Source organism: Rhizobium sp. CB3090 (genome assembly GCF_029714285.1).
Taxonomy (GTDB): domain Bacteria; phylum Pseudomonadota; class Alphaproteobacteria; order Rhizobiales; family Rhizobiaceae; genus Rhizobium.
The window spans coordinates 1,299,694-1,415,036 of the sequence record NZ_CP121662.1; the positions used below are offsets into that span (position 1 = coordinate 1,299,694).

General features: G+C 59.4%; 103 protein-coding genes and 1 tRNA gene (2 of these 104 only partly in view). 67 read left to right on the forward strand and 37 right to left on the reverse strand.

The window, feature by feature from the left end; translation table 11 throughout:
- The 7 genes from rseP to lpxB all read left to right on the forward strand — a co-directional run.
- A protein-coding gene (gene rseP / locus QA646_RS06380) for an RIP metalloprotease RseP (RefSeq protein ID WP_283058195.1) crosses the window boundary here: on the forward strand, positions 1–802 show its 3' end. 872 nt of this gene lie to the left of the window's left edge; only the last 802 of its 1,674 coding nucleotides appear in the window; its start codon lies off the left edge, out of view; its stop codon occupies positions 800–802.
- Positions 803–999: 197 nt separating this feature from the next.
- Positions 1,000–3,333, forward strand: coding sequence for an outer membrane protein assembly factor BamA (bamA, locus tag QA646_RS06385; RefSeq protein WP_283058196.1), 2,334 nt, complete (start codon positions 1,000–1,002; stop codon positions 3,331–3,333).
- A 50-nt stretch (positions 3,334–3,383) separates the two neighbouring features.
- Positions 3,384–4,451, forward strand: a complete 1,068-nt coding sequence (gene lpxD / locus QA646_RS06390; RefSeq protein WP_283058197.1) for a UDP-3-O-(3-hydroxymyristoyl)glucosamine N-acyltransferase — start codon at positions 3,384–3,386, stop codon at positions 4,449–4,451.
- Positions 4,444–4,917 (forward strand): 3-hydroxyacyl-ACP dehydratase FabZ, encoded by a 474-nt coding sequence (fabZ, locus tag QA646_RS06395; protein ID WP_028755031.1) that lies wholly within the window; start codon positions 4,444–4,446, stop codon positions 4,915–4,917. Before lpxD ends, fabZ begins: the two co-directional genes overlap by 8 nt.
- Complete coding sequence (gene lpxA, locus QA646_RS06400; protein ID WP_283058198.1) at positions 4,914–5,729, forward strand: acyl-ACP--UDP-N-acetylglucosamine O-acyltransferase; 816 nt, start codon at positions 4,914–4,916, stop codon at positions 5,727–5,729. The genes fabZ and lpxA overlap by 4 nt, the downstream gene beginning before the upstream one ends.
- A gap of 25 nt (positions 5,730–5,754) precedes the next feature.
- Complete coding sequence (locus tag QA646_RS06405) at positions 5,755–6,612, forward strand: LpxI family protein (protein WP_283058199.1); 858 nt, start codon at positions 5,755–5,757, stop codon at positions 6,610–6,612.
- Positions 6,609–7,793: a lipid-A-disaccharide synthase gene (gene lpxB, locus QA646_RS06410; protein ID WP_283058200.1), complete on the forward strand. Its 1,185-nt coding sequence runs from the start codon at positions 6,609–6,611 to the stop codon at positions 7,791–7,793. Before QA646_RS06405 ends, lpxB begins: the two co-directional genes overlap by 4 nt.
- A gap of 28 nt (positions 7,794–7,821) precedes the next feature.
- Here the strand turns inward: lpxB and gltA are convergent, their stop codons facing one another.
- A complete protein-coding gene (gltA, locus tag QA646_RS06415) occupies positions 7,822–9,111 on the reverse strand; it encodes a citrate synthase (RefSeq protein WP_283058201.1) in 1,290 nt (429 codons plus the stop codon).
- Positions 9,112–9,391: 280 nt separating this feature from the next.
- On the opposite strand from gltA, the gene QA646_RS06420 reads away from it, so the two are divergent.
- Positions 9,392–11,851, forward strand: coding sequence for a ComEC/Rec2 family competence protein (locus QA646_RS06420; protein WP_283058202.1), 2,460 nt, complete (start codon positions 9,392–9,394; stop codon positions 11,849–11,851).
- Here the strand turns inward: QA646_RS06420 and lexA are convergent.
- The 4 genes from lexA to QA646_RS06440 all read right to left on the reverse strand — a co-directional run bounded on the left by lexA (position 11,832) and on the right by QA646_RS06440 (position 16,825).
- Positions 11,832–12,554, reverse strand: coding sequence for a transcriptional repressor LexA (gene lexA, locus QA646_RS06425; RefSeq protein WP_283058203.1), 723 nt, complete (start codon positions 12,552–12,554; stop codon positions 11,832–11,834). The two genes, QA646_RS06420 and lexA, sit on opposite strands and share 20 nt — an antisense overlap.
- A 389-nt stretch (positions 12,555–12,943) precedes the next feature.
- Positions 12,944–13,435 carry a DUF2721 domain-containing protein gene (locus QA646_RS06430; RefSeq protein ID WP_283058204.1) on the reverse strand — a complete coding sequence of 164 codons (492 nt, stop codon included), beginning with the start codon at positions 13,433–13,435 and terminating at the stop codon, positions 12,944–12,946.
- 106 nt (positions 13,436–13,541) lie between these two features.
- Positions 13,542–15,575 (reverse strand): mechanosensitive ion channel domain-containing protein, encoded by a 2,034-nt coding sequence (locus tag QA646_RS06435; RefSeq protein ID WP_283058206.1) that lies wholly within the window; start codon positions 15,573–15,575, stop codon positions 13,542–13,544.
- A 68-nt stretch (positions 15,576–15,643) separates the two neighbouring features.
- The gene (locus tag QA646_RS06440) at positions 15,644–16,825 is read right to left on the reverse strand and encodes an alpha/beta hydrolase (protein WP_283058983.1); all 1,182 of its coding nucleotides are present in this window, start codon (positions 16,823–16,825) and stop codon (positions 15,644–15,646) included.
- A gap of 579 nt (positions 16,826–17,404) precedes the next feature.
- On the opposite strand from QA646_RS06440, the gene QA646_RS06445 reads away from it, so the two are divergent.
- From QA646_RS06445 to QA646_RS06510, 14 genes are all read left to right on the forward strand, one after another.
- A complete protein-coding gene (locus tag QA646_RS06445) occupies positions 17,405–18,292 on the forward strand; it encodes a VOC family protein (protein WP_283058207.1) in 888 nt (295 codons plus the stop codon).
- A complete protein-coding gene (gene kdsA / locus QA646_RS06450; protein ID WP_283058208.1) occupies positions 18,289–19,128 on the forward strand; it encodes a 3-deoxy-8-phosphooctulonate synthase in 840 nt (279 codons plus the stop codon). Before QA646_RS06445 ends, kdsA begins: the two co-directional genes overlap by 4 nt.
- Before the next feature lie 149 nt (positions 19,129–19,277).
- Positions 19,278–20,552 (forward strand): phosphopyruvate hydratase, encoded by a 1,275-nt coding sequence (gene eno, locus QA646_RS06455; protein WP_283058209.1) that lies wholly within the window; start codon positions 19,278–19,280, stop codon positions 20,550–20,552.
- A gap of 282 nt (positions 20,553–20,834) precedes the next feature.
- The gene (locus QA646_RS06460) at positions 20,835–21,146 is read left to right on the forward strand and encodes a septum formation initiator family protein (RefSeq protein WP_283058210.1); all 312 of its coding nucleotides are present in this window, start codon (positions 20,835–20,837) and stop codon (positions 21,144–21,146) included.
- A gap of 157 nt (positions 21,147–21,303) precedes the next feature.
- Entirely contained in the window at positions 21,304–22,347 is a 1,044-nt protein-coding gene (gene pdhA / locus QA646_RS06465) for a pyruvate dehydrogenase (acetyl-transferring) E1 component subunit alpha (protein WP_283058212.1), read from the forward strand.
- Between the two features lie 17 nt (positions 22,348–22,364).
- Complete coding sequence (locus QA646_RS06470; protein WP_283058213.1) at positions 22,365–23,762, forward strand: pyruvate dehydrogenase complex E1 component subunit beta; 1,398 nt, start codon at positions 22,365–22,367, stop codon at positions 23,760–23,762.
- A 15-nt stretch (positions 23,763–23,777) separates the two neighbouring features.
- Positions 23,778–25,130 (forward strand): pyruvate dehydrogenase complex dihydrolipoamide acetyltransferase, encoded by a 1,353-nt coding sequence (locus tag QA646_RS06475; RefSeq protein ID WP_283058214.1) that lies wholly within the window; start codon positions 23,778–23,780, stop codon positions 25,128–25,130.
- A 138-nt stretch (positions 25,131–25,268) separates the two neighbouring features.
- Complete coding sequence (locus QA646_RS06480) at positions 25,269–25,910, forward strand: SGNH/GDSL hydrolase family protein (protein WP_283058215.1); 642 nt, start codon at positions 25,269–25,271, stop codon at positions 25,908–25,910.
- 132 nt (positions 25,911–26,042) lie between these two features.
- Complete coding sequence (lpdA, locus tag QA646_RS06485; protein ID WP_283058216.1) at positions 26,043–27,506, forward strand: dihydrolipoyl dehydrogenase; 1,464 nt, start codon at positions 26,043–26,045, stop codon at positions 27,504–27,506.
- A 55-nt stretch (positions 27,507–27,561) separates the two neighbouring features.
- Positions 27,562–27,816: a GlsB/YeaQ/YmgE family stress response membrane protein gene (locus QA646_RS06490; protein WP_283058217.1), complete on the forward strand. Its 255-nt coding sequence runs from the start codon at positions 27,562–27,564 to the stop codon at positions 27,814–27,816.
- 13 nt (positions 27,817–27,829) lie between these two features.
- A complete protein-coding gene (locus QA646_RS06495) occupies positions 27,830–28,078 on the forward strand; it encodes a GlsB/YeaQ/YmgE family stress response membrane protein (RefSeq protein ID WP_120704105.1) in 249 nt (82 codons plus the stop codon).
- A 36-nt stretch (positions 28,079–28,114) separates the two neighbouring features.
- Positions 28,115–29,086 (forward strand): lipoyl synthase, encoded by a 972-nt coding sequence (gene lipA / locus QA646_RS06500; protein ID WP_283058218.1) that lies wholly within the window; start codon positions 28,115–28,117, stop codon positions 29,084–29,086.
- 128 nt (positions 29,087–29,214) lie between these two features.
- Complete coding sequence (locus QA646_RS06505) at positions 29,215–29,790, forward strand: AAA family ATPase (RefSeq protein ID WP_283058984.1); 576 nt, start codon at positions 29,215–29,217, stop codon at positions 29,788–29,790.
- Positions 29,791–29,799: 9 nt separating this feature from the next.
- The gene (locus tag QA646_RS06510; protein ID WP_283058219.1) at positions 29,800–30,246 is read left to right on the forward strand and encodes a type II toxin-antitoxin system RatA family toxin; all 447 of its coding nucleotides are present in this window, start codon (positions 29,800–29,802) and stop codon (positions 30,244–30,246) included.
- A 15-nt stretch (positions 30,247–30,261) separates the two neighbouring features.
- Here the strand turns inward: QA646_RS06510 and QA646_RS06515 are convergent, their stop codons facing one another.
- Together QA646_RS06515 and QA646_RS06520 are read right to left on the reverse strand one after the other, a co-directional pair.
- Complete coding sequence (locus QA646_RS06515) at positions 30,262–30,759, reverse strand: CinA family protein (RefSeq protein ID WP_283058220.1); 498 nt, start codon at positions 30,757–30,759, stop codon at positions 30,262–30,264.
- The gene (locus QA646_RS06520; RefSeq protein ID WP_283058221.1) at positions 30,756–31,976 is read right to left on the reverse strand and encodes a bifunctional 2-C-methyl-D-erythritol 4-phosphate cytidylyltransferase/2-C-methyl-D-erythritol 2,4-cyclodiphosphate synthase; all 1,221 of its coding nucleotides are present in this window, start codon (positions 31,974–31,976) and stop codon (positions 30,756–30,758) included. Before QA646_RS06520 ends, QA646_RS06515 begins: the two co-directional genes overlap by 4 nt.
- 218 nt (positions 31,977–32,194) lie before the next feature.
- Between QA646_RS06520 and dusB the strand changes: the two genes are divergently transcribed.
- From dusB to hflX, 8 genes are all read left to right on the forward strand, one after another.
- A complete protein-coding gene (gene dusB, locus QA646_RS06525) occupies positions 32,195–33,223 on the forward strand; it encodes a tRNA dihydrouridine synthase DusB (protein ID WP_283058222.1) in 1,029 nt (342 codons plus the stop codon).
- Entirely contained in the window at positions 33,220–34,377 is a 1,158-nt protein-coding gene (locus QA646_RS06530; RefSeq protein WP_283058223.1) for a nitrogen regulation protein NR(II), read from the forward strand. The genes dusB and QA646_RS06530 overlap by 4 nt, the downstream gene beginning before the upstream one ends.
- Complete coding sequence (gene ntrC, locus QA646_RS06535; protein WP_283058224.1) at positions 34,374–35,825, forward strand: nitrogen regulation protein NR(I); 1,452 nt, start codon at positions 34,374–34,376, stop codon at positions 35,823–35,825. Before QA646_RS06530 ends, ntrC begins: the two co-directional genes overlap by 4 nt.
- Positions 35,826–36,112: 287 nt before the next feature.
- Positions 36,113–38,386, forward strand: coding sequence for a PAS domain-containing sensor histidine kinase (locus QA646_RS06540; protein ID WP_283058225.1), 2,274 nt, complete (start codon positions 36,113–36,115; stop codon positions 38,384–38,386).
- Entirely contained in the window at positions 38,376–39,740 is a 1,365-nt protein-coding gene (locus QA646_RS06545) for a sigma-54 dependent transcriptional regulator (protein WP_283058226.1), read from the forward strand. Before QA646_RS06540 ends, QA646_RS06545 begins: the two co-directional genes overlap by 11 nt.
- 74 nt (positions 39,741–39,814) lie before the next feature.
- Positions 39,815–40,678 (forward strand): D-amino-acid transaminase, encoded by an 864-nt coding sequence (locus QA646_RS06550; RefSeq protein ID WP_283058227.1) that lies wholly within the window; start codon positions 39,815–39,817, stop codon positions 40,676–40,678.
- Between the two features lie 108 nt (positions 40,679–40,786).
- Entirely contained in the window at positions 40,787–41,029 is a 243-nt protein-coding gene (gene hfq, locus QA646_RS06555) for an RNA chaperone Hfq (protein ID WP_007693481.1), read from the forward strand.
- A 48-nt stretch (positions 41,030–41,077) separates the two neighbouring features.
- Positions 41,078–42,442: a GTPase HflX gene (gene hflX, locus QA646_RS06560; protein WP_283058986.1), complete on the forward strand. Its 1,365-nt coding sequence runs from the start codon at positions 41,078–41,080 to the stop codon at positions 42,440–42,442.
- Positions 42,443–42,457: 15 nt separating this feature from the next.
- On the opposite strand, the gene mazG is transcribed toward hflX, so the two are convergent.
- Both mazG and QA646_RS06570 read right to left on the reverse strand, forming a co-directional pair.
- Positions 42,458–43,294, reverse strand: coding sequence for a nucleoside triphosphate pyrophosphohydrolase (gene mazG, locus QA646_RS06565; RefSeq protein WP_283058228.1), 837 nt, complete (start codon positions 43,292–43,294; stop codon positions 42,458–42,460).
- Positions 43,295–43,422: 128 nt separating this feature from the next.
- The gene (locus tag QA646_RS06570) at positions 43,423–44,010 is read right to left on the reverse strand and encodes a nucleoside deaminase (RefSeq protein WP_283058229.1); all 588 of its coding nucleotides are present in this window, start codon (positions 44,008–44,010) and stop codon (positions 43,423–43,425) included.
- 288 nt (positions 44,011–44,298) lie between these two features.
- On the opposite strand from QA646_RS06570, the gene cysG reads away from it, so the two are divergent.
- From cysG to QA646_RS06595, 5 genes are all read left to right on the forward strand, one after another.
- Positions 44,299–45,741, forward strand: a complete 1,443-nt coding sequence (cysG, locus tag QA646_RS06575) for a siroheme synthase CysG (protein ID WP_283058231.1) — start codon at positions 44,299–44,301, stop codon at positions 45,739–45,741.
- Between the two features lie 3 nt (positions 45,742–45,744).
- Positions 45,745–46,059, forward strand: coding sequence for a DUF2849 domain-containing protein (locus QA646_RS06580; protein ID WP_283058232.1), 315 nt, complete (start codon positions 45,745–45,747; stop codon positions 46,057–46,059).
- Positions 46,060–46,066: 7 nt separating this feature from the next.
- A complete protein-coding gene (locus QA646_RS06585) occupies positions 46,067–47,740 on the forward strand; it encodes a nitrite/sulfite reductase (RefSeq protein WP_283058234.1) in 1,674 nt (557 codons plus the stop codon).
- Between the two features lie 10 nt (positions 47,741–47,750).
- Positions 47,751–48,263, forward strand: a complete 513-nt coding sequence (locus QA646_RS06590; RefSeq protein ID WP_283058235.1) for a DUF934 domain-containing protein — start codon at positions 47,751–47,753, stop codon at positions 48,261–48,263.
- A gap of 238 nt (positions 48,264–48,501) precedes the next feature.
- Positions 48,502–49,314 carry a ferredoxin--NADP reductase gene (locus QA646_RS06595; RefSeq protein ID WP_283058236.1) on the forward strand — a complete coding sequence of 271 codons (813 nt, stop codon included), beginning with the start codon at positions 48,502–48,504 and terminating at the stop codon, positions 49,312–49,314.
- Between the two features lie 52 nt (positions 49,315–49,366).
- Here QA646_RS06595 and QA646_RS06600 read toward each other — a convergent pair whose 3' ends face one another.
- From QA646_RS06600 to QA646_RS06615, 4 genes are all read right to left on the reverse strand, one after another.
- On the reverse strand, positions 49,367–49,981 hold the full coding sequence (locus QA646_RS06600) for a GntR family transcriptional regulator (protein WP_283058238.1): 615 nt from the start codon (positions 49,979–49,981) through the stop codon (positions 49,367–49,369).
- A 253-nt stretch (positions 49,982–50,234) separates the two neighbouring features.
- Positions 50,235–50,441 carry a hypothetical protein gene (locus QA646_RS06605; protein ID WP_028753159.1) on the reverse strand — a complete coding sequence of 69 codons (207 nt, stop codon included), beginning with the start codon at positions 50,439–50,441 and terminating at the stop codon, positions 50,235–50,237.
- A 173-nt stretch (positions 50,442–50,614) separates the two neighbouring features.
- Entirely contained in the window at positions 50,615–50,872 is a 258-nt protein-coding gene (locus QA646_RS06610) for a GlsB/YeaQ/YmgE family stress response membrane protein (protein ID WP_283058239.1), read from the reverse strand.
- 135 nt (positions 50,873–51,007) lie between these two features.
- On the reverse strand, positions 51,008–51,214 hold the full coding sequence (locus QA646_RS06615; RefSeq protein WP_283058240.1) for a hypothetical protein: 207 nt from the start codon (positions 51,212–51,214) through the stop codon (positions 51,008–51,010).
- 475 nt (positions 51,215–51,689) lie between these two features.
- Between QA646_RS06615 and QA646_RS06620 the strand changes: the two genes are divergently transcribed.
- Positions 51,690–51,765 (forward strand) — tRNA-Lys (locus QA646_RS06620).
- Positions 51,766–51,915: 150 nt separating this feature from the next.
- Here the strand turns inward: QA646_RS06620 and QA646_RS06625 are convergent.
- Entirely contained in the window at positions 51,916–52,149 is a 234-nt protein-coding gene (locus tag QA646_RS06625) for a helix-turn-helix domain-containing protein (protein ID WP_283058241.1), read from the reverse strand.
- Positions 52,150–52,352: 203 nt separating this feature from the next.
- Between QA646_RS06625 and QA646_RS06630 the strand changes: the two genes are divergently transcribed.
- Positions 52,353–53,105 carry a cytochrome c biogenesis CcdA family protein gene (locus tag QA646_RS06630; RefSeq protein ID WP_283058242.1) on the forward strand — a complete coding sequence of 251 codons (753 nt, stop codon included), beginning with the start codon at positions 52,353–52,355 and terminating at the stop codon, positions 53,103–53,105.
- A 66-nt stretch (positions 53,106–53,171) separates the two neighbouring features.
- Here QA646_RS06630 and QA646_RS06635 read toward each other — a convergent pair whose 3' ends face one another.
- On the reverse strand, positions 53,172–54,374 hold the full coding sequence (locus tag QA646_RS06635; protein ID WP_283058243.1) for a UbiH/UbiF family hydroxylase: 1,203 nt from the start codon (positions 54,372–54,374) through the stop codon (positions 53,172–53,174).
- A 213-nt stretch (positions 54,375–54,587) separates the two neighbouring features.
- Between QA646_RS06635 and pcsA the strand changes: the two genes are divergently transcribed.
- The 15 genes from pcsA to QA646_RS06710 all read left to right on the forward strand — a co-directional run bounded on the left by pcsA (position 54,588) and on the right by QA646_RS06710 (position 72,745).
- Entirely contained in the window at positions 54,588–55,313 is a 726-nt protein-coding gene (gene pcsA / locus QA646_RS06640) for a phosphatidylcholine synthase (RefSeq protein WP_283058244.1), read from the forward strand.
- Positions 55,314–55,331: 18 nt separating this feature from the next.
- Entirely contained in the window at positions 55,332–56,312 is a 981-nt protein-coding gene (locus QA646_RS06645; RefSeq protein ID WP_283058987.1) for a quinone oxidoreductase, read from the forward strand.
- 40 nt (positions 56,313–56,352) lie between these two features.
- Positions 56,353–57,927: an ABC transporter ATP-binding protein gene (locus QA646_RS06650; RefSeq protein ID WP_283058245.1), complete on the forward strand. Its 1,575-nt coding sequence runs from the start codon at positions 56,353–56,355 to the stop codon at positions 57,925–57,927.
- A complete protein-coding gene (locus tag QA646_RS06655; protein WP_283058246.1) occupies positions 57,917–59,002 on the forward strand; it encodes an ABC transporter permease in 1,086 nt (361 codons plus the stop codon). Before QA646_RS06650 ends, QA646_RS06655 begins: the two co-directional genes overlap by 11 nt.
- 2 nt (positions 59,003–59,004) lie before the next feature.
- Positions 59,005–59,925, forward strand: coding sequence for an ABC transporter permease (locus tag QA646_RS06660; RefSeq protein ID WP_283058988.1), 921 nt, complete (start codon positions 59,005–59,007; stop codon positions 59,923–59,925).
- 49 nt (positions 59,926–59,974) lie between these two features.
- Complete coding sequence (locus tag QA646_RS06665; protein ID WP_283058247.1) at positions 59,975–61,051, forward strand: BMP family ABC transporter substrate-binding protein; 1,077 nt, start codon at positions 59,975–59,977, stop codon at positions 61,049–61,051.
- Between the two features lie 142 nt (positions 61,052–61,193).
- Complete coding sequence (gene ytfQ, locus QA646_RS06670) at positions 61,194–62,156, forward strand: galactofuranose ABC transporter, galactofuranose-binding protein YtfQ (RefSeq protein ID WP_283058248.1); 963 nt, start codon at positions 61,194–61,196, stop codon at positions 62,154–62,156.
- Between the two features lie 191 nt (positions 62,157–62,347).
- Positions 62,348–63,871 (forward strand): galactofuranose ABC transporter, ATP-binding protein YtfR, encoded by a 1,524-nt coding sequence (gene ytfR / locus QA646_RS06675; RefSeq protein ID WP_283058250.1) that lies wholly within the window; start codon positions 62,348–62,350, stop codon positions 63,869–63,871.
- Positions 63,868–64,896 carry an ABC transporter permease gene (locus tag QA646_RS06680; protein WP_283058251.1) on the forward strand — a complete coding sequence of 343 codons (1,029 nt, stop codon included), beginning with the start codon at positions 63,868–63,870 and terminating at the stop codon, positions 64,894–64,896. The genes ytfR and QA646_RS06680 overlap by 4 nt, the downstream gene beginning before the upstream one ends.
- Entirely contained in the window at positions 64,893–65,861 is a 969-nt protein-coding gene (gene yjfF, locus QA646_RS06685; protein WP_283058252.1) for a galactofuranose ABC transporter, permease protein YjfF, read from the forward strand. The genes QA646_RS06680 and yjfF overlap by 4 nt, the downstream gene beginning before the upstream one ends.
- Before the next feature lie 16 nt (positions 65,862–65,877).
- Entirely contained in the window at positions 65,878–66,624 is a 747-nt protein-coding gene (locus tag QA646_RS06690) for a FadR/GntR family transcriptional regulator (protein WP_283058253.1), read from the forward strand.
- 102 nt (positions 66,625–66,726) lie between these two features.
- Positions 66,727–68,088, forward strand: a complete 1,362-nt coding sequence (glmU, locus tag QA646_RS06695; protein ID WP_283058255.1) for a bifunctional UDP-N-acetylglucosamine diphosphorylase/glucosamine-1-phosphate N-acetyltransferase GlmU — start codon at positions 66,727–66,729, stop codon at positions 68,086–68,088.
- A gap of 219 nt (positions 68,089–68,307) precedes the next feature.
- On the forward strand, positions 68,308–70,134 hold the full coding sequence (gene glmS / locus QA646_RS06700) for a glutamine--fructose-6-phosphate transaminase (isomerizing) (RefSeq protein ID WP_283058256.1): 1,827 nt from the start codon (positions 68,308–68,310) through the stop codon (positions 70,132–70,134).
- 176 nt (positions 70,135–70,310) lie between these two features.
- Complete coding sequence (locus QA646_RS06705) at positions 70,311–71,015, forward strand: DUF502 domain-containing protein (protein ID WP_283058257.1); 705 nt, start codon at positions 70,311–70,313, stop codon at positions 71,013–71,015.
- Between the two features lie 251 nt (positions 71,016–71,266).
- Positions 71,267–72,745 carry an esterase-like activity of phytase family protein gene (locus tag QA646_RS06710; RefSeq protein ID WP_283058989.1) on the forward strand — a complete coding sequence of 493 codons (1,479 nt, stop codon included), beginning with the start codon at positions 71,267–71,269 and terminating at the stop codon, positions 72,743–72,745.
- A 42-nt stretch (positions 72,746–72,787) separates the two neighbouring features.
- On the opposite strand, the gene recG is transcribed toward QA646_RS06710, so the two are convergent.
- Positions 72,788–74,893: an ATP-dependent DNA helicase RecG gene (recG, locus tag QA646_RS06715; protein ID WP_283058258.1), complete on the reverse strand. Its 2,106-nt coding sequence runs from the start codon at positions 74,891–74,893 to the stop codon at positions 72,788–72,790.
- Positions 74,894–75,065: 172 nt separating this feature from the next.
- On the opposite strand from recG, the gene QA646_RS06720 reads away from it, so the two are divergent.
- Both QA646_RS06720 and mfd read left to right on the forward strand, forming a co-directional pair.
- Positions 75,066–75,380: a succinate dehydrogenase assembly factor 2 gene (locus tag QA646_RS06720; protein ID WP_283058259.1), complete on the forward strand. Its 315-nt coding sequence runs from the start codon at positions 75,066–75,068 to the stop codon at positions 75,378–75,380.
- A complete protein-coding gene (gene mfd, locus QA646_RS06725; protein WP_283058260.1) occupies positions 75,377–78,877 on the forward strand; it encodes a transcription-repair coupling factor in 3,501 nt (1,166 codons plus the stop codon). The genes QA646_RS06720 and mfd overlap by 4 nt, the downstream gene beginning before the upstream one ends.
- Before the next feature lie 76 nt (positions 78,878–78,953).
- On the opposite strand, the gene QA646_RS06730 is transcribed toward mfd, so the two are convergent.
- The 3 genes from QA646_RS06730 to QA646_RS06740 all read right to left on the reverse strand — a co-directional run bounded on the left by QA646_RS06730 (position 78,954) and on the right by QA646_RS06740 (position 82,421).
- Positions 78,954–79,688 carry a phosphotransferase gene (locus QA646_RS06730; protein WP_283058261.1) on the reverse strand — a complete coding sequence of 245 codons (735 nt, stop codon included), beginning with the start codon at positions 79,686–79,688 and terminating at the stop codon, positions 78,954–78,956.
- Positions 79,689–79,827: 139 nt separating this feature from the next.
- Positions 79,828–80,499, reverse strand: coding sequence for a DsbA family oxidoreductase (locus tag QA646_RS06735; RefSeq protein WP_283058263.1), 672 nt, complete (start codon positions 80,497–80,499; stop codon positions 79,828–79,830).
- A 110-nt stretch (positions 80,500–80,609) separates the two neighbouring features.
- Positions 80,610–82,421: an extracellular solute-binding protein gene (locus tag QA646_RS06740; RefSeq protein ID WP_283058264.1), complete on the reverse strand. Its 1,812-nt coding sequence runs from the start codon at positions 82,419–82,421 to the stop codon at positions 80,610–80,612.
- 266 nt (positions 82,422–82,687) lie between these two features.
- Here QA646_RS06740 and QA646_RS06745 point away from each other — a divergent pair, with 266 nt between their 5' ends.
- Positions 82,688–83,347 (forward strand): invasion associated locus B family protein, encoded by a 660-nt coding sequence (locus tag QA646_RS06745; protein ID WP_283058265.1) that lies wholly within the window; start codon positions 82,688–82,690, stop codon positions 83,345–83,347.
- 213 nt (positions 83,348–83,560) lie between these two features.
- On the opposite strand, the gene hspQ is transcribed toward QA646_RS06745, so the two are convergent.
- The 3 genes from hspQ to QA646_RS06760 form a co-directional block, all read right to left on the reverse strand.
- Positions 83,561–83,890 (reverse strand): heat shock protein HspQ, encoded by a 330-nt coding sequence (gene hspQ, locus QA646_RS06750; RefSeq protein ID WP_283058266.1) that lies wholly within the window; start codon positions 83,888–83,890, stop codon positions 83,561–83,563.
- Between the two features lie 234 nt (positions 83,891–84,124).
- The gene (glnA, locus tag QA646_RS06755; RefSeq protein ID WP_283058267.1) at positions 84,125–85,534 is read right to left on the reverse strand and encodes a type I glutamate--ammonia ligase; all 1,410 of its coding nucleotides are present in this window, start codon (positions 85,532–85,534) and stop codon (positions 84,125–84,127) included.
- A 61-nt stretch (positions 85,535–85,595) separates the two neighbouring features.
- On the reverse strand, positions 85,596–85,934 hold the full coding sequence (locus QA646_RS06760; protein ID WP_003539626.1) for a P-II family nitrogen regulator: 339 nt from the start codon (positions 85,932–85,934) through the stop codon (positions 85,596–85,598).
- A gap of 350 nt (positions 85,935–86,284) precedes the next feature.
- Between QA646_RS06760 and QA646_RS06765 the strand changes: the two genes are divergently transcribed.
- Positions 86,285–87,760 carry an NAD(P)H-hydrate dehydratase gene (locus QA646_RS06765; protein WP_283058268.1) on the forward strand — a complete coding sequence of 492 codons (1,476 nt, stop codon included), beginning with the start codon at positions 86,285–86,287 and terminating at the stop codon, positions 87,758–87,760.
- A gap of 5 nt (positions 87,761–87,765) precedes the next feature.
- On the opposite strand, the gene QA646_RS06770 is transcribed toward QA646_RS06765, so the two are convergent.
- Both QA646_RS06770 and uvrA read right to left on the reverse strand, forming a co-directional pair.
- On the reverse strand, positions 87,766–88,572 hold the full coding sequence (locus tag QA646_RS06770; RefSeq protein ID WP_283058269.1) for a DUF72 domain-containing protein: 807 nt from the start codon (positions 88,570–88,572) through the stop codon (positions 87,766–87,768).
- 33 nt (positions 88,573–88,605) lie between these two features.
- Positions 88,606–91,527 carry an excinuclease ABC subunit UvrA gene (gene uvrA / locus QA646_RS06775; protein ID WP_283058270.1) on the reverse strand — a complete coding sequence of 974 codons (2,922 nt, stop codon included), beginning with the start codon at positions 91,525–91,527 and terminating at the stop codon, positions 88,606–88,608.
- Positions 91,528–91,832: 305 nt separating this feature from the next.
- On the opposite strand from uvrA, the gene QA646_RS06780 reads away from it, so the two are divergent.
- Positions 91,833–92,390, forward strand: a complete 558-nt coding sequence (locus QA646_RS06780; RefSeq protein ID WP_283058271.1) for a single-stranded DNA-binding protein — start codon at positions 91,833–91,835, stop codon at positions 92,388–92,390.
- A gap of 80 nt (positions 92,391–92,470) precedes the next feature.
- Here QA646_RS06780 and QA646_RS06785 read toward each other — a convergent pair whose 3' ends face one another.
- Entirely contained in the window at positions 92,471–93,103 is a 633-nt protein-coding gene (locus QA646_RS06785; RefSeq protein WP_283058272.1) for a MarC family protein, read from the reverse strand.
- A 225-nt stretch (positions 93,104–93,328) separates the two neighbouring features.
- Between QA646_RS06785 and gyrA the strand changes: the two genes are divergently transcribed.
- Entirely contained in the window at positions 93,329–96,133 is a 2,805-nt protein-coding gene (gene gyrA, locus QA646_RS06790) for a DNA gyrase subunit A (RefSeq protein ID WP_283058273.1), read from the forward strand.
- Between the two features lie 364 nt (positions 96,134–96,497).
- On the opposite strand, the gene QA646_RS06795 is transcribed toward gyrA, so the two are convergent.
- Complete coding sequence (locus tag QA646_RS06795; protein ID WP_172831022.1) at positions 96,498–96,656, reverse strand: hypothetical protein; 159 nt, start codon at positions 96,654–96,656, stop codon at positions 96,498–96,500.
- A 94-nt stretch (positions 96,657–96,750) separates the two neighbouring features.
- Positions 96,751–97,071: a hypothetical protein gene (locus tag QA646_RS06800; protein WP_283058275.1), complete on the reverse strand. Its 321-nt coding sequence runs from the start codon at positions 97,069–97,071 to the stop codon at positions 96,751–96,753.
- Between the two features lie 91 nt (positions 97,072–97,162).
- On the opposite strand from QA646_RS06800, the gene coaD reads away from it, so the two are divergent.
- From coaD to QA646_RS06830, 6 genes are all read left to right on the forward strand, one after another.
- The gene (coaD, locus tag QA646_RS06805; RefSeq protein ID WP_283058276.1) at positions 97,163–97,666 is read left to right on the forward strand and encodes a pantetheine-phosphate adenylyltransferase; all 504 of its coding nucleotides are present in this window, start codon (positions 97,163–97,165) and stop codon (positions 97,664–97,666) included.
- A 37-nt stretch (positions 97,667–97,703) separates the two neighbouring features.
- On the forward strand, positions 97,704–98,276 hold the full coding sequence (locus QA646_RS06810) for a peptidylprolyl isomerase (RefSeq protein ID WP_283058277.1): 573 nt from the start codon (positions 97,704–97,706) through the stop codon (positions 98,274–98,276).
- A gap of 27 nt (positions 98,277–98,303) precedes the next feature.
- Positions 98,304–98,813: a peptidylprolyl isomerase gene (locus QA646_RS06815; RefSeq protein WP_283058278.1), complete on the forward strand. Its 510-nt coding sequence runs from the start codon at positions 98,304–98,306 to the stop codon at positions 98,811–98,813.
- 73 nt (positions 98,814–98,886) lie between these two features.
- The gene (gene queA / locus QA646_RS06820) at positions 98,887–99,972 is read left to right on the forward strand and encodes a tRNA preQ1(34) S-adenosylmethionine ribosyltransferase-isomerase QueA (RefSeq protein ID WP_283058279.1); all 1,086 of its coding nucleotides are present in this window, start codon (positions 98,887–98,889) and stop codon (positions 99,970–99,972) included.
- 6 nt (positions 99,973–99,978) lie between these two features.
- Positions 99,979–101,109 carry a tRNA guanosine(34) transglycosylase Tgt gene (gene tgt / locus QA646_RS06825; RefSeq protein WP_283058280.1) on the forward strand — a complete coding sequence of 377 codons (1,131 nt, stop codon included), beginning with the start codon at positions 99,979–99,981 and terminating at the stop codon, positions 101,107–101,109.
- Between the two features lie 384 nt (positions 101,110–101,493).
- A complete protein-coding gene (locus QA646_RS06830) occupies positions 101,494–102,264 on the forward strand; it encodes a cell wall hydrolase (RefSeq protein ID WP_283058281.1) in 771 nt (256 codons plus the stop codon).
- A 34-nt stretch (positions 102,265–102,298) separates the two neighbouring features.
- Here QA646_RS06830 and QA646_RS06835 read toward each other — a convergent pair whose 3' ends face one another.
- The 6 genes from QA646_RS06835 to QA646_RS06860 all read right to left on the reverse strand — a co-directional run bounded on the left by QA646_RS06835 (position 102,299) and on the right by QA646_RS06860 (position 108,850).
- Positions 102,299–102,724: a DUF4864 domain-containing protein gene (locus QA646_RS06835; protein ID WP_283058282.1), complete on the reverse strand. Its 426-nt coding sequence runs from the start codon at positions 102,722–102,724 to the stop codon at positions 102,299–102,301.
- 120 nt (positions 102,725–102,844) lie between these two features.
- Complete coding sequence (gene fabF / locus QA646_RS06840) at positions 102,845–104,110, reverse strand: beta-ketoacyl-ACP synthase II (RefSeq protein ID WP_283058283.1); 1,266 nt, start codon at positions 104,108–104,110, stop codon at positions 102,845–102,847.
- A gap of 21 nt (positions 104,111–104,131) precedes the next feature.
- Positions 104,132–104,638 (reverse strand): helix-turn-helix domain-containing protein, encoded by a 507-nt coding sequence (locus QA646_RS06845; protein WP_283058990.1) that lies wholly within the window; start codon positions 104,636–104,638, stop codon positions 104,132–104,134.
- Positions 104,639–104,737: 99 nt separating this feature from the next.
- Positions 104,738–106,639 carry an ABC transporter ATP-binding protein gene (locus QA646_RS06850; protein WP_283058284.1) on the reverse strand — a complete coding sequence of 634 codons (1,902 nt, stop codon included), beginning with the start codon at positions 106,637–106,639 and terminating at the stop codon, positions 104,738–104,740.
- Positions 106,640–106,642: 3 nt separating this feature from the next.
- Positions 106,643–108,532 (reverse strand): ABC transporter ATP-binding protein, encoded by a 1,890-nt coding sequence (locus QA646_RS06855; protein ID WP_283058285.1) that lies wholly within the window; start codon positions 108,530–108,532, stop codon positions 106,643–106,645.
- 108 nt (positions 108,533–108,640) lie between these two features.
- On the reverse strand, positions 108,641–108,850 hold the full coding sequence (locus tag QA646_RS06860; protein ID WP_283058286.1) for a hypothetical protein: 210 nt from the start codon (positions 108,848–108,850) through the stop codon (positions 108,641–108,643).
- 10 nt (positions 108,851–108,860) lie between these two features.
- Here QA646_RS06860 and QA646_RS06865 point away from each other — a divergent pair, with 10 nt between their 5' ends.
- From QA646_RS06865 to QA646_RS06875, 3 genes are all read left to right on the forward strand, one after another.
- The gene (locus QA646_RS06865; RefSeq protein WP_283058287.1) at positions 108,861–109,517 is read left to right on the forward strand and encodes a dihydrofolate reductase family protein; all 657 of its coding nucleotides are present in this window, start codon (positions 108,861–108,863) and stop codon (positions 109,515–109,517) included.
- 239 nt (positions 109,518–109,756) lie between these two features.
- A complete protein-coding gene (locus tag QA646_RS06870; RefSeq protein ID WP_283058288.1) occupies positions 109,757–110,833 on the forward strand; it encodes a D-alanine--D-alanine ligase family protein in 1,077 nt (358 codons plus the stop codon).
- 346 nt (positions 110,834–111,179) lie between these two features.
- Entirely contained in the window at positions 111,180–111,920 is a 741-nt protein-coding gene (locus tag QA646_RS06875) for a class I SAM-dependent methyltransferase (RefSeq protein ID WP_283058289.1), read from the forward strand.
- Between the two features lie 207 nt (positions 111,921–112,127).
- Here QA646_RS06875 and QA646_RS06880 read toward each other — a convergent pair whose 3' ends face one another.
- The 4 genes in view from QA646_RS06880 to metG are tightly spaced (at most 8 nt apart) and all read right to left on the reverse strand, a layout consistent with a single transcriptional unit that may run on beyond the window.
- Positions 112,128–112,619, reverse strand: a complete 492-nt coding sequence (locus tag QA646_RS06880) for a YbaK/EbsC family protein (protein ID WP_283058290.1) — start codon at positions 112,617–112,619, stop codon at positions 112,128–112,130.
- Positions 112,616–113,443: an MBL fold metallo-hydrolase gene (locus QA646_RS06885; protein ID WP_283058291.1), complete on the reverse strand. Its 828-nt coding sequence runs from the start codon at positions 113,441–113,443 to the stop codon at positions 112,616–112,618. Before QA646_RS06885 ends, QA646_RS06880 begins: the two co-directional genes overlap by 4 nt.
- Before the next feature lie 4 nt (positions 113,444–113,447).
- Positions 113,448–114,230 carry a TatD family hydrolase gene (locus QA646_RS06890; protein WP_283058292.1) on the reverse strand — a complete coding sequence of 261 codons (783 nt, stop codon included), beginning with the start codon at positions 114,228–114,230 and terminating at the stop codon, positions 113,448–113,450.
- An 8-nt stretch (positions 114,231–114,238) separates the two neighbouring features.
- A protein-coding gene (metG, locus tag QA646_RS06895) for a methionine--tRNA ligase (RefSeq protein WP_283058293.1) crosses the window boundary here: on the reverse strand, positions 114,239–115,343 show its 3' portion. The gene runs 449 nt beyond the window's last position; only the last 1,105 of its 1,554 coding nucleotides appear in the window; its start codon lies beyond the right edge, outside the window; the stop codon is at positions 114,239–114,241.

The window sequence follows — 115,343 nt, forward strand, 5'->3', positions numbered from 1 at the left end:
TGACGGCCAGACGCGCGATTTTCCAATGGTGCCGGAAACGTTGACCGCGACCGATGCTTCCGGAAACAAGAAAGACGTCGGCAGTATCGGCATTTCGCCTGTCGATCCGCTCGTCGCTTCGATCGCACCTGACAGCCCGGCGCAAGAGGCAGGCATCGCGCTTGGCGACCGCATCCTCTCCGTGGACGGGCATGTGATCGACTCAATCGGCGACGTGCAGCGTTACATAGCTTCTCGTCCGGACAAGCCCGTGATGTTGTCCATTGAGCGCAGCGGCGGGACGCATGACATTCAGGTGGTTCCGAAGAAGACCGAAGAACCCGATGCCTTCGGCAAAGAGACGGAGATCAGCAGCATCGGAATTACTGACGGCCAAAAGCCCATCAAGCTCCGTTATGAGGCATATGGTCCGTTCCAGGCTCTGGGCGAAGGCATCAGGCAGACCGGCAATATCGTGTCTGGCACCTTCGAATATCTCGGCAATGTCATCGGCGGTTACATGAAGGCGGATCAGCTAGGCGGCCCCATTCGGGTAGCACAGCTTTCCGGGCAGATGGCAACCCTGGGCTTTTCGGCGGTGCTGCAATTCGCCGCCATACTTTCTGTTTCCATTGGGTTATTAAATTTGATGCCGGTGCCGGTACTTGATGGCGGGCACTTGATGTTCTATGCGATTGAAGCCGTAAGGGGAAAACCGTTGGGTGCTCGGGCACAAGACATCGCTTTCCGGATTGGTTTTGCGATGGTGCTGTCGCTCATGGTGTTTGCGACATGGAACGACATCAGCTCCAGGATAGGCTGATGGGGCAGTGAGAGGAAATTACGATTTATTTACGATGTTTCAAAGCTGTAGTGGCGAATGAGCCACGGTTTGAAATGAAGTAAACAGAAATTAACTTGCTCCCTTGCTTGTATGTCAAAAGCGGGTAAAACGACACACGTGGCCGGAATCGGGTTCGCTCGGGGCTGGGGACGACTGAAAAAAGGTAAGAAGTGAAAATGAAGGCTGGTTCAAGATTTTTGAACGCAGTGTCGGCGGTAGCGCTGTCTGCTGGTGTTGTTGCGTCGGGCGCTGGTGTTATCACCCTTGCTTCTGCCTCAGTCGCAGAAGCCGCTGTCATCCAGCGGGTTGATGTCAGAGGAGCTGAACGCGTTGGTGCAGATGCTGTTCGCGACAATATCACGATCAAGCCCGGCAAGAGCTTCTCGCCAGCGGACATCGATAATTCGGTAAAGCAGCTTTATGCCACCGGATATTTCTCCGATGTACACGTGACCGTCTCCGGCAGCACGCTGGTCATTTCCGTCAAGGAAAACCAGTTGATCAACGCCGTGGTTTTCAACGGCAACCACAAGATCAAGGACGACAAGCTTCAGGGCATCGTCCAGACCCATGCGGCTGGCCCTTACAGCGAAACCCAGATCCAGGCCGACATCAAGACCATCAAGGATGCTTACGCCGCAATCGGCCGTAATGAAGTCCAGGTGACGACGCAGACCGTGCCGGTCGCGCAGGGCCGCATCAATGTGGCCTTCGTCATCAACGAAGGTGATCGCACCAAGATCGACAAGATCAATTTCTCGGGCAATCAGGCCTATAGCAGCGGCCGTCTCGCTTCGGTTATCAGCACCAAGAAGACGAACTTCATGTCGTTCCTGACCCGCAAGGACGTTTATAGCCCGGAACGCCAGCAGGCGGACCAGGATGCGCTGCGTCAGTTCTATTACAATCACGGATATGCCGACTTCCGCATCGTCAGTGCCGATGCGACGCTGAACGAGCAGTCCAACGAATACACGCTGAACTTCAATGTCGATGAAGGTCCGCGCTATACCTATGGCGACATCAATGTCGTTTCGACAGTCGAGGGTATCAATGCGGATGACCTGAAGAGCCTGGTCATCACGCACAAGGGCGATGTCTACAGCGCCAAGGACATCCAGACCTCGATCGAAAACATTTCCAAGCGCGTTGCTGCGGCCGGCTATCCGTTTGCCCGCATCACGCCACGCGGCAATCGTGACCTGACCGGCCACACGATCGGTATCGAATATCTGGTCGACCAGGGCGAGCGCGCCTATGTCGAGCGCATCGAGATCCGCGGCAACACCCGCACGCGCGATTACGTCATTCGCCGCGAGTTCGACATCAATGAAGGCGATGCCTTCAATCAGGAAATGATCACCCGCGCCAAGCGTCGCCTCGACGCCCTCGGCTACTTCACCAAGGTTGACATCAGCACCGCCCAGGGCAGCGCCCCGGACCGCGTCGTCGTGATCGTCAACGTCGAAGACCAGCCGACCGGCTCGTTCGGTATCGGCGCCGGTTACGCTGTCGGCAACAATGGCGGCCTTCTGCTGGAAGCTTCGGTCGAAGAAAAGAACTTCCTTGGTCGCGGTCAGTACATCCGTATCGCTGCGGGTGCCGGTACGGAAGGCAATCGTACCTACAACATCTCGTTCACCGAGCCTTATTTCCTCGGCTATCGTCTGGCTGCCGGCTTTGACATCTTCCGGAACCAGACGTCGAGCGACGATTTCTACGATTATTCGGAAGAGGGCTTCTCGCTGCGCGTCACTGCGCCGATCACCGAGAACTTCGCGACGACCCTGCGCTACAATTATAAGCGTCTCCAATACGACGGTACCAACGACTGGGAGAACAATCTGTCTGCTCCCTATCTGAATCTCGTGAACAATAGTCCATGGGTTCAGTCGACGGTTTCGCAGACCTTCACCTACAACACGCTGGATGATCAGAATCTGCCGCGTGAAGGTATCATTGCCAAGTTCACGCATGAATATGCAGGTCTGGGTGGTGACTCCGACTTCTATAAGCTGAGCGGCAAGGCGCGTTACTACAAGATGATCAGTGACGAAGCTGACATCATCGGTTCGCTGACGGTTGGTGCTGGCTATGTCATGCCGACAGGCGATCACCTGAACGTCTTCGATCAGTTCACGCTTGGCGGTCGTGAAATTCGCGGCTTCGAAAATGCCGGTATCGGTCCGCGTTCGTCGCATGGCGATGCGCTGGGCGGCACGACCTACTTCACGGCTTCGGCTGAAGCAAGCATGCCGATGCCGGGCGTTCCGCAGGATATCGGTCTGCGCGTCGCAGCCTTTGCCGACGCAGGTACGCTCTATGGCAACAAGGCGGATCTCTTTGGTGACGTGTTGCACAACGACAGCTCGATCCGTGCTTCGCTGGGTGCAGGCCTGATCTGGTCGTCGCCCTTCGGTGTCATCCGTGTTGACTATGCTGTGCCGGTTCTCAAGGAAGACTACGACAAGACCGAGAATTTCCGGTTTGGCATTGCCAACCAGTTCTGATATCGGCAGCCCAGAACTGCGGGCTTAACACCGTTCTGGAGCTGGTGCTTATGGAACATATCGGTTTTTTCCCGCCCCATGATGGCGTCAGCCTCCGCGCGCTGGCCGAATATCTTGGGGCGGAGCTTGTTGACGAGGCCGCGGCCGGCGTCGTCATCAAGTCCATCGCTCCCGTCTATCGGGCTGGCGAAGGCGACGTTTGCTATATTCTCTCTCGGAAGAATCGTGCGGAACTGGAGACCTGTCGGGCTTCGGCAATCATTTGCTTGCCGGCGCTGAAGTCTTTCGTTCCCGCGCATATCCCGGTTCTCCTTTCCAGAAAGCCGCATACGGATTTCGCGCTGGCGGGTGCTTTGCTGCATCCGCAGGCCATGCGTCCGGTTGCGCTGACATCGACGCCGACGCAGATTTCGCCGGCGGCTTTCATCGATCCGACCGCCAAGCTTGAAGCGAATGTCGGTGTCGAGCCGTGCGCAGTCATCGGAGCTGGCGCTGAGATCGGCGAGGGCACGCGCATCGGAGCCGGCGCAATGATCGGGCCGGGCGTCAAGATCGGGCGCAATTGCACGATCAGCGGCGGCGCGAGCGTGCTTTGCTCCTATCTCGGTAATGGCGTTATCATCCACAATGGCGCGCGCATCGGCCAGGATGGATTTGGTTATGCGCCGGGACCGCGCGGCATGGTGAAGATCGTGCAGATTGGCCGCGTCATCATTCAGGATAATGTCGAGATCGGCGCTAATACCACGATCGATCGCGGCACCATGGATGATACGGTCATTGGCGAAGGCACGAAGATCGACAATCAAGTGCAGATCGGACATAACGTCCGCATCGGCCGCCACTGCGCCATCGTCAGCCAGGTCGGCATCGCCGGCAGTACGGTAATCGGCGACGGCGTGCAGATCGGTGGTCAGGCAGGCTTGAACGGCCATATTCATATCGGCGACGGCGTTCAGATCGGCGCCAAGAGCGGCGTGATGAACAGCATTCCGGCGGGTGAGCGGTATGCAGGTCTTCCGGCGCGGCCGTTGTGGGATTTTCTGAGAGAGTCGGCGGAGATCGCAAAGCGGTCAGGAGCCAGAGAAAAGAAGGACGGGAGTGCGGAGCATGACTGAAGAAGCCAAGACGTCGCTGTCGTCGGCGGACGTCATCGAAATCATGAAGCTTTTGCCGCATCGCTATCCCTTCCTCATGGTCGACAAGATCATTGAGATCGATAGCGATAATTCCGCCATCGGCATCAAGAACGTCACGGCCAACGAACCGCAATTCACCGGCCACTTCCCGGGATCCCCGATCATGCCGGGCGTACTGCTGATCGAAGGCATGGCGCAGACGGCCGGTGCGATCTGTGCTCGCAAGGATGGAATCGGCGGCAATCTCGTCTACTTCATGACGATCGACAACGCCCGTTTCCGCAAGCCCGTCGTGCCCGGCGACCGTGTTGAATTTCATGTCGTCAAGCTGAAGCAGCGCGGCACGATCTGGAAGTTTCATTGCGACGCCAAGGTCGATGGTTCGCTGGTTGCGGAGGCCGATATCGGCGCGATGATCGTACGGAAGGACCAAGAGCAGGCATGAGCAGCATCGCAAAAAGCGCTCGCATTCATAAGCTCGCGGTCGTCGAGGACGGAGCGGTCATCGGCGAGAACGTGGTCGTCGGTCCGTTCTGCCATGTCGGCCCCAAGGTCGTGCTGCATGATGCCGTCCAGCTCCTGACGCATGTTGTAGTGACCGGCCGGACGACGATCGGCAAGGGCACAAAGATATTTCCCATGGCGGTGGTCGGCGGCGATCCGCAAAGCGTGCATCACGGCGGCGAAGAGACCACGCTGGACGTCGGCGAGAATTGCACGATCCGCGAAGGCGTGACGATCAATACCGGCACGGCTGACTACGGCGGCAAGACCATCGTCGGTAACAACAACCTGTTTCTTGCCAATTCGCACGTCGCCCATGATTGTCGCGTCGGCAACAATGTCATCATGTCGAACAACGTCATGCTGGCCGGGCACGTCACCGTTGAAGACCGCGCCATCCTCGGCGGCGGCTGCGCGGTGCATCAGTTTACCCGTATCGGCCGCCAAGCCTTCATCGGTGGTCTCTCGGCCGCGAGCTATGATGTCATTCCCTATGGCATGCTGAACGGAAATCCGGGCGTGCTTTCGGGTTTGAACATTGTCGGCATGACCCGCGCCGGCATTGAGCGTTCGGTCATCCATACGGTTCGCCGCGCCTATAAGAGCATTTTCGAAGGCGAAGGCTCGATCCGCGACAATGCGGCAGCGATCCGCGATGAATATGCTGAATGCAAGGAAGTGATCGAGATCCTCGATTTCATCGCCGCCGACAGCGATCGCGCCTTGTCGTCGCCCAATCGCGGTAAGGGCTGAGGTGGCCGCGAGCGGTAAAAACCACATGGGCAGGCTGGCGATCATCGCAGGCAGCGGCTTTTTGCCGGCCTATGTCGCCGATGCCGCCCGCCAGGCAGGGGAAAATCCCGTTATCATAGCACTGACGGACGAGGCGGACCGCGACTGGTCCGCTTTCGATCATGCCAATCTCGGCGTCGGCAATTTTGCTGGCCTGGAAGCCATGTTCCGCCGCTACGGGGTCGACCGGGTCGTCATGTCCGGCGGTGTCGCGCGCCGCCCGCCGTGGCGCGATGTGCGCCCGACCTGGCGCGTGATCAAGGAATTGCCGTCGACCATCCGCACTCTTCTTTCCGGCGGTGACAATGCCGTGCTGCAGATGGTGATCCGCCTGATCGAGGCTGGCGGTGTCCGCGTCGTCGGTGCGCATGAGATCGCACCGGATCTGCTGGCAACCACCGGGCCGCTTGGCCGTTTCTCGCCGTCGGAGGAGGACCTGCGCGATATCGCGCAAGGTGCAAAGGCCGCCATTGCGCTGGGATTGCTGGATGTCGGGCAGGGTGCCGTCAGCGTCGGCGGCCGGGTCGTTGCACTGGAAGGCGCTGAGGGCACGGACAAGATGATCGAACGCGTCGCAGGTTTGCGAGCGGAGGGGCGCATATCGAAGCGCCGTCGTGGCGTGTTGGTGAAGCTTTGCAAACCGCAGCAGGACGTGCGTGCCGATTTGCCGTCGATCGGTGTCTCGACCGTGCTCAATGCCAAGAAGGCCGGCCTTGCCGGCGTCGCCGTCGAGGCGGGCAGGGCGCTGGTTCTGGAGCGCGAAGCCGTCATTGCGGCTGCCGACGAAGCCGGGCTTTTCGTTTGCGGCATCGACCGAGGCCTGAGCGCGGAGGGCTTCATGTGAGCGGCGCGCCATTGAAAGTCGCTGTCGTCGCCGGTGAAGTCTCGGGCGATCTGCTTGGCGGCGACCTCGTCGCTGCATTGAAGCGACGTTACGATGGGCCTGTGGAGTTGATAGGCGTTGGTGGCGACGCTCTGGAAGCGCAGGGCTTGCATTCGCTTTTCGATTATTCCGAACTGTCGATCATGGGTTTTGCGCAGGTCATTAAGCGCTTGCCGAAACTGCTGGCTCGCATGCGCCAAACCGCGGACGCCATCATCGCGGCGAAACCTGACGTGCTCCTCATCATAGACAGTCCGGATTTCACCCATCGCGTCGCCAAGAAGGTCCGCGCTGCGCTACCGAACCTGCCGGTAGTCGACTATGTCTGCCCCAGCGTATGGGCATGGAAAGAATATCGCGCGCAGAAAATGCTCGCCTATGTCGATCACGTCCTCGCCATCTTACCCTTCGAGCCGGCGGCAATGCAGCGGCTGGCAGGGCCGGCTACGACCTATGTCGGCCATCGCCTGACTGTGGATCCGAACCTGCTGGAAGTTCGTCGCCGGCGTGCGCTTCGCGCGCTCAGTGCGGCCGATGGCGAAAAGACGATCCTCTTGCTTCCCGGTTCGCGCTCCTCGGAAATCCGTCAGCTTCTGCCGGTTTTCGAGCAGGCGGTGCTGGAATTTAGCCGGCGAAACGATCACGTTCGTTATGTACTGCCGACCGTTCCACGGCAGGAGGCCTTGGTGCGCTCGCTTCTTGAAAACTGGAGCATCAAGCCTGATGTCTTCGTGGGCCAGGATGCCAAGTGGAACGCTTTTGCGGACGCGGATGCGGCGATGGCGGCTTCGGGCACGGTGATCCTGGAATTAGGACTTGCCGGTGTTCCCGTTGTCTCGACCTATAAGACCGAATGGCTCGCCCGGTTTGTGATGTCGCGCATCAAGACCTGGACAGCCGCTTTGCCGAACCTCATTGCGGATTATGCGATCCTGCCCGAGCTGATCAACGATGTTCTGCGGCCCGGCCTGCTGGCGCGCTACATGGAGCGCCTGTCGAACAATACGCCGGAGCGGGCAGCCATGCTCCAGGGTTATGATCTGGTCTGGCATCGAATGCAGACCGAAGAGCCGCCCGGCGAAAAGGCGGCGGCGATCGTTCTCGATGTCTTGTCCAAGAAAAAACCCGGCCATTTGAACTGACCGGGTTTTTTGTTGGCTGCTTTTCGGCTTAACGCTTGGAAACCGGAACGTATTCGCGGTTCGGTGCGCCGGTGTAGAGCTGGCGCGGGCGGCCGATACGCTGGTCCGGATCTTCGATCATCTCGTTCCACTGGGCGATCCAGCCGACGGTGCGGGCGAGAGCAAACAGCACCGTGAACATGGTCGTGGGGAAGCCCAGAGCCTTCAGCGTGATGCCGGAATAGAAGTCGACGTTCGGGTAAAGCTTCTTCTCGATGAAATAGTCATCGGTCAGCGCAATACGCTCCAGTTCGATCGCGATGTCGAGCAGCGGATCGTCCTTGATGCCGAGTTCGCCGAGAACCTCGTGCGCCGTCTTCTGCATGATCTTGGCGCGCGGATCGTAGTTCTTGTAGACGCGATGGCCGAAGCCCATCAGGCGGAACGGATCGTTCTTGTCCTTGGCGCGGGCGATATATTCCGGAATGCGGTCGACCGTGCCGATTTCCGTCAGCATGTTGAGCGCAGCTTCGTTGGCGCCGCCATGGGCCGGGCCCCAGAGGCATGCAATGCCGGCGGCGATGCAAGCGAAGGGATTGGCGCCGGAAGAACCGGCGAGGCGAACCGTCGATGTGGACGCGTTCTGCTCATGATCCGCATGCAGGATGAAGATGCGATCCATGGCGCGGGCAAGCACCGGATTGACCACATATTCCTCGCAGGGCACGGCAAAGCACATGCGCAGGAAGTTCGACGCATAGTCGAGATCGTTCTTCGGGTAAACGAAGGGCTGGCCGATATGGTACTTGAAGGCCATGGCGGCGAGCGTCGGCATCTTGGCGATCATGCGCAGGCTCGCGACCATGCGCTGATGCGGATCGGTGATATCGGTGGAGTCGTGATAGAAGGCCGACAGAGCGCCGACGCAGCCGCACATGACGGCCATCGGATGCGCATCGCGGCGGAAGCCGGTGAAGAAACGGGACATTTGCTCATGCACCATGGTGTGGTGCACGACCCGGTAGTCGAAGTCTTTCTTCTGGGCTGCGGTCGGCAATTCGCCGTAAAGCAGCAGGTAACAGACTTCGAGGAAATCGCCGTGTTCAGCAAGCTGTTCGATCGGATAACCGCGATGCAGCAGAACGCCTTCGTCGCCATCAATAAAGGTGATTCTGGACTCGCACGACGCGGTGGAAGTGAAGCCAGGATCATAGGTGAAAGTGGAGGTGTTCTTATAAAGGGCACCAATATCAATGACACTTGGGCCGATGGTTCCGGTCTTGACCGGCAAATCCACCGTCTTTTCACCCCAAGTTAGTTTCGCGCTTTGTTCCGTCATGCTGATCCTCCAAGATTTGGCGGGATTGACGCCTTAAAAAGCGCCAAAGGGTTAAGCGACTAACGATTAGCTATATGATCCAGAGCCTAATGCCAAGTTATCGTTACGCCTATTTGTGCATTGCGGCATCAACTTTTGGGCACTGCGGTAGACAGGCTCGTTTTGCGCTAACGTGAAATGGCGTCATTTGTTGGAGATTAAGCCGATTTCAGTTGAATTCACCTGATGGTGACGGCAAAACTCTCGCAAGAGCTGTAGTTTTGCGTGGGCGTTGGAGTGTATGCCTAATTTAGAGGCACCGGATCCGCAGGTGGAGAGTAGGGAGTTTACTGCGGTTGCCGAGCGCGAGCGTGGCATCGAAGCTGCTGTCTCCCGTCTCAAAGCGACGCAGCCGGAGCGGACACAGGACCAGGCTGCGCTACTTGCTCGTTTTCGCCTTGCGGCAGGCAGCATCAGACTCGGCATTTACCATTTGGTCGAAGAAGAGGCGGCGTATGGTCGCGCGATGCTGTTCGCGCCGGTCTATATCGGCGTCGGTGCGATCTTCTGGTTCTCCGTCGGAGCCGATCCCCCGCCGCAGGCTGTTTTTACCGCTCTCCTTATCTTCGCAGCCGCTTTTTTTCTCCAGCAGGAGGCGGGGCGAGTGCTGCGGCATTTGCTGTTTGCCGGCATGCTGGTGTTCTCGGGCATGGCTCTGGCGCAATGCGAAAGCTGGCGGGCATCGACGGTGATGCTCGACTCTGCGGTGACGACCACCATCACGGGGCGGATCGAACGTCGCGAGGCCGATGACAAAGGGCGTTGGCGCTATGTCGTTGCCCTGGAGGCAACGGAAAAACCGGCCATTCGCCGGCCGCCGGCGCAGGTCACCATTTTCGTGCGCAAGCAGCTCCAACCTTTTGAACTCGGCGATCGCATCCAGGGCAAGGCGCGGCTGACGCCGCCGGCCGGACCCGCCTTGCCCGGTCTCAACGATTTCGCCTTCAGCGCCTATTTCGATGGCACCGGCGCGAATGGCTTTGCCTATGGGACGCCGACGCTATTGTCACCAGCCGGTGATGCCGTTCAAGGGTCGATTCTCGACAAGGCGGATATCTGGCTTGCGCGTTTGCGCAGCAGCATCGGCGACAGGATCAGGACACTTCTGCCCGGCGATACCGGCGCGTTTGCGGCGTCGCTTGTCACCGACGAGAGACGGGCGATATCGGATGAGACGACGGAAGCGCTGCGGACGTCTGGTCTTGCGCATATCATCGCTATCTCCGGTCTGAACATGGCGCTCTCCGCAGGCATCTTCTATGTCGGCCTGCGCTATGCTCTCAGCCTGTTTTTCGGCGTGGCACAGGCTTGGCCAACGAAGAAGATCGCAGCCTTCGGCGCGTTGATCACGGTGACGGCCTATTATCTCATTTCCGGCTTCGGGGTATCGGCAGAGCGCGCTTTCATCATGATGGCGATCATGCTGGTCGCCGTGCTCTTCGATCGGCCATCCCTCAGCCTTCGCAATGTGGCGCTGTCAGCGATCGTCATCCTCATTCTGTCGCCGTCGCAGGCACTCGGTCCAAGTTTTCAGATGTCTTACGCGGCGACGTTGGCACTGGTGTCCGGTTATTCGCTCTGGACGAAAAGACCGCATCGGGAGAGCATTCTCTCCCGGTTCCGGCTCATGCGTCCGCTGCTCTTGGTCTCGCGCTTCTTCGGAGGCATATTGTCGACTTCCTTTATCGGCGGCGCATCGACCGCTATCTTCTCGATAGAACATTTTCACCGATTGGCGACATATGGTCTTCTCGCCAATCTGGCGGCGATGCCGGTCGTCTCCTTTATCATCATGCCATTTGGCATGGCGGCTACGATGCTGATGCCATTTGGCGTCGATGCTCCATTCTGGCAGGTCACCGGCGCGGGACTTGATGTCGTCATCGCCATTGCCAAAACGGTCGCCGCTTGGGGTGGCAATATTCCTTTTGGCCGGCTACCGGTCTGGCTGTTTCCGACGGTCATAACCGGCTTCTTGCTGATGACCTTGCTGAAAACACGATTGCGGCATGCGGGTGCGCTTGTGATCCTCGGTTCGGTCGCCGTCGTGACCCTCAGCCCCGGTGTCCCAAAACCCGATCTGATGATCTCCGAGGATGGCACGCTGGTCGCCTTGCTGCGCAATGGTGCGTTGACGACCAATCGTGAAAAACCGCCCGATTTCATCTTCGGGCAGTGGCAAAGAGCCCTGGCGATCACTGAGCAGCAACCGCCGATGATGCTTCCGCCCGACAGCCAGCTCCCTAAAATCAGCAAATCGGACAAGCATCGCCGCCTGAGTTCCGAAGAACAGAGCGCAGTTCGAAAGGCGATGGATGCTGCACTGGACGATGCCGGGCAGGGCGGCTTCGCCTGCCAGAAAGGTGCGTGGTGCGTGGCAATGCTGGAGAATGGTGAGATGCTTGTCACCATTGAAGACGCTGCCTATCTCGCTGCGGCCTGCGACACTGCCAATATTGTCGTCACTCCCGTACGGCTGCGTCTGGATCGCTGCCGCTCCGGCGCGATGCTTTTTACCGGCGCAACGCTACGCCGGACGGGAGCTATCGAAATGAACCTCAGCGCCGACAAACCAGCAATAACGACTGCGTTCGACAATCTGACGCGGCCATGGAGCCTTCATCGCGCCTATGACTGGCGAACGGGCACTTTCGGAGCGCCGATCGCACGGGTGTCACCGGTCAGTGATAGCGGCGAATGAGGCCGACAAGCTTGCCTTGCACCTTCACACGATCCGGCCCGAAGATGCGGGTCTCGTAAGCAGGGTTCGCCGCTTCAAGCGCGATCGAGGCGCCCTTGCGACGAAACCGCTTCAACGTCGCCTCCTCATCATCGACGAGAGCAACGACGATGTCGCCAGGATTGGCAGTCGTGGCATTGCGGATAATGACGGTATCGCCGTCGAAGATGCCGGCATCGATCATCGAGTCACCCTTGACCTCCAGCGCATAGTGCTCGCCGGAGCCAAGCATGTCGGCGGGAACGGTGATGTCGTGGGTATTGTTCTGGATGGCCGAGATCGGAACGCCGGCGGCGATGCGGCCCATGACAGGGACCGAGACCGAACTGTTGTTTTCCTCATTCACTGGCCTGCTGGGAGCGGGTGGCGGCACAAGCTGCGGCTTGCCAAGGCTGCCCTCGATGACGCTTGGCGAAAAGCCGCGGCGCGGCTGTAGGCTCGGGCTATAGGCCTCCGGCAGCTTGATGACCTCCAGTGCCCGGGCCCGGTTCGGGAGGCGGCGTATGAAGCCGCGCTCTTCCAAAGCTGTGATGAGACGGTGAATGCCGGACTTGGACGCAAGGTCCAGCGCATCTTTCATCTCATCGAAAGATGGCGGAACACCGGACTCCTTCATGCGCTCGTGAATGAAGAGAAGCAGTTCCTGCTGCTTGCGCGTCAACATCGTTTTGAACCTCGGGACTGAGAAGGCGTCGTGAAACAAATCCAGAACGAACACTATATGTTCCATATGTGTTCCGCAAGCCCTTAAATTTTGGTGAAGATTTTGTAAGCGCATCAAATAAACGGGAACATAACAAGTCCTGGCCGGATGGATTTTCCCGATGTCTACGCGCTAAGCGGCGGAAATATATGCGAAAACTCGCAGCGTAAAATTTCGCCGGTCGGAAGCGACCCATCCCAAAAGCAATGAAAAGCCGCGTTGTTTGCTCAATAAGCTCTTTGGAGGACGATGCTCTACGAACGATGGAGAGCAAGCTGCAGATTAGGCAAGGAAGATCGGATTTCAGAGCGGCTGAGACTGGCGCAGTCACTAGTAAATTGGACCTGATTTCAATAGGTTGATTCCTTTCTCGAACTCCTGTGCCTATGTTCGAGCAAGGTGCGATCGTTTGCGATCTGCCTCAGCATGCTGTGCCCAGCCAGAATCATTTCGAAGAGGAAGGCCACAAAAGCGCCCATGAGCGCGATGACGGCAAGGCCGAAGAACCAGAGCAGCATCTGCTCGCGGAATTGCTGGCGAATCGCTCCGCTCATGAGGCCGAGCGTCGCAAGGCATGTGCACACACCGGATGCCGTGCCGAGCAGGACAGCAATCTCGAGCGCCAATGTTCGCCGCCGCAGATAGTAGAGTTGCAGCAATCGCGTTTCATCCGGGTCCTCCGAGGTCACCCGTTCGAAAAGGCTGTTGACCCGGTCGGAGACGCGAGCGAGCCTGGCCGAGAAGACATTCAGACACCCGGCAGTGCCGGCCAGCAAAAAGACCGGCGTCAGCGCTATTTGAATAACGTGTGCGGCAGCAGACGTTAGCTGGTCGTTCAGCACGCTTGATCTCCTTCCTATCCAACGTTGTCCGCTATCAGGTTCGGGGAGTTGCTTCGCCGAGGAAGCGCCTCAGTGTGAGCGAGGGGGCCGATCTCACGCGAATGTTTCACGTCGGTGGCGCCGGCGATTGTGGCATCTGTTCAGCGGTTCTCTTTTTGTGCATCGTCAAAGCGGCGGCAGCGACGTCGGATTTCTCCTCCCCGCCCACTTGGACAGTCGGCTGAGCGAATTCGATACCGTTTTCCATGAAGGCGTCGCGGATCATGGTATAGGCTTGCCGCCGGATGTAGGTTTGCCGACCGGGAAGGACGGTGAAGGCAAAGCTCAGTTCGATACCGAAGTCGCCGATCTGTTCGACGCCCTTCATTTTCAGGGTCTCGAGGATTTGCGGCCCGATTTCCGGATCTTCCTTCAGCTGCTCTCCGATTTGCTTCGCGATCTTTTTCGCCTTGGCCACGTCGGTGTTGAAGGGAACCCGCAGCAGGAATTTGTCGATCGCCCAGTCGCGGCTCATGTTCTGAACGGCGCCCAGTTCGCCGAATGGAACCGTGAACACCGGACCGCGATGATGCCGAAGCCTGACGGAACGCAGGCTGAAGGATTCCACCGTTCCCTTGTAACTGCCGCTCTGAATGTATTCGCCAACACGGAAGGCATCGTCCATGAGGTAGAAAATGCCGCTGACGATATCCTTGACGAGCGTTTGCGAGCCGAAGCCTATCGCAACGCCGAATATTCCGGCGCCTGCAATCAGTGGTCCGATCTGCACGCCCATTTCGGACAGCACGGTAAGGACGGCGGCCGCGATGACGATGGCTGCAAGCGCGTTGCGAAAGATCGGCAGCAGGGTGCGAAGACGGCCCGCGCGCGCGGCTTCCGCCGACAGCGAGGATGCGTCGTGATCGGCAACACTCAATCTCTCGTCAATGAATGCCTTCGACAATTGCCAGCAGAGATCGGCTAAGATCAGGATGACGACGCTCTTCAGCGCACCGCGAACGGCGGCGTCGATTGCCGGATTTTCTCGAGCGAGAATGTTGGGATCATAGTGCCAGATGACTGTGATCCAGGCGACCGCGGCTGCGATGACGATCGCCCGCGCGCCGCGAACGGCCAGCACCATGCGGGCGCTGTTCTTGTTGTCGCCGGGCCATCGTCCCTTAGCGAATGCCTCTGCTGTTCGTCCAACCGCGGACAGCAGTCCCGGAAGAATAACGGCATAGACGCCAAGCCAGAAAAGGCCGAGGAAGTTGGCCACCCAGAGAAGCCAGAGGCAGATTGCGTAGACTGAATAGAGGGTGTTCATAAGCGCAAGCTGTCTGGCGGCTGTTGCATGACCTGGTCGCCGCCATACGGCTTCGAGCGCGATCAGCAACAGGAGAATGGAGAAACCGTGGGAAATGACGGTGCCGACATCTCGGTCGATGGAGAGCGGCTCGGTCAGCGATGTCGTTGCGCCGGCTATGGCCAGAACGGCGATGAAGAGACAGGCCCTACGATAGCTGAAAGGCGACAGAGCGCCTGCGTCCCTCGATAGCTTGCAGAAGGCAAACACGAGGCGAGCGGCGATGAAGGCCAGCAGATAAAACAGGACCACCACATGCAGAAGCGGCGGCCAGTCGATGGCCAGGAAAATGGCGGAGCTGACGAGGGTGAAAGTGATCCATGGCCCGAATCCCCCGATCGTATGGGCGACAAGAGGATTCTGAAATCGCGCTTTGAGGACGGCTTTTTTGAAAAACCATTCCCCAACAAGACCGACGCAGATCAATGCGGTGAGCATGACGAACGCGGGCGCAAAACCGTTCTCCCTTGCTTGCTCGCGCACCCTGCGCGTTGCGTCGGTGAGCTGCACAGTGACATTTGGGATCGCTGCCCGCAGCGCCTGATATCGCGCCCGCGTGCGAGCCTCTCCGGTTTCGATCAATGTCGCCGTCGCTGTAGCTGCGGCTGGCTGCTCAGCCGCCTGCCGCTTTTCCAGCCACTGGCGCAGCTCCGGATCATTCATCAAGCGAAGCAATTCGGACACTTTTGCGGGCGGTGCTGCAGGGGTCGTTTCGGCAACCTGCGCCTGGCACAGTTGCGGCGCGATGGCCACGAATAGGAGAACGAAAGCAGCAGGGATCAATCCACGAAACATTGGGACAACCTCGAAACCGGTTCATTCGTAAGGGAAGTCATCAATTGCCTCCTGCCGATCTCAGCCGTTCAATTCGTTAGCTCACGCTGCTGGGGGTCGCTTTTCAACGTGTCTTCGATATCGGGACCTTTGGGCTCGGTTGTCTTGCCGTTTTCGATCGCGGTGACGGGTGCAGCCACCGTCTTGGCAGCGACCGTGCCAACGCTCTTGACCGTTCCGGCAATCACAGCGGTGATGTCGTCGCTCAGCTTTATGTCGGAATCGGTGAGCGGCTGCCCGGCGACCAGGCGGGTGCCGATCAGCTTGACGATCTCCGGGCTTTCCGCGAATTTTCCGTGATTGAGGCTGTCTCCCGTTTTCACCTTGGTAAGATCGATCGCGGTAATCCCGGCGCGTTCGAGCTTGGTGCGATAGGGTTCGTCGGCCGGATTGATGGCGCCCAGGCGATAGACATCGCCCGATATCAGCCGGGAGACCGCCAGCGCCCGGTCGTCCTGGGAAACGAAGATCGTGAACTTTGGCCGCGGCGCACCCATCTCAACGAACTGTTTCGCGAAAACGTCGATGTCGATATCCGGCGATGCCAGGATGACGTTGCGGATCTTCGGGTTCACGCGGCCGTCCCGGATGCCCATCTGGCGCAACGCCTCCATGGCGAGCCAGGTGCCCATGGAGTGCGCCATGATGGTGATGTCTTTGACATCGGGATCGCTTGACAGGGTTCGAAGGGCTGTCTCAAGCGCCGTTCGCGAATAATTCGTGCTCTCTTTATCATAGTTATAATCGAGAAGCCTGGCGCGTGACGGCCAGGTAAAGAGCATCGGCGTCACATGGGCGTCTGAATCGTGCACGATCTGCGCGAGCCTGAAGACGGAATCCTCGTATCTGTTGTTGAAGCCATGAACGAAGACCAGCACCTTTCCGTCGACGGTATGCTGGCTGAACCAAGCGCGACCTTCCGCGATGGAATGCAGTTCGTGAACCCGGGTTACCGCAAAGTCCGTCTTTGGATCCGGCGGCAATTTCTTCGGCCATTGCAGGGTTCCGGGTTTGCGATTCGGTGGTATCGAGATAGCGATGTCGGTCAGATATGGCCGCGGGCTCCGCTCGCCGGAAAAAAGCGTATTCGGATCACCCGACGGCGCGCGGCTGGTCGCAACCAGCATGTCAACGGTGGAGCTGTGTGGAATGGCGGTCGACAATGCGACCGGCTTCATAACTCCCTTGGCATGCCCGGCGCATCCCGCCATGGCAAGGCCAAGACATGCCACTAGCCACAACACCGCGCGTATGGGCGCCCCCTCGACGGACATCGAACGTATGCCTTCCCCCAGGCATTCGACAAATCGGACGAAGTACTGCCGTAAAAATCGAAGTAACGGCAGGCCGTCCTTCTGTTTCCGAGATCGGATTGTGAGTTGCGTTAGCTTTGGACAATCCAAAATGGAAGAATGCGCATTTTTGTTTGCCGCCAATCGGGAATGTCGTCGAGACCACCCTTACCGCGATCATTCCCCTAAGACTGCATCTCAGTTCCATTATCATATTATGATGATCGAATTATTGCGTTTCCGCAAGCAAGAGTTCTACCCTGCAATATACCTCATTACGCTAAGTTGGCGAAAGATATGGCTCATCTGGAGTGTGGTCTGCGGCAGGAGGCCTGATCGTCCCTTTCGCCGTTTGATCCCTCATGTTTTCGTTTCTATCTCTCTCATGCGTTTTGATGCGCTGGGTTCATGCGCTCGCATCGCGTCGTGCAGTGGCGCTTTGATCTTGAATTGAGCGGCGGATGGGCGCAAACCTGCGGACGCATGAAGGGAGAGACCATGACCTCATTGCCACATCCACTCGATCATCTCGTGCTGCCGACAGTCAATATCGACGTGGCGCGGGATTGGCTGGGCAAGCTCGGCTTTACCGTCGCTCCCGATGCCCGCCACCCCTTCGGGACGGAGAATGCCTGCGTTTTCTTTTCCGACAACATCTATCTGGAACCCTTGGCTGTTGCGTCCCGGGAGCAATGTCAGGCGAGCGCGGCGGAAGGCAATGTTTTCGTCGCCCGTGATCAAGCTTACCGTTTTCGCATCGGCAATGAAGGTTTTTCGGCCATCGTTTTCGGCACGGAGGATGCGGCCGCCGATGACGAGCGGTTCCGGGCCAACGCAATGTCGGCTGGTGACATGCTGGATTTCGCAAGGCCGATGCGCATGCCGGATGGCTCGGAAGTGACGGCAGGTTTCCGACTGGCCTTCGCAGCCGATCTGCGCTCGCCGGATTTCTTCACCTTCTGCTGCCAGCGCATCAATCCGTTGCCGACCGATCGCGGCTCGTTGGAGCGGCATGCCAATGGCGTGACCGGCATCGCTAAAATTGCCGTATCGACGCTGAATCCGGCTGCTTTTCGTGGCTTTTTCGAGCAGGCGGTGGGTGGACCAAAGATCACGGATCATTCCTTCGGCCTGACTGTCCATGCGGCCAATGCAAGGATCGAGGTCCTGACCCCGGAAGGCATGGAAGCCTTTTACGATTTGCCGGTTTCGGCGGAGGATCCCGGCCTTCGCGCGCAAGCAATCCTTTTCAAGACGCGCGATCTTTCCGTGACATCGGCGCATTTGACTGCTAACGGCGTCACATACACGCGTAAGAACAATCGTATTCTGGCAAAGCCCGCCCCCGGACAGGGCGCGCTGTTCGCCTTCGAGGAGATAGCATGAGCACCAATTCCGAAATCACCGTCGGCGAGGGCGCATCCAAGGTTCTGTTTTCCAATAACGCTAAGCTGTCGCTGATTGCCGGCCCCTGTCAGATGGAAAGCCGAGATCACGCCTTCATGATCGCCGGCGTATTGAAGGAACTTTGCGACAAGCTCGGTATCGGCCTTGTCTACAAGTCGTCCTTCGACAAGGCTAACCGCACGTCGCTCTCGGGCAAGCGCGGCATTGGGCTGGAAATGGCGCTGGAAGTCTTTGCCGATCTGAAAAAGGAATACGGCTTTCCAGTTTTGACTGACATTCATACGGAAGAGCAGTGCGCCATCGTTGCCAAGACGGTCGATATTCTGCAGATCCCGGCTTTCCTGTCGCGCCAGACAGACCTTCTTGTCGCAGCCGCCAAGACCGGCCGCGTTATCAACGTCAAGAAAGGCCAGTTCCTTGCGCCTTGGGACATGAAGAACGTGCTCGCTAAGCTGAATGACAGCGGCAACCCGAATATCCTGCTCTGCGAGCGCGGCGCGTCCTTCGGTTACAATACGCTCGTTTCCGACATGCGCTCGCTGCCGATCATGGCAGCAATGGGCGCACCGGTGATTTTCGATGCGACGCATTCGGTACAGCAGCCGGGTGGGCAAGGAGGTTCGACCGGCGGAGACCGCCGATTTGTCGAAACCCTGGCACGCGCAGCGGTCGCTGTCGGCGTCGCCGGCGTCTTCGTCGAAACACATGAGGATCCCGACAATGCGCCGTCCGATGGTCCGAACATGGTGTACCTGAAGGACATGCCGCGGCTTATCGAGAAGCTCCTGGCTTTTGACGCGATCGCCAAGGCCTGAGAAATGGGAGGCGGTCAACAGGCTGACATGAACTTGCGCTACGCGGCCTGTAGGAGCCTCGATCGAGGATGTGGAGCGGCATTGTAATTTTCGCATCTTCGACTAAGACAGATTTCAATCGATTTATAACCAGCGAGCAGGAAGCTATCATGACCGCAATCACCGACATTATCGCCCGCGAGATTCTCGACAGTCGTGGCAATCCCACCGTCGAAGTCGATGTGTACCTCGAAGATGGCAGCATGGGCCGCGCTGCGGTTCCGTCGGGTGCGTCAACGGGTGCACATGAAGCCGTCGAAGTTCGCGACGGTGGCAAGCGTTATCATGGCAAGGGTGTCGAGAAGGCCGTCGAAGCCGTCAACACCGAGATCTTCGATGCCATCGGCGGCATTGACGCGGAAAACCAGATCCAGATCGACAACATCATGATCGAGCTCGACGGTACGCCGAACAAGTCGCGCCTCGGCGCCAATGCCATCCTCGGCGTGTCGCTCGCAACCGCCAAGGCCGCTGCCCAGAGCGCCAACCTGCCGCTCTACCGCTATGTCGGCGGCGCCCACGCCCGCCTGCTGCCGGTTCCGATGATGAACATCATCAACGGCGGCGCCCATGCCGACAATCCGATCGACTTCCAGGAATTCATGATCCTGCCGGTTGGCGCAGATACCCTCCGTGACGCGGTGCGCATGGGTTCGGAAGTCTTCCACGTTCTGAAGAAGGAACTGGCTTCGCAGGGCCACAACACCAATGTCGGCGACGAAGGCGGCTTCGCGCCCGGCCTCTCCAGCGCCCCGGCAGCCCTCGACTTCATCATGAAGTCCATCGAAAAGGCCGGCTACAAGCCGGGCGAGGAAATCGCTCTCGGCCTCGACTGCGCTTCGACGGAATTCTTCAAGGATGGCAAGTACGTTCTCGAAGGTGAGGGCCGCACGCTGGAATCCGGCGCCATGGCCGAATACCTTGCCGAACTCGCCGCCAAATATCCGATCATCTCGATCGAAGACGGCATGGCCGAAGACGATTGGGAAGGCTGGAAAATCCTGACCGACCTGGCCGGCAAGAAGACGCAGCTCGTCGGCGACGATCTGTTCGTTACGAACTCGGCTCGTCTGCGCGACGGCATCCACATGGGCGTTGCCAACTCGATCCTCGTCAAGGTCAACCAGATCGGCTCGCTGACGGAAACGCTCGACGCCGTCGAAACCGCGCACAAGGCTAATTACACCGCCGTCATGTCGCACCGTTCGGGTGAAACCGAAGATTCGACCATTGCCGACCTCGCCGTTGCGACCAACTGCGGTCAGATCAAGACCGGCTCGTTGTCGCGTTCCGATCGTCTTGCCAAGTACAACCAGCTCATCCGCATCGAAGAAGCGCTCGGCCCTCAGGCACAATATGCCGGCCGTTCCATCCTTCGCGGCTGATAGTGCATACCTCTGAAAATCCGCGGAATTTTCGGAAAGGCCTAATCGGCGTCGGATAGCGATCCGAGTCTCCTTATAGGCCAACAATTTCCAGATCTTGAACCGCGCCTCCGGGCGCGGTTTTTTGTTGGGAAAATGGCAGAGTCAACGGATGATTAATCTCTGGCGGCTAGTGTTCTCATGGATGTTTGATTTAGCGTGATCTTATCGGAAACCATTTCGCAGTCCGTCGTGCGGCTGGGTTCAAGATCATTCTCGGCAGAGCGTTTTGAGCGAGCGAGTATGTGGACAAAATATCATAAGAAGAGAAAGTTCGGTCGTTTCGTTCTTCCCGCCATCACTGTCGCCTTCGTGAGCTATTTCGGCTATCACTGCGTTCACGGCGATTACGGTCTGAAGGCGACCGAAGTCTTTGAGAAGCTGCGCGTCGATCGCAGCAAGGAACTCGCCGATCTCGTCGCCAAGCGCGAACACCTTGAAAAGGAAGTAGCTTTGCTCAGCGATGGTTCGCTGGACAAGGATATGCTCGACCAATATGCGCGCTATCAACTGACCTACTCCAAGGCCGACGAGATCGTGATCTTCAACAAATAGTCGTAATTAACCGATTTTCGGTTAATTGCCTTTTTTATAATCATATCAATCGCTTGCGAAGAATATGAGCCATGCAATTATAGCATTGCTGTGGCGAGCAATCTTCCCTATGTTACGCGGCACTACATGACGAGGCCACTCACATAGGGAGAGTTGAATGGCGCCGCGAAAATCCGCGTCCGTTTCCAGCCGCAAGACAACATCCAAGCCTGCCAAAGATACCAATGGCGGTGCGATCGCGGAGTTCGACCGCGATGCGGAGCTCAAAGCCTATCGTGAGATGCTCCTGATCCGCCGCTTCGAAGAGAAAGCCGGCCAGCTCTACGGCATGGGCTTCATCGGCGGCTTCTGTCACCTCTACATTGGCCAGGAAGCTGTCGTCGTCGGCATGCAACTGGCGCTGAAGGAAGGCGATCAGGTCATCACCGGCTACCGCGACCACGGCCATATGCTGGCGACCGGCATGAGCGCCCGTGGCGTCATGGCCGAGCTCACCGGACGCCGGGGCGGCTATTCCCGAGGGAAGGGCGGCTCCATGCATATGTTCTCCAAGGAGAAGAACTTCTACGGCGGGCACGGTATCGTCGGCGCGCAGGTCTCGCTCGGCACCGGTCTCGGCTTCGCCAACTGGTATCGCGGCAATGACAATGTCAGCGTCGCCTATTTCGGCGATGGCGCCGCCAACCAGGGCCAGGTCTCCGAAAGCTTCAACATGGCGCAGCTCTGGAAGCTGCCGGTGATCTACGTGATCGAGAACAACCGTTATGCCATGGGCACGTCGACGGCCCGCGCAACCGCGCAGGCCGACTTCTCCAAGCGCGGCTCCTCCTTCGGCATTCCCGGCATTCAGGTCGATGGCATGGATGTCCGCGCCGTCAAGGCTGCCGCCGACGAAGCTGTCGAATATTGCCGCTCCGGCAAGGGTCCGATCATCCTGGAAATGCTGACCTATCGCTACCGCGGCCATTCCATGTCGGACCCGGCCAAGTATCGTTCCAAGGACGAAGTGCAGAAGATGCGCTCCGAGCATGACCCGATCGAGCAGGTTCGTGCCCGCCTTCTGGAAAAGGGCTGGGCGTCGGAAGACGAGCTGAAGGCGATAGACAAGGATGTCCGCGACATCGTCGCCGACAGCGCCGATTTCGCCCAGAACGATCCGGAGCCGGATGCATCCGAGCTCTACACTGACATTCTGCTCTAATCGGGGAGGGACGATCCATGCCCATCGATATTCTTATGCCCGCCCTGTCTCCGACGATGGAAGAGGGCACTCTTTCCAAATGGCTCAAGCAGGAAGGCGACAAGGTTACTTCCGGTGACGTGATTGCCGAGATCGAGACCGACAAGGCCACCATGGAAGTGGAAGCCGTCGACGAAGGCGTCATCGGCAAGCTGCTGGTTCCGGCCGGTACGGAGAACGTCAAGGTCAACGCCAAGATCGCCGTGCTGCTGCAGGATGGCGAATCGGCCGATGCGATTTCGGCTGCTCCGGCTGCCGCCCAGCCGGCTCCCGTCGCTGCTCCCCAGGTCGCCCAGGAAGAGAAGCCGACAAATACCGGCTCTGCTGCCGCACCGGTTCCGGCCGAGCCGAAGGCATCCGTTCCGAACGATCCGGAAATCCCCGCAGGCACCGAAATGGTCTCCATGACGGTGCGTGAGGCGCTGCGCGATGCGATGGCCGAAGAAATGCGCGCCAATGCGGACGTGTTCGTCATGGGCGAAGAAGTCGCCGAATATCAGGGTGCCTACAAGGTTACCCAGGGCCTGCTGCAGGAATTCGGTCCCCGCCGCGTTGTCGACACCCCGATTACCGAGCATGGTTTTGCCGGCGTCGGCGTCGGTGCCGCCATGGCCGGTCTTCGTCCGATCGTCGAATTCATGACCTTCAACTTCGCAATGCAGGCGATCGACCAGATCATCAATTCCGCCGCCAAGACGCTTTATATGTCCGGCGGCCAGATGGGCGCTCCGATCGTCTTCCGCGGACCGAACGGCGCGGCTGCTCGCGTCGCCGCCCAGCACAGCCAGGACTATGCTGCCTGGTACAGCCATATTCCGGGCCTTAAGGTCGTCATGCCCTATACGGCAGCCGACGCCAAGGGCCTGCTGAAGGCCGCAATCCGCGATCCGAACCCGGTCATCTTCCTTGAAAACGAAATTCTCTACGGCCAGCACTTCGACGTGCCGAAGCTCGACGACTTCGTTCTGCCGATCGGCAAGGCCCGCATCCATCGTTCCGGCAAGGACGCAACGGTCGTCTCCTTCGGCATCGGCATGACCTATGCCACCAAGGCGGTTGCCGAGCTGGAAGCCCAGGGCATCGATGTCGAGTTGATCGACCTTCGCACTATCCGCCCGATGGACCTGCCGACAATCATCGAATCCGTCAAGAAGACGGGTCGCCTGGTGACCGTCGAGGAAGGCTATCCGCAGTCTTCCGTCGGCACGGAAATCGCCACCCGCGTCATGCAGCAGGCCTTCGATTATCTCGATGCGCCGATCCTGACGATCGCTGGCAAGGATGTGCCCATGCCCTACGCTGCCAATCTCGAGAAGCTGGCGCTTCCGAATGTCGGCGAAGTGGTCGATGCGGTGAAAGCCGTTTGCTACAAATAAGGGGAGGGCTCTTCGATGCCTATCAACATCACTATGCCTGCCCTCTCGCCGACCATGGAAGAGGGTAACCTCGCCAAGTGGCTGGTCAAGGAAGGCGATAAGATCAAGTCCGGTGACATCATCGCCGAGATCGAGACCGACAAGGCGACGATGGAAGTCGAAGCCGTCGATGAAGGTACGGTTGCCAAGATCGTCGTTCCTGCTGGCACCGAAGGCGTCAAGGTCAATGCGCTAATCGCGGTTCTGGCCGGCGAAGGCGAAGATGTCTCCGCCGCTGCCTCGGGCGCTGCCGCTTCGGCTCCAGCACCTGCCGCGCCAGCACCAGCATCGAAAGCGGAAACGGCTCCGGCTCAATCCGCGCCGGCCGCACAGCCCGCGCCGGTCGTGCCTGCCGCCCTTGCGACGGATGGCCATCGCACCTTCGCCTCGCCGCTCGCTCGCCGTCTTGCCAAGGAATCCGGCATCGATCTGACTGCGCTCGTCGGCTCCGGCCCGCATGGCCGCGTGGTCAAGAAGGACATCGAGGCTGCCGTTTCCGGCGGTGTCGCCAAGGCCGCTCCGGCGGCTGCTCCCGCTGCCCAGCCTGCCGCTGCTGCGCAGGCGCCGGCCGCAGCCACTGCGAAGGGCATGTCTGATGATGCCGTTCTCAAGCTGTTCGAGCCCGGTTCCTACGAGCTCGTGCCGCATGACGGCATGCGCAAGACGATTGCCAAGCGCCTGCAGGAATCCAAGCAGACGATCCCGCACTTCTACGTTTCGGTCGATTGCGAACTCGATGCACTGCTGGCGCTCCGCACGCAGCTCAACGATTCGGCTCCGAAGTCGAAGGATGGCGCACCGGCCTATAAGCTTTCGGTCAACGACATGGTCATCAAGGCCTTGGCGCTGGCGCTGCGCGACGTTCCGGATGCCAACGTATCCTGGACCGACAGCAACATGGTCAAGCACAAGCATTCCGATGTCGGCGTTGCCGTTTCCATTCCTGGCGGCCTGATCACGCCGATCATCCGCAGCGCCGAGCTGAAGACGTTGTCTGCCATCTCCAACGAGATGAAGGACTATGGAAAGCGCGCCAAGGAACGCAAGCTGAAGCCTGAGGAGTACCAGGGCGGTACGACGGCCGTGTCCAACATGGGCATGATGGGCGTCAAGAACTTCTCGGCCGTCGTCAACCCGCCGCATGCGACCATTCTGGCCGTCGGCGCGGGCGAGCAGCGTGTGATCGTCAAGAAGGGTGAAATGGCCATCGCCACCATGATGAGTGTCACGCTGTCGACCGACCATCGGGCCGTCGACGGTGCGCTCGGTGCCGAGCTGCTGTCAGCCTTCAAGGGCTACATCGAAAATCCGATGGGGATGCTCGTCTGAGCTTAGAGCCGGATGATTTTAGGTCGAGTCGACCTGAAATCTGAATCCGCTCTAGAATGAAATAGGTAGAGCGTGATGTCGCCCGAAAACCGCTTACACTTTTCGGCATCACGCTCTGGTCGCGACACGGAGGCATGAATGACCAAGACCGTTCTGTGTTATGGCGACTCGCTGACATGGGGCTATAACGCCGAAACGATCGGTCGTCATGCCTACGAAGATCGGTGGCCGAGCGTGCTGCAGAAGGCACTCGGCGACCAGGTGCAGATCATTCCGGAAGGACTGAACGGCCGCACTACCGCTTTCGACGACCATCTCGCCGATTGCGACCGTAACGGCGCGAAGGTATTGCCGACGATCCTGCATTCGCACGCGCCGCTCGATCTCGTCATTGTCATGCTGGGCACCAACGACATGAAGCCGGCAATCGCCGGTTCGGCCTTTGCTGCCTTGCAGGGCATCAGCCGGTTGATTGAGCTTATACGCAATCATGCATGGGCGTTCGACTATGAGGTCCCCGACATTCTGATCGTGGCGCCTCCTGTCATCACTGAAACCGCGAACGCGGCCTTCGCCGCCTATTTCCTCGGCGCGATCAGCGAGTCGGCGAAGCTTGCGACGCTCTACCGCGATCTGGCCGATGAGCTTGGCTGCGGCTTTTTCGATGCCGGCACGGTTGCCGTCACCACACCATTAGATGGCGTGCATCTCGACGCAGAAAATACCCGAGCGCTCGGTCGAGGCCTCGAGCCGATCGTGCGAATGATGCTCGGACTTTAATTATTTGATTACGCATGATCTTACCTGAATACCGCTTCATAACATTCGCTTTGCGGTTCTTCGGTTCGCCATCGTGCTTCGGAAAAATCAAGGCGGGCTGAGCTTCGGCCGCCAACCAAAGGCAGGAAACATATGGCTGAGAATTACGACGTCATCATCATCGGCTCTGGCCCGGGCGGCTATGTCGCCGCCGTGCGTGCGGGCCAGCTTGGCCTGAAGACGGCGATCGTCGAACGCGAGCACCTGGGCGGCATCTGCCTGAACTGGGGCTGCATCCCGACCAAGGCGCTGCTGCGTTCGGCCGAAATCCTTGATCATTCCAATCATCTCAAGGAATACGGCCTTGTTCTCGAAGGCAAGGTGACGCCCGATGTAAAGGCGGTGGTCGCCCGCTCGCGCGGCGTTTCCGCCCGCCTCAACATGGGCGTCGGCTTCCTGATGAAGAAGAACAAGGTCGACGTGATCTGGGGCGAGGCCAAGATCACGAAGGCTTCGACCGGTGCTCAGCCTGGCGAAATCGTCGTCGGCAAGTCGACCAAGCCCGTTGTCGAGCCGCAGCACCCGCTGCCGAAGAACGTCAAAGGCGAAGGCACCTACACTGCCAAACATATCATCGTCGCAACGGGCGCCCGTCCGCGTGCACTTCCCGGCATCGAGCCGGACGGCAAGCTGATCTGGACCTATTTCGAGGCCCTGAAGCCGGATTTCCTGCCGAAGTCGTTGGTGGTCATGGGGTCGGGCGCAATAGGCATCGAATTTGCGAGCTTCTATCGCTCGCTGGGCGTCGATGTCACCGTTGTCGAAATCATGCCGACCATCATGCCGGTCGAAGACGCCGAAATTTCCGGCATCGCCCGCAAGCAGTTGGAAAAGCGCGGCCTGAAGATCTTCACCAAGACGAAGGTTACCAAGGTCGACAAGGGAGCGAACAGCATCACCGCGCATATCGAGACCGAGGACGGCAAGGTGCAGCAGATCACGGCCGACCGCATGATCTCCGCCGTCGGCGTGCAGGGCAATATTGAGAATCTGGGTCTGGAAGCGCTCGGCGTGAAGACCGATCGCGGCTGCGTCGTCATCGATGGCTACGGCAAGACCAATGTACCGGGCATCTATGCGATCGGCGATGTCGCCGGCCCGCCGATGCTGGCGCATAAGGCCGAGCATGAGGGCGTGGTCTGTATCGAGAAGATCGCCGGCCTGCCGAACGTGCATCCGACCGACAAGAGCAAGGTGCCGGGCTGCACCTATTGCCAGCCGCAGGTCGCCTCCGTCGGCCTGACGGAAGCCAGGGCGAAGGAACTCGGCCGCGACATCCGCGTCGGTCGCTTTCCGTTCACGGCCAACGGCAAGGCGATTGCGCTTGGCGAGGACCAGGGTCTCTGCAAAGTCATCTTCGACAAGAAGACCGGCGAACTGCTCGGCGCGCATATGGTCGGCGCTGAGGTCACAGAACTGATCCAGGGCTTCGTCGTCGCCATGAATCTGGAAACGACGGAAGAAGAACTGATGCACACGATCTTCCCGCATCCGACCGTTTCGGAAACGATGAAGGAAGCCGTGCTGGACGCCTACGGCCGCGTGCTCAACGCTTGATAATATCCTGGCTCGCCCTTTATCCAGTGGGTGGAAATTTGCAAAGGAAATCATCATGTCTGTTAGTACTGAGGCTTGGGTCGTTTTTCTGTTGATCGGTCTGGTGGCGGGATTTCTCGCCAGCCTTGTCGTCGGCGGTGGCGGCCTGATCAGTTGTTTGTTGAGCGGCGTGATTGGTGCTTTCGTGGGCGGGTTCCTGTTCAATTGGCTGGGAATTTCGCTGGGCATACAAAATGCGCTCGTGGTTGAAATCATTCACGCAACGGTGGGCGCAATCATCGTCGTCTTGTTCGCAAGGGCGATAGCGTAGGGGTGAAGGTGGGATGGAAGGCGTGGGCTGGTTGGGTCTGATCATCATCGGCGGTCTTGCGGGGTGGCTCGCGGGCAAGCTGATGGAGGTGCGCTATGGTATCATCCTCAACATCGTTCTTGGCATTGCCGGCTCGGTTGTTGCCGCGGGCATTCTGGTGCAACTGCATGTCGGCGTGCCCGGCGGTCGGCTCGGTTATTTCGTCACCGGTTTCATTGGTGCATGCATTCTGATATTTCTCGCCAAACTCGTGCGGCGATGAATAGGCCGCGAGCAAGCGGCGGAAAGTAGACGTTTCATGGTCACGATTCTCGACACGATCAATCCGGAAGCAAAGCGCATTAGGCATCCGGAAAAGGCGCATCGGCCGGATACGGAAGTTCTGCGCAAGCCGGACTGGATCCGCGTCAAGGCGCCGACATCGAAGGGCTATGCCGAGACCCGCTCGATCGTGAAGGAGCATAAGCTCGTCACTGTCTGCGAGGAGGCCGGTTGCCCGAACATCGGTGAGTGCTGGGACAAGAAGCACGCCACTTTCATGATCATGGGCGAGATCTGCACGCGCGCTTGCGCCTTCTGCAATGTCTCGACCGGCAAGCCGAATGCGCTCGATATGGCCGAGCCTGAAAACGTCGCCAAGGCTGTCAAGGAAATGGGCCTTAGCCACGTCGTCATCACCTCCGTCGATCGCGACGATCTGGAGGATGGCGGTGCCGAGCACTTCGAAAAGGTGATCTGGGCGATCCGCGCCGCTTCCCCGACAACCACGATCGAAATCCTGACGCCGGACTTCCTGCGCAAGCCGGGCGCTCTCGAACGCGTCGTTGCCGCCAAGCCCGATGTCTTCAATCACAATCTGGAAACAGTACCGTCGAAGTACCTGACGGTGCGTCCCGGCGCCCGCTATTTCCACTCGATCCGTCTGCTGCAGCGGGTCAAGGAACTCGATCCGACCATGTTCACCAAATCGGGCATCATGGTCGGCCTCGGCGAAGAGCGCAACGAAGTGCTGCAGCTCATGGACGACCTGCGCACGGCCGACGTCGACTTCCTCACCATCGGCCAGTATCTGCAGCCGACCCGCAAGCATCATCAGGTCATGAGCTTCGTCACCCCGGACGAATTCAAATCCTACGAGACGGTTGCCTACACCAAGGGCTTCCTGATGGTCGCCTCCAGCCCGCTTACCCGCTCGTCCCATCACGCCGGCGACGATTTCGCCCGGCTGCGGGCCGCCCGCGAGAAGAAGGTTCTGCTGGCCGCAGAGTAAAATTCCAATCTCTTGCCTTTTGAATGAACCGCGGCGATTGTGCCGCGGTTTTTGTTTCTACCGTCATCAGATCATCGTCTGCGCTATGGCCTCTGAGAGTGGAGGAAAACGTGATGGATCAGATCACAATGAACTTGCATAACGAGGCGATCGACCTGAGACAGGCGGCGGATCATATCCGCAGCGCTGACCGCATTCTCGTGATGGGCTGCTCCGGCGGCGGTAAATCGACCTTGTCTCAGGAGATTTGCGCGCGGTTGGATCTGCCTTATGTCTCGATGGATCGCGAGTTTTTCTGGCTGCCGGGCTGGGTTAAGAGAGACAAGGCCGAGGAGCGCGCCCTGATCGCGGCAAAAGTTGCCGAGGAGCGTTGGCTGATCGATGGAACGGCGCCATCCAGTTTTGATCTGCGACTGCCGCGCACGGAGTTTGTTCTTTGGGTGCGTATGCCGCGCTGGCTGTGCATGTGGGGCGCTTTGTCGAGAGCACTGCGCTGGCTGGGCCGGTCGCGCCCGGACATGGCGCCAGGTTGTCCCGAGCGCATCGATTGGGAATTCCTGCGTTACATCTGGGATTGGGAGCGCAAATTTGCTCCCAAAGTCCTGGCCGGCCTCGCTCAACACGGCCCGGATGTGCCTGTTCTACAGCTAAAATCCCGCGGCGAAATGCGCCAGCTTCTTGATCTTCTGAGCCTTCCTGCTTAATTGCCGCTCATGCCTCAGTTTGAAACGCACCGCCCCGTTCCGCACTCGCCTGACCAGATGTTCGATCTCGTGGCCGATGTCGAGCGATATCCGGAATTCCTGCCGCTTTGCGAGGCGCTGGTTGTCCGCAACCGTAAGGAACGCGACGGCAAGACCTTGCTGATTGCCGATATGACTGTTGGCTACAAAGCAATCCGCGAGACTTTTACGACGCAGGTGCTTTTGAACAAGAAGGAGCGGGCGATCGATGTGAAATATATCGACGGTCCGTTCAAATATCTCGACAACCGCTGGCGCTTCACGCCATCGGAAAGCGGCGGATGCAGCATTGATTTCTTCATCGAGTATGAGTTCAAGAGTCGCATCCTTGGCGCCCTGATGGGATCGATGTTCGATCGCGCTTTCCGTATGTTCACCGATGCCTTCGAGACGCGCGCGAAAAAGATCTACGCTTGAAGCGGGAGTTCGGCGTTACTTGCCGAGAGTGATCAGCATTTCCAATGCGGTCTTCAAGGTGGCGAGGCGAACCTTGTCGCGGCCGATATCGCCATAGCGCATTTCATCATGGATGAGTGCGCCGCTACGCGCCTTGGCGGCGAGATGAACGAGGCCGACCGGCTTGTCCGCGGAACCGCCACTCGGTCCGGCAACACCGGTGACTGCGACGGCAAAGTCAGCCCGGGAGCGGAAAAGGGCGCCGTGGACCATCTGCAGTGCCGTCTCTTTGGACACGGCACCGAACTGCGCAAGGGTCTGCTCTTGAACACCAAGCATGTCGATCTTTGCTGTATTCGTATAGGTCACGAAACCGCGGTCGACGACCGCCGATGAGCCGGGAATCTCTGTCAAAGCGCCGGCGATCAGCCCGCCGGTGCAGGATTCGGCCGTGGCGACCGTCCAGCCCTTCGCGGCAAAATCGGAGATGATACTCCGGGCGAGCGCCAGAATATCGTCGGGAAAATGGGTCATGCCTTGCCTCCGCGATAAACGACCGTCGCCGTGGCAATGGCCGCAATGCCTTCGCGGCGGCCGACGAAGCCGATCTTTTCGTTCGTGGTCGCCTTCACCGAGCAGCGCTCAAGGTCTATCCCCAAAAATTCGGAGAGCTTGGCACGCATCGCCTCCCGGTGCGGCCCGACCTTCGGCGCCTCGGCGATCAGCGAGACATCAGCATTCATGATCGTGCCGCCGTGATCGCGAACGATCTTGGCCGCATGTTCGATGAAGATGCGGGAAGGCGCCCCCTTCCATTGCGGATCGGAGGGCGGAAAGTGATCGCCGATATCGCCGGCGCCGCAGGTGGCGAGCAAGGCGTCGGTCAGCGCATGCAGGGCCACATCGGCGTCGGAGTGGCCCTTCAGCCTCTGGTCATGAGGAATGAAGACGCCGCAGAGCGTCACGCCATCGCCCGGCTCGAGCTGGTGGACATCATAGCCGTTGCCGGTGCGCACATCCGGCAGCAGGCCGGCGGAAAGCTTTTCATCGGCCATGGCGATATCCCTTTTGATCGTCAGTTTGACATTGTCGGCGCTGCCGGCAACGAGCGTCACCGGCAGACCGCTCCATTCGGCGATCGCGGCATCGTCAGTGAAATCCGTCTTGTTTTCTGCTGCGGCTTTTTCATGCGCAGCCAGAATATCGGCGAACCGGAAGGACTGCGGCGTCTGCGCGGCGTAGAGCCCTGTGCGCGGCACGGTTTCAGCCACCAATCCAGTCGCATCGGCTCGTTTCAGCGTATCCGTCACTGGCATGGCAGGCAGTACCGCAGGTGCGCCGACGGCCAGCGCCACGGCAACGCGATCAAGCAGATCGTGGTCGAAGAAGGGGCGCACAGCATCGTGGATCATGACATGCGTGACGCCCGCATTTTGCAACTGCCGTAGTCCGGCAAGTACCGATTGCTGACGGGAGGCTGCCCCGAAAGCAATCTCGACCTCAGGCGATTCGGCAAGCTGTTGCAGCGCGGTTTGCAGCAATGTCTCGTCATCGCGATGAATGACGATCACGATCTTTGCTGCCTGCGGCCATGTCACGAATTTTTCAAGCGTATGCGCAATAACCGACCGGCCGCCGATCGGGCGATACTGCTTCGGGCCTTCCTCGGGCGATCCCGCCCGCTCGCCACGTCCGGCTGCAACGATCACGATTCCGATCGACATCGGTTGCATTGAGTGCATTTGCGTCATAAACCCCCAGGGATGAAAGGCCTTCGCTCCAGCATGATCTCCAAAAATGTGAAGCTGTTTTGGCAGGATCAGACTGAACAGATCGCCCAAGCGGGACCTCGCTCCAGCAGGGTCTATCGCCTCGATTGGGCATTTTCCAGCATTTGTCCAAAAAATATCGGCATTCTCCGAAACCCCTTGGCAAGCTTCATAAGACTGTCTAAAAATAGTGCAGATATATGGTGTGCCTGAAAGATAATCATTTGTTTCCGTCCGAACTTGCAGCCCCATTTTTCATCGGCTCGGTGCCCATCCGCAATCGCGTGATCCTCGCGCCGATGTCGGGCGTGACAGATTTGCCTTTCCGGCAGCTCGCTCTGCGTTATGGGGCTGGCCTAGTCGTCACTGAAATGGTCGCCAGCCGCGAATTGGTGCAGGATACGGCCGAATCCTGGGCGCGGCTGAGAAGCGCCGGGCTGAAGCCGCATATGGTGCAACTGGCCGGTCGCGAGGCGCATTGGATGGCCGAGGCGGCGAAGATCGCCGCCGACAATGGCGCCGATATCATCGACATCAATATGGGGTGCCCTGCCAAGAAGGTCATCGGCGGCTATTCCGGTTCGGCGCTGATGCGCGATCCGGATCATGCGCTGAGCCTGATCGATGCGACGGTCAAGGCGGTCGATATACCGGTAACGCTGAAGATGCGGCTCGGCTGGGACGAAAATTCCCTCAACGCGCCGCACATCGCCCGCCGTGCCGAGGAAGCGGGAATCCAGCTTGTCACTATTCATGGCCGCACGCGCATGCAGTTTTATGAGGGCAGGGCGGATTGGGATGCCATTCGTGCCGTGCGCGATGTCGTCTCCATTCCGTTGGTGGCCAATGGCGATGTCGATACACCGGAGGACGCTCGGGAGATACTGCGACGCTCCGGCGCCGATGCCGTGATGGTCGGCCGCGGCTGTCAGGGCCGGCCCTGGCATGCGGGTGTGCTTGCCGGCCATCCTCATCCGGATCGTAGCGAGATCGCCGATATTGCCCTGGAGCATTACCAGATGATGCTGGCGTTCTATGGCGAAGCCGTAGGTATTCGCCATGCCCGCAAACATCTCGGCTGGTATCTGGACCGTTACGCCCCCGCCATAACAGGTGCTGAAAAGGCAGGAATCATGACTTCGAAAGATAGCCGGGAGGTGGCGGCATTGTTCCATGCGGCACTGCAGAGCGGTTCCGATCTCGCCCAAGGCATCCAGGAGGCCGCATGAGTCCCAAATCCGATTCCGAAGTCCCGGATCATACGGGCAGCGCCGTGGCCATGGCCGTTCTCAACGCGATCCAGAACCCCGTCGTCATGGTCAACGAGGCCGGCCTGATCGCATTTGCCAATTGGGAGGCCGAAGCCTTCTTCGGCGCCAGTGCCTCGCACCTGTCGCGCTATGAAATTTCCGCCTTCATTCCCTTCGGAAGTCCGCTGCTGGCCCTGATCGAACAGGTGCGCGAACGCCGTGGCCCGGTCAACGAATATCGCGTCGATCTCAGCTCACCGCGCCTCGGCCAGGACAAGCTGGTAGACATCTACGTTGCGCCTGTTTCGAGCGAACCTGGCTCGGTGGTGATCGTCTTCCAGGAACGATCCATGGCCGACAAGATCGACCGGCAATTGACCCATCGTGCCGCCGCCCGTTCGGTGACAGGCCTTGCCTCGATGCTGGCGCATGAGATCAAGAACCCGCTCTCCGGTATCCGCGGAGCGGCCCAATTGCTGGAACAATCGGTAGAGGATGACGACCGCGGGCTGACGCGCCTCATCTGCGACGAGACCGATCGCATCGTCTCGCTGGTCGATCGGATGGAGGTCTTTTCCGACGAGCGTCCGATCGACCGCGTGCCGGTCAACATCCATTCCGTCCTCGATCATGTGAAGGCGGTGGCGAAGGCCGGTTTTGCGCGCAACATCAAGATCACCGAGAACTATGACCCGTCATTGCCGGCGGTCTATGCCAATAGAGACCAGCTCGTGCAGGTCTTTCTCAATCTGGTGAAGAATGCTGCCGAAGCCATTGGCGACCGGCCGGATGGCGAGATCGTGCTGACGACGGCCTATCGCCCGGGCATCAGGCTCTCGGTTGCCGGCACGCGCGAGAAGATCTCGCTGCCTCTGGAGTTCTGCGTGATCGACAATGGCCCTGGCGTGCCCGCCGATCTCCTGCCGCATCTCTTCGATCCATTCATCACGACGAAGACCAATGGCACCGGCCTTGGCCTCGCGCTGGTCGCCAAGATCATCGGCGATCATGGCGGCATCGTCGAATGCGATAGCCAGAATCACCGCACCACTTTCCGCGTCCTGATGCCGGCCTCCAAAGGCATCACGCTTGAAGACGCTCCTCTTCCGAACTTCACAGGGACTACTCGATGACAGCTACGATCCTTGTCGCCGACGATGATGCGGCCATCCGCACCGTGCTCAATCAGGCTTTGAGCCGCGCGGGTTACGATGTGCGCATCACATCCAACGCCGCCACGCTCTGGCGTTGGGTTTCTGCCGGCGAAGGCGACCTCGTTGTAACCGACGTCGTCATGCCTGACGAAAACGCCTTCGACCTGCTGCCGCGCATCAAGAAGGCGAGGCCGGAGCTGCCCGTTCTGGTCATGAGCGCGCAGAATACCTTCATGACGGCGATCAAAGCTTCGGAAAAGGGCGCCTATGACTATCTGCCGAAGCCCTTCGACCTGACGGAGCTGATCGCCATCATCGGCCGTGCGCTATCCGAACCGAAGCGCAAGCCCGCCAAACTCGATGACGACATGCAGGACGGCATGCCGCTGGTTGGCCGATCTGCGGCTATGCAGGAAATCTACCGCGTATTGGCGCGCCTGATGCAGACGGACCTGACGCTGATGATCACCGGCGAATCCGGCACCGGCAAGGAGCTCGTAGCCCGCGCGCTGCATGATTACGGCAAGCGCCGCAATGGTCCCTTTGTCGCTATCAACATGGCGGCAATCCCGCGCGACCTCATCGAATCCGAATTGTTCGGCCATGAAAAGGGCGCCTTCACCGGCGCACAGACGCGCTCGACCGGCCGCTTCGAGCAGGCCGAAGGCGGCACGCTGTTTCTCGATGAAATCGGCGATATGCCGATGGATGCCCAGACACGCCTGCTGCGCGTCCTGCAGCAGGGCGAATATACGACCGTCGGCGGCCGCACGCCGATCCGCACCGACGTCCGTATCGTTGCCGCGACGAACAAGGATTTGAAGCAGGCGATCAATCAGGGCCTCTTCCGCGAAGATCTCTACTATCGCCTCAATGTCGTGCCGCTACGCCTGCCGCCGCTGCGTGACCGCGCCGAAGATATTCCCGATCTCGTCCGTCATTTCGTGCAGCAGGCGGAAAAGGAAGGACTGGGCTCGAAGCGGTTCGACCAGGAAGCCCTGGAGCTGATGAAGGCCTATCCCTGGCCGGGCAACGTGCGCGAGCTGGAAAACCTCATCCGCCGGCTGATGGCGCTCTATCCGCAGGATGTTATCACCAAAGAGATCATCGATGCCGAGTTGCGGGCCGATGTGCCCGACAGCCCGATCGAAAAGGGTCCGGTTCGCACCGGCTCCATGACCATCGCCCAGGCGGTCGAGGAGAACATGCGTACCTATTTCGCCGGCTTCGGCGACAATCTGCCGCCGCCAGGGCTCTATGATCGGGTTCTTACGGAAATGGAATATCCGCTGATCCTTGCCGCGCTGACCGCAACCCGCGGCAATCAGATCAAAGCCGCCGATTTGCTTGGCCTCAACCGCAATACATTGCGCAAAAAGATCAGAGAACTGGGTGTTTCCGTCTATCGGAGCTCCCGCACCGCTTGACAATGTGATCGGATGCGTTGCATTTTCGCCACAATGCGTTGCTTAAAGGTCACGCAGCCGGTTAACCATTTTTGTGGTAGCGATTCGTCGGGTGTGCTTCTGCGCAAGAGGAAATTGTTCAGTAGTTTCAGTTCATTATTCAAATGATTTGAAACGGAAGTTTCGCGTTAAATGCGAAACTGGATGACGGTTCCTTATCTTTGCCTGTCGCTCTTGCTGCCGCCAAAACAGTGCTGATGAAATTTTGGCCCGGGCGCCGACCGCCGCCTGCGCCCGGAGAGATGGGAATGAAGCAGGACGCGGTGTCGCCGACAACGAGCGACGAGGCGGTCGTCAAGGTGACGGACCGTCGTGCATCCTTCGCACTTCCTGGCCTGATCTTGGCCGGCGGCGCGCTTTTGTGCGCGATTGCCACGCTTCTGATGCTTCTGGGGCTGACGCCGATTGCCCCCACGTCATCCGTCGTCTTCACTTCCGTCGTCATCAACGGCCTGTTCGTTCTGGGGCTGATGGCCTTGATCGCGCGTGAAGTTGCGCGCCTCGTGAAAGCCCGTAGTCGCGGCCGCGCGGCGGCACGCCTGCATATCCGTATCGTCGTTCTCTTTTCCATCGTCGCGATCACGCCGGCGATCCTTGTCGCCATTGTCGCCAGTTTGACGCTGAATGTCGGCCTCGATCGCTGGTTTGCGCTGCGCACGCAGCAGATCATCAGCTCCTCGCAGAATGTCGCCCAAGCCTATCTGATGGAAAACGCCAGCTACCTGCAGGGCCAGACCGTTTCCATGGCGAACGATCTGGAGCGCAATCGCACGCTCTACAGTCTCGACCGCACCGGTTTCGCCGATCTGATGACCCGCCAGGCCAAGGGCCGCGGTTTGCTGGGCGCTTTCCTGGTGCGCCGTGACGGCACCGCGATTGTTCAGGCCGACATTAAGACCGAGCGGCCGCTGCCGGCAATTCCGAAGGATGCACTCGACGCCTCTGCCGACGGCCAGCCGACGCTCATACCGCCCGGTGTCACCAACCTCGTCGGTGCGGTCATCAAATTGGATGAAATTCCAGGCGCCTTTCTGTATACGGTCCGGGCCGTCGATCCGCGCGTCATGAACGCCATGCGCATGGTCGAAGACAACACGGCCGAATACAAGGCGATGGAAGCAGGCCGTATGTCCCTGCAGATCGCCTTTGCCGTGCTATACATCGGCTTTGCCTTGATCGTGCTTTTGGCGGCGATCTGGACCGCGATCGCGGTTGCCGACCGTATCGTACGGCCGATCCGGCTTTTGATCAGCGCTGCCGACAATGTCGCGTCCGGCAACATGAATGTGCTGGTGCCGGTGCGCGCAGCCGATGGCGACGTCGGCAGCCTGTCGCGCACCTTCAACAAGATGATCTCGGAGATCCGCACGCAGCGCGACGAGATCCTCGAAGCCAAGGACGAAGTGGACGATCGCCGCCGTTTCATCGAAGCGGTGCTTTCCGGTGTCACTGCAGCCGTGATCGGCGTCGAACACGACCGGCGCATCACCATTGCCAACACATCCGCCGAAGAGCTGCTGACACTGAAGAGCGACGAACTCGTCGGCAAGAACCTGGCTGAGATAGCCCCTGAAGTCGAGCAGGTCGTGACGGAAGCGACCACCCGGCATCGCAATGATTTCCGCAAGCAGATCAGCCTGGTGCGCGGCGGCACGGTGCGAACACTGAGCGTTCAGGTGACACGCGAGGAATCGCGCGATTCGAACGAATCCTACGTCATCACGCTCGACGACATTACCGATCTGGTCATCGCCCAGCGTTCGACCGCCTGGGCCGATGTTGCCCGCCGTATCGCGCATGAAATCAAGAACCCGCTGACGCCGATCCAGCTTTCCGCCGAGCGCATCCGCCGCCGCTTCGGCAAGAATATCGCCGAGGCCGATCGCCCCGTCTTCGATCAATGCACCGACACGATCATCCGCCAAGTCGGCGACATCGGTCGCATGGTCGATGAATTCTCGTCCTTCGCCCGTATGCCGAAGCCGACCATGGAGCCAAGCGACCTGCGCGACATCCTGCGCGATGCGGTGTTCCTGCGCGAAATGGGCAATAACCACGTCAAGTTCGAGCGCGAACTTGGCGAGGAGCGGCTGGAAGGCATGTTTGACATACGCATGCTGGGCCAGGCCTTCGGCAATCTCATCAAGAATGCCGTCGAGGCGATCGAGGGCGTGCCGAGCGGCGAGACGCGCGAGGAGCCTAAAGTTCTCGTCCGTTCATTCCTGGATTCAGAGCGCGACCGCTTTACGGTTGACGTCATCGACAATGGCCGCGGCCTTCCCGTCGAGAACCGGCACAGCATTCTCGAGCCTTACATGACGATGCGTGAGAAGGGGACTGGCCTTGGGCTCGCGATCGTCAAGAAGATCATTGAAGACCATGGCGGGCAGCTCGAACTGCACGATGCTCCCGCCGATTTCGACCAGGGCAGGGGTGCCATGATCCGCGTGCATTTGCCGCGTCGTGAGCAGGCCGCCGTAGCCCAAGCAGCAAGTGACAAGGAAAGCGTTTATGGCATCTGATATTCTCGTGGTGGATGATGAGGAAGATATTCGCGAAATCGTTTCGGGAATTCTTTCGGATGAGGGGCATGAGACTCGCACCGCGTTCGACAGCGACAGTGCTCTGGCAGCTATCTCCGATCGAGCGCCGCGGCTGATTTTCCTCGATATCTGGATGCAAGGCAGCAAGCTCGACGGGTTGTCGCTGTTGGATGAGATCAAGACGCGTCATCCGGAACTGCCGGTGGTGATGATCTCCGGCCACGGCAACATCGAAACCGCCGTTTCCGCTATCAAGCGCGGCGCCTTCGATTTCATTGAGAAGCCGTTTAAGGCCGACCGGCTGATCCTGATCGCCGAACGCGCGTTGGAGAATTCCAAGCTGAAGCGCGAGGTTTCGGAGCTGAAGCGCCGCACCGGCGATGCCGTCGAGCTGATCGGCACATCGGTTGCCGTTTCGCAGCTCCGGCAGACCATCGACAAGGTCTCGCCGACCAATAGCCGAGTGATGATCTTCGGCCCCTCCGGTTCCGGCAAGGAACTCGTGGCCCGCATGATCCACAAGAAGTCGACACGGGCCAACGGTCCGTTCGTCGCGCTGAATGCCGCAACGATCACGCCTGAACGAATGGAAATCGCGCTGTTCGGCACCGAGGGATCGCCGGGCCAGCCGCGCAAGATCGGTGCGCTGGAGGAGGCCCATCGCGGCATCCTCTATCTCGATGAGGTCGGCGAGATGCCGCGCGAGACGCAGAACAAGATCCTGCGGGTGCTGGTCGATCAGCAGTTCGAGCGCGTCGGCGGCTCAAAGCGCGTGAAAGTCGATGTGCGCATCATATCGTCGACTGCCTACAATCTGGAAAGCCGGATCGCCGAAAGCCTGTTCCGCGAAGACCTCTATCACCGTCTTGCCGTGGTTCCGGTGCGAGTGCCGGCGCTCGCCGAACGGCGGGAGGACATTCCATTCCTCGTCGATCAACTGATGCGGCAGATTTCGGAGCAGGCCGGCATCCGCTCGCGCCGCATCGGCGACGATGCCATGGCGGTGCTGCAGGCGCATGATTGGCCGGGCAATATCCGCCAGCTTCGCAACAATATCGAGCGCTTGATGATCCTCGCGCGCACCGACGGCGCTGAGGCCCCCATCTCGGCGGAGATGCTGCCGACTGATCTCGGCGACATGCTGCCGAAGGTTTCCGCCAAAAACGACTATCACATTATGACATTGCCGCTGCGCGAAGCCCGCGAAATGTTTGAGCGCGACTACCTGATCGCGCAAATCAACCGCTTCGGCGGCAATATTTCGCGCACCGCCGAGTTCGTCGGCATGGAGCGCTCGGCGCTGCACCGCAAGCTGAAGTCGCTCGGCGTCTGAAGTCATTGCGCGGCAGTTCCGGTCTGCCCCGCAACTTCCTCATATCCTTCAAGAAATTCTGATCGGGGTCCGCCATGCCGAGAATAGCTTATGTCAATGGCCGTTACGTCAAGCACAGCGACGCGATGGTCCATGTCGAGGATCGCGGTTATCAATTTGCCGATGGTGTCTATGAGGTTTGCGAGGTCCGTCACGGTTTGATCGTTGATTTGACTCGCCATCTTGATCGTCTCAACCGCTCGCTCGGCGAACTGCGCATCGCCTGGCCGATGAGCCGCGCGGCGCTGATCCATGTGATTCGCGAGACCCTGCGCCGCAATCATGTCCGCAACGGCCTGTTCTATCTGCAGGTGACGCGCGGCGTCGCCCGCCGTGATCATGTCTTCCCGGCCGAAGGCACGCCTTCGTCGATTGTCGTCACCGCCAAGAGCACCGATCCGTCCATCATCGCCAAGAAAAATGCCAATGGCATCAAGGCGATTACCGTGCGCGACAATCGTTGGGATCGGGTCGACATCAAGTCTGTCGGGCTTCTGTCGAACGCGTTGGCTCGCCAGCAGGCCAAGGAAGCCGGCGCACAGGAGGCCATCTATATCGACCATAACGGCATGGTGAAGGAGGGCGCGGCGACTAACGTCTGGATCGTCGATACCGACGGCAACCTTGTCACGCGCCCGGCCGAGCACGGCATTTTGCGCGGCATCACGCGTACGACGCTGATGGATGTCGCCGCGAAATTGGAGCTTGCGATCGTCGAGCGTTTCTTCTCCGTCGAGGAGATGATGGCGGCGCGCGAAGTGTTCATCACGGCCGCTACCAGCATTTGTTTTCCGGTGGTTGCCATCGATGGCGAGGCGATTGCCAACGGTCATCTCGGAAGCGTTTCGCAGAAAATTCGCGAAGCCTTTTTCGACGTTGCGGAAAAGACTGCGATTTGATACCAACATTCGCTGGAGGGGAGAGAATGAGGGTATCTCCTGTCCGGGGTCTCAGTATATCTTGATATTTCACCGGCTTAGGCCGGCAAAAAAGAAAGAAGCGGCGCGATGGCGGAACGTTCTCAAAACTTGCAGGACCTATTTCTCAATACTGTTCGCAAGCAAAAGATTTCACTCACCATCTTTTTGATCAACGGCGTAAAGCTCACGGGCGTTGTTACGTCCTTCGACAATTTCTGCGTCCTGCTGCGTCGAGACGGCCATTCACAGCTCGTCTACAAGCATGCGATCTCCACGATCATGCCTGGCCAACCGATGCAGATGTTCGAGAGCGAAGAAGTCGCATCCTAACTAGGATTTGCCGTTATCACGACACGCGATACGAAAAACGATTCCATTATCCCGGAAACTGCGAAGCATCGGGACGATGCGCATGCTGTCGTCATAGTGCCTGTCCTGAAGCAGGCGCGCGCATCGCGCTCCGCGCAGGCGGATGGTGCGACGATCACCTCCCGTTCCCCAGAAAGCCGGCTTGAAGAAGCCAAGGGTCTGGCGCTCGCCATCGACCTGGATGTCGTCAACGGCTCGATTGTGCCGATCAGCGATCCGCGCCCGGCGACGCTTCTCGGCACCGGCAAGATCGAGGAAATCCGCGCGCTGCTCGATGAATTCGATGCCGGCCTGGTGATCGTCGATCATCCGCTGACGCCGGTACAGCAGCGCAATCTTGAGAAGGAATGGAACGCCAAGGTCATCGACCGCACGGGCCTGATCCTTGAAATCTTCGGCCGCCGCGCCTCCACCAAGGAAGGTACGCTGCAGGTCGATCTTGCGCATTTGAACTACCAGAAGGGCCGGCTCGTTCGAAGCTGGACCCACCTTGAGCGCCAGCGCGGCGGCGCGGGCTTCATGGGCGGCCCCGGTGAAACCCAGATCGAAGCCGACCGGCGCATGCTGCAGGAGCGGATCATCCGGCTCGAACGCGAGCTGGAGCAGGTGGTGCGCACCCGCCAGCTTCACCGTGCCAAGCGCAAAAAGGTGCCGCATCCGATCGTGGCATTGGTGGGCTACACCAACGCCGGCAAGTCGACGCTGTTCAACCGGATCACCGGCGCCGGCGTCCTGGCCGAGGACATGCTATTTGCGACGCTCGATCCGACGCTGCGGCGCATGAAGCTGCCGCATGGCCGCACCGTGATTCTCTCCGATACCGTCGGCTTCATTTCCGACCTGCCGACCCATTTGGTGGCCGCTTTCCGCGCCACATTGGAAGAAGTCCTGGAAGCCGACCTGATTCTGCATGTGCGCGATCTTTCGGATGACGACAATCAGGCGCAGAGCGCCGATGTCATGCGCATTCTCGGCGATCTCGGCATCGGCGAGGCGGAAGGGGCGGGACGCATCCTCGAAGTCTGGAACAAGATCGATCGGCTGGAGCCGGAGGCGCATGATGCCATCGTCCAGAAGGCATCGACCGCCGAAAACGTCATCGCGGTCTCGGCAAGGAGCGGCGAGGGCGTCGATCGCCTGATGAACGAAATCAGCCGCCGGCTTTCCGGTGTCCTGACCGAGACGACGATCACGCTGCCCGTCGATAGGCTGGCGTTGTTGCCATGGCTCTACAATCACGCCATCGTCGATGGCCGCGAAGACAATGAGGACGGCACCGTCACCTTGGATTTGCGCTTGACCGAGACGGAAGCGGCAGAGTTGGAGCGGCGCATGGGCAACGGCCCGAAACCGCAGCGCGAGGACTGGGAATAGGCGTCCTCCGGCGTCCTATTCAGCGAGCTGACGCTCAATCGCCTTCGCCGCCTGCCAGATATCTTCCATCCGCTCCAGAGAGGCCCCGTCCAGGGTTTCCCCTTCGGCAGCGAGTGTCGTTTCGATGTGATTGAAACGACGGCGGAATTTCGTGTTCGTGCCGCGCAATGCCTGCTCGGGATCCGCCTTCACATGCCGGCCGATGTTGACGACGGCGAAGATCAGATCGCCCAGCTCGTCGCTGACCTTGGCCCTATCGCCGCTCGCAAGTGCCACCCGCAATTCGTCGATTTCCTCCTCGATCTTATCGAGGATCGGCTCTGGCGCCGACCAGTCGAAACCGACCTGGGCGGCGCGTTCCTGCAACTTCAGCGCCTCAGTCAAGGCGGGGAAGCTGCGCTGCACCGAACCGAGGAAACCGGTGTTGAAATCCTCGGATATCCCCCGGCGTGCCCGGCGCTCGGCGCGCTCGCGCTTCTCTTCCGCCTTGATCTCTTCCCATTGCAACTTCACTGCATCGGGCGTATCGGCGCCGGAGACGGCGAAGACATGCGGGTGCCTGCGGATCATCTTGCGAGTAATGGCCTCCACCACATCGCCAAAAGAGAATTCCCCCGCTTCCTCGGCCATGCGGGCATGGAAAACGACCTGCAGCAGGAGATCGCCGAGCTCCTCGCAAAGATCGTCCATATCCCTGCGTTCAATCGCATCGGAAACCTCGTAGGCTTCCTCGATCGTATAGGGCTTGATGGTCTCGAAGGTTTGGACGATGTCCCACGGGCAACCGGTCTCGGGATTGCGCAGCGCCGCCATGATTTCGATCAGGCGGGATATGTCTCGCGATGCTTCCATCGGGGCCTCTATGGTCTTGTCTAGAGCAATTCCAGGAAAAGTGCGTGAGCCGCTTTCCACCCGGAATTGCGTGAAAACAAAGAGATAGAGCAGTCCAGCGATTCCGTGAAGCGCTGAACTGCTCTTGCTCAGTTCAGTGGAATGTCGTTGTCGCTCTTGCTCGTCTGGTAGCGGTCGGAGAGCGTCGCATAGCCGGCCTTGATGCGGGCCGTCTGTTCCTTGAGCGCCGTCTTCAGCGGGTCCGCTTCGGTTTCGACGAGATCGGCAACGGCAAAGCTGTTCCAGAAGGCATTCTGCCGGCGATAGCCGCCCGGTTCCAGTCCAAACACCTCTTTCAGAATCTTCAGGTCATGCGGGATCGCGAAGGCGTCGCGGGAATCCTCGTGGCTGAAGAAATAGTAGAAATTATCGAAGCCGGCCCAGGTGATTGCCGACATGCACATGGTACAGGGCTCGTGCGTGGAGAGGAAGATCAGGTCCTTGGTCGCAGGCTTCTCGCCAAGTTCGTAGAAGCGCTTCAACGCATGGACTTCGCCATGCCAAAGCGGATTTTCGAGCTCGTTGTTCGTTTCGGCAATGACCAGCGAAAGGTCGGATTTGCGCAGGATCGCTGCGCCGAACACCTTGTTTCCGGCGGCAACGCCTCTTTGCGTCAACGGCAGAATATCGTGTTCCATGACATCGAGGAGGCGGGCGGCGATGGTGTTGGCGGGCAAGCGGGGCACTCCGAGACATTTTCCTTGATCTTAACGGCATCGCCGGCGCGGCGGAATGCGCAAATGACGTATGGACTCCGTTTGCCACAGGCAATAGGACTATTCTTGATACAAGAAGTACTAAAAGTCTATGGATTTCCTGTATTTATGCTATTCTGACTGACTGGTGAGTTTTGCTCAAATCGGAGAGATGTCGAGCAAAAGAATACGGACTCGGCGGAGCATTAGAATTTCTGTTTCTTCAATCTGCTGGCCGCTAAGGTGATATTCGGGCAATCTCGAAGTGGAATGATAATGCCTCCCAGGACTCAACAGCTTTCGGTGTTTCCCGCCTTCTTTCGCGTGGAAGGAAGGATCGCGGCTGTCTTCGGCAATGGTGATGAAGCCTTTGCCAAGACGCGGTTGCTGATGAATACGCAGGCAAAGATCGTCGCCTATACGCAAATGCCGGAAGCCGACTATCACTCCTTCCTGATCGCCAATCGCATCGAGACCGTACGAACGGCTTTTTCTCCGGATCAGGTCGAGGGGGCCGCCCTGGTTTTCGCGGCCACCGGCGATGCCGAAGCCGACCGCGCCATCGTGGATGCTGCCCGCGCCGCAAGAATTCCAGCGAATGCCGTCGATCAGCCGGACTATTGCGATTTCTACACCCCGGCGCTGGTCAACCGCGCCCCCGTCGCCGTCGCCATCGGCACGGAAGGGGCTGGCCCGGTGCTGGCACAGATGATCCGCGCGCAGATCGACCAGTTGCTGTCGCCCTCGCTCGGCAAGCTCGCGGAACTCGCGACGAGCTATCGGAAATCCGTCGATCGCCTCGTGCCGCGTGGCGTCGCACGCCGCGTCTTCTGGCGCCGTTTCTTTTCCGGTCCTGTCGCTGACGCCGTCAGTGCCGGCCATTTGTCGCAGGCCGAACGCGCCGCCGATAGTTTGCTGCGCTCGATGCACAAGGTCGAGGGCCATGTGTGGCTGGTCGGTGCCGGTCCTGGCGCGGAAGATTTGCTGACGCTGCGCGCCCAACGCGTAATGATGGAAGCCGATGTCATCGTCTATGACGCGCTCGTCCCGCAGGCGATCGTCGATATGGGCCGCCGTGATGCCGAACGTCTTTCTGTCGGCAAACGCAAGGGCTGCCACACGAAATCCCAGGAAGAGATCAACGATCTGCTGGTGCAGCTTGGCCGGGACGGCAAGCGCGTCGTGCGGCTGAAGTCCGGCGATCCGCTGGTCTACGGTAGGGCGGGCGAGGAAATGGCTGCCCTGCGCGCTGCCGGCATCACCTATGAGGTTGTTCCGGGCATCACCTCGGCCTTTGCTGCTGCTGCCGATTTCGAGCTGCCGTTGACACTGCGCGGGGTCGCCTCATCGCTGGTCTTCACCACCGGTCACGACCTGACCGGCGATGTCCTGCCGGACTGGGCGAGCCTTGCTATATCCGGCGCGACCATCGCCGTCTACATGGGGCGTACGGTCGCCGCTTCCGTGGCTGGCCGCCTGATGGAGGCCGGGCTTCCGCCCGAGACCACCGTTGCCGTCATCGAGAATGCCAGCCGTCGTGACCGCCGCCTCATGCATGGCACATTGAAAGACCTGCCTGACCTGGAGCATCGCGATGAGCTGAGCGGTCCGGTCATGGTCATTATCGGCGACGCTGTCGCCGGCGCGAATTTTGAACAGTCCGAGCCGCTGGTCCGTCAGGAGACCGTCGCTCAAGAATTTGCAAGGAGCTGATCCATGGTCGACAAGGTTCTGACCGCAAACCGGCTGACCGATGGCATTGCCGTCTGGTTGAATGCCGATGGTGAGTGGGCGACCTCGCTGCAGGGGGCGCTCGTCGCCCGCCATGCTGAGGCGGAAGCCGAACTCGAAGTGATCGGCAAGAAGGCCTATGCTGACAACAAGGTTGTCGACGTTGCCTTGATCGAAGTTCGGGAAACCGGCGGCAAGCTCTGGCCGCTGCGTTTGCGTGAGCGCATCCGCGCGGAAGGTCCCACCATGGAATACGCGCCGGGTTATGCCGCGGCCGATCCGGAATTCATTGCAGTCTGAGGAAATCATGTATCGTTACGACGAATTTGACCACGCCTTTGTTGCGGAACGGGTTTCCCAGTTCCGCGATCAGGTGCAGAGGCGCCTTGCGGGTGAACTCGAGGAGGATGCCTTTAAGCCGCTGCGCCTAATGAACGGCGTCTATCTGCAGCTTCATGCCTATATGCTGCGCATCGCTGTTCCTTATGGCACGCTGAGTTCGCGCCAGGTGCGCATGCTGGCACATATTGCGCGCACCTATGATCGCGGTTACGGCCATTTCACCACCCGCCAGAACCTGCAGTTCAACTGGCCGAAGCTGTCCGACATACCCGACGTGCTTGCCGAGCTTGCCTCCGTCGAGATGCATTCCATCCAGACGTCGGGCAATTGCATTCGCAACGTCACTGCCGACCATTTTGCCGGTGCTGCTGCCGACGAGGTCGCCGATCCGCGTCCCTATGCGGAAATCCTGCGCCAGTGGTCGTCGGTTCATCCGGAATTCTCCTTCTTGCCGCGTAAGTTCAAGATCGCGGTCACCGGCGCCGAACGCGACCGCGCTGCAATCCAGGTGCACGACATCGGCCTGCATTTGAAGAAAAACGACAAGGGCGAGATTGGCTTTGCCGTTTATGTCGGTGGTGGGCAGGGCCGCACGCCGATGGTCGCCAAGCTGATCCGCGACTTCCTGCCGGAAGAAGACCTGCTGTCTTACACGACCGCCATCGTGCGCGTGTACAATCTGCATGGCCGCCGCGACAACAAATTCAAGGCCCGTATCAAGATCCTCGTGCACGAAACCGGCGCCGAGGAATTGACTCGTCAGGTCGAGGCCGAATTTGCGAAACTGAAGGACACGGAGCTGAAGCTGCCCGAGGCGGACGTTCAGGCGATTGCGACCTATTTCGCCCCGCCGGCTCTGCCGGAGCGGGCCGAAGGCTGGGAAAACCTCGCCCGTTGGAAGAAGGCCGATCCGGAATTTGCTCGCTGGGTGCAGCAGAACGTGCAGCCGCACAAGAACCCCGATTACGGCATGGTGACGATCTCTCTGAAGCCGATCGGCGGTATTCCGGGCGATGCTTCGGATGCGCAGATGGATGCGGTCGCCGATATCGCAGAAGAATATGCCTTCGACGAAATCCGCGTCAGCCACGAGCAGAACCTGATCCTGCCGCATGTGGCGCTGGCCGATCTTGAAGCGGTCTATCGCGCTCTGGTCGCTGTCGGCCTGGGGACCGCCAATGCCGGTTTGATTACCGACATGATCGCCTGCCCAGGGCTCGATTATTGCGCTCTCGCTAATGCCCGTTCGATCCCGGTTGCGCAGGAAATCTCCAAGCGCTTCGGTTCCCCCGAGCGTCAGGCCGAGATCGGTGAGCTGAAGATCAAGATTTCGGGCTGCATCAATGCCTGCGGCCACCACCACGTCGGCCATATCGGCTTGCTTGGCGTCGAGAAGAAGGGTGCGGAACTGTATCAGATCACGCTCGGCGGCTCCGGCGATGAGCATACCTCGATCGGTGAGATCATCGGCCGCGGCTTCGAGCCGGAGAAGGTGACCGATGCGATCGAGACGATCGTCGACACCTATCTCGGCCTGCGTCTGGAGCCCTCCGAAACCTTCCTCGCCGCGTATCGCCGCGTCGGACCGCAGCCTTTCAAGGATGCGCTCTATGGCTCGGCAGCGGCCGAAGCGGCGTAAGGGGATGGCTATGACGAAGATTTGGCGGGAAACCGGTTTTGTTGCAAACGATCCCTGGATCATCGAGACTGATGAGCTGAAGGCGACTGAAGAGCAAAAGCCGCTGCTCGGCCTCGATGCCCTGATTGCCAAGGCTGAAGAAAGCAATGACGTCGGCCTGGGCGTGCTGATCAAGCCGGCTGACGACGTGACCAAGCTGGAACCCTATCTCGATCGTCTGGAGATCATCGCCGTGGCGTTTCCGGCTTTCAACGATGGCCGCGCCTTCAGCCACGCCTCGCTGCTGCGACAGCGCCTCGGCTACACCAACGAGCTGCGTGCGGTTGGCGATGTGCTGATCGACCAGATTCCATTGATGCTGCGCGTCGGTATCGACAGTTTCGCTGTCACCAACGCGACGGCGCTGAAGCGGCTTTCGGAACAGCGCCTGCCGGGCATTCCGCATTACTATCAGCCGACCGCCCGGCATGCCGAAGGTGGCCAAGCCTATAGTTGGCGCCGCCGGCCCGCCAAAACGGCCTAGTTCAGCCTTCGAGGCCAGGAATCACGGCAATGCGAAATACATTGGATTGCCGCATTCTGGGTGATGACTATATACGGCTCACATGATGCGTGAATCTTGATTGGAACACGCATATTTTATGCCGGTGCCGTGGGATGGAATAGAATGCCTTTAAATCGAGGCTATATTATAATATCAGCCTCGCAAAATGCAGCTTGCCAAGATTGACGTGTACGACGAATACGGGATCCGAGACCGAATGAACGCCCCCGCTAAAAACGAAGAATTTGTTTCCGCAGTGCCCGCCGGCGTCTTTGCCGAGAAGGTACTGAGCGTGACGCATTATACAGACCGGCTCTTTCGCTTTACGATGACCCGGCCGCAGGGCTTCCGCTTCCGCTCGGGCGAATTCGCGATGATCGGTCTCATGGTCGACGGCAAGCCGCTTTACCGCGCCTATTCGATCGCGAGCCCCGCCTGGGCCGACGAGCTGGAATTCTTCTCGATCAAGGTGCCGGACGGTCCGCTGACCTCGCATCTGCAGAACATCAAGCCGGGCGACGAGGTGCTGATGCGCAAGAAGCCGACGGGTACGCTGGTGCTCGACGCGCTGACGCCGAGCAAGCGGCTCTATATGTTCTCGACCGGCACCGGCATCGCGCCTTTCGCCAGCCTGATCCGCGATCCCGAGACCTATGAGAAGTTCGAGGAAGTGATCCTCACCCATACGACCCGCGATGTGGCAGAGCTGAAATACGGCTTCGACCTCGTCGAGGAAATTCGCAGCGATGAAATCCTGAGTGAAGTCGTCGGCGACAAGCTGCGCCACTATGCGACCGTCACCCGCGAAGAGTTTCCCTTCAAGGGCCGTATTACCGATCTCATCGAAAATGGCAAACTCTTCACCGATCTCGGTGTTCCGGCATTGGATCCCGCCATCGACCGCGGCATGATCTGCGGCTCCTCGGCTATGCTGAAGGATACCAAGGATCTGCTTGAGAAGGCAGGTCTCAGCGAGGGTGCCAACAGCAAGCCGGCCGAATTCGTCATCGAACGCGCCTTCGTCGGCTGAGGATCTTTGATATCGGAATAGGAAGGCGGTCTCGATAGCGAGGCCGCCTTTTTCATCCGTTGCTGAGATAATCGATCAGGATCGCCATCACCTTGCGGGCATCTTCGCCATCGCCTCGATGGATCGCCTTGATGACGCTGACATGCAGCGCGATCGACCGGTCCATGCCATCAGGCGTGGCCGTCGAATACCAGAGCCGGCGCGAATGTGTCTGCACAGGTCCGAGTGCGGCCATGATAAAGCTGTTGGGACAGGCCTCTTCGAGGATTTCATCGAAGGCCTTGTCGGCGGCGAAGAAGCCGGGCAGATCGCGCGTTGCGGCGCAGTCGGTCATCAGCCGGGCGCACTTGAGCAACTGTTCCCGCTGTTCTTCAGTGGCATGACTGGCGACCAGCGATGCGGCGATCGGTTCGAGTTCGCGCCTGACCTGCATGACATGCATATGGTCTCCCGGACGAATCTCCGCGATCTGCAATCCGACGCGCGGCCTTACATGAATCAGCCCTTGCCATGCCAGCTTCTGGATAGCCTCGCGCACCGGCGTACGCCCATGACCCGCCAATTCGATCAGTTGCTTTTCCGTCACCAGTGCCCCCGGCTTCAGCGCCAGCGTAACGATCCGATGCTCAAGGGCGAGATAGGCGAGATGGCTTTGCGAATTCTGCATTCTCGAGCGATTCCATTGATATATCAAAAGTTGCCATGTCGTCGTTGCTATGGCAAGCGATGGTGATATATCAGGCATGGGCGGCTTTATTTGCACTCAGGCATCCGCGCCGGCGTGGATGCCTGCAGCAAATCATTGCCGTATCTGCAAGGCGCTGGCGAGCCTGCCGGGCCTGTAGAGCTTCTGATTTGGTGGAGCCGGGCCGTTGGGCCGGGCGGAAGGGAACCCGGTGTTCTATGACCGTGCGATAAGGTCAATAGCCGATTGCGGAGGAAAGGCTCGGCGGTTTCCGCTTGGCAGCCATCAGCAAATCCAGTTCCGTCGAAGAAGGTCCGAACTTGTCAAACAGCCGCTTGGCTTCTTTGTCGTCGAGGCGATATTTTCGCGCGAATTCGGCGATGCTGTAGGGGCGACCGCGTATTACCTTCCGGCCCGGCGTCTGATTGGCGCTTTGGGTCATGCTTCCAACCTCCTCTTCCGTCTACCAACAAAAGCTAGGGCTGCGGATGAGGTTGAAAAGGGTTGTGAAAGTCAGAATGTCACATAAATACAATAAAAAAGGGAAGACGAGACATTCCCATCTTCCCCTTGACCATCTCTGTCCAGACGGCTTTCTGCTCGCGCAACTGGCGCCTATCGTCTGATCAACCGACCGACGAAGATCAGGATGCAAGCACCGATGAAGCCAGTGATCAGATAATTGAGCCAAGCGTTGAACGGCAATACGATGTGCAGGGCTCCCAGGAGCCAGCTAGCGACAATTGCGCCGACGATGCCGAGGATGATGTTCATGATGACGCCCATGTTGCTTTCCATGAGCTTTTCAGCGAGCCAGCCGGCTAGGCCGCCAATAATGATTGCTGCGATCCAACCGACGTGTGCGTCTTCCATAAAGATCCTCCTGAGGGAATCGGCAGGTTTTTGATAAACGCCGGTATACACCAAAAGCGATTCGGCCCGCAAACAATTGCGTCTGGGTTGCGATGAGAGCCGCCGGCGGACAAATCGCGAATATTGGGAAAAATCTTACGGTCGTTCCGGTGGGCCGAGGCAAGCCTTGAGGTCGGCGAGCTGTTTTCTCAGGTCCTCGGCGATTTCGTCGGTCGTGTCGATGAACCGGTTGTTTTCGACGGCGTGTACGCGGATGCGGCCCTGCTTCAGACAATGCAGGTGGAAACGCAGAAACCGCTCCTGTGCCTTGCACCATTTATCGAACTCGGATTTCTGCTTCATTGGCGCCCTGACCCCAGTGCCGGCTCAAACCTGATGCCGACCAGATGCCTTAAGAATTCACGCAACTAGCATTCGATAATGCCATGTTCGCTCAAAATCATCCTATCAAAACCGTGGTAACATTCTGACATGGTGATCGCCGAGTCATTCGTTCGAATAAGAAAGGCGTAGTCGGCCTTCAAAAAGTCTGCGGCAATCTCCCGAAAAGGCAAGAATAATCCATAAGGCAATCCTTAAATTGAGGAATTATGCCATGCCTTATCATCAAAACGACCAATCCTTGTTTTTTCAAAGAGAGACCTCGCTTCATGCACTGATCTTGGCGATTTGCGCATCGAGACAGGCAGGTTTCGCCACTTCGACTGCGGAAAAGCATTGTCCGCCGCCGTAACCGCGATTTTATGGGTTGACCGCAATAGGGCGTCTGCATATGTTCCGCGCACTTCCAGCCGGGGTGCAATCATCCGCGGAGAGGGAGAGCGTAGCTCAGCCGGTAGAGCAACTGACTTTTAATCAGTAGGTCATGGGTTCGAATCCCATCGCTCTCACCAAAAATTCAAGAAAATCAATAACTTATGGCGATTGGCTTAATGTTGGCCTGTATGGTCGTTTTCGCATTTGTCCTATGTCCGAATGAAAACGACCCGTTTCCGTGTCGGCCGGCCAAGCGATTCACCACGCCGTAGTACCCGTCGGCTTCCTTAGCCAGCGGATGCTCGTTCGACGTAGCGCAGGATTCTGGTCACGGTCGATCGGCTGACGCCTGCCTCTTGAGCGATGCAATCCATCGATTTTCCTTCGGCCTTCAAGCGAAATACGCTTTCCTCTTTATGCCGCATGGCATTGACCGACGAATCGTGCACCGGCATCGCGCCCACGGAGATGGTGTTTTCGGCCGCTGAGGTTTTGGAATGCTCTGTATCGACAGGCGCCATGACACGCTCCCTTGTAATCATTGGAGAGCTAGAAGCAATGACGTCAATATTGCCGTGAGTAAATTCGGATATTAGCGGTATGTGGAGCACGCTTTATTCGGTATGGGTGCGGCCTCGCGCCTGTGCCACCCGCGAAAAGGTGATTGGCCTTCCGGCTCCCGCAACGCTAGTAGGATGGCTGGATGACATAGCCGGAGTCTATCGTGTCGCTTGCCGATATCTCGCTTCTTAGCGCCTTGCTTGCCGGAGCGCTTTCGTTTCTCTCGCCTTGCGTACTGCCGCTGGTGCCGCCTTATCTCTGCTATATGGCAGGCATTTCCGTCGAGCAGTTCCGCGGTGGTGGTGCGGCCGTTGCGGCGGGGCCGAGCGTTCGCGGCAATGTCCTGTTCTCGGCGCTGTTCTTCACGCTCGGCTTTGCGACCGTGTTCATAGCGCTTGGCGCCGGGGCGTCCTCTATCGGCATTCTGCTGCGCCAGCATCTCGATATCCTGGCGAAAATAGGCGGCCTGATCATTGTCGTCATGGGCCTGAATTTCCTCGGCGTTTTCCGACTTCGCATCCTCGCCCGCGAGGCGCGTTTCCAGGGTGGCGGCAAGCCGGCGACGCTGACGGGCGCTTATATCATGGGCCTTGCCTTCGCCTTCGGCTGGACGCCCTGTATCGGCCCGGTGCTCGGGGCGATTCTCGGCGTTGCGGCTTCGCGTGAGACGATCGGCGCCGGCGCTGGGTTGCTCGCCATCTATTCGCTCGGCCTTGCCATCCCCTTCTGGATCGCAGCCGGCTTTTCCGGCGCCTTCATGAGCTTTCTTGTCCGCTTCCGCCGCCATCTCGGCACGGTTGAGAAGATCATGGGCGGGCTACTCGTGCTCACCGGCCTGGCGTTCATATTCGGTTATGTCAGCTACATGGCGATCTGGTTTCAGCAGACCTTTCCAATCCTGACGCAAATCGGTTGAGCGTGATCACCACCGCTTGTTCGGTGGTAACCGTCTCTGGTGCTTTGTTGGATCAGGTCCGGTGCCTTACAGGCGCAGTTTTTCCCGTAGCATCGACGGAAAGCCGCGCAAGCCGCCGCCTGGTTCGATGCCCTCGCGCATAACGAGGTTGCGCAGTGGCGGAATGGCCGAAAGGACATGCAGCCCCGCGGCCCGCAACATCTGGATGGGCAGGAAATCCGAAAGCAGAGAGCGGTTCAGCAGATCGACGCTCGCCGTCCGGCTGATGATATCGAGGCGGCGGCGGCGGTCGAAACTGTCGCCGGCGGATGCTGAAATCGGCTGTCCGGTTGGGCTTGCCAGAATTTCGACGAGCGTCAGGATATCGCGCAGGCTGAGGTTCAGCCCTTGCGCGCCGATCGGCGGGAAAACATGTGCGGCTTCGCCGATCAGCGCGACGCGTCCCTTACCGAAGCGACTGGCCGTCATGCCGGAGAGCGGCCAGACCTGTACGTTGTCTTCGACAGTAACTTTGCCGAGCATGGATTGCATACGGTCCTCGATCAGCCGGCCGAGGTCTTCCAGCGACCTTTCGGCATTGGCGGCAGCTTCCTCCGGCTTCTGCACCCAGACGAGGCTGGAGCGATTGCCAGGCAGGGGAACCTGGGTGAACGGCCCGCTTTCTGTATGGAACTCCGTCGAGATGTTTTGATGCGGCAGCGAATGCGCAAAGTTCAGCACCATGGCCGATTGCGGATAGGACCAGGTCTTGACCTTGATACCGACCGTTTCCCGCACCATCGAATTGCGACCGTCCGCACCGACGACAAAAGCCGTTTTAACCGTATCGCCGTCTTCGAGGATGATGGTGACGCCGTCCTCGCGGACAGTCACCTCGGAGGCCGCCGTCTCGATAAGCGTGATATTGCCCTCCACTTTTACGGCTTCGTTGAGGGCGCTGAGCAGTGCGGCGTTCGGGATATTGTAGCCGAAGGCGTCGAGGCCGATCTCGGAGGCGCGAAAGGCGACGGTCGGCGCACGCAGTAGCCGTGTCGTGCCGTCTATGATCTGCATTGTGATCAGGGGCGCGGTGGAGGGCGCAATCCTGTCCCACAGCGCCAGCCGTTCCAGAAAGCGAATCGATTGGTCCATCAGCGCCGTGGTTCGCCGGTCGGCCTTGTTATGCGGCTGAGCTATAAGCGCAACGGCTCGCCCGCCGCGCGCCAAGGCGATCGCTGCGATCATGCCCGCCAGACCGCCGCCGATAACGGCCACTTCAACCTGCTTCATATCGATGCCTCAATTATCTTTCTTTCTGAAAATAGACGCTTAGCCTGTTGAAATCCATGGGATGAAACATCGCAGCGGGTGAAAATGACAAGAACTCGCGCTAGCCTGTGGCACATGGACGCTTTTGCGCTGGCAGCGCCGGGCAAAGGGTGCATATTAGCTAGAAAAATTGCCTGCCGGGGCAGGTAGATAAGCAGGCGAGTAACGGGGCACATGAAAATCTTCAACTACAAGCGGGTGCCTTACGCGGAGATCCGCGCCTTTTCCGTCCATATATTGACGGCATCCGGCTCGTTCCTCGCCTTTCTCGGCGTTGTCGCGGCGGCGGAACATCGTTTTGTCGATATGTTCTGGTGGCTCGGTCTGGCGTTGCTTGTCGATGGTATCGATGGGCCGATCGCCCGCAAGGTCAGAGTCAAGGAAGTGTTGCCGAATTGGTCCGGCGACACGCTCGACAACATCATCGACTATGTGACCTATGTGCTTCTGCCGGCCTTCGCGCTTTATGAAAGCGGCATGATCGGTGAGCCCTGGTCCTTCGTCGCCGCAGGGATGATCGTCGTATCCAGCGCCATTTATTATGCCGATATGGGCATGAAGACGGAGGAATATTTCTTCTCCGGTTTCCCGGTCGTCTGGAACATGGTGATCTTCACGCTCTTCGTCATCGGCGCCAGCGCAACGACTGCCATGGTTCTCGTCGGCGTTTCGGTCATCTTGACTTTCCTGCCCATCAATTTTCTGCATCCGGTGCGGGTGAGGCGGCTGCGGTCGCTCAATCTCGGCATATTCCTGCTTTGGTCCGCCCTCGGAATATATTCATTGCTCATGTATTTCGTCATGCCGCAATGGGCCGTTATCTTGTTTATCCTCAGCGGCATCTATCTTTATTGCATCGGCGCCGTGCTGCAGTTTTTCCCGTCCCTCGGATGCCAGTAGGATTCGCAGGCCATGAACATGAAGAAGACCCAGGCCATTCGCATTCACGAAAACGGCGGTCCGGAAGTCATGAAGCTGGAAGAGGTCGACCTGCCGTCGCCGGGCGCCGGCGAGGTGCAGATCCGCCATGCGGCGATCGGCCTCAATTTCATAGACGTTTATCTCCGCTCCGGTCTCTACAAGGCGCCTCAGTTTCCATTGTCGCTCGGAAAGGAAGCTGCGGGCACAATTACCGAAGTCGGACCTGGCGTGACCGATTTTGCCGTGGGCGATCGCGTCGCCTATGTCGGCAGTGACGGCGCCTACAGCGTCGAGCGCAATATCGACACACGCTATGTCGTCAAGGTTCCCGATGATATCGAGCTCGAGACCGCGGCTTCGATGATGCTGAAGGGGATGACGGCCGAATATCTCCTTAACCGCACCTTCAAGGTCGGGCCTGAAACGGTGCTGCTGTTTCATGCCGCTGCCGGCGGTGTCGGATTGATTGCCGGACAATGGGCAAAGGCCCTCGGCGCCACGGTGATCGGAACTGCCGGCTCGCCCGACAAGGTGAAGCTGGCGCTGGAGTATGGCTATGATCATGTGATCGATTACAGCCGCGAGAGCTTCGTCGATCGCGTGCATGAGATTACCGGCGGCAAGGGTGTCGATGTCGTCTATGACTCGGTCGGCCGTGATACTTTTCCGCAGTCCCTCGATTGTCTGAAGCGGCGCGGCATGTGGGTGATTTTCGGTCAATCCTCTGGTCCGATTGAAAATTTCGACCTTGCAATCCTCAATCAGAAGGGCTCGCTTTTTGCCACGCGGCCAAGCCTTTTCGCTTATATCGCCACACCTGAGGAACTGAGAGCCAGCGCAAAAGCATTATTTGCTGTTGTGCAAGGCAGCAAAGTGCGTATCAATATCAACCAGACCTATCCGTTGAGTGATGCGGGGCGCGCGCACACGGATCTGGAAACAAGAAAAACGAGTGGAACTACGCTGCTGATCCCATAGGTCCGAAAGGGCAGGACGGTGGGAAGGAAATGAGGGGAACGTGTCGTCATTCGATGTGCCGGCAACTGACGCGTTATTGTCGGTTCGCAAGCTGACGAAGCTGTTCGGCAGCTTTGCTGCCTGCAATGGAATTGATCTGGAAATTCAACCGGGCGAGATTCACGCTTTGCTCGGTGAAAACGGCGCAGGCAAATCCACTCTGGTGAAGATGCTGTTCGGCGTTTTGGAGCCGACCGAGGGCGAGATCGCCTGGCAAGACCAGCCCGTCTCGATCGGGTCGCCCGGCGAAGCGCGCAAGCTCGGCATCGGCATGGTGTTTCAGCATTTCTCTTTGTTTGAGGCGCTGACGGTCGCTGAAAATATCGCCCTTTCCCTTGATGACAGCATTCCGATCGGCAAGATTGCCGAGGAGGCCGCCAGTCTGTCGCAAGCCTATGGCCTGCCGCTCGATCCCTATGCCCATGTCGCCGACCTTTCCGTCGGCGAGCGTCAGCGCATCGAAATCGTTCGTACTCTGTTGCAGAACCCGAAGCTGATCATCCTCGACGAGCCGACCTCCGTGCTGACGCCGCAGGAAGCTGACCGTATGTTCGAAACGCTCTTCCGGCTTCGGGACGAAGGCCGTTCGGTGCTCTATATCAGCCACCGCCTTGAGGAGGTGCAACGCATCTGCTCCCGCGCCACAGTGCTGCGCCATGGCAGGGTAACCGGTGCGTGCGACCCACGACGGGAAACGCCCGGCTCGCTCGCCCGCATGATGGTCGGCAGCGATGTTGCTAGCGTGCAGCATGAAGGGCTCGGCAAAAAGGGCGATATCCAGCTCGAGGTTGCCGGCCTTTCCGCGCCCGCGCGCACTCCCTTCGCCATGTCGTTGAAAGACGTATCGCTGCGTGTACGCGCGGGAGAAATTCTGGCGATCGCCGGCGTTGCCGGCAACGGGCAGGGCGAGCTGTTCGACGTCGTTTCCGGCGAACACACCGTTCCCTCGGACAATCTGATTTTCGTGCGCGGCCAGGCAGTCGGCACCAAGGGCATCAACGCGCGCCGCCTCCTGGGTGCCGGCTTCGTGCCGGAGGAACGTCACGGGCATGCGGCGGTTTCGGGGCTGAAGCTATCGGACAATCTCGTGCTCGCCCGCAGCAAATCGGACCGCCGGGCTTTTCTCGCCGGCGGTTTCCTGAAGGTGATCCGGCGCAGCGCGGTCAGACAGGCGACCAAGCGCATTTCCGAGGCCATGGACGTCCGCAAGAGTGGCGAAGATCCGACGGCAGGCTCGCTCTCCGGCGGCAATCTCCAGAAGTTCATCGTCGGCCGTGAGCTGGACCGGCAGCCGACGGTGCTGGTTGTCAACCAGCCGACCTGGGGCGTCGACGCCGGTGCCGCAAGCCATATCCGTCAGGCGCTGGTCGATCTTGCCCGCAACGGCTCGGCAGTGCTGGTCATCAGCCAGGATCTCGACGAAATATTCGAAGTGGCCACCGATATTGCCGTCATTTCCGAGGGGCGGCTGTCGCAGGCCTATCCAGCGGGCGAGCTGACGCGGGAAAAGATCGGCCTCCTGATGGGTGGGCTGCATGAATCAAAGACACATTCGGAGCCTATGCATGCGCATTGAATTGGAAAGGCGCCCGCAGGCTTCGAAACTGTTCGGCTTCCTGTCGCCGCTGCTTGCCCTCGCACTGGCGTTGATCGCCGGCACCATTATGTTCGCCGTACTCGGCAAGGACCCGGTGGAAGCGCTGGACGCTTTCTTCGTCGAGCCTCTGCTGGAAATCTGGTCGCTGCACGAACTGGCGATCAAGGCCGGGCCGCTGATCCTGATCGCCGTCGGCCTTTGCGTCTGCTATCGCTCCAACAACTGGAACATCGGTGCGGAAGGCCAGTTCACCATTGGCGCGGTTGCCGGCTCCTACATTCCGATCGTCTTCACCGATTGGCATTCGCCGATGGTCCTGCCCCTAATGCTGATCGCCGGCGCTGTCGGCGGCGCGCTCTACGCCGCCATTCCAGCGCTGTTGAAGGCGCATTTCAATACCAACGAGATCCTGACCAGCCTGATGCTCGTCTATATCGCTCAGCTCTATCTGGATTGGCTGTCGCGCGGGCCATGGCGCGATCCGCAGGGCCATAATTTCCCGCAGAGCATCGATTTTCCCTCGGAGGCGGTGCTGCCGGCGATCTGGGCGGACTCCGGCCGGGCCCATTGGGGGATCGTCTTTGCCGTCGTTGCGGCGATCCTTGCCTGGTTTATGATGAAATATACGCTGAAGGGCTTCGAGATAACCGTTCTCGGCCAATCGGAACGGGCGGGGCGCTTCGCCGGATTCTCCTCGCGGAAAATGGTCTGGTTCGGCTTCCTCTTCTCCGGCGCGCTGGCGGGCCTCGCCGGCATTTCCGAGGTTTCGGGTTCGATCGGCCATCTACAGCCGGCGATTTCGCCGGGTTACGGCTTTACCGCCATCATCGTTGCTTTCCTGGCGCGTCTCAATCCGCTCGGCGCAATTCTTTCCGGCTTCGTGCTGGCGCTCACCTATCTTGGCGGCGAGGCGGCGCAATTGTCACCGGGCATCTCCGCCAAGGCGGCGAGCGTCTTCCAGGGATTGTTGCTGTTCTTCGTGCTCTCCTGCGACACGCTGATCAACTACAAGATCCGGCTCGTCTGGTCGCGGGTTCGGGGAGGTGCGGCATGACCATGAGTGTTTTTGAAGCAATCCTTCTGACCATCATCACGGCCTCGACACCGCTCGTCATCGCCGGTCTTGGCGAACTCGTGGTGGAACGCTCCGGCGTGCTCAATCTCGGCGTCGAAGGCATGATGATCATGGGGGCCGTCGCCGCCTTCGTCGGCGCGCAGATGAGCGGATCGCCCTATGTGGGCCTCATCGCCGGCGTTGTCGGCGGCGCGCTGTTTTCGCTGTTGTTCGGGTTCCTGACGCTGACGCTGGTGACCAATCAGGTTGCGACGGGTCTGGCGCTCACTATCCTCGGCCTTGGCCTCTCCGGCATGATCGGTGAAGGTTATGTCAGCGTGCCCGGAGTGCAGTTGCGCGAAATCGTCTTTCCGTTCCTGTCCGATATTCCGCTTGTCGGGCCGGTGCTGTTCAAGCAGGACCTGACTTTCTATCTCTCGATCGCGCTGCTCGTCGGCGTCAATTGGTTCCTCTTCCGCAGCCGCACCGGCCTGAAGCTGCGCGCCATCGGCGACAGTCACGGCTCGGCGCATGCCCTCGGCATCGACGTCATCCGCACGCGCTATCTGGCCGTCATGTTCGGCGGCGCCTGCGCGGGGCTCGCCGGCGCACAATTGTCGCTGGTCTACACGCCGCAATGGGTTGAGAACATGTCGGCCGGCCGCGGCTGGGTGACGCTGGCTCTCGTTGTCTTCGCATCATGGCGGCCGATGCGTGTCATGGCCGGTGGTTATCTCTTCGGGGCGGTGACGATCCTGCAGTTTCATGCGCAGGGCTTCGGCGTCGGTATCCCCGCACAATTTCTGTCGATGCTACCGTACGCGTCGACTATTGTGGTTCTCGTCATCATCTCTCAAAATCGCCGCGCGACCTTGATCAATACGCCAGCGTCGCTCGGCAAGGCCTTCGTTCCGGAGCGCTAAAGACAATAACCGGACGAATTTTTGTAATATCAAACCAGCAGGGGTAACTATGAAAAAACTAGCTCTCGCACTCGCCACCACGGCCGCCGCCATTATCGGCTTCGGCGCTGCGGCCGAAGCGGCACCGACAAAGGTCTGCTTTGTTTACGTCGGCTCGCACACGGATGGCGGTTATTCGCAGGCGCACGATCTCGGCCGCCAGCAGATCCAGAAGGAATTCGGCAACAAGATCGATACGCCCTATCTCGAAAACGTTCCGGAAGGCCCGGACGCCGAACGCGCTATCGAACGTCTCGCCCGCTCCGGCTGCTCGCTGATCTTCTCCACCTCGTTCGGCTTCATGGATGCCACCGTCAAGGTCGCCGCGAAGTTCCCGAAGGTGAAGTTCGAGCATGCGACCGGCTTCAAGACCGGCCCGAATCTCGGTACCTACAATTCGCGCTTCTACGAAGGCCGCTACATCCTGGGTCAGATCGCCGCCAAGATGTCGAAGAATCACGGCGCCGCTTACATCGCTTCCTTCCCGATCCCGGAAGTGGTGATGGGCATCAACTCTTTCGAGCAGGGCGCGCGCTCGGTCGATCCAAGCTTCAAGCTCAAGGTCATCTGGGTTAACACCTGGTTCGATCCAGGCAAGGAAGCCGACGCCGCCAAGGCCATGGTCGACCAGGGCGTCGACATTTTGACGCAGCACACCGACACCACCGCGCCGATGCAGGTGGCCGAAGAGCGCGGCATCCACGCTTTCGGCCAGGCTTCCGACATGATCGCTGCTGGCCCGCATGCGCAATTGACCGCTGTCGTCGACACCTGGGGCAACTACTACTCCAAGCGCGTCCATGCGCTGCTCGACGGCACCTGGAAGGCCGAGCAGAGCTGGGATGGTCTGAAGGACGGCATTCTGAAGATGGCGCCCTATACCAACATGCCTGACGATGTGAAGAAGATGGCTGAAGAGACCGAAGCCAAGATCAAGTCCGGCGAACTCGCGCCCTTTACCGGCCCGATCAACAAGCAGGACGGCACACCCTGGCTCAAGGCTGGCGAAAAGGCCGATGACGCTACGCTGCTGGGCATGAATTTCTACATCGAAGGCGTCGACGACAAACTTCCTTCAGCAAAGTAAGTCTCTGAATTCGAGACGGTTGAAAAAGGGCGCCCGGAGCGCCCTTTTTTGTTGCAGTGCGTCACAGAATGTCGATTTACAAAAGTATTACTATATGATTTTTTTCAATCAGCCGTAAGAGACGGCCAATTGGGAGGACATCATGAAATTGAAGACTGCACTGGTGAGTGCCACGATTCTCGCTGCTTGCATGTTTGCGCCTGCATCAGCAAAGAATTTGGTGGTCGGCTTTTCGCAAATCGGTTCGGAATCCGGCTGGCGTGCGGCGGAAACGACCGTTACCAAGCAGCAAGCTGAAAAGCGCGGCATCGATCTCAAATTTGCCGATGCTCAACAGAAGCAGGAAAACCAGATCAAGGCTATTCGCTCTTTCATCGCGCAGGGTGTCGATGCGATTCTGCTGGCTCCCGTCGTGGAAACGGGATGGGACTCTGTTCTGAAAGAAGCAAAGGAAGCCAAGATCCCGGTCATCCTGCTTGATCGCACGATCAACGCACCGAAGGATCTCTATCTGACCGCCGTTACCTCGGATCAGATTCACGAAGGCAAGGTCGCCGGCGACTGGCTTGTGAAGACCGTCGGCGACAAGAAGTGCAACATCGTCGAACTTCAGGGTACCACCGGTTCCTCGCCGGCGATCGCCCGCAAGAAGGGCTTCGAAGAAGCCATCAAGGGCCATGACAATCTGAAGATCGTACGCAGCCAGACGGGCGATTTCACCCGCGCTAAGGGCAAGGAAGTCATGGAAAGCTTCCTGAAGGCCGAAAACGGCGGCAAGGATATCTGCGCGCTCTACGCTCATAACGACGACATGGCCGTCGGCGCCATCCAGGCGATCAAGGAAGCAGGCCTGAAGCCCGGCAAGGATATTTTGACCGTATCCATCGATTCGGTTCCGGATCTCTTCAAGGCCATGGCCGCCGGCGAGGCAAACGCCACGGTCGAACTGACGCCGAACATGGCCGGCCCCGCTTTCGATGCGCTTGACGCCTACCTGAAGACCAAGAAGGAGCCGCCGAAGTGGATCCAGACCGAGTCCAAGCTGTACACGCAAGCTGACGACCCGCAGAAGGTCTACGAGGAAAAGAAGGGCCAGGGCTACTGATGTAAAAAAGCGAACCGCATCGGCCGGCGAACGGCCGATGCGGGCTTTTCGACGCGGAACTGCAGGCGCGCTGAAACTTCACGAATTCGGGCGAAATCACCTGAATGGGAGTAAGATGACGCGCGGCGCTTTAACGTGCGGCGTATTTCGCGCTTTGCATACCGGCTCAATTTCAAGGAAATTCTTGGCCCATGGCTCACGATGTCGAGCGTCTTCTGACCGCTACCGGCTTCTGCAAATATTTTCCCGGTTCCACCGCCCTTGATCATGTCGATTTCACATTGCGGCGGGGCGAGGTTCATGCGCTTCTCGGTGAGAATGGTGCAGGGAAATCGACGCTGATCAAATGCATGACCGGCGCATATCGCCGCGATGCTGGCAGCCTAGTTCTCGATGGCGCCGAAATCGACCCGCACGATACGCTCGCCGCGCAGAAGCTCGGCATCGGAACGGTCTATCAGGAGGTGAACCTCCTTGCGAATTTGAGTGTCGCGGAAAATCTCTTCCTCGGCCGCCAGCCGAAACGCTTCGGCATGGTCAGCAGCCGTTTGATGAACAGCATGGCGAAAGACCTGCTGTCGCAATACGGCATAGACATCGACGTCAGTCGTCAGCTCGACCGTTTCTCCGTCGCAATCCAGCAAGTCATCGCGATCGCGCGTGCTGTCGATCTCTCCGGCAAGGTTCTGATCCTCGACGAGCCGACGGCCAGCCTGGATACGCATGAAGTCGCGATGCTTTTCGGTATTATCCAAAACCTGAAGAGGCGTGGCTTAGGCATTGTTTTCATTACGCACTTTCTGGAGCAGGTCTATCAGATCTGCGACCGCATAACCGTCCTGCGCAACGGCCGCCTTGTGGGTACGCGTGATGCCGATGGCCTTTCACGGCAAACCCTGATCGCCATGATGCTTGGCCGCGAACTTGCGCAGGTCGAAGCAACAGGAAAGCAGGCAGTCAGCGAAAGCGGCCCCGTGAGATACCGTTTCACGAATTTCGGCAAGCGCGGCAAGATAAAACCCTTCGATCTGGAGGTTCGTGAAGGCGAAGTGGTGGGGATTGCCGGGCTGCTGGGCTCAGGGCGCACGGAAACCGCGGAGGTGCTTTTCGGCGTCGAGCGCGCCGACAGTGGCGAGGCAAAGATCGAAGACCGGACGGTGACGCTTTCGAGCCCGCGTGCCGCCATCAACAGCGGCTTCGGATTTTGCCCGGAAGACCGCAAGACGGACGGCATTATCGGCGATCTGTCCATCCGCGAAAATATAGTCATGGCGCTCCAGGCCCGCCGCGGATGGGCACGCCCATTGCCGCGCAGCGAGCAGAACGCGATTGCCGATCGCTATATCAAGGCGTTGGATATTCGCACCACCGACCGCGAAAAGCCGATAAGGCTGCTCTCCGGCGGCAATCAGCAAAAGGCCATTCTGGCGCGCTGGCTGGCGACCAATCCCAATTTCCTGATCTTGGACGAGCCGACGCGCGGCATCGATGTCGGTGCGCACGCCGAGATCATCCGCCTGATCGAAGACCTTTGCCAGCAGGGAATGTCGCTGGTGGTGATTTCGTCCGAGCTGGAGGAGCTTGTAGCCTATAGTTCCCGCGTCATCGTGCTGCGCGACCGCGAGCATATTGCCGAACTGACAGGCGAGAAGATTACTGCCAGCCACATCGTCGACTCCATCGCGACGGGCGAGAGCAAGCGAGAAGAAGCATGAGTTCCCAGATTAAGGCCCTGTTGTTTCGATTGGCTCCGCAAATCATTGCGTTGGCAGCCATTCTTCTTTTGAATTTCATTATGTTCCCGCAGTTCTTTCATCTGGAGCTTCAGAATGGCAGACTGTACGGCAGCATCATCGATGTTCTCAATCGCGGTGCTCCGGTGGCACTTCTGTCCATCGGTATGACGCTGGTCATTGCCACCAAAGGCATCGATCTCTCGGTCGGTGCGGTGATCGCAATTTGCGGTGCCGTCGCTGCATCCGCGATCGTCTCCGGGAATTCTCTCGCCTACACGCTGATACTCACCATCGGCGTCGGGCTGGCATGCGGGCTGTGGAACGGGTTTCTCGTCGCGGTTCTCGACATTCAGCCGATCATCGCCACGCTGGTATTGATGGTCGCGGGCCGCGGGATAGCTCAATTGATCACCGAAGGCGTCATCATGACCTTCAATGACGATGGGCTCATCTTCCTGGGAAGCGGGTCCTTTGCCTCTCTGCCGATGCCCGTCGTCATCTGGCTGTTAGTGGCACTGGCGGTCATTCTTCTGGTGAGGCGCACGGCGCTCGGCATGCTTGTCGAGGCCATCGGCATCAACCGGCGGGCCAGCACGCTGTCGGGCATTCAGACGCCGGTGCTGCTGATCGCCGCCTATGCTCTGAGCGGCCTTTGCGCCTCTATCGCCGGCATCATAGTTTCCGCCGATATCAAGGGTGCCGATGCGAACAATGCCGGTCTCTGGTTGGAGCTCGACGCGATCCTGGCCGTTGTCGTCGGCGGCAATTCCCTTCTTGGCGGGCGCTTCAGTATTGTCGGCTCGTTGATCGGTGCGATGATCATCCAGTCGGTCAATACCGGCATTCTGTTGTCCGGCTTCCCGCCGGAATTCAATCTGGTGATCAAGGCCGTTATCGTCATCATTATTCTGGTCATCCAGTCTCCAGCGCTTCAATCCGTCTCGGCGTTTTTCTGGCGTCGGCGCGGCACGGCACAGATGGTCCATGAGGAGCAGGCAAAGTGAATTCGAAATATCTTCCTCTGCTTGCGACGATCGTCATTTTTCTGCTGGCCTATACCGGCTGCGTGCTGCAGTTTCCGACCATGCTGTCGACGCGCGTTATCGGCAATCTGCTGACGGACAATGCTTTTCTCGGAATTGCGGCGGTCGGCATGACCTTCGTCATCCTCTCCGGCGGCATCGATCTATCGATCGGTTCGGTCATCGCCTTTACTGGCGTCTTCCTGGCGATCATTCTCAGGGATACCTCGATCCATCCTTTGCTCGCCTTCGCGCTTGTTCTGGCGATCACGACGGTCTTCGGCGCGGGCATGGGTGCCATCATCCACTATCTCAGCATGCCGCCCTTCATCGTCACGCTGGCGGGCATGTTTCTTGCGCGCGGTATAGCTTTCGTCCTGTCGATCGACAGCATCCCGATCGAGCATGATTTCTATTCGCAACTGAGCGATCTGTATCTGCTGCTGCCGGGCGGCGGTCGTCTGACGCTGATCGGCGGAATCATGCTTATCGTCTTCGCCGGAGGTATCGTGCTGGCGCATCGCACCCGCTTCGGAGCCAACGTCTATGCGCTGGGTGGTGGGGTGCAGACGGCGCAGTTGATGGGCGTTCCGGTGGGCCGCACGACGATCCAGATCTACGCGCTGTCCGGCTTTCTCGCCGGTCTATCCGGAATCGTTTTTTCGCTCTATACATCGGCCGGATATTCGCTGGCTACCGTTGGTGTCGAGCTGGATGCAATTGCGGCAGTGGTCATAGGCGGAACATTGCTGACGGGGGGAGCAGGGTTCGTAGGAGGAACTCTCATCGGAATTCTCATACAGGGCTTGATTCAGACTTATATCACCTTTGATGGAACGCTCTCCAGTTGGTGGACTAAGATATTGATCGGGCTGCTGCTGTTTGCGTTTATTCTGATGCAGAAGGGGCTTCTGCTACTTTCCCGTTTCAATCGACGTTTCGCCTGAGGGAAGGACAGAGCGCTTGCGCAGCAGATTGCTTGAAACAAGAAAGACCGAAGGGAAATCACGAACCAGCCATGCGCAGGTCGTGGATGATCTCGGAAAAGCGATCGTGTCTGGCGCCTTTCCCGTCGGCAGCATTCTTCCCGGTGACAGCGATCTTCTGCAACGGTTCAAGGTGTCGCGCACGGTCCTGCGTGAGAGCATGAAGACGCTCGCGGCAAAAGGTTTGGTCGTTCCGCGCGCCCGGGTCGGAACGCGTGTCACCGAGAAGATCCATTGGAACATGTTCGACAGCGCCGTGCTGACGTGGCACTTTGAAAGCGGCGTCAACGAAGAGTTCCTTCTCCACCTCTATGACATCCGCTTGGCCTTCGAGCCGTTTGCCGCCAGTCTCGTGGCGGAGCGCGCCAGCCCTGAGGAAATCGAATTGTTGCGGCGGCTTGCGATGACGATGGCCGCACCGGAACACACTCCGGACAGTCTCGCCATCGCCGACCTTCATTTTCATCTGGCAATCACAGAAGCGTCCCACAATCCCTTCATGCGCTCGCTCGGCGGCTTGATAGAAGCGGCCCTCGTTGGCATGTTCCGGATGAGCGCGCCTCCCTCCAGCAACGGCTTTGGCAACATTGCCGATACGCATATGGCCATCGTGGACGCTATCGCGGCTCACGACGGGCTGGCGGCGCACAAGGCGATGGAATTCGTTATTTTCGACGGCCGCAAACACGTCCAGCAGGCCTTCGCCGCACTCGCGGACGCTTGACGCCTACGTCTAATTTCGCCGTAGTTCACCGCTCAACTAGTTGCTATGAGGAGACGAAGCCTGTCCCTGGGCTTCGTCGGACCGTATCTTTCGGAGCTTGAAATGGAACGCACCTGCCTCGCCATCATCCTCGCCGCCGGCGACAGCACCCGTATGAAGTCATCGATCTCCAAGGTGCTGCACCCGATCGCCGGCCGTCCGATGATCGCGCATGTGATGGAAGCGATCGCCAAGACCGATATTTCCACTGCTGCGCTCGTCGTCGGACGCGATGCGGAGAAGGTCGCCGCCGCGGCCTCCGTCGCCGGCGTCAAGGTGGAAGCCTATCTGCAGAAGGAGCGCCTCGGCACCGGCCATGCCGTGCTCGCCGCTCGTGAGGCGATTGCAGAGGGCTATGACGATATTCTGGTGGCCTATGGCGACGTGCCGCTGCTCACCGACGCGCCGCTTCGCGCAGCACGTCAAGGGCTGGCCGAAGGCAACGACATCGTCGTTATCGGCTTTCACACGGAAAATCCAAATGCCTATGGCAGGCTGCTCGTCAAGGACGGTGAGCTGATCGCCATTCGCGAAGCCAAGGATGCGACCGATGCCGAGCTTGCGGTTACCTGGTGCAACAGCGGCCTGATGGCGATCAACGGCCGCAAGGCGCTCGACCTGCTCGACCGCATCGGCAACGACAATGCCAAGCGCGAATATTATCTGACCGATCTCGTCGAGATCGCCCGCTCCCTCGGCGGCCGTGCGGTCGCCGTCGATGCGCCGGAAGTGGAGATGACCGGCTGCAACAACCGCGCTGAACTCGCCTTTATCGAACGCCTCTGGCAGGAGCGGCGGCGTCAGGAACTGATGCTTTCGGGCGTCACCATGATCGCGCCCGAAACAGTGTTCCTTGCCTACGACACGGTGGTCGGCCAGGACGCGCTGATCGAGCCGAACGTCGTCTTCGGTCCCGGCGCCGTTATCGACGGGGGTGCGGTCATTCACGCTTTCTCGCATATCGAAGGCGCCCATGTCAGCGCCGGCGCCACGGTCGGCCCGTTCGCGCGGCTACGCCCGGGTGCGGACCTTTCTGGCGGTTCGAAGGTCGGCAACTTCTGTGAGGTGAAGAACGGCAAAATCGGCGAGGGCGCCAAGGTCAACCATCTGACCTATATCGGCGACGCCACCATCGGGGCCGGGAGCAATATCGGCGCGGGCACGATTACCTGCAACTATGATGGCGTCAACAAGCATGAGACCCATATCGGCGCAAACAGTTTCATCGGCTCGAACTCGTCGCTGGTTGCGCCCGTGCGCATCGGCGACAGCGCCTATGTTGCCTCGGGCAGTGTCATCACTGAGGATGTCCCGGCAGAAGCGCTTGCCTTCGGACGCGCCCGCCAGGAGATAAAACCTGGCCGTGCCAAGGTCATTCGCGAGCGGGCCCTAGCCATCAAGGCGGCGAAGAAGGGCAGCCACTAAGCCTAAAGTCCAGCGCATGAGCCCTTAAATCGGAATCGATTTAAGGAAAGGATTATGCGCTACTCTAAAGTCCTGCTGCGTCCCCAGCGCATCCTTTGGATGCTTCGGCGCGGTAGGGTCGCGTAACGGTCAGAAACCGAAAGTGACCGTCACGGCGATTGAGAAAACTATTAGAATCATTAGGACTTGCCCCAACATTTTGGGCAGACGGAGAGTTGCATGTGCGGCATCGTGGGAATTGTCGGAACGAAGGCTGTGGCGGGACGATTGGTGGATGCCTTGCGGCGTCTCGAATATCGCGGCTATGATTCGGCTGGCGTTGCCACCATCCATAACGGCGTCATGGATCGTCGCCGCGCCGAAGGAAAACTCTTCAATCTCGAAAAGCGGCTCGATGTGGAACCGCTGCCCGGCATCACCGGCATTGCCCACACCCGTTGGGCGACCCACGGCGTTCCCAATGAAACCAATGCCCATCCGCATTTTGTCGAGGGCGTCGCCGTCGTCCATAACGGCATCATCGAGAATTTCTCCGAGCTGCGCGAGGAATTGAAGGCTGAAGGCAAGATTTTTGCTTCGCAGACCGATACGGAAGTGGTCGCGCATCTCCTGGCGAAATATCTCCGCCAGGGCCTCGATCCGCGCGCAGCCATGCTGAAGATGCTGAACCGCATAACCGGTGCATATGCACTGGTCGTCATGTTCCAGGACGATCCCAATACGCTCATGGCAGCCCGCTCCGGCCCGCCGCTTGCCATCGGTTTCGGCAATGGCGAGATGTTCCTTGGCTCCGACGCCATCGCGCTGGCGCCCTTCACCAACGAGATTACCTATCTCGTCGACGGCGACTGCGCGATCATTACCCGCGACGGCGCCACAGTCGTCGATTTCAGCGGCCAGGAGGTCAGCCGCGTTCGGCAGATATCGCAGGCGGTTGCCTACGTGGTCGACAAGGGCAATCATCGCCACTTCATGGAAAAGGAAATTTACGAGCAGCCGGAGGTGATCTCCCATGCGCTCAGCCAATATGTCGATTTCTTCAGTCATCGGGTGCACGCATCCGCATCGCCGATCGATTTCAGCGTGGTGTCCAGCTTGGCGATCTCAGCCTGCGGCACGGCCTATCTCGCCGGCCTGATCGGCAAATATTGGTTCGAGCGCTATGCCCGCCTGCCGGTCGAGATCGATGTCGCCTCCGAATTCCGCTATCGCGAGATGCCGCTATTGCCATCGCAAGCCGCGCTGTTCATCTCGCAATCCGGTGAAACCGCCGATACGCTGGCATCGCTGCGCTACTGCAGGGACAATGGCCTGAAGATCGGTGCCGTGGTCAATGTCAAGGAATCGACCATCGCGCGCGAATCCGATGCCGTGTTCCCGATCATGGCCGGCCCTGAAATCGGCGTTGCCTCCACCAAGGCCTTCACCTGCCAGCTTGCAGTCCTGGCGTCTTTGGCGATCGGCGCCGGCAAGGCGCGTGGTACGGTCAGCGCTGAGGACGAACAAGCGATGGTGGGTCATCTCGTCGAGATGCCGCGCATCATGGCCCGGGTGCTGAACATTATTCAGCCGCAGATGGAAAGCCTTGCCCGCGAGATCTCCAAGTTCAAGGACGTGCTCTATCTCGGCCGTGGCACCAGCTTCCCGCTCGCCTTGGAAGGCGCGCTGAAGCTCAAGGAAATCTCCTATATCCACGCCGAAGGCTACGCCGCAGGCGAACTGAAGCATGGGCCGATCGCGCTGATCGACGAGAACATGCCTGTTATCGTCATCGCGCCCTACGACCGCTTCTTCGACAAGACCGTCTCCAACATGCAGGAGGTGGCGGCGCGTGGCGGCCGCATCATCTTTATCACCGACGAGGCCGGGGCTGCGGCTTCGACCTTGCCGACCATGGCGACGATCATCCTGCCTGTTGTCGATGAAATCATCGCGCCGATGATCTTCTCGCTGCCGATCCAACTGCTTGCCTATCACACCGCTGTCTTCATGGGCACGGACGTCGATCAGCCGCGCAATCTGGCCAAGTCGGTGACGGTGGAATAGGTCGCATTCCCCGCTATTTTTCTAAAATAACGTCATCGTGAACGGGGCTCCGATCCCCGTTGATGACGTGACTGGCGGGTTGTGCGAAGCGCCGATTTCTGGCACGTTTGACATAGGAGATGGTGGGGGAATTTGCCGGTTAGCGGTGGCGACGGAACGGAGTTTTCGAACGGCGAATGACTGAAAAACCCATCAAAATGTCTGTGGCAACGCGGATCAGAAACAATTTCCTGGCGGGCCTGATCATCTGCGCGCCGATCGCCATTACGCTCTGGCTCACTTGGTCTGTGGTCCACTGGGCCGATAGCTGGGTCAGGCCCTATATTCCGGCGCGCTACGATCCGGAAAGTTATCTGAACTTCGCCGTCCCCGGCACCGGCCTGGTGATCGCGATGATCTTCATCACGATCGTCGGCTTCCTCGCCAAGAACCTGATCGGTCAGAGCATCGTCCGCTTCGGCGAATCGATCGTGCATCGCGTGCCGCTGGTGCGAACGATCTACAAAAGCGTGAAGCAGATTTTTGAAACCGTGCTGAAAGAGCAGGGCACGTCTTTCAAGAAGGTCGGCCTGATCGAATATCCGAGCCCCGGCCTATGGTCGATGGTGTTCATCTCGACCGACGCCAAGGGTGAAATTGCCTCGAAGTTCAACGCGATGGGCCATGATATGGTGGCCGTTTTCCTGCCGCCGACCCCTGTGCCGACAGCCGGCTTCCTGGTTTTCGTGCCGCGTGAAAAGATCACGATCCTGGACATGAGCCCGGAAGATGGCGCCAAGCTGCTGATCTCCGGCGGCTTGGTCTCGCCGGAATATCGGGAAAAGCTGATCGGCAAGGAACTGCCGCCGCCGGCGCCTGTTCCCGTAAAAACCTTGTCTTAGAACCACGCTTTTTCCGATCTCTTCCTGTCTCGCCCACGCGTTTGGAGCGAGTTGTCATGTCCTTATCATGTTGCCGTCCTAGACCGTCTGCCGGAAAGGCAAACGGGGCGCACCTCATTGTCGAAGGTCCGGGATCATCAGAGCCGGACATATCGTTCGTCGCGGCTTTGGGCCGCGTCTGAAGGTGAATGCCGTTCCAGCAAAAAGGGCTTTTTCATCAGGAGGATATTGCCTTGAAAAACTTGCGTTCAATGACATTGCCGCTGATTTCCGCAGCGCTCGCCACTTTCGTTTTCGCTGCCCCGGTCGCAGCCCTCGCCGACAACTCCGTCACCGTCGGCGGCGTCACGCTGGTCAACAAGGGCCGCGTCGCCGTCGGCCGCATCCCGGCCAATCTGCGCGACAAGTTCGGCGAGACTTTCGGCTCCGGTTCGGGCATGTCCATCGACACCAAGAGCTGGGTGCGCAATGCCGATGGTTCCTACAAAGGGTCACTGTGGCTGCTGCCGGATCGCGGCTACAATGCCGTCGGCACCACCGACTACCGTCCACGTCTCAACTCCATCGACGTCCAGTTGACGCCGGTTGCTCCGGGCGCAACGCCGCCGGCCGGTAAGGAACAGTCTGGCGTAGATGCAAAGCTCGCAAGCACCATGCTGCTGACGGACAACAAAGGCGCCGACACCACCGGTCTCGATCCGGCCAACGGCACCCGTCAACCGGCTGACGGCATGCCGCTGCTGCCCCAAGCGCCGAACGGCAAGATTTCGCTCGACACCGAAGCCGTCGCTCGACTGCCCGATGGCACGATGTTCATCAGCGACGAATATGGCCCCTATATCTATCGGTTCGCCGCCGATGGCCGCATGATGTCCGCAACACCGCCTCCGGCTGCGCTGCTGCCGATGCGCAATGGCGCCGTCAACTTCGCCTCCAACAATCCCGGTCCTGGCGAATCCGCTCCGGACCCGAAGGATCCGACCAGCGGCCGCCAGAACAATCAGGGCCTGGAAGGCATGTCCCTGACGCCGGACGGCAAATTCCTCATCGCCGTGCTGCAGTCCGCAACCCGCCAGGATGGCGGCGATTCCAGCCCGACCCGGCAGAATACCCGCGCGCTGGTCTATGATGCCGCCGATCCTGCGCATCTGAAGCTGGTGCATGAATATGTCGTGCCGCTGCCGGTCTTCACCGATGCCAAAGGCAAGACGGCAGTTGCCGCCCAGAGCGAAATCGTTGCCCTCTCGCCGCAGACATTCCTCATGTTGGCCCGCGACAGCAACAACGGCTACGGCGTGAAGGGCGATAAGTCGCTTTACCGCAGCATTAATGTCGTCGACGTCGCCGCTGCAACCGACATTGCCGGCAGCCAATTCGATGCCGACAAGCCGGTCGCTCCCAAGGGCGCTCTCGATCCGTCCGTGAAGCCCGCTGCAGTCAGCCAGTTCATCGATATCAACGACAGCGCCGACCTTGCTCGCTTCAGTCTCCACAATGGCGCACCGAACGATCGCAACAATCTCTCCGAAAAGTGGGAAGCCATGTCGCTCGCAAGCGTCCAGGATCCCAAGCTGCCGGACGATTACTTCCTGTTCGTCGCCAATGACAACGACTTCCTGACCCAGGACGGTTTCCAGGTTGGCGCTGCCTATAAGGGTGATGGCGGAGCTGATGTCGATACCATGTTCCAGGTGTTCCAGGTCACGATCCCCGGCCTTTCCGCCAAGTAATGGCCCTTGATGTGGATGGACGCGGTTGCCGCGTCCATCCACCTATCCCGCCCTCAGGAACCGGATCGCCTCGTCGCGCCGGAAGAGATAGAGCAGGGTACGCACTGCCATGCCACGCTCACCCGCGAGCTCCGGATCGCGTTCGATCAGATAGGCGGCGTCCTTGCGGGCGATTTCCAGGAGATCGGCATGGGCTTCGAGGCTGGCGATGCGGAAGCCCGGCGTTCCGGACTGGCGCGTGCCAAGCAACTCGCCCTCGCCACGCAGCTTCAGATCCTCCTCGGCAATGCGGAAACCATCCTCGGTGTCGCGCATGATCGAAAGCCGCGCATGACCGGTTTCACCGAGCGGCCCTTTATAAAGCAGGATGCAGGTGGACGCCTCGTCGCCACGTCCGACGCGCCCACGCAACTGATGCAATTGCGCCAGACCGAAACGCTCGGCATGCTCGATCACCATGATCGTCGCGTCCGGCACATCGACGCCGACTTCGACCACCGTGGTTGCGACCAGCAGGCGGATATCTCCATTCTTGAAAGCCATCATCACGGCATCTTTTTCCGGTCCGCTCATGCGGCCGTGAATGAGCCCGATCCCATGCCCGAGCGCCTTCGTCAAACTTGCGTGCCGCTCCTCGACCGACATTAAATCGGATTCTTCGGTTTCCTCGACAAGTGGGCATATCCAATATGCTTTTTTGCCTTCGGACAAGGCGCTCTTCAACCGCGCAACGATATCACCGGTCCGCTCGGTCGGAATGGTGATCGTCTGGATCGGCTTGCGGCCCGCGGGCTTTTCGGTGAGCTTCGAGACATCCATGTCGCCGAAGGCGGCAAGCACCAGCGTTCGCGGGATCGGCGTGGCGGTCATGACCAGCATATGCGGCGAGATCCCCTTCGCCGTCAGCCGCAAGCGCTGATGCACGCCGAAGCGGTGCTGCTCGTCGACGACGGCCAGCATGAGATTGGCGTAGGTCACGCTGTCCTGAAACAGCGCATGGGTGCCGATGACGATCTGCGCTTCGCCGGAAGCAATGCGTTCCAGGATGGCGTCGCGCTCGCGGCCTTTGGTGCGCCCGGTCAGCACTTCGACGGACAGATTGGCACTGGCAGCGAATTTCGAGATCGTGGCGTGATGCTGCCGCGCCAGGATTTCGGTCGGCGCCATCAGCACCGCTTGACCGCCGCTTTCGATCACAGCGGCAATTGCCATTAGCGCCACTAGCGTCTTGCCGGCACCGACATCGCCCTGCAGCAGCCGGAGCATACGCTCCGTGCCGGCCATGTCTTTCAGAATATCGGCCACGGCTTCCTTCTGACTGTTTGTCATGGAGAAGGGCAGGGATTCCAATATGTTCCCGCTGATTGTTCCCGTAGGATGCACGGGCTGACCGGCAACCTTGCGCAGACGCTGGCGCACGAGCGACAGCGACAATTGCCCGGCCAGGAATTCGTCATAGGCAAGCCTGCGGCGGGCAGGCGCTTGCGGATCGATGTCGGCAGCGTCGCGCGGAGCATGCAGCATGTGGAAGCTGTCCGAAATCGAGGGAAAGCCCTGCTTCTGAGTGAGCGCCGCATCATCCCATTCCGGCAGTTCCGGCATGCGCGTTATCGCCGCCTCGATGGTCTTGCGCAGGAATTTCGGCGAGAGCCCAGCAGTCAGGGGATAGACCGGCTCGACCAGCGGCAGGTTCTCCGCCTCGCTTTCGCGCATGATATAGTCCGGATGCACCATCGACGGACGGCCGTTGAACCAGTCGACCTTGCCGCTGACGGTCACCACTTCATCGATCGGCAATTGCTTTTCCAGCCATTGCGCCTTGCCGCGGAAGAACACCAGCCCGAGCTCGCCGGTTTCGTCGTGCAGGAAGACGCGGTAGGGCACATTGCCGCGCGCGTTCGGCGGCGGCTGATGGCGGTCGACGCGGCCGGTGATGGTGACGATCGCACCCTGCGGCGCCCGCGCAATACCCGGCTGCTCGCGGCGGTCGATGATGGAATGCGGCGCATGGAAGAGCAGGTCGATGACGCGGCAATCGTCGATGCTTTCTCTATCGAGCAGCTTCACCAGCAGTTCGGCAATCTTCGGCCCGACGCCGGGCAGCGAAGAGACGGAGGCAAACAGCGGATCGAGGATGGCGGGTCGCATGGCCGGCAAAATGCGACGGGGAGGGTGGCTTGGCAAGGCCTGAGGGTCATGCGGGCTTCTAGGAGGCACATACTCCCCGGAAAATTACGCGCGGCATGCTTTTTTCCGAAAAACCGGTTCCCACCTTTCAAGGCTGGTTTTATAGAGACGCAGCAACATAAAGGTGTTTTTGATGACTGGGCTGACTCTCAGCAGTGCCGATCTCGATCCCCGCCGCCGGCGCATTCTGTTTCGCTGTTGGCACCGCGGCATCCGCGAGATGGATCTTGTTTTCGGCCAGTTCGCCGATAACGAATTGCCTGCGCTTGCCGAGGCCGAACTCGATGAACTCGAGCGTATCATGGCCGAAGAAGACAACGATCTTCTGAGGTGGATCCTCGGTAGCCAGCCGACGCCGCAGCATATGCAGACTCCGCTCTTTGAGCGCCTGGCGTCCTATAGGCCCGATTTCGAAGAGATCGCCGAAAGGTTCGGACTGACCAAATGATCCCCGGTTTCGATGCGAAGAAGCTGATCGCGGCAATCGAGCCGCTCACGGTCGGCCATGTTCCCTCCGGCCTGGAGCCGTTCCTGTTGGCCGAGCTGGCGAAGACCGGTCAACCGGTTGCCTATGTCATGTCCGACGGCCAGCACATGGCCGATGTCGAACAGATGCTCGGTTTCATCGCGCCCGATATTCCGGTCTTGACGCTTCCCGCCTGGGACTGCCTTCCCTATGACCGGGTCTCGCCGAGTTCGGACACCTCGGCCCGCCGTCTCGCAGCGCTTTCCGGCCTGATCGCCCATCATCACAAGCCGCATGCCGCAATCGTCCTGGTCACGGTCAATGCCATGCTGCAGAAGGTGGCGCCGCAGGACGTGATCGAAAGCCTGGCCTTCTCGGCCCGGCCGGGCAATCAGGTGCGCATGGACGACATCGCCAGCCGGCTTGAGCGCAACGGCTTCGATCGCGTCGCGACCGTGCGCGAAGTCGGCGAATATGCCGTCCGCGGCGGTATCCTCGATGTCTTCGTGCCGGGCACCGAAGAGCCGGTGCGCCTTGATTTCTTCGGCGATACGCTGGAAAGCATCCGCAGCTTCGATCCTGCCAGCCAGCGCACCACCGGCCAGATCCGCTCCCTCGACCTCAATCCAATGAGCGAAGTCACCCTGACGCCGGATACGATCAGCCGTTTCCGCAAGAACTATCTTTCCGCTTTCGGCGCGGCGACGCGTGACGACGCGCTCTATGTCGCCGTCTCGGAAGGCCGTCGCTACGCCGGCATGGAACACTGGCTGCCGCTGTTCTACGAGAAGCTGGAGACGGTTTTCGACTATCTCCGCGGCTTCCGGCTTGTCACCGACCATACGGTGCGCGAAGCTGCCGAGGAACGCTCCAAGCTCGTCTTCGACTATTACGACGCTCGTCTGAATTCCGGGCAGGCGGCCAAGGGCCAGATGGCGCAGGGCACGCCATACAAGCCGGTAACGCCCGGCCAGCTCTATCTTGACGGTAGCACCTTCGCCAAGGCACTCGATGCCTTCAATGCCGTACGTATCTCGCCCTTCAATGAACACGAGGGCGAGGCCCGCCGCGTCGTCAGCGTCGATGCCCGCCAAGGGCCGCGCTGGGCGCGATCCTCCACGGATAACGCCGACAGCGAGCGGGTCAATGTCTTCGACGCCGTGGTCAAGCACATCGCCGATCGCCGCGCCGCCGGCGGTAAGGTCTTGATATCGGCCTGGACGGAAGGTTCGCTCGATCGCCTGTTGCAGGTGCTGGCCGAACACGGGCTTGCCCGCGTCAAGACGATCGAGGCCTTCAAGGATATTGGATCGCTGGAGAAGGGCGAGGCGGCTGCGGCCGTGCTGAGCCTGGAAGCAGGCTTCGAGGCCGGCGATCTCGTCGTCATCGGCGAGCAGGATATCCTCGGCGACCGCATGGTGCGTCGCTCCAAGCGCCGCAAACGCGCCGCCGATTTCATCTCCGAGGTGGCCGGTCTCGACGAGGGTTCGATCGTCGTTCATGCCGAACATGGTATCGGACGTTTCGTCGGTCTGCGCACCATTGAGGCGGCCGGCGCGCCGCACGCCTGTCTCGAGCTGCAATATGCCGACGACGCCAAGCTTTTCCTGCCGGTCGAAAACATCGATCTCCTTTCACGCTATGGCGGCGAGGGCACCGAGGCGCAGCTCGACAAGCTCGGCGGCGGCGCCTGGCAGATGCGCAAGGCAAAGCTCAAGAAGCGCCTGCTGGATATGGCCGGTGCGCTGATCCGTGTCGCGGCCGAACGCCTGACGCGGCATGCGCCGGTGCTGACCTCGCCGGAAGGGCTTTACGACGAGTTCGCCGCCCGCTTCCCCTATGACGAGACCGAAGATCAGATGAACGCCATCGACGCGGTGCGCGATGATCTCGGCGCCGGCCGGCCGATGGATCGCCTCGTCTGCGGCGACGTCGGTTTCGGCAAGACGGAAGTGGCGCTGCGCGCCGCCTTCGTGGCGGCCATGAACGGCGTACAGGTTGCAGTCGTCGTGCCGACGACCTTGCTTGCTCGTCAGCATTTCAAGACCTTCTCAGAGCGTTTCCGCGGCTTGCCGATCCGTGTGCAGCAGGCCTCGCGCCTCGTGGGGGCCAAGGATCTGGCCCTGACCAAGAAGGAAGTGGCCGATGGTAAGACCGATATCGTCGTCGGCACGCATGCGCTGCTTGGCGCCGGCATCCAATTCGCCAATCTCGGCCTGCTGGTCATCGATGAGGAGCAGCACTTCGGCGTGAAGCACAAGGAGCGGCTGAAGGAGCTGAAGAGCGACGTGCATGTGCTGACGCTATCGGCAACGCCGATCCCGCGTACGCTGCAGCTCGCCATGACTGGGGTGCGCGAACTCTCGCTAATCACCACGCCGCCCGTCGACCGCATGGCGGTGCGCACCTTCATTTCGCCTTTCGATTCGCTCGTCATCCGCGAAACGCTGATGCGCGAGCATTATCGCGGCGGCCAGAGCTTCTATGTTTGCCCGCGTCTCGCCGATCTCGCCGATATCCATGCCTTCCTCCAGTCCGATGTGCCGGAACTGAAAGTGGCTGTTGCGCATGGCCAGATGCCGGCCGGTGAGCTCGAAGACATCATGAACGCCTTCTATGAAGGCCGATACGACGTGCTGCTATCGACCACCATCGTCGAATCGGGTCTCGACGTGCCAACGGCCAATACGCTGATCGTCCACCGCGCCGACATGTTTGGGCTGGCTCAGCTCTATCAGCTCCGCGGCCGCGTCGGTCGATCGAAAGTGCGCGCCTTCGCGCTGTTCACCCTGCCGGTCAACAAGGTGCTGACGACGACGGCGGAGCGCCGCCTGAAGGTGCTGCAGTCACTCGATACGCTCGGCGCCGGCTTCCAGCTCGCCAGCCACGACCTCGATATCCGCGGTGCCGGCAATCTGCTCGGCGAGGAACAGTCCGGTCACATCAAGGAAGTGGGCTTCGAGCTTTACCAGCAGATGCTCGAAGAGGCTGTCGCCGAGGTCAAGGGCGTCGACGAAATCCAGGATACCGGCTGGTCACCGCAGATTTCCGTCGGCACGCCGGTCATGATTCCTGACGATTATGTGCCGGACCTGCATCTGCGCATGGCGCTCTATCGCCGTCTCGGCGAAATCACCGAGATCAAGGAGATCGACAGTTTCGGTGCCGAAATGATCGATCGATTCGGCCCGATGCCGCTGGAAGTGCAGCACCTACTCAAGATCGTCTACATCAAGTCGCTTTGCCGCATCGCCAATGTCGAAAAGCTGGACGCCGGCCCGAAGGGCGTCGTCGTGCAATTCCGCAACAAGGAATTCCCTAACCCGGCCAACCTCGTCGGCTATATCGCCAAGCAAGGCACAATGGCAAAGATCCGCCCCGACCAGAGCGTCTTCCTGACCCGCGACCTCCCGACGCCGGAAAAGCGGCTCCAGGGCGCGGCTGTGGTAATGACGCAGTTGGCGGAGTTGGCGAAGTAGAAATAGGCTCCATCATTAGCAACTTGATTGGAGACCACTTTCGGCCCGAAGTGGACGTGCGGTTGTCCACGAAGGCTCAGACCGACCGAACTTCGGCAAGCCGTTTGACGGAGTATTCGTCCTTCCAGCAAACGGCGGCTTCCCAGGCGGCTGACGCTTGCGAGGCGATATCAAACGCGTCGTCAGCGAGATCGGCGGCATTTTCGGGCAGCGCGAGGTCAAGGTCGGGAACATCGACGTGTGCCTCGTCCCAGTCGATCAACGCGACCCGATCTACGGTTATGCGAATATTTCCTGGGTTATTGGGGTTTCCGTGGACAACGCATGTCTGACGCCCGATTAGCCGCGACCACGCTGCTCGACATCGAATAACACCCTCGGGCGGCATCGCGGTAAGGTCGATCCTCGTACCGGTTTCGGCATGCAGGAGGTCGGTCGATGATTTCCAACCGGGGCGCTGCGGCCATCCTTGCGTCAACCGATGCAACTCGCGGAGCGTGTCGGCAACGCGACGCCAGTCGGACGTCGTCTCGGGCGGTCTGCCCTTCGTGTATTTCATCACCACCAGACCGTCCACGAACAGGCGGCCGTCTGTCGTCGGGATCGGCACTGGAACAGTCATACCTTCACGGTCGAGGTGTTGGAGTAGCTCAGTTTCCCACGCGAGATCAGCGTCGGTCCTGGAGCCGAGACGACCGACTGCGATCCGCCCGCAGGCGCGAACGCTCCACACGTCATTGGCAACTCCACCGGTCAGTGGTTCGATGCGAACCGCGTCTTCACCCCATTGCCCGAGTGCTTCCCATCCCATTCGTAATACCCTTGGCGGCTATGATGATTTCGGCGGGAGAGAAGATCTAAGATGCCGCGATAATCGCATTAGCGCTTAGCTGTATTCTCATTTCCGAAAGGAAGTACGCTGATGACATCCGCCGCCCGACGACATCAGCTCAATTCATCCCAGCCCGCGCTTCCGCCTTCAGCTTGGCGATATCGCGCAGCGCCCCGACCAGCACATCCGGCGTCTGCGCACCGCTGACGGCATATTGCTGGTCGAAGATGAAGAAGGGGACGCCGTTGACGCCGATCTTTTGGGCGGCGTCGATTTCGCCGATGATGAGGTCGCGATCGGCATTGGAGGAGAGCAGGGTGGCGATGACGGAGCGGTCGAGGCCAGCCGTTTCGGCGATATCCAGCAGCACCGCATGATCGCCGACATTGCGGCCTTCCTCGAAATTGGCCTTGAACAGGGCGGTAACCACCTTTTCCTGCTTCTCCCGGTCCTCGGTGCCCGCCCATTGGATGAGGCGGTGGGCGTCAAGCGTGTTCGGGCCGATCTTGATGGCGTCGAAATCGAAGTTGATGCCCACTTCGCGGCCGAGATCGCTCAGCGTCTTGTGCGCCTGCGCCACGCGTTCCGCGCCGCCAAGCTTCTGCTCAAGCGCCGTCTTCTGGTCGACGCCTTCAGGCGGATAATCGGGATTGAGGCGGTAGGGCCGCCAATTGATGTCGACGCCCACTTCGTCCTGCACCTCGGCGATTGCCAGCTCCAGCCGAGCCTTGCCGAGATAGCACCACGGACAAACGACGTCCGAGACGATATCGATCGTGATGCGTTCCATGGCTCAATCCTTCCGATCTATTTGGTTTAAGGTGCCATCTAGGCCTTTGGGACGGAGCCTTCAACCGGTTACCGAAAAGGAACCGGATAAGATTTGGCGGCGAGGGCGCTTTATTGCACCGATGCATCCCACCAAACGGGCAACTGATAGCCATAGAGCGGCAGGACATCGGGATGTGCGATACGGCTGCGCCGCGCCACCCATTGCTGGTCGATATGATAGAGCGGCACGAGGTAATAGCCCGAGATCAGGATGCGGTCGAAAGAGCGCACCGCGTCGCGGAAATCCTCGGCCGAGTGTGCCGTCAGGAAATGCGACATCAGCGTATCCACATCCGGGTCGGCGACCCCTGCGAAATTGAAGCTGCCTTCGGTTTTTGCGGCGGTCGAACTCCAGCGCCCGAGCTGTTCGGTTCCCGGCGATAGCGACGAGGGATAAGACTTGATGATCATGTCATAGTCGTAGCTGATCGTCCGGCGCTGATATTGCGAATCATCGACCGTGCGGATGGTCACTGCGATGCCGAGCAGCGCTAGCGACCGGCGATAAGCGATCGCAATGCGCTCCTGGTCCGGACTCTGCGTCATGATCTCGAAGCTGAGCTGACGTCCCGCGCTATCGACCATTTTTTCGCCTTTGATCGTGTAACCGCCTTGTTTGAGCAGGTCGACGGCCTTGCGCAGGATAGCGCGGTCACGGCCGGAACCGTCGCTGACGGGCAGCTTGTATGTGCCATCAAGCACGTCGCGATCGATGCGATCCTTGATCGGGCCGAGCATGGTGAGTTCATGCGCATCGGCAGGCACGCCGAAAGACGAGAGGTCGGAGTTCTGCCAATAGCTTTCGGTGCGCGTATAGGCATTCGAGGAGAGGTTCCGGTTCACCCATTCGAAGTCGAAGGCGAGCGTCAGTCCCTTCCGAACCTTCTTATCGGCAAAGATCGGCCGCCGCGTATTGAAGACGAAACCGAACATGCCGCTTGGCAGCTTCGGCTTGAAGACGTCCTTGACGACGGCGCCGGAGGTCACGGCCGGGAAATCATAGGCCTGCTGCCAATGGCCGGGGCTGCCGTCGGGATAAATGTCGATATCGCCTTTTTTGAAGGCTTCGAACAGCGTGGTGTCCTGCAGGAAATAATTGACCGATATCTCGTCGTAATTGTCGACGCCGACCTTCGACGGAATATCCTTGCCCCAATAATCGGTATTGCGCTCAAAAACGATGCGCTGGCCGGGATCGATGCTTTTGACCCTATAGGGCCCGGAACCAATCGGTATGCTGAGCGTGGTCCGGTCGAAATTATCCGCGTCGATCGCATGTTTTGGCAGGATCGGCAACGACGAAGCGATGATCAGCGGCGTTTCGCGATTGGCCTTGTCGTTGAAGTGGACCAGAACGCTGTGATCGCCGACTTTCTCGATCTTGGCAACGGTGTCGAGCCAGGACGAAAACGGAACGCGACCCTTATCGTGCAGCAGTTGAAAGGTGAAGATTACATCTTCGGGCGTCACCGGCTGCCCGTCCGACCATTTCGCATTCGGATTGAGGTTGAACTGGATATAGCTGCGGCTGTCGTCCCATTCGACCGTCTGGGCGAGCAGCCCGTAAAGCGTGAACGGCTCATCACGCGAGCGCTGCATCAGCGATTCGTAGATGAGGTTGCCATAATCCGGATCCCACATGCCGCGCGCCGTCGTGCGCATGCTTTTCAGGATGAAAGGATTGAGATTATCGAAGGTGCCGACGACGCCATAGTTGATGTGGCCGCCCTTCTTTACGTTCGGATTGACATAGGGAAAATGCGTATAATCGGCCGGCAGCGCCGGATCTCCATGCATTGCAATGCCATAGAGCGGCTGAGCGGCCGCGGCACTGCAGAATGCTGAGAAGAACAGGAAAATAGCGATCCGGAGCGCTTGCATGGCATCCTTTCCGGTAAGGGGCATGATTCTGCGGAACCTTATCATGAGAGTGCCGAATCCAACACGCGCTGACCGGAATTCTTGGGTCTCGACAGAAAAGACCAAAGAAAAGCTGGATATCCGCGCCTGTGCGATGTAACAGGGGGGCCGGGTTTCCCGGGTCATGCATTTGCCTTAATCTTTCGACAGGTGGACGGCGGTTTGACCCGAATGGCATGGGGCGGCAGGCTGTCGTCCCGCATCGGATTTCAGGAGGCGGTTTCGCTATGACGTTCAAGACTGACAACAAAATGCGGGCAGGTCTTTCTGCTCTGGCTCTCATGATCGGTGCAGCGCTTCCGGCTGCTGCTTTCGCTCAGGATGCCTCGGATGCAGCTCCTGCTGATGGTGGTGGCAACGCCGCTCAGCCGCGCCTCGGCTGGTACAAGACCTGCACCAAGCAGGATGACGCCGACATCTGCATCGTTCAGAACCTGATCATGGCCAACAACGGCCAGTTGGTGACCGCAGTCGGCCTCATCTCGGTCGACGGCAAGGTCAACCGCAAGATCCTGCAGATTTCCGTTCCGACCGCGCGCCTGATCGCTCCGGGCATCACCATGCAGGTCGACGGCGGCAAGGGCCAGAAGATCGATTACGCTGTCTGCCTGCCAGACAAGTGCACGGCCGAAGTGCCGCTCACCGATGCCATGATCACGGCCTTGAAGAAGGGCACCGACGTGACCTTCACCTCGATCAACTTCCGTCGCGCTCCGAACCCGATCAAGATCTCGCTCGAAGGCTTCGGCGCTGCCTATGATGGCGCGGCGATCTCCGACTCGAAGCTGGCCGAAAGCCAGAAGAGCCTGCAGGACAGCATGCAGAAGAAGGCGGAAGAAGCTCGCAAGAAGCTGGAAGACGCCCAGAAGGCTGCAAAGCAGCAGTAAATGTAGCGCTTGCAGGATTGGCGAGTATCTGACCCGCCTATCCAGCCTGGCTAGATCCGGGATGTGGTTCCCGATTAAAATCAAAAACCGCTTGCAACTGATTGTTGCGAGCGGTTTTTTTCTTGGAATGCCGGCAAGTGGCGGCGTTTGCTTAAAACGAAAGGGAAGACGTTGGGAGCGTCTTCCCTTCGGAAACTTGCATGGAATGAACGCTCAGTGGGCGAAGCTCATCTTGGGCTTGAACTGGCCTGTAGGCGCTTTATCGAAAATCTGAGCAATCTGCGGGTTACGGAGCGGGACACCGCTCTCGTCGCTGATCAGGTTCTGCTCGGATACGTATGCGACATATTCAGTCTCGTCGTTTTCGGCGAGAAGGTGGTAGAAGGGCTGGTCCTTGCTGGGCCGCACTTCTGCCGGGATGGAATTCCACCACTCTTCAGTGTTGGCGAATTCCGGATCGACGTCGAAGATGACACCGCGGAAGGGAAACATCCGGTGTCGAACCACGTCGCCTATATTGAATTTTGCGTAGCGTTCTTTCATGGCGCGACTTCCTTTCAAGCAATCATGTGGTGAATTCCACCGCCGATATCAAGGATTTTGCCCCGATTCCTTCATTCAGTTGTCACAATCGATCAACGCTGCTCGCCCTATATTGTTCGATCGCGCGATACACGAATTGTTTTGTCCAGCAAGGCAGTCGCGACCGAAAATACGTCTGCCTCACGCTTGCCAGCAAGCAAAAGCCCCGGCGGACCGGGGCTTTCACCTCGGTTCTTATGCCGAGTAGTACATGTCGTATTCGACCGGATGCGGGGTCATTTCAAAGCGCATGACTTCCTGCATCTTCAGTTCGATGAAGGCATCGATCTGATCGTCATCGAAGACGCCGCCAGCGGTCAGGAACTTGCGGTCCTTGTCCAGGCTTTCAAGCGCTTCGCGCAGCGAGCCGCAGACCGTCGGGATCTTCTTCAGTTCCTTCGGCGGCAGATCGTACAGGTCCTTATCCATGGCCTTGCCCGGATGGATCTTGTTCTTGATGCCGTCGAGGCCGGCCATCAGCATGGCGGCAAAGGCGAGATAAGGATTGGCGGTCGGGTCGGGGAAGCGAACTTCGACGCGCTTTGCCTTCGGGTTGGAGCCGAACGGGATGCGGCAGGAAGCCGAGCGGTTGCGCGCCGAATAGGCGAGCAGAACCGGAGCCTCATAGCCCGGGACGAGACGCTTGTAGGAATTCGTCGACGGGTTGGTGAAAGCGTTGATCGCCTTGGCGTGCTTGATGATGCCGCCGATGTAAAAGAGGCAGCTCTCGGAGAGGCCTGCATATTCGTCGCCGGCAAAGGTCGGCTTGCCGCTCTTCCAGATCGACTGGTGAACGTGCATGCCCGAGCCGTTGTCGCCGAAGATCGGCTTCGGCATGAAGGTTGCCGTCTTGCCGTAGGCATTGGCCACCTGATGAACGACATACTTGTAGATCTGCATCTTGTCGGCGTTGCGCACCAGCGTGTCGAACTTGATGCCGAGCTCATGCTGGGCGGCCGCGACTTCGTGGTGATGCTTTTCGACGACGACGCCCATTTCGGCGAGAACCGTCAGCATCTCCGAACGCATGTCCTGGGCGCTGTCGACCGGCGGAACCGGGAAGTAGCCGCCCTTGACGCGCGGACGGTGGCCGAGGTTGCCAGTTTCATAGTCGGTGTCGTCGTTGGACGGCAATTCGCTGGAATCGAGCTTGAAGCCGGTGTTGTACGGATCGGCCTTGTACTTGACGTCGTCGAAGACGAAGAATTCGGCTTCCGGACCGAAGAAAGCGGTGTCGCCGATGCCGGAGGCCTTGAGATAGGCTTCGGCCTTCTTGGCGGTGCCGCGCGGATCGCGGTTGTAGGCTTCGCCCGAGACCGGATCGAGAATGTCGCAGAGGATGACCATGGTGGATTGCGCGAAGAACGGATCCATGTGAACCGTTTCGGTATCAGGCATCAGTACCATGTCGGATTCGTTGATGGCCTTCCAACCCCCAATCGAGGAGCCGTCGAACATGACGCCGTCGGCGAACATGTCTTCGTCGACGCAGACGACGTCCATCGTGACATGCTGCAGCTTGCCCTTGGGATCCGTGAACCGCAGGTCAACGAACTTAACGTCGTTATCCTTGATTTGTTTGAGAATTTCGCTTGCGGTCGTCATTAAAATTGCTTCCCTTGACTTAGATGACGATTACGAGCCTCGGCCGCAACGGCCGGGCGGGTTAGATGGCGTCTATACCTGTCTCTCCGGTGCGGATTCGAATGACCTCTTCCACATTGGAGACGAAAATCTTTCCGTCGCCGATCCGGCCGGTCTGCGCAGCCTTGCGGATGGCGTCGATCACCGCTTCCGCATTTTCGTCCGCCAATACGACTTCGACCTTCACCTTAGGCAGGAAGTCGACGACGTATTCGGCGCCACGGTAAAGCTCCGTGTGGCCTTTCTGACGACCGAAGCCCTTCGCTTCCGTGACAGTGATACCCTGCAGACCGACTTCCTGAAGGGCTTCCTTCACTTCGTCCAGCTTGAAAGGCTTAATGATCGCTTCGATCTTTTTCATGAGAAAATGTCTCTCCGCTTCTCCCGTTACAGCAGGACCATTCCCCGCTTGGCCAACCTGATGCATGTATCATGCCAGTTCACGGAGGCCCGCCGTAAAAAATCCCGGCGAATTGGCGCCGAGAACCCGGATTGATGAGGATTTTTCGGAAAAATGGAAGCGATTTCGCACCGAAATGCATGAGAAGAAGCAAAATTTTGCAAAAAGGTGCTGTATTTCTCACAATTGTACTTCAAGAGGATTTTGAATGCGCCTGCATAATAATTATGCAAACGCATGATCTATAGGCAAAAGATGCCTCGGAATAGCGATTGTTTTTCAGGCAGGTTTCGCATTCAATGATATCCATCATGATGTCACCACTCGCCGATCTGCTTCTTTCGCCCGAGGATATGGCTGCCGTCGACCGGGCGGCTGCCGCTTCTGGCATCGACTCCTACGGACTTATGGAACGGGCAGGCCAGGCGGTGGCTGCGAGCGCCCTTCGGCATTTCCCCGAGGCCTTGCGATTTATCGTTCTCTGTGGTCCCGGCAACAATGGTGGCGACGGCTACATCGCGGCGCGCGCCCTGCGGCAAACCGGCGTGGAGGTCCGGCTCTTCCACCTCGGCGATCCCAAAACATTGAAAGGCGATGCTGCCCGCGCCTTTGCGGACTGTCCTGATGGCGGAGAAACATTCGGGCGCTATTCGCCGCAGCCGGGAGATATCGTCATCGACGCCATTTTCGGCGCTGGCCTCTCCCGCCCCGTCCCCGATGAGGTGGCGGCGATCATCGCAACGATCACCGAGGCCCGTATTCCCGTCATCGCCGTCGACCTGCCCTCGGGCCTCGACGGTCGCAGCGGCCAGGTGCTGGGTGCTGCCTTTCGCGCTGTTCACACGGTCACCTTCATGACCCGCAAACCGGGTCATCTGCTGGTGCCGGGGCGCGATCTTTGCGGTGAGCTAGAGGTTTTCGACATCGGCATCCCCGCGCGCATTGTCCGCGCCCACGCGAACGGCCTGATTGGGGAAAACATGCCGGCGCAATGGCAGGCGGACCTGCCGGCGGCTGCCACGGACACTCACAAATACAAGCGCGGTCATCTGGTGGTCTTTTCCGGCGGAGCGACCGCCACCGGTGCTGCCCGCATGTCAGCCATGGCGGGGCTAAAGGCAGGGGCAGGGCTCGTCACCATCGCCTCGCCGGAACAGGCGCTCGCTGTCAATGCCGGGCTGCTGACGGCGATCATGCTGCGTGAAATCGACGACGAAGCCGCCTTGCGCGCCTGGCTCACTGATCAGCGCCTCTCGACCTTCGTCCTCGGCCCCGGCTTCGGTGCCGGCGAGAAGGCCCGGCAATTCGCGCTGGCTATGAGCGACCGTCATCTGGTCCTCGATGCCGATGGCATAACGTCGTTTCGCGATGAACCGCAACGCTTGTTCGATGCTTTCGCGGAGGGGCCGATACGCCTGGTCTTGACGCCGCATGAGGGCGAGTTCGCCCGCTTATTTCCCGATATTGCCGCCGATGACGCGTTGAGCAAGGTTGATAAAGCGAGGGCAGCGGCGGCGCGCGCCCATGCCGCCATCATCTATAAGGGTGCCGACAGCGTCATTGCCGCGCCCGATGGCCGGGCCTTGATCAACGCCAATGCGCCGTCATGGCTAGCCACCGCCGGCTCCGGCGACGTGCTCGCCGGCATTATCGGGGGGCTTCTGGCGCAGGGGGCATCTGCATTCGAAGCGGCGGCGGCCGGCGTCTGGCTGCATGGCCTCGCCGGCCAACGTGCTGGAAAAGGACTGACGGCTGAAGATCTCGTGGCCCATGTAACACCTTTCTGAGAGCATTACTTCGCCACTTCCTCCTGCAGCGCGATCGCGCCATGCGGCGCATTGATCTTGCCCTCATGGATCATGAAGGCAAAGACGTCACGCGGCTCAGCCTTGACCTTACGGGTGTCATCGATCAACGGCAGATCATCGGGTATCTTGCCCTCGGCCCATGTTTCCAATCGCTTCGCCCAGGCCTTCAATTCCTTCGGCGGATAGCAGGTCTTGATATCGTCGGAACCCTTCTGCAGGCGGGCATAGACGAAATCGGCGGTCACATCGGCAATCATCGGATATTCGAAATGCTCGGCGCAAACCGGCGCCACATTGTATTTGGCGAGCAAAGCGATGAATTCCGGCACCTTAAACGAGTCATGCCTGACTTCGACAACGTGCTTCAGCGCCAAGCCATCCTGTTTGTCCGGCAGCAACTTCAGGAATGCCTCGAAATCATCGGGATCGAATTTCTTGGTCGGAGCGAATTGCCAGAGAAGCGGTCCGAGATGATCGCCCAGTTCGCTGATGCCAGAGTCGAGAAAGCGCTGCATCGATTCACCGGCCTCTGAGAGCACGCGGCGGTTGGTGACGAAACGTGTCGCCTTGAGCGAGAAGATGAAACCATCAGGCACATCGGCAGCCCATTTGGCAAAAACCTCCGGCTTCTGCGTGCTGTAATAGGTACCATTGACCTCGATCACCTTCAGCTTGCGGCTGGCGAAATTGAGTTCGTCCTTCTGCTTGAGCGTGTCGGGATAAAATGTCCCGCGCCAAGGCTCAAAGGTCCAGCCGCCGATGCCGGTTCGGATCGTGCCTGCAGTGGTCATTCTCTCCTCCCTCCTTTGATCGGCCGGACTAGCTCACTCCGCCGCGACGACTTTCTTCACCGGCCGCCGCTCCAGCAGGTCCTTCAAAAACTGACCGGTATAGGACCGCTTCTCCTTGACGATCGTCTCCGGCGTGCCCGCGGCGACGATCTCGCCGCCGCCGTCGCCGCCTTCGGGACCGAAGTCGAGGATCCAGTCGGCCGTCTTGATGACCTCGAGATTGTGCTCGATGACGACAACCGAATTGCCCTGATTGACCAGCTCGTGCAGCATCTCCAGGAGTTTTGCGACATCATGGAAATGCAGGCCGGTGGTCGGTTCGTCGAGGATATAGAGCGTGCGCCCGGTCGAACGCTTCGATAATTCCTTGGCTAGCTTGACGCGCTGCGCCTCGCCACCCGACAGCGTATTGGCCTGCTGACCGACCTTGATATAGCCGAGACCGACATCTTTCAGGGATTGCAGCTTGTCGCGCACGGCGGGAACGGCAGCAAAGAAATCGACGCCCTCTTCGACCGTCATATCCAGCACATCGGCGATCGACTTGGTCTTGAAAGTGACGTCCAGGGTCTCCCTGTTGTAGCGCTTGCCGTGGCAGACATCGCAGGTGACGTAGACGTCGGGCAGGAAGTGCATTTCGATCTTGATGACGCCGTCGCCCTGGCAGGCTTCGCAGCGGCCGCCCTTGACGTTGAAGGAGAAGCGGCCCGGCTGATAGCCGCGCGCCTTGGCTTCCGGAAGACCGGCAAACCAATCGCGGATCGGCGTGAAGGCGCCGGTGTAGGTCGCAGGATTCGAACGCGGCGTGCGGCCGATCGGCGACTGGTCGATATCGATCACCTTGTCGATATGTTCGAAGCCGTCGATGCGATCGTGGTCGGCCGGGATTTCGCGCGCGCCCATGACGCGGCGGGCGGCAGACTTGTAGAGCGTCTCGACCAGGAAGGTGGACTTGCCGCCGCCCGAAACACCGGTAACCGCGGTAAAGACACCGAGCGGGATCGAGGCCGTGACATTCTTGAGGTTGTTGCCTCTCGCGCCGATAACCTTGATCTCCTTGCCTTTCTTGACCTTGCGGCGCTCATCGGGAACCGGCACGCCGAGCTCGCCGGAAAGATATTTCCCGGTCAGCGATTTCGGGTTGGCCATGATGTCCTGCGGCGTGCCATGCGCCACCACCTCGCCGCCATGCACGCCGGCCGCAGGACCGATATCGACGACATCATCCGCCGTCAGGATCGCATCCTCGTCGTGTTCGACGACGATGACCGTATTGCCGATGTCGCGCAAATGCTTCAGCGTTTCCAGCAGACGGGCATTGTCGCGTTGATGCAGGCCGATCGACGGTTCGTCGAGAACATAGAGCACGCCCGTCAGGCCGGAGCCGATCTGCGAGGCCAGGCGAATACGCTGGCTTTCTCCGCCCGACAGCGTGCCGGAATTGCGCGACAGGCTTAGATATTCGAGGCCGACATCGTTTAGGAAACGCAGGCGGTCGCGGATTTCCTTGAGGATGCGCACGGCGATCTCGTTCTGCTTGTCGGTGAATGTTTCCGGCAGCACGTTGAACCAGTCGCGGGCAACCCGGATCGACATCTCCGCGACCTGGCTGATGTGCAGCTTGTTGATCTTCACCGCCAGCGCTTCCGGCTTGAGGCGATAGCCGTTGCAGGCCGGGCAGGGAGCCGCCGACATGAAACGCTCGATCTCCTCGCGCGCCCAGGCGGAATCCGTTTCCTTCCAGCGGCGTTCAAGGTTCGGCACGATGCCTTCGAAATTCTTATGCGTCGTATAGGAACGGGCGCCATCGGCGTAATGAAACTCGATCTTGTCCTCAGTCCCGTTCAGGATGACGTCTTTTGCCTGGTCGGATAGGTCGCTCCAGCGGCTGCCGAGCTTGAAGCCGTAGTGCTTGCCGAGCGCTTCCAGTGTCTGATTGTAATAGGGCGATGTCGATTTGGCCCATGGCGCGATTGCGCCGTCGCGCAGCGTGCGCTCCGGCTCCGGGACGATCAGCGCCGGGTCGATCTTTTGCAATGAACCAAGCCCGTCGCAGGACGGGCAGGCGCCGAAGGGATTGTTGAACGAGAAGAGCCGCGGCTCGATTTCCGGAATGGTGAAGCCGGAAACGGGGCAGGCGAATTTTTCCGAAAACAGCACGCGTTCATGCGTCTCGTTCAGGGATTTGTTGGCGGAGCCGCCGGCCGCGGTTTCTTCCGGCGGCAAAGGCTTGTCGGCGAATTCCGCAATGGCAAGGCCGTCGGCAAGGCGCAACGAGGTTTCGAAGCTGTCCGCCAAGCGCGCCGATACGTCGGGCCTGACAACGATACGGTCGACCACCACGTCAATATCGTGCTTGTATTTCTTATCGAGCGCCGGCACATCGGCGATCTCGTAGAACTGACCGTCGACCTTGACGCGCTGGAAGCCCTTTTTCATGAGCTCCGCCAATTCCTTCTTGTATTCGCCCTTACGGCCGCGCACGAGCGGCGCCAGGATATAAAGCCTTGTGCCTTCCCCAAAGGCGAGCACGCGGTCGACCATCTGGCTGACGGTTTGGCTCTCGATCGGCAGACCTGTGGCCGGCGAATAGGGCACGCCGACGCGGGCGAACAGAAGACGCATATAGTCGTAGATTTCGGTAACGGTGCCGACCGTCGAGCGTGGGTTGCGCGACGTGGTCTTCTGCTCGATCGAAATCGCCGGCGACAGGCCGTCGATCTGATCGACATCCGGCTTCTGCATCATCTCCAGGAACTGCCGCGCATAGGCCGACAGGCTCTCGACATAGCGGCGCTGACCTTCGGCATAGATCGTGTCGAAGGCGAGCGAGGATTTGCCCGAGCCGGAAAGGCCGGTCATGACGATCAGCTTGTTGCGCGGAAGATCGAGATCGATCCCCTTGAGATTGTGCTCGCGCGCGCCACGTATGGAAATAGTCTTCAGTTCGCTCATCGTCGTCTGCGGTCCCTTGGTGTCTGCCCTTATTTAGTGATGCCCGCTCGTGAGTCGAGGCTGAAATGAAGGGCAGTGCCAGGTTTTCGATTCGGTTGACAGGATCATAGAGGTGAATTAGAACAAAGAAAGAACAAATTTACCTTCGGGTCAAGGCCGCATCTCATGTGTCGCATATCATATAATGTCTGTGGATGAGCGCGGCGGATGGTGCCGCATAAATAGCGCCTGACAGCGGCAATAGTCTAAGGTGCGTGGATAGAATTTGAGAAGCCGCCGATGAGCGGCAAGCAGGGTAGGTAATCATGGCCGGTAGTGTGAACAAGGTAATTCTGGTTGGAAATCTCGGGGCGGACCCGGAAATCCGCCGCACGCAGGACGGCCGTCCGATCGCCAACCTCAACGTCGCGACGTCGGAAACCTGGCGCGATCGCAATTCCGGCGAGCGCCGGGAAAAGACGGAATGGCACCGCGTCGTGATCTTCAACGAAGGTCTCTGCAAGGTCGCCGAGCAGTATCTGAAGAAGGGCGCCAAGGTCTATATCGAGGGCGCACTTCAGACGCGTAAATGGCAGGATCAGAACGGCCAGGATCGTTATTCGACCGAAATCGTGCTGCAGGGCTTCAATTCGACGCTGACCATGCTGGATGGTCGTGGCGAAGGCGGTGGCGCTGTCGAAGGCGGTCGCGGTGGACGCGGAGGCGGTGACTTTGGCGGTGGTTACGGTGGCGATTATGGCGGTGACGACTATGGCCAGCCTTCGTCGCAATCCTCCGGCCGTGGTGCCGGCGGTGGCCGTGGTGCCGCAAGCAGCGGCGGCAGCAATTTCTCGCGGGATCTGGACGACGATATTCCGTTTTGATCGCCGCTTTGTTCGGCAGTCATGCCGCGTAGAGTTGAACGGCCCGCCTTTCCGGCGGGTCTTTTTACATCTGCTTCGGTTTATGTGAGCTTCAGTGCCGCTTTTGCGCCGTCGACCACGAATTGAGTGGCGAGCGCGGCAAGAATGACGCCGAGCAGGCGCGTCAGGATGGCACGGCCGGTTGATCCCAGCATGCGGTCTAGCCTCTCCGAGATCGCCAATGCCGCATAGACCAGCCCGAGATTGATGGCGATGACGAGGATCAACTGGGCTCGATCGAACACGGTCTGCAGCGAACCGGCCAGCAGGATGGTTGCCGAAATGGCGCCGGGGCCGGCGATCAGCGGCAGAGCCAAGGGAAATACCGCGATATTCTGGATGTGATCCTTGGTGATTGCGACTTCCGTCGTCTTTTCCTTCCTGTCCTGCCGTCTTTCGAACACCATCTCGAAAGCGATCCAGAAAAGCAGCAGGCCGCCGGCAATGCGGAACGCACCGATGGAAATGCCGAGAATGTCGAGCACGCCGGCGCCGAATAGGGCAAAGGCCGCCATGATGAAGAATGCGATCAGCGAGCCGCGCAGCGCCACCTGATGGCGTTGAGCACGGTTCATGCCGGCTGTAAGGCCGATGAAGAGCGGAGCAAGACCTGGCGGGTCGACCGTGACGAGCAACGTTGTGAAGGCATTGATCAGCGTGTCGGCGCTCGCCATATAACCCCCGGGCCTTGTTTCTATTCATTGTTGGCCCATTGATATGCGAGGAATAACGTTTCGCAAAGCGCAATGCGGTGCAACCAAATCCTTCTGCCATGGAAATGTGCGATTTAGCGGGTTAAGAGGGCAAAAGCCTGTTTAAAAGCACCCGGCAAAATTGGCGTTTGCAGGGCCTTTCGGCTATAAATTTCGCAATGATTCTAAAAGAGATCGTGATCTGTTTTGACTGAGCAAACACCACCCGGCGGCGGGAAGCTCCCGCCAGGCATCGAGCCGATTTCCATCATGGAGGAAATGCAGCGGTCGTATCTCGATTACGCGATGAGCGTGATCGTCAGCCGCGCGCTTCCCGATGTTCGCGATGGTCTCAAGCCCGTCCATCGGCGCATTCTGTATGGCATGTCGGAACTCGGGATCGACTGGAACAAGAAATATGTGAAATGCGCCCGCGTTACCGGTGACGTGATGGGTAAATACCATCCGCACGGCAACCTGGCGATTTACGACGCGCTAGCCCGCATGGCGCAGCCCTGGTCGCTTCGCCTGCCGCTGATCGACGGTCAGGGCAATTTCGGCTCCGTCGACGGCGATCCGCCGGCCGCCGAACGTTACACGGAATGCCGCCTGCAGAAGGTGGCGCATTCGCTGCTCGACGACCTCGACAAAGAAACCGTCGATTTCCGTGAGAACTATGACGGCACTCTGAGCGAGCCTGTCGTAGTGCCGGCAAAGTTCCCGAACCTCTTGGTCAACGGCTCCGGCGGTATCGCGGTCGGCATGGCGACCAATATCCCGCCGCATAACCTCTCCGAAGTGATCGACGGCTGCATCGCCCTAATAGACAATCCGGCGATCGAGCTGCCGGACATCATGCAGATCATCCCGGGTCCGGATTTTCCGACTGGGGCCAAGATTCTCGGCCGTGCCGGCATTCGCTCGGCCTACGAGACCGGACGCGGCTCCATCGTCATGCGCGGCGTCGCGACGATCGAACCGATGCGTGGCGACCGCGAACAGATCATCATCACCGAAATCCCCTATCAGGTGAACAAGGCGACGATGATCGAGAAGATGGCCGAGCTCGTGCGCGAAAAGCGCATCGAAGGCATCTCCGACCTGCGCGACGAATCCGATCGTCAGGGCTATCGGGTGGTGATCGAGCTGAAGCGCGACGCCAATGCCGACGTCATCCTCAACCAGCTTTATCGCTATACGCCGCTGCAAACCTCTTTCGGCGCCAACGTCGTCGCGTTGAATGGCGGCAAGCCGGAGCAGTTGACCCTGCTCGACATGCTGAGGGCCTTCGTCTCCTTCCGCGAAGACGTGGTCAGCCGCCGCACCAAATATCTGCTGCGTAAGGCGCGCGAGCGCGCGCACGTCTTGGTCGGCCTCGCCATCGCCGTCGCCAATATCGACGAAGTCATCCGCGTCATCCGTCATGCACCCGATCCGCAATCGGCTCGTGAGGAGCTGATGACGCGCCGCTGGCCGGCCGCAGATGTCGAATCCCTTATCCGGCTAATCGATGACCCGCGTCACCGCATCAACGATGACGGCACCTACAATCTTTCCGAAGAGCAGGCGCGCGCCATTCTCGAACTGCGTCTTGCGCGTTTGACGGCGCTTGGTCGCGACGAAATCGGCGACGAACTCAACAAGATCGGTGCCGAGATCAAGGATTATCTCGATATCCTGTCGTCGCGCGTCCGCATCCAAACCATTGTAAAAGAAGAGCTTATCGCCGTTCGCGACGAGTTCGGCACACCGCGTCGCACTGAGATCGTCGATGGCGGCCTGGAGATGGACGACGAGGATCTGATCGCCCGCGAGGATATGGTCGTCACCGTTTCCCATCTCGGCTATATCAAGCGCGTGCCGCTGACCACCTACCGCGCCCAGCGCCGTGGCGGCAAGGGTCGCTCCGGAATGACCACGCGCGACGAGGATTTCGTTACTCGGCTATTTGTTCTCAACACGCATACGCCGGTTCTGTTCTTCTCGTCGCACGGTATCGTCTACAAGGAGAAGGTCTGGCGCCTGCCGATCGGCACGCCGCAGTCGCGCGGCAAGGCGCTGATCAACATGCTGCCGCTGGAGCCCGGCGAGCGCATCACCACGATCATGCCGCTTCCGGAAGATGAAAGCACTTGGGACAATCTCGACGTCATGTTCTCGACGACGCGCGGCACCGTGCGTCGCAACAAGCTGTCGGACTTCGTTCAGGTCAACCGCAACGGCAAGATTGCCATGAAGCTGGAAGAGGAGGGCGACGAAATCCTCTCCGTCGAGACCTGCACCGAACATGACGACGTGCTTCTGACGACGGCGCTCGGCCAGTGCATCCGCTTCCCGGTTTCGGATGTTCGCGTCTTTGCCGGCCGCAATTCTATCGGCGTTCGCGGCATTACGCTGGCGTCGGGCGACAACATCATTTCGATGACAATCGTCAACCACGTCGACGCCGAGCCATGGGAGCGCGCCGCCTATCTCAAGCGCGCTGCCAGCGACCGCCGCTCGACTACGGGCGAGGATGAGGAAATCGCGCTGGTCGGTGAGGAAGTCACCGAAGGGGGACAGCTTAGCGATGAACGCTATGAAGAACTGAAGGCGCTGGAGCAATTCGTGCTGACGGTCTCCGAAAAAGGCTTCGGCAAGCGCTCGTCTTCCTACGATTTCCGCATTTCCGGCCGTGGTGGTAAGGGTATCCGTGCCACCGACACGTCGAAGACCGGCGAGATCGGCGAGCTTGTGGCCGCCTTCCCGGTTGCGGAAGGCGATCAGCTCATGCTGGTGTCGGATGGAGGCCAATTGATCCGCGTTCCCGTCAACGGCATCCGCATTGCCAGCCGTGCGACCAAGGGCGTCACCATTTTCTCGACGGCCAAGGACGAGAAAGTCGTGTCGGTCGAACGTATCAGCGAGCCGGATGGCGAGGATGAAACGGGTGACAATGGTGTCGAGGACGATGTTCCGAACAGTGATGCGGAAGTCTCGAACGGCGACGCCGAGGGTACAACCGAAGAATAAGGTTCGATGCACTCCGCATGTGGAATTGAGGACCGGGCGGCTTGGCTGCCCGGTTTTTCGTTGATGCAGTGTTATCGACCGGGAAGCTACTGCACAAAAAACCGGACGCTGGGGGAGCGTCCGGTTCGAATTAACCCGAGCGATTGGAGGGCCGCGCCCGGGAGGGGAGATATCGGAATACGCTGCGGTTCAGAGCGCCCTATGGTGTTTATTCAGCTTCTTGCTCTCCTCGCTTTCACGGTGGAGTGCTGAGATGGTGGACGCGACGGACACAACGAACATGCTGCTGATGATAAGCGTTAGCACCGTTAATATCGTGAACATGACCGCTCCCTTCCTCTCGTGGAACTAGCGTTCAGATCCCTTAATACTGGCTGGTGGTAATGAAGGGACGAGCCGAAGCAAAGGGACCGTAGATCTTCGACTGGTCAGGCTTTTGATCATAGAGAGCGATTGTTGCTGCAAGCATTCCCGAAATCATGGTCATCCAAACGACGTTAATAAGGGTGATCTTATCGGGCATACTCTGTTTCCTTCTTACCGCAATGAGCAAATCTAAGGTTCGGGCTTTTAACGCAGCGGCTGGTGATTGGTTCCGCCTGATGTTGAGCCTCTGTTTACCAACGTCCGTCTGAAGCGACCTTGAATGCCTTGTTCATCTGGCGTTCAGATTCGCGATGCGTTTTACGCATGGCAATGGCGATTTCTTGAGCAGAATTGGTGCTGTCAGCCTGGGGCGCCCATTCTATTTCGTAGTTGTCCGCGAAAAGATGAACGACATGTTCGACGATAAAAGAACCGATAATGGCGACTGCAATAATGAGAACCAACATGGCCTGATCTTTCCGGAGGCGGGTGAGCCGATGAAAGCGGCCCGTTTCGATGTTGATGTGAATAGAGCATTGTTGATCTGAAACAGGTTTGAACGCTGCATTCATCTGCTGTTCAGAGGCAGCCAACGGGTTGTAAATAACTTGCGATGCCGGCCCATCCGTGACAAAAGGCGTCGAAACAACAGGCCGGTTTGGTATGACGACAGCCTTTTATCCCGGATCCTTCGATCCGATGACCAATGGACATCTGGATGTTCTCGTGCAGGCGCTGAACGTTGCCTCGAAGGTCATCGTCGCGATCGGCATCCATCCTGGCAAGAAACCGCTTTTCTCCTTTGAGGAGCGGGCGGAACTGATCACCCGGTCGCTTGCCGAGGCGCTGCCGCATAAAGTCGGCGATATCGCCGTCGTTGCCTTCGACAATCTGGTGGTCGATGCGGCACGCAAGCATGGTGCGACCCTCCTGGTACGTGGCCTGCGTGATGGCACCGATCTCGACTATGAGATGCAGATGGCCGGCATGAACCGCCAGATGGCGCCTGATATTCAGACCCTGTTTCTGCCGGCCGGCACGGCATCGCGGCCTATAACCGCCACATTGGTGCGGCAGATCGCGTCCATGGGCGGCGATGTCAGCGCTTTCGTGCCTGCAGCGGTTCTTGAAGCCCTGACAGGCAAGTTAAAAGATACGGTCCAATAAAAGACTGGCCGAAATTCATCTTCCGAATGGAGCACCCATGAAACTCTTTCATCTCGCATTGGCAGGTTTTCTCAGCCTTGCCGCCTTCGCAGGCAGCGCCTTTACGGCCGCCGCCGATGATTTTCTGACGATCCAGCTCAAGGACGGCCCTGTCGTCGTTCAGTTGATGCCGGATGTTGCTCCGAAGCATGTCGCGCAGATCGAAGCGCTGGCAAAGAAGGGTGCATACGACAATGTCGCCTTCCATCGCGTGATCGACGGCTTCATGGCCCAGACCGGCGACGTGCAATACGGCAACATGGCAAAGGGCTACAATCCTCAGAAGGCCGGTACCGGCGGCTCCGATATGCCCAATCTTCCGGCCGAATTCTCCAAGGTTCCGTTCAAGCGCGGCACGGTCGGCATGGCGCGTGCTCAGGATCCGAATTCCGCCAACTCGCAGTTCTTCATCATGTTCGCCGACGGCGACTTCCTGAATGGTCAGTACACGGTCGTCGGCAAGGTCGTCTCCGGTATGGAGCTGGTCGACAAGATCAAGCGCGGCGAAGGCCAGAACGGCGAAGTCAGCAACCCCGACCGCATGGTCAAGGTCACGGTCGGCAAGAAGTAAGATTCGAAAAAAGAAGAGGAAACGAAAATGGCTGAGATCAAGGATCCCGAAAACACCCTCATCCTGGAAACCACCAAGGGTCAGGTCGTCATTCAGTTGCTGCCGCAGGTAGCGCCCGAGCATGTTGCTCGCATCAAGGAACTTGCCCGCGAGAAGGCCTATGACGGCGTCGTTTTCCATCGTGTCATCGACGGCTTCATGGCTCAGACCGGCGACGTTCAGTACGGCAAGCAGGGCAGCGAGAGCTTCAATTCCGGCCGCGCCGGCATGGGCGGTTCTTCCAAGCCGGACCTGAAGGCTGAATTTTCCGCAACGTCGCACATTCGCGGCACCTGCTCGATGGCCCGCTCGCAGAACCCGAACTCGGCCAACTCGCAGTTCTTCATCTGCTTTGCCGATGCGCCGTGGCTGAACAAGCAGTACTCCGTTTGGGGTCAGGTTATCTCCGGCATGGAATTCGTCGATCAGATCAAGCGCGGCGAGCCGGTGCGTGATCCGGATTCGATCGTATCCGCACGGGTTGCCGCCGACGTCTGATCGTGATTATTCCTGAGCCCGCCTCTCGCGCTTTGGCGTTGGGGGCGGGTTTCGCTTTGCTGAGATTGCCAGAATGCGCGTTGACCTTTTCGATTTCGACCTGCCGGATGAGCGCATTGCGCTGAGGCCCGCCGAGCCGCGCGACAGCGCGCGCCTGCTCGTCGTCGATCCGAATGGTGCCGAAGCGGCTTTGAGCGATCATCACATCCGCGATCTTCCGTCTTTCCTGCGTCCGGGCGACGCTGTCGTCTTCAATGACACCAAGGTCATCCCGGCTCAGTTGGAGGGTATCCGTCATCGCGATGGCGCGCACGGCCAGCAAGTGTCGGCGACGCTGCATATGCGCGCCGCGCCCAACCGCTGGAAAGCCTTTGCGAAGCCGGGCAAGCGTATCAAGATCGGCGATCGCATCCAATTCGGCCATGGCGAAAATGTCTGCATCCTTGGTGCTCTCGACGCTGTCGTGGAAGAGAAGGGCGAGGGTGGAGAGATCACGCTGCGCTTCGACCTTTCCGGTCCGGCGCTGGACGAGGCGATCGCCACTGTCGGTCATATCCCGCTGCCGCCCTATATAGCTGCCAAGCGCCCCGAGGATGAGCGCGACCGTGCCGACTACCAGACCATCTACGCCCGCGAGGAGGGTGCTGTCGCTGCCCCGACTGCGGGGCTGCATTTCACGCCGTCGCTGTTTGCCGCGCTGGATGCCATGGGCGTCGAGCGGCACTTCGTAACGCTGCATGTCGGCGCCGGCACCTTTCTGCCGGTCAAGGCCGACGACACCGAAGACCACAAGATGCATTTCGAGATCGGCTATGTCGACGCGACGACCGCGGTGAAGCTGAACGCCGTGAAGGCACGGGGAGGCCGCATCATCTGCGTTGGCACGACCTCGCTGCGGTTGATCGAAAGTGCCGCCAGCGACGATGGGACGATCGAGCCCTGGTCGGGCGCGACCGATATCTTCATCACGCCCGGTTATCGCTTCAAGGCGGTCGATCTCTTGATGACCAATTTCCATCTGCCGCGTTCGACGCTGTTCATGCTGGTATCGGCCTTCGCCGGCCTTGATACCATGCGCGAGGCCTATGCCCATGCTATTGAGACAGGCTATCGCTTCTATTCCTATGGCGATGGCAGCCTGCTCTACCGGAAAGACTAAGACGAGATGAGCGAGAGCTTTCAATTCCAGTTGAAGAAGACCGATGGCGGTGCCCGTCTCGGCGAAGTCTCCATGCCGCGCGGCACGATCCGCACGCCGGCCTTCATGCCGGTCGGCACGGTCGGTACCGTCAAGGCGATGTATCTCGATCAGGTGCGCGAAACCGGCGCCGACATCATTCTCGGCAACACCTATCACCTGATGCTCCGCCCGACCGCAGAGCGCGTCGCCCGACTCGGCGGTCTGCACGAGCTGATCCGCTGGCAACATCCGATCCTGACCGACTCTGGCGGCTTCCAGGTTATGTCGCTCTCAGGCCTGCGCAAGCTCGATGAGAAGGGCGTCACCTTCAAGTCGCATGTCGATGGTAGCACGCATCACATGTCGCCGGAGCGTTCGATCGAGATCCAGGGCTTGCTAGGCTCCGACATCCAGATGCAGCTTGACGAATGCGTGGCGCTGCCGGCGACGCCCAAGGAAATCGAGCGCGCCATGGAAATGTCGCTGCGCTGGGCGGAACGCTGCAAGGTGGCTTTCGGCAATCAGCCCGGCAAAGCCATGTTCGGTATCGTGCAGGGCGGCGACGTTCCGGAATTGCGCGTCCGTTCCGCGCAGGCGCTGAGCGGCATGGACCTCAAGGGCTATGCGGTCGGAGGCCTTGCCGTCGGCGAGCCACAGGACGTTATGCTGCGCATGCTCGAGATCACCCTTCCTGAACTGCCGACCAATAAGCCACGGTACCTGATGGGCGTCGGCACCCCGGACGATATTCTGAAATCCGTCGCCCGCGGCATCGACATGTTCGATTGCGTGATGCCGACCCGCTCGGGGCGCCACGGCTTGGCGTTTACCCGCCGCGGCAAGGTCAATATCCGCAATGCCCGCCATGCCGAGGACATGCGCCCCCTCGACGACCAGTCGACTTGCCCTGCTTCGCGCGACTATTCCCGCGCCTATCTGCACCATCTCGTCCGTGCCAACGAGGCGCTCGGCGGCATGCTGCTCTCCTGGCACAATCTCGCCTACTACCAGGAACTGATGCAGGGCATCCGTCAGGCGATCGCCGAAGGGCGCTTCGCCGATTTCATGGCTGAGACTCAGGAGAATTGGGCAAGGGGCGATCTGGAGGCGGCGTGAAAACCCGACTGATGCTCAGACTGGATCGCTGAGCGATTCGATTCCGATATCGAAACAACGACTCTCTTCTCATCACGGCTTCCTCCTGAGGCATTCACAGAAACCGATTTCGGACCGGGCGACAGCCTCGCCAGTCGGCAATTTGCGGCGCCAACCGAAGCCGGCAAACGATTCGGACACGGTGCTCTCAAGCAAAGTGCCAATGTCCGGACGTGGTGCATACGAAACGAAGCCAACAAAGGGCAGACAGGGATCCTTCAGCCGCTGATAAGATCCATTTGTCATATTTTTTGTGCTTTACGTTTGAAATTCATTCGAAGGTCAGCTACAAAGCATCCCACTTTATCGATAAGGGCTCACTAATAAAATAGGAGGCACCTGCCGTTGAGGGCGCAACGCGCATTGGGGACCTGTCTTTCCGGACTATTGTTTGTCGGATTGGCGGCCACGGGCTGCACGACGGTGGCGAAACCACCCTCGGCCAGCAAAAACTCTTCCAAGTCCATTCGGGCGACGAAGGTAACTTACAACTACACCGCAAAAGATCGCGACTGTTTGAAGCGAGCCATGTATTTCGAGTCGGAGCACTCGGACCATGATGGATATTTGGCAGTGGGATCGGTCGTGATGAACAGGCTGACCTCCGGCGCCTACTCCTCGTCGATCTGCGGCGTCGTCGCGCAAAAAAGACAATTTGCGCCAGGAGTCATGACGAGGGTGGTTAGCGACCAGGCCGAACCCGAACTCGACCAAGCGGCATCGGAGGTTCTCAATGGAGAACGCCATCCGGGCGTCAAGGATGCGATGTTCTTCCACACCGAAGGTCTGAAGTTCCCATATAGCAATATGCACTACGTCGCCGTGGCCGGCGGAAACGCCTTTTATGAGAAACGTGGGCTGGACGGAGCACTTGAAACGCCGGCGCCGCTCCCGGCCTACGAAGTCGCGATGAACTACGTGCCTGTGAACACGGTCACAACAACGCCATTTCCGATTGTGTTGCCAGCTGCGAACCAGATTCCCATTCCAACGTTGGATCCGATGACGACTGCAAGCATCAGCACAGCGCCAACGTCTACTATAGCTGTTCCAGTACCCCGACCGGCGTTTGATGGAGCGGTTCAGTCCGTCAGTTCCATCAAGGCGGGCGGCTAAAGACAGCATCCACAACGAAGCCAGGGGATTCCGATTAAATTCCCTCGCTCGTCGTGTTCGGTAAGATCTGCACGCCATTGATCTTGTAGCTGCCATCCGGCTGACGCGTGATCTCGTAGATCGCCGTCCAGTCCTTGCCGTCAGTGCCGGTAATCAGTACTTCCTGATAGACGACAGCGCCGTTGTCGATGGTGCGGCTCTTGCCGAAGGCATAGTTACCGGGATGGTAGATTGGCTGATAGCTCCTCTTCACCATGGCGAAGAAGCTGTCCTTGTCGGGAAAGAGCGCCTTGATGCCCGGCGCAGCGAAGGAATAGGCCGAAGTCGCATCATCGTGCAGGAAGGCCTCGATCTGTTTCTGAATCAGCGTTTGTGCCGACTGCACCGGGTCCTCCGCTCGTGCAGCCGGCGCGAAGGCGAGGATGATGCAGAGGGCGGCCGCAAGAGATAAGGCGCGCATGGACGATCTCCGGCAATATCCGGAAGAGCATAGTGCGCTTTATGCCTCTGCAGAAGGGATGACTAAGGGCGCGCCGGCGTCAGCGCCCCATGGTCTGATGGTCGCCGAGGCAAAGCCCGACTATTGCCAGCGGCGGAACAAAGCACTGGCATTCACACCGCCGAAACCGAAGCCGTTGGAAATGGCATATTCCATCGCCATCGGCCGGGCGGTCGCGCCGACTATATCGATGCCCTCAGCCGCCGCGTCCGCCTCCTGCAGATTGCGGGTTGGAGGCGCGATCTGGTCGCGAAGCGCCATGATGGTGAAGACCGCTTCCAGGCCGCCGGCCGCACCCAACAGGTGGCCCGTCGCCGCCTTCGTGCCGCTGACTGCGATGCCGCCGTTGCGGCCGAACACCGTCTTGATCGCCTCCATCTCGCCGCGATCGCCGACTGGCGTCGAGGTGGCATGCGCATTGAGATGCTGGACTTCACCGGGCGAAATGCGGGCTTGAGAAAGAGCCGCGAGCATCGCGCGGCGTGCGCCGTCGCCATCTTCCGGGCCGGCTGTCATATGATAGGCATCGGCGGCTGTGCCATAGCCGACGAGTTCGGCAAGGGGGACGGCACCGCGCGCGAGAGCGTGGTCCAGCGTCTCGATCACCAGCATGCCGGCGCCTTCGCCCATGACGAAACCGTCGCGGCCGACGTCGAAGGGACGGGAGGCTTCTTCCGGCCGATTGCTGAAGCCTGTGGAGAGTGCGCGTGCCGCTGCAAAGCCGCCCAAGCTGACCGTGTCGATGCAGGCCTCGGCGCCGCCGCAGATCGCCACATCGGCTTCGCCGGCACGGATGAGCCGTGCCGCATCGCCGATCGCCTGAACGCTGGCAGCGCAGGCCGTCACGGGCGCGCCGAGCGGCCCCTTATAGCCATAGCGGATGCTGACCTGGCCGGCCGCCAGATTGACGAGGAAGGAGGGGACGGTGAAGGGCGACAGCCGCCGTACGCCGCGCGTCTCGGCAGTGCGGACAGCATCGGCGATCGCCGGAAAGCCGCCGATGCCGGACGCGATGACCGTGGCGGTGCGTTCCAGCTTTTCGGGATCGGTCGGCTGCCAACCGGCTTGTTTGATTGCTTCTTCCGCGGCCGCCATGGCAAAGAGGATGAAGCGGTCCATCTTCTTCTGGTCTTTCAACGGCACGTAGCGATCGACATCGAAACCGGCTTCGCTATCCTCTTCCAGGCTCGGTACGACGCCACCGACCTTGGCGGCGAGATCGCCGACCATCATCTCCGGCAGAAGCCTGAGACCCGAGCGCCCTTCAAGCAGCCGCTTCCAGGCGGCGTCAACGCCGACGCCCAATGGCGAAACCAGGCCCATGCCTGTCACGACGATTCGATCCATAGTCGGGTACTCCTATCTTTATCAGGCGTCGAAGCCCAGGAACCATGCCTTCATCTGCGCAATCCGTTCGTGGACAGCCTCATCGGCTGCCGGTCCGGGTACCAGAATCGTGTCTTCGGGATGAAAAGTGCGGCCGGTCACCCGGTCGATGAGAAGCGGATCGCGATCCTCACCCGTCGCCGGATCGGCCAGACGCACTGCCACTTCCTCGGGCGGCAAATGCCGGTTGCCCCAGGTAAATAGCGCCATGAGAACGGGAAAGAAGTCGCGACCCTTTTCGGTCAGCACATATTCGTAGCGCGGCGGCCGCTCATTGTAGAGGCGGCGCTCGAACAAACCTTCGTCGGTCAGATGTTTCAGCCGCCGTGTCAGGATATTCGGCGCAACGCCGAGATTCTTCTGAAATTCATCGAACCGCGTCAGCCCCTGCAGCGCATCGCGCAGGATCAGAATGCTCCACCAGTCGCCAACGCTTTCAAGCGCGCGGGCGGCGGGACATTTGAAGGTACTGAAGCTTGTTCTCTGCATGGGCAGGGCAGATAGCATGAGTTACTATCATCATGCAAGTTACCAAGCCAAAGTGTGAAGATGGCGTCGATCCATGAGGTGGACTGTGTAACTCCGGCCTTACGTATGCGACTCCGCCGGCACCGATGAGGTCACTTCCTCCTCGGGAATATCATCGAAGGAGGCGTAGTTGAGATTATAGAGCTTCGAATAGAGCTTGCCGTTGGCCATGAGCTGATTGTGGTTGCCGCTCTCGATCAACTGGCCGTTCTGCAGCACGATGATCCGATCAGCCTCGCGGATGGTGGCGAGGCGGTGAGCAATGACAAGTCCGGTGCGGCCTTCGAGCAGCTTTACGAGCGCCTTCTGGATCAGCATTTCGGTGTAACTATCGATATTCGCAGTTGCCTCGTCGAGCACGAGTATTTTTGCATCGGCGATGAGGGCGCGGGCAAAGCTGACGAGCTGGCGCTGGCCGAGCGACAGGCCGCCGCCGCGCTCGCCGAGAACGGTATCGTAGCCGTCGGCAAGTCGCATGATGAACTCATGCGCGCCCACCGCCTTTGCAGCTTCGATGATCTCCTCGCGTGTCGCCTCGGCCTTGTTGTAGCGAATGTTCTCCAGCACGGTGCCCGTGAACAGGAAGGGCTCCTGCAGCACCATGGCGATCTGTCGGCCAAGCGAATCCTGGGTGAGGGAGCGCACATCATGGCCGCCGACGAGCACCTGGCCCTGCTGTACGTCGTAGAAACGATGGATCAGGGCCATGGAGCTGGATTTGCCTGAGCCGGTCGGCCCGATCAGCGCCACGGTCTCACCGGGATTGACCTTGAAGCTGACATTCTTCAGCACCGGATGCTTCGCATTATAGCCGAAGACGACATCGCGGAATTCGACCGAGCCGTCCATGTCAGACGACAGCACCCTGGCATCAGGCGCATCCTGGATGTCGATCGGCACGTCAAGCACGTCCGTCAGTCGCTGGCCGGAGGCCATGGCGCGCTGCATGACGGAATATTGCATGGTGAGTGAGCGGATAGGGTCGAAGAAACGCTGAATGTAGAACAGGAAGGCGACCATGACGCCGACATCGAGCCTGTGGTTCAGCACCATCGAACCGCCTACGATGATGACGATGGCCATGGCCATGCCCGTCAGCGTGTCGACGATCGGCACCATGATCTGTGCGTATCTCGCTGCTGTCAGATGCGCCTTGAGATTGGTATAGGCCTTGTCGTCGAAGAGACCGAAATTGACGCTCTGCCGATGCATGCCTTGAACGGCGCGTACGCCGTGGATCGCCTCTGCCAATGCGCCGCTGGTGACGGAGTTTGTCTCATGCGCGTTCATGAAAGCGACGCGCGCCTTCGGCAGCCAGAAAAGACGGACGATGAAGAGGATCGGCATGACTGACAGCGTCAGCAGGCCAAGCCGGAAATCGAGCGATAGCATGACGACGATGATGCCGAAGAGCAGGGCAATATCGCCGACGGAAAGCACCGATGTTTCAAGGAATTCCTGCATGGAGTTGACGTCGCCCTGCAGGCGCGACATCAGCCGCCCGACCTCGGTCTTGTCCATGAAGGAGAGCGATACCCGCTGAATATGCGCGAACATCGCCCGGCGGATATCGAAGAGCACTTCTTCCGCCACTTCGCCGACAAAGGTCTCCTGCACATAGCTGGCACCGTAGTTGACGAGAATAGCTGCCGCGAAGATCGCAAGCGCCAGCCAGAGTGCCGAATAATTGACAGCGCCAGCGACCATCGCGTGGTCAATCGCATAACGGATGACGAGCGGGATGACGATCTGCGAGCCGGTGAAGAGAAGCACGGCTCCGACCGAGATGTAGATCTGGCGGCGATAGGGGCTGACGAAGCTCCAGATGCGACGGATGATCTTGCCATCGAAGACCTTGCCGAAGATCTCTTCCTCGACGCGATGGGAGCCCACCACGGCGCGGGGAGGGCGCCGCCCGTCCTCACGCACGTCGTTGCGCTCGGTTTCAGTGGTTTCCGACATTTGTCAGGCCTCCCTTCTCGCCTCGGCGACCCTGTCGGTAGACTCTTTCGCGACATCGTCGTCCGGGCGAACCTGCAGGTCATACAGCGCCTTGTACCGTCCCCCGACGGCCAGAAGCTGCTCATGGGTTCCGCGCTCGACGATCTCGCCGTCTTCGATAAACAGGATCCGGTCGGCATGCATCAGCGAGCTCAGCCGATGGGCGACAATGAGGGTCACCCGGTCGCGGGCAAAACGCTTCATAGCGCTGCGGATGCGCTGCTCGGTTGCGGCGTCGATTGCAGCGGTGGAGTCGTCGAACACCATAACCGCCGGCTTCAGCATCAGCGTGCGCGCGATCGTCAAACGCTGGCGCTGGCCGCCGGAAAGCGAAACCCCGCGTTCGCCGACGACGGTGGTATAGCCGGCCGGCAGGCCGAGAATGTAGTTGTGCAGTTGCGCGGATTCGGCGGCACGCTCGATGCGCTGCTCCTTCGCCCAGGGATCGCCATAGGCGATGTTGTTTTCGATGCTGGTGGTGAAGAGGAAGGAATCCTGCTGCACGACGGCAACCGACTGGCGTAGCGACTGCAGCGTCGCCTTGCGAATGTCCTGGCCGTCGATGGTGATGCGGCCGGATGTTATGTCGTAGAAGCGGGGAATCAGGTGCGCAATGGTGGATTTGCCGCTGCCGGGCGGGCCGACGATGCCGATCGTCTCGCCGCGCCGCGCCTCGAAGCTGATATGCCTGAGCACGGGGCGTTGTTCCGGGCCGGGATAGGCGAAGCCGACATTTTCGAAGCGCAGAACGCCGTCCGTGACGGCAAGCGGCTTGGCGTCCGGCGCGTCCTTGATGGCGATGTCGAGGTCGAGCAGGGCGAACAGCCGCGAGCCGCAGGTCGATGCACGGGCAAATGCGTTGACCATCAGGCCGAGCTGTCGCACCGGCATCTGCAGAATGGTCATGAAGGTCAGGAACGAGGCGAGGGTGCCGACGCTGATCTGGCCCGCAATCACCTTGCTGCCGCCGACCCAGAGCACAAGGCCCATGGCAGCGAAAAAGGAGAAGTTCATGGCGCTGGTATTGGCGACGCGGATACCGACGCGTTTGTGGGCGAGGGTGAGCGCATTGTGCGACGCCCTATCGAACTTCATCAGTTCGTGGGCTTGCGCCGCGAAGGCGCGCACGACGCGGATGCCGCCGAGATTCTCTTCCATTACACGGGTCAGCACCGATAGCCGTTCCTGCAGGTCGAGCCAGGTCGCACGCAATCTGAGCTGTGTCACGGAGGAGCGCCAGGCGACGAAAGGCACGAAACTCAATGCCAGAAGCCCGAGCAAGACATCGGTCGACAGCAGCATATAGGCGCCAACGCCGATCAGCATGGTGAGCAGTATCATGCGTACCAGCGCCGTCGAAAAATACATCCGCACGCCTTCGAGATCCAGCAGGCCGACAGTGATGAGATCGCCGGAATGCACTTTGTCGTGGAAGCTGAAGGAGAGTTGCTGAATCTTTTCGTAGCAGGCGAGCCGCAGTTCATAGCCCATATGGTGCCCGACAGATTCGCTGTAATAGTTCTGCACCATCGTGAAAAGGCCGCGCAGGATGCTGACGACCAGCAGAAGTAAGGCGGTCGTCAACAGCGCATTTTCAGCGAGCTGCCCGGCCGCGCCGCCGGCAACCACCGTTTGCGTCTGGTCTACCGCACGGCCGAGCAGGCGAGGGATCAAGAGCTGAAGTGTCGCCGCAACAAACGTCGAGCCGATCGCCAAACCGGTTTGCCAGGGATGCCGCAGCGCCATATGCGTGATCCGCACGATGGTGGAGAGACCCCGACCCCAGCCAGCCGCATTGACATGCGCCAACGAAGCCAATGGCTTCGCCGCGCTTCTTGATGAATCGCTGCTCACGCTCTTATCCAGGCATTTTCGAACGAGGCGGACCCGAAATCGGGTTCGGATCGCAAAGGGGAACATTGGTATGACGAATTTCGCCGATTCCGGCCTGGCATTCAAGAGTCAATTGGTCACAAGTGCCACCTGAGCGTTAGATTGCGTGTTCGGTGATAGGGTGTTCGGCTGTGCCGCAGCATCACGAATTTGCGGCAGGATATCGGTCGAGCGAGACCGGCGGCAGGGATTGTCGATGAAAAGATTCAGACAAAATCCCAAGTGACTGTCGGTTTCATCCAGTGAGAAACGTCCTCGGATCGACAAACCGAAACCCATGGAGGACATCATGCGCAGGATCATCGCATCCACATTCGTCAGCCTTGACGGCATCATGCAGGCCCCGGGCGCTCCGGAGGAGGATACGTCTGGCGGCTTCCAGTTCGGCGGCTGGACCTTCCACTATTTCGATGAGGCGACGGGCGCAGCTTTGGGCGAGATATTTGACAAACCATTCGACCTGCTGCTTGGCCGCAAGACATACGATATTTTTGCCGCCTACTGGCCCTACGCCGACCAAGACGACCGTATCGCCGTGTTGTTCAACAGGGTCACCAAATATGTTGCGACCCGCGGCAATGCCTCGCTCGACTGGAACAACAGCCGATCGCTCGGCCCTGACGTTACGGCAGCGCTGACGGAGCTTAAGAAAGGCGAGGGGCCGGATCTTCTGATCCAGGGGAGCAGCGATCTTATTCAGACCCTGCTCCGGTACGGATTGATCGACGAATACACCGTGCTGACCTTCCCTCTGCTGCTTGGCAAAGGCAAAAAGCTTTTCGCCGACGGAACCGTCCCGGTCGCGCTGAAACTCATCCGTTCTCAATCCTTTCCGAGCGGCGTCATTATGGCAACTTACGAACCCGCCGGCGACATCAAGACCGGTTCCTTTGCCACACAGGACCCGTCGGAGGCCGAGCTTCGGCGCCGTAGAAACTGGAAATAGCCGGCGAATGACGCAACATTCCGCCGTTCCCGCATCCTATCGGGTATGGCGTAATTGAGCTGATATTCGGTTGTCCTTGGAATGGTTTGGATTGCGAGGGTCGGAACGGGTTCTGCCGCACTTCAGCCGGAAACATCGTTGATGACGATGCGGCATTCCATCTCGATCGCATTTTCGCCAACCGCGGCATTGCGATCAGCGTCCGACCCTCGCAACCCAACCATTCCGGAGAACACTTAATGACAGACGCCGCGGCACCCTCGAAACTGCGCATCGCCGTGCTTTTTGGCGGGCGCTCCGCCGAGCACGACGTCTCGGTGTTGTCTGCGACAAACGTGATGCGGGCTCTGCAGCCTGCCAAATACGATGCGGTGCCCGTCTTCGTCACCCGCGAGGGAAAGTGGCTTTTGAGCTCCTTCGAAGATGCCAAATTGTCGACTCCGGAGAGCGGGACGGAGGTGTGCCTCGTGCCCGGTGGGCGCGGACGGATGATCGCAGTACCGGCCGGCGACAGCGCCTACGAAATGCCAAAGATCGATATCCTGTTTCCAGTCCTGCATGGGCCACATGGCGAGGATGGCTCGGCCCAAGGGCTCGCCGAAGTTGCCCGGGTGCCGCTTGTCGGCTGCGGCATTCTAGGGTCTGCCGCAGCTCTGGACAAAGACATCGCCAAGCGGCTGCTGAAGGAGGCGGGGCTGGCAACGGCGCGTTCGGTCACCATTGACGAGGACAGCCAGCCTCCGTTCGCCGATCTCGAACGTCTGCTCGGGCTGCCGGTCTTCGTCAAGCCGGCGCGGCAGGGATCGTCTGTTGGCGTCAGCAAGATTACGACGGCCGGTGAGTACGAAGCCGCGCTCAGGGAAGGCTTCAAACATGACCGCAAGCTGCTTGCGGAAGAGTTCATCCGCGGCCGCGAAATCGAATGCAGTGTGATCGAGGATACGGCAGGCAATCTCTTCGTTTCGCGTCCGGGCGAAATCGTGCCGGCGGAAAGCCACGGTTTCTATAGCTACGACGCAAAATATATCGACGAGAATGGCGCCGCTTTGAAAGTGCCGGCCGAGCTGCCCGAGGAGATCGAGCACCGGATCCGCGAGACGGCAGGCAAAGCCTTCCGGGCGGTTGGCTGCGATGGCATGGCGCGCGTCGATTTCTTCGTGACGGCGGACATGCAGTTTCTCATCAACGAGCTCAACACGATTCCCGGCTTCACCGATATCAGCATGTATTCCAAAGCCATGGCGGCAAGCGGCGTCAGCTATGCGGAAACCATCGACCGGCTTGTGGCGCATGGGCTCGCACGCGCTGCCCGATAAGCATGGCGCCATACCGCCACAAAACCCCTGAATTTTTGCGGTGGCACCAAACCAAGAGGCGAACAGAAGCGCGTCATGCCTATCTTAGAGGGCAGGGGAATCGGGTTCGTTTGCGCAAATGTACGATCTTATATTCACTGTGGAATCCCTTCATTCTCTGCGCTTTTGGCGTCCCCTAGGATCAACGCCCCACAGTGAATCCATAATGGGCTGGGATATCTGATCCTAGTTGTGGTATCCTCCGAAAACCAAGGATCCATCCACCATTGGCTGCGGCTGGTCTGATGCCCCTTTAAGGACCTTGGAAATACTTTGACGCATTAGGTCAAGCTGGGAGGAAACCGGGATGACCCATGATGCGCGTTTGACGCGTGAGCGCGACTTTCACAATGAACGTTTCGGTGCTGTTGAAGAACGCAAGCAGGACTCGTTCTATTTCGCCGCCAAGCCCGCTGTGGACATCTATTGGCGGCTGGTCAGGGCTGCCTGCTCCGGAAAGGATGTGCTCGAATACGGCTGTTCGAACGGCATGAGCAGCATCGGTCTTGCGCACTCCGCCAAACGGATCACTGGTATCGACATTTCGGACGTTGCTGTTCAGCAGGCCACGAATGCGGCGGTTCGCCGCGGAATCAGCAACGTGACGTTTCAGGTCGACAATGCGGAAGACATGAATCTGCCGTCGGCGGGGTTTGACGTCGTCTTCGGCAGCGGCATCCTGCACCATCTCGTCCTGGAAAAAGCGCTTGGCGAGATCCGGCGTGTGCTGCGCCCGGGCGGCAAGGCCTTCTTCTTCGAGCCGCTCGGCCACAACCCTGTGATCAATCTCTATCGCAACTGGACACCCACGGCGCGCACGGTCGACGAACATCCTCTGTTGAAATCCGACTTCGAGATCGTGCGCAAGCATTTCTCGAAGTGCGATTTGCAATTCTTCGCGCTTGCCACGCTTGCCTCCATTCCGTTTCGCAGGAGCCCGCTTGGCTCCGCGATCCGAGCCGTCGGCGAGCAGATCGACATTCCACTGCTGAAAATCCCCGGGGCCAAATGGCAGGCCTGGATTGTCGTCATGGCCTTGGAAGCGTGAGGGGCCTGCCAGGCGATTGAAGTCCCAAGCCGCCGTTACTGGTAGCTGTTCAATCAATCTAAGAAGGCGACGCCGATCAGGGTCAATTGCGAATAGCGGCGGGGCAGGCCAAAATCTCCAAAGTGAAGCCACCCCGGCTACACACGAAAGTCAGATAAGATAGATTATGGAACCAAAACCCATATTAGGAGGCGAGCTAAGCTCACCTCAAACCGGCTTTACGCGGATAATCTTGGCTCTGACCTTCTCCGCCAAGGTTCTAGGATCGCAGGCAAAGATGCTGTCCGGCCGTCCCGCTGCGCACCAGACCTGATCATAGTTCAACAGACTTTCGTCAATGAAAACCGGCAGCTTCACACGATGGCCGATCGGACCTACGCCGCCGATGGCGAAGCCGGTTTCGTCGCGAACCCGGTCTATGTCGGCGCGCTTCAGGCGCAGCCCGTAAGTGGTCGCAATGTATGCCGTATCGGCATTGTGCGCGCCGGAAACAAGAAGCAGCGTCAAGCCGTGAGTCTCCGCATTGACGAAGACGAGCGATTTGACGATTTGGTCGACGGCGCACCCAGCCGCTTTGGCAGCTTCTTCGGCCGTGCGGGTCGATTGCTCCATGCGCTTGATGGTTATATCCAGGCCGAGATTGCGAGCTGCCAGTTCGACGCGCTCCAGGCTTGAAAGCTTCTTGCTATCCTCGCTCATAGATCCTCCTCCTCCACATCGAGTTCGATCCGCATCTGATCGTAGGCCGGCTCGACATTGTCGGGTGTTTCCGCAAGCACGGTCGCATAATCGAGCGGTGTGTGCATATGCGTCAGGATCGCGTGCCGTGGCTGCAGCCGTTCGATCCAGGCAAGCGATTGCTCCAGCGAGAGATGGCTTGGATGCGGCCGGTATTGCAGCGCATCGATGATCAGGACGTCGAGGTTTTGAACTCGCTCCACAGATTCTGCCGGGAAGTCACTGATATCGCTGCAATAAGCAAGGTTGCCGATGCGAAAGCCAAGCGAGTGGATGTCGCCATGCTGCTGCTTGTGCGGCCAGAAGGTGATCGGGCCGCCCGGCCCCTCGACTGTGAAACTTTTGTCGAGGCTTTCGATGATGATCGGACGCACGATTGGCGGATAGTTGCTGCCCGGCGGCGTTTCCAGACAATAGCCAAAGCCCTCGCGGATGCGGTCCATGGTCGTCTGGTCAGCATAAATCGGAATGCGCTCATGCGAATTGTGGAAGAAGCCGCGGAGGTCGTCGAGGCCGTGGATATGGTCGGCATGGGCATGCGTATAGAGCACCGCGTCGATGGACCCGACGCCGGCGCGGATCATCTGCTCGCGAAAATCCGGTCCGGTGTCGATGACGACGGTGGTAATGCCGCCATCCGGTGCGATCTGTTCGATCATGAAGGCAGAGCGCGTGCGCCGGTTTTTCGGGTTCTTCGGATCGCAAGCGCCCCAATCGCCGGTAATGCGCGGCACGCCCGGCGACGACGAGCAGCCCAATATGGTGAAGCGCCGCCGGTGAGTCACGCGGTCAGACCCTCGTCATGCGGGAGAAGCAGCGGAACGCATTCTCGGTGGTAACTACAGCGATCTCATCCATGCTGACGCCGATCGTATCGGCCAGCACCTCGGCCGTATTCACCACATAGGATGGCTCATTGCGCTTGCCGCGCCAGCGTTTGGGCGCAAGGTACGGCGCGTCGGTCTCAACCAGCAGCCGGTCATGCGGGATCGTCTTGGCGATCTCGCGCAGCTCCTCGGATTTCGGGAAGGTGAGAATGCCGGAGAAGGAAATATAGCCGCCGAGCTCGACGCCGGTGCGGGCGAGGGCCGGGCCGGAGGAGAAGCAATGCAGAATGAAGGGGAAGGCCCCCTTCCCCGTTTCCTCGGTTAGGATCGCGGCCATGTCCTCGTCGGCGCTGCGGCTGTGAATGACCAGCGGCAATTGCGTTTCGCGCGCAGCCGCGATGTGGCGCAGGAAGCCGGTCTTCTGATCCTCAGGCTTCACCGTGTCGTAAAAATAGTCCAGCCCGGCCTCGCCGATTGCGACGATCTTCTCGTGCTGTTTTGCCAGCCGCACGAGATCTTCCGTCTGGATATCCAGCTCCTGATCAGCGCTGTTCGGATGCGTGCCGACCGAGCAGAAAACCGACGGATGGCGTTCGGTGATCGCCAGCAGCCCGTCGAGCTTCCTGACTTTGGTCGAGATGGTGACCATCTGTTTGACGCCAACCTCGTGGGCCCGCGCAACGATCGCGTCGCGTTCCTCTTCGAAGTCGGCAAAATCCAAATGGCAGTGCGTATCGATCAGCATGGAAAACCTTATTCGGCAGTCGGCGCGACGTAGCGCGGGAAGACCGGTTTCGGAGCTTCTAGCGGCGTTCCGGCAACGAGACGGCCGGCCTCGCCGAGCGCCGCGAAGTCGCGCTTATCGGCGGGTATGGCGATCAGATCCAGCAGCTTGGCCGAAGATTCCGGCATGAAGGGCTGCAGGAGAATGCCGATCTGACGCACGACATCGGCGGTGACGTAAAGCACAGTCGCCATACGGGCCGGATCGGTCTTCTTCAGCGCCCAGGGCTCCTGGCCGGCGAAATAGCGGTCGCTTTCGGAGACGACGGCAATGATCGAAGCAAGCGCGCGATGAATGAGCTGCTTGCCCATGTCCTCGCGGGTGGACGCCAGCAGCGCATCCGCCTGAGCTAGCAATGCCCTGTCCTCCTCGGTCAGCACACCGGGTTCCGGGATCTTTCCGTCGCAATTCTTGACGATCATCGACAGCGAGCGGCTGGCGAGATTGCCGATGCCATTGGCAAGGTCGGAGTTGATACGCGTGCCGATCGCCTCTTCGCTATAGCTGCCGTCCTGGCCGAAGGAAACTTCGCGCAGGAAGAAATAGCGCACCTGGTCGAGGCCGAAATGGTTCACCAGATTGACCGGATCGACGACGTTGCCGAGCGATTTCGACATCTTCTCGCCCTTGTTGAGCAGGAAGCCATGGGCATAGACGCGCTTCGGCAGCGGCAGCTCGGCCGACATCAGGAAAGCCGGCCAGTAGACGGCGTGGAAGCGAATGATGTCCTTGCCGATGATGTGAATATCGGCCGGCCAGTATTTCGCCCGCGGATTGTTCCGGTCTTCGATATAGCCGGTTGCCGTGATGTAGTTCGTCAGCGCGTCGACCCAGACATACATGACATGCGCCGGGTCGTTCGGCACCTTGATGCCCCAATCGAACGTCGTGCGCGAGATCGACAGGTCCTTGAGGCCTGATTTGACAAAAGAGATCACTTCGTTGCGGCGCTCGGCCGGACCGATGAAATCCGGGTTCTCCTCGTAGTGCTTCAGCAGGCGGTCCTGATATTCCGAGAGCTTGAAGAAGTAGCTTTCCTCCTGCACCCATTCGACCGGCGTGCCCTGGGGGCCG

What these genes read in the sequence shown, in the direction of transcription:
- bamA (WP_283058196.1), top strand. Translation starts at nt 1,000, where the DNA reads ATGAAGGCTGGTTCAAGATTTTTGAACGCAGTGTCGGCGGTAGCGCTG.
- lpxD (WP_283058197.1), top strand. Translation starts at nt 3,384, where the DNA reads ATGGAACATATCGGTTTTTTCCCGCCCCATGATGGCGTCAGCCTCCGC.
- fabZ (WP_028755031.1), top strand. Translation starts at nt 4,444, where the DNA reads ATGACTGAAGAAGCCAAGACGTCGCTGTCGTCGGCGGACGTCATCGAA.
- lpxA (WP_283058198.1), top strand. Translation starts at nt 4,914, where the DNA reads ATGAGCAGCATCGCAAAAAGCGCTCGCATTCATAAGCTCGCGGTCGTC.
- QA646_RS06405 (WP_283058199.1), top strand. Translation starts at nt 5,755, where the DNA reads ATGGGCAGGCTGGCGATCATCGCAGGCAGCGGCTTTTTGCCGGCCTAT.
- gltA (WP_283058201.1), bottom strand. Translation starts at nt 9,111, where the DNA reads ATGACGGAACAAAGCGCGAAACTAACTTGGGGTGAAAAGACGGTGGAT.
- QA646_RS06420 (WP_283058202.1), top strand. Translation starts at nt 9,392, where the DNA reads ATGCCTAATTTAGAGGCACCGGATCCGCAGGTGGAGAGTAGGGAGTTT.
- lexA (WP_283058203.1), bottom strand. Translation starts at nt 12,554, where the DNA reads ATGTTGACGCGCAAGCAGCAGGAACTGCTTCTCTTCATTCACGAGCGC.
- QA646_RS06435 (WP_283058206.1), bottom strand. Translation starts at nt 15,575, where the DNA reads ATGTTTCGTGGATTGATCCCTGCTGCTTTCGTTCTCCTATTCGTGGCC.
- QA646_RS06440 (WP_283058983.1), bottom strand. Translation starts at nt 16,825, where the DNA reads ATGGCGGGATGCGCCGGGCATGCCAAGGGAGTTATGAAGCCGGTCGCA.
- QA646_RS06445 (WP_283058207.1), top strand. Translation starts at nt 17,405, where the DNA reads ATGACCTCATTGCCACATCCACTCGATCATCTCGTGCTGCCGACAGTC.
- kdsA (WP_283058208.1), top strand. Translation starts at nt 18,289, where the DNA reads ATGAGCACCAATTCCGAAATCACCGTCGGCGAGGGCGCATCCAAGGTT.
- eno (WP_283058209.1), top strand. Translation starts at nt 19,278, where the DNA reads ATGACCGCAATCACCGACATTATCGCCCGCGAGATTCTCGACAGTCGT.
- QA646_RS06460 (WP_283058210.1), top strand. Translation starts at nt 20,835, where the DNA reads ATGTGGACAAAATATCATAAGAAGAGAAAGTTCGGTCGTTTCGTTCTT.
- pdhA (WP_283058212.1), top strand. Translation starts at nt 21,304, where the DNA reads ATGGCGCCGCGAAAATCCGCGTCCGTTTCCAGCCGCAAGACAACATCC.
- QA646_RS06470 (WP_283058213.1), top strand. Translation starts at nt 22,365, where the DNA reads ATGCCCATCGATATTCTTATGCCCGCCCTGTCTCCGACGATGGAAGAG.
- QA646_RS06475 (WP_283058214.1), top strand. Translation starts at nt 23,778, where the DNA reads ATGCCTATCAACATCACTATGCCTGCCCTCTCGCCGACCATGGAAGAG.
- QA646_RS06480 (WP_283058215.1), top strand. Translation starts at nt 25,269, where the DNA reads ATGACCAAGACCGTTCTGTGTTATGGCGACTCGCTGACATGGGGCTAT.
- lpdA (WP_283058216.1), top strand. Translation starts at nt 26,043, where the DNA reads ATGGCTGAGAATTACGACGTCATCATCATCGGCTCTGGCCCGGGCGGC.
- QA646_RS06490 (WP_283058217.1), top strand. Translation starts at nt 27,562, where the DNA reads ATGTCTGTTAGTACTGAGGCTTGGGTCGTTTTTCTGTTGATCGGTCTG.
- QA646_RS06495 (WP_120704105.1), top strand. Translation starts at nt 27,830, where the DNA reads ATGGAAGGCGTGGGCTGGTTGGGTCTGATCATCATCGGCGGTCTTGCG.
- lipA (WP_283058218.1), top strand. Translation starts at nt 28,115, where the DNA reads ATGGTCACGATTCTCGACACGATCAATCCGGAAGCAAAGCGCATTAGG.
- QA646_RS06505 (WP_283058984.1), top strand. Translation starts at nt 29,215, where the DNA reads ATGAACTTGCATAACGAGGCGATCGACCTGAGACAGGCGGCGGATCAT.
- QA646_RS06510 (WP_283058219.1), top strand. Translation starts at nt 29,800, where the DNA reads ATGCCTCAGTTTGAAACGCACCGCCCCGTTCCGCACTCGCCTGACCAG.
- QA646_RS06515 (WP_283058220.1), bottom strand. Translation starts at nt 30,759, where the DNA reads ATGACCCATTTTCCCGACGATATTCTGGCGCTCGCCCGGAGTATCATC.
- QA646_RS06520 (WP_283058221.1), bottom strand. Translation starts at nt 31,976, where the DNA reads ATGACGCAAATGCACTCAATGCAACCGATGTCGATCGGAATCGTGATC.
- dusB (WP_283058222.1), top strand. Translation starts at nt 32,195, where the DNA reads ATGGTGTGCCTGAAAGATAATCATTTGTTTCCGTCCGAACTTGCAGCC.
- QA646_RS06530 (WP_283058223.1), top strand. Translation starts at nt 33,220, where the DNA reads ATGAGTCCCAAATCCGATTCCGAAGTCCCGGATCATACGGGCAGCGCC.
- ntrC (WP_283058224.1), top strand. Translation starts at nt 34,374, where the DNA reads ATGACAGCTACGATCCTTGTCGCCGACGATGATGCGGCCATCCGCACC.
- QA646_RS06540 (WP_283058225.1), top strand. Translation starts at nt 36,113, where the DNA reads ATGAAGCAGGACGCGGTGTCGCCGACAACGAGCGACGAGGCGGTCGTC.
- QA646_RS06545 (WP_283058226.1), top strand. Translation starts at nt 38,376, where the DNA reads ATGGCATCTGATATTCTCGTGGTGGATGATGAGGAAGATATTCGCGAA.
- QA646_RS06550 (WP_283058227.1), top strand. Translation starts at nt 39,815, where the DNA reads ATGCCGAGAATAGCTTATGTCAATGGCCGTTACGTCAAGCACAGCGAC.
- hfq (WP_007693481.1), top strand. Translation starts at nt 40,787, where the DNA reads ATGGCGGAACGTTCTCAAAACTTGCAGGACCTATTTCTCAATACTGTT.
- mazG (WP_283058228.1), bottom strand. Translation starts at nt 43,294, where the DNA reads ATGGAAGCATCGCGAGACATATCCCGCCTGATCGAAATCATGGCGGCG.
- cysG (WP_283058231.1), top strand. Translation starts at nt 44,299, where the DNA reads ATGATAATGCCTCCCAGGACTCAACAGCTTTCGGTGTTTCCCGCCTTC.
- QA646_RS06580 (WP_283058232.1), top strand. Translation starts at nt 45,745, where the DNA reads ATGGTCGACAAGGTTCTGACCGCAAACCGGCTGACCGATGGCATTGCC.
- QA646_RS06585 (WP_283058234.1), top strand. Translation starts at nt 46,067, where the DNA reads ATGTATCGTTACGACGAATTTGACCACGCCTTTGTTGCGGAACGGGTT.
- QA646_RS06590 (WP_283058235.1), top strand. Translation starts at nt 47,751, where the DNA reads ATGACGAAGATTTGGCGGGAAACCGGTTTTGTTGCAAACGATCCCTGG.
- QA646_RS06595 (WP_283058236.1), top strand. Translation starts at nt 48,502, where the DNA reads ATGAACGCCCCCGCTAAAAACGAAGAATTTGTTTCCGCAGTGCCCGCC.
- QA646_RS06600 (WP_283058238.1), bottom strand. Translation starts at nt 49,981, where the DNA reads ATGCAGAATTCGCAAAGCCATCTCGCCTATCTCGCCCTTGAGCATCGG.
- QA646_RS06605 (WP_028753159.1), bottom strand. Translation starts at nt 50,441, where the DNA reads ATGACCCAAAGCGCCAATCAGACGCCGGGCCGGAAGGTAATACGCGGT.
- QA646_RS06610 (WP_283058239.1), bottom strand. Translation starts at nt 50,872, where the DNA reads ATGGAAGACGCACACGTCGGTTGGATCGCAGCAATCATTATTGGCGGC.
- QA646_RS06615 (WP_283058240.1), bottom strand. Translation starts at nt 51,214, where the DNA reads ATGAAGCAGAAATCCGAGTTCGATAAATGGTGCAAGGCACAGGAGCGG.
- QA646_RS06625 (WP_283058241.1), bottom strand. Translation starts at nt 52,149, where the DNA reads ATGGCGCCTGTCGATACAGAGCATTCCAAAACCTCAGCGGCCGAAAAC.
- QA646_RS06635 (WP_283058243.1), bottom strand. Translation starts at nt 54,374, where the DNA reads ATGAAGCAGGTTGAAGTGGCCGTTATCGGCGGCGGTCTGGCGGGCATG.
- pcsA (WP_283058244.1), top strand. Translation starts at nt 54,588, where the DNA reads ATGAAAATCTTCAACTACAAGCGGGTGCCTTACGCGGAGATCCGCGCC.
- QA646_RS06645 (WP_283058987.1), top strand. Translation starts at nt 55,332, where the DNA reads ATGAAGAAGACCCAGGCCATTCGCATTCACGAAAACGGCGGTCCGGAA.
- QA646_RS06655 (WP_283058246.1), top strand. Translation starts at nt 57,917, where the DNA reads ATGCGCATTGAATTGGAAAGGCGCCCGCAGGCTTCGAAACTGTTCGGC.
- QA646_RS06660 (WP_283058988.1), top strand. Translation starts at nt 59,005, where the DNA reads ATGAGTGTTTTTGAAGCAATCCTTCTGACCATCATCACGGCCTCGACA.
- QA646_RS06665 (WP_283058247.1), top strand. Translation starts at nt 59,975, where the DNA reads ATGAAAAAACTAGCTCTCGCACTCGCCACCACGGCCGCCGCCATTATC.
- ytfQ (WP_283058248.1), top strand. Translation starts at nt 61,194, where the DNA reads ATGAAATTGAAGACTGCACTGGTGAGTGCCACGATTCTCGCTGCTTGC.
- ytfR (WP_283058250.1), top strand. Translation starts at nt 62,348, where the DNA reads ATGGCTCACGATGTCGAGCGTCTTCTGACCGCTACCGGCTTCTGCAAA.
- QA646_RS06680 (WP_283058251.1), top strand. Translation starts at nt 63,868, where the DNA reads ATGAGTTCCCAGATTAAGGCCCTGTTGTTTCGATTGGCTCCGCAAATC.
- glmU (WP_283058255.1), top strand. Translation starts at nt 66,727, where the DNA reads ATGGAACGCACCTGCCTCGCCATCATCCTCGCCGCCGGCGACAGCACC.
- glmS (WP_283058256.1), top strand. Translation starts at nt 68,308, where the DNA reads ATGTGCGGCATCGTGGGAATTGTCGGAACGAAGGCTGTGGCGGGACGA.
- QA646_RS06705 (WP_283058257.1), top strand. Translation starts at nt 70,311, where the DNA reads ATGACTGAAAAACCCATCAAAATGTCTGTGGCAACGCGGATCAGAAAC.
- QA646_RS06710 (WP_283058989.1), top strand. Translation starts at nt 71,267, where the DNA reads ATGACATTGCCGCTGATTTCCGCAGCGCTCGCCACTTTCGTTTTCGCT.
- recG (WP_283058258.1), bottom strand. Translation starts at nt 74,893, where the DNA reads ATGCGACCCGCCATCCTCGATCCGCTGTTTGCCTCCGTCTCTTCGCTG.
- QA646_RS06720 (WP_283058259.1), top strand. Translation starts at nt 75,066, where the DNA reads ATGACTGGGCTGACTCTCAGCAGTGCCGATCTCGATCCCCGCCGCCGG.
- mfd (WP_283058260.1), top strand. Translation starts at nt 75,377, where the DNA reads ATGATCCCCGGTTTCGATGCGAAGAAGCTGATCGCGGCAATCGAGCCG.
- QA646_RS06730 (WP_283058261.1), bottom strand. Translation starts at nt 79,688, where the DNA reads ATGGGATGGGAAGCACTCGGGCAATGGGGTGAAGACGCGGTTCGCATC.
- QA646_RS06735 (WP_283058263.1), bottom strand. Translation starts at nt 80,499, where the DNA reads ATGGAACGCATCACGATCGATATCGTCTCGGACGTCGTTTGTCCGTGG.
- QA646_RS06740 (WP_283058264.1), bottom strand. Translation starts at nt 82,421, where the DNA reads ATGCAAGCGCTCCGGATCGCTATTTTCCTGTTCTTCTCAGCATTCTGC.
- QA646_RS06745 (WP_283058265.1), top strand. Translation starts at nt 82,688, where the DNA reads ATGACGTTCAAGACTGACAACAAAATGCGGGCAGGTCTTTCTGCTCTG.
- hspQ (WP_283058266.1), bottom strand. Translation starts at nt 83,890, where the DNA reads ATGAAAGAACGCTACGCAAAATTCAATATAGGCGACGTGGTTCGACAC.
- glnA (WP_283058267.1), bottom strand. Translation starts at nt 85,534, where the DNA reads ATGACGACCGCAAGCGAAATTCTCAAACAAATCAAGGATAACGACGTT.
- QA646_RS06760 (WP_003539626.1), bottom strand. Translation starts at nt 85,934, where the DNA reads ATGAAAAAGATCGAAGCGATCATTAAGCCTTTCAAGCTGGACGAAGTG.
- QA646_RS06765 (WP_283058268.1), top strand. Translation starts at nt 86,285, where the DNA reads ATGATGTCACCACTCGCCGATCTGCTTCTTTCGCCCGAGGATATGGCT.
- QA646_RS06770 (WP_283058269.1), bottom strand. Translation starts at nt 88,572, where the DNA reads ATGACCACTGCAGGCACGATCCGAACCGGCATCGGCGGCTGGACCTTT.
- uvrA (WP_283058270.1), bottom strand. Translation starts at nt 91,527, where the DNA reads ATGAGCGAACTGAAGACTATTTCCATACGTGGCGCGCGCGAGCACAAT.
- QA646_RS06780 (WP_283058271.1), top strand. Translation starts at nt 91,833, where the DNA reads ATGGCCGGTAGTGTGAACAAGGTAATTCTGGTTGGAAATCTCGGGGCG.
- QA646_RS06785 (WP_283058272.1), bottom strand. Translation starts at nt 93,103, where the DNA reads ATGGCGAGCGCCGACACGCTGATCAATGCCTTCACAACGTTGCTCGTC.
- QA646_RS06795 (WP_172831022.1), bottom strand. Translation starts at nt 96,656, where the DNA reads ATGCCCGATAAGATCACCCTTATTAACGTCGTTTGGATGACCATGATT.
- QA646_RS06800 (WP_283058275.1), bottom strand. Translation starts at nt 97,071, where the DNA reads ATGAATGCAGCGTTCAAACCTGTTTCAGATCAACAATGCTCTATTCAC.
- coaD (WP_283058276.1), top strand. Translation starts at nt 97,163, where the DNA reads ATGACGACAGCCTTTTATCCCGGATCCTTCGATCCGATGACCAATGGA.
- QA646_RS06810 (WP_283058277.1), top strand. Translation starts at nt 97,704, where the DNA reads ATGAAACTCTTTCATCTCGCATTGGCAGGTTTTCTCAGCCTTGCCGCC.
- QA646_RS06815 (WP_283058278.1), top strand. Translation starts at nt 98,304, where the DNA reads ATGGCTGAGATCAAGGATCCCGAAAACACCCTCATCCTGGAAACCACC.
- queA (WP_283058279.1), top strand. Translation starts at nt 98,887, where the DNA reads ATGCGCGTTGACCTTTTCGATTTCGACCTGCCGGATGAGCGCATTGCG.
- tgt (WP_283058280.1), top strand. Translation starts at nt 99,979, where the DNA reads ATGAGCGAGAGCTTTCAATTCCAGTTGAAGAAGACCGATGGCGGTGCC.
- QA646_RS06835 (WP_283058282.1), bottom strand. Translation starts at nt 102,724, where the DNA reads ATGCGCGCCTTATCTCTTGCGGCCGCCCTCTGCATCATCCTCGCCTTC.
- fabF (WP_283058283.1), bottom strand. Translation starts at nt 104,110, where the DNA reads ATGGATCGAATCGTCGTGACAGGCATGGGCCTGGTTTCGCCATTGGGC.
- QA646_RS06845 (WP_283058990.1), bottom strand. Translation starts at nt 104,638, where the DNA reads ATGCAGAGAACAAGCTTCAGTACCTTCAAATGTCCCGCCGCCCGCGCG.
- QA646_RS06850 (WP_283058284.1), bottom strand. Translation starts at nt 106,639, where the DNA reads ATGTCGGAAACCACTGAAACCGAGCGCAACGACGTGCGTGAGGACGGG.
- QA646_RS06860 (WP_283058286.1), bottom strand. Translation starts at nt 108,850, where the DNA reads ATGGGTTTCGGTTTGTCGATCCGAGGACGTTTCTCACTGGATGAAACC.
- QA646_RS06865 (WP_283058287.1), top strand. Translation starts at nt 108,861, where the DNA reads ATGCGCAGGATCATCGCATCCACATTCGTCAGCCTTGACGGCATCATG.
- QA646_RS06870 (WP_283058288.1), top strand. Translation starts at nt 109,757, where the DNA reads ATGACAGACGCCGCGGCACCCTCGAAACTGCGCATCGCCGTGCTTTTT.
- QA646_RS06875 (WP_283058289.1), top strand. Translation starts at nt 111,180, where the DNA reads ATGACCCATGATGCGCGTTTGACGCGTGAGCGCGACTTTCACAATGAA.
- QA646_RS06880 (WP_283058290.1), bottom strand. Translation starts at nt 112,619, where the DNA reads ATGAGCGAGGATAGCAAGAAGCTTTCAAGCCTGGAGCGCGTCGAACTG.
- QA646_RS06890 (WP_283058292.1), bottom strand. Translation starts at nt 114,230, where the DNA reads ATGCTGATCGATACGCACTGCCATTTGGATTTTGCCGACTTCGAAGAG.